The sequence below is a fragment of the Aeromonas sp. 5HA1 genome (assembly GCF_029237245.1).
Classification (GTDB): Bacteria; Pseudomonadota; Gammaproteobacteria; order Enterobacterales; family Aeromonadaceae; genus Aeromonas; species Aeromonas salmonicida.
In genome coordinates this window covers 1-115,343 of the sequence record NZ_JAACFW010000016.1, presented here as the reverse complement: position 1 = coordinate 115,343, position 115,343 = coordinate 1, and the positions used below count along the sequence as shown (strand labels likewise).

At 58.1% G+C, this 115,343-nt stretch carries 99 protein-coding genes, 3 tRNA genes and 2 pseudogenes (1 of these 104 running past the window's edge); 67 read left to right on the top strand and 37 right to left on the bottom strand.

Translation table 11 applies throughout. The annotated features are described in order from the left end of the window. The 25 genes from GWQ27_RS15235 to GWQ27_RS15115 form a co-directional block, all read left to right on the top strand. A protein-coding gene (locus tag GWQ27_RS15235) for a DUF4123 domain-containing protein (protein ID WP_275907696.1) crosses the window boundary here: on the top strand, positions 1-385 show its final stretch. It extends 407 nt beyond the left edge of the window; the window shows 385 of its 792 coding nt (coding positions 408-792); its start codon lies off the left edge, out of view; it ends in the stop codon at positions 383-385. Then, the gene (locus GWQ27_RS15230) at positions 385-2,319 is read left to right on the top strand and encodes a DUF2235 domain-containing protein (RefSeq protein ID WP_275907695.1); all 1,935 of its coding nucleotides are present in this window, start codon (positions 385-387) and stop codon (positions 2,317-2,319) included. The genes GWQ27_RS15235 and GWQ27_RS15230 overlap by 1 nt, the downstream gene beginning before the upstream one ends. Continuing rightward, the gene (locus GWQ27_RS15225) at positions 2,319-3,029 is read left to right on the top strand and encodes a DUF2931 family protein (protein ID WP_275907694.1); all 711 of its coding nucleotides are present in this window, start codon (positions 2,319-2,321) and stop codon (positions 3,027-3,029) included. Before GWQ27_RS15230 ends, GWQ27_RS15225 begins: the two co-directional genes overlap by 1 nt. A gap of 258 nt (positions 3,030-3,287) precedes the next feature. Further along, positions 3,288-4,658, top strand: coding sequence for a tetratricopeptide repeat protein (locus tag GWQ27_RS15220; protein WP_275907693.1), 1,371 nt, complete (start codon positions 3,288-3,290; stop codon positions 4,656-4,658). A 110-nt stretch (positions 4,659-4,768) separates the two neighbouring features. Continuing rightward, a complete protein-coding gene (locus GWQ27_RS15215; protein ID WP_275907692.1) occupies positions 4,769-6,037 on the top strand; it encodes an IS4 family transposase in 1,269 nt (422 codons plus the stop codon). 703 nt (positions 6,038-6,740) lie between these two features. Continuing rightward, a complete protein-coding gene (gene tssB, locus GWQ27_RS15210; protein ID WP_005310687.1) occupies positions 6,741-7,244 on the top strand; it encodes a type VI secretion system contractile sheath small subunit in 504 nt (167 codons plus the stop codon). 37 nt (positions 7,245-7,281) lie between these two features. Beyond that, positions 7,282-8,760, top strand: coding sequence for a type VI secretion system contractile sheath large subunit (gene tssC / locus GWQ27_RS15205; protein ID WP_059112433.1), 1,479 nt, complete (start codon positions 7,282-7,284; stop codon positions 8,758-8,760). A 6-nt stretch (positions 8,761-8,766) separates the two neighbouring features. Next, complete coding sequence (tssE, locus tag GWQ27_RS15200) at positions 8,767-9,198, top strand: type VI secretion system baseplate subunit TssE (RefSeq protein ID WP_275907691.1); 432 nt, start codon at positions 8,767-8,769, stop codon at positions 9,196-9,198. A 3-nt stretch (positions 9,199-9,201) separates the two neighbouring features. Then, positions 9,202-10,968: a type VI secretion system baseplate subunit TssF gene (tssF, locus tag GWQ27_RS15195; protein WP_005310691.1), complete on the top strand. Its 1,767-nt coding sequence runs from the start codon at positions 9,202-9,204 to the stop codon at positions 10,966-10,968. Further along, on the top strand, positions 10,932-11,930 hold the full coding sequence (tssG, locus tag GWQ27_RS15190; RefSeq protein ID WP_275907690.1) for a type VI secretion system baseplate subunit TssG: 999 nt from the start codon (positions 10,932-10,934) through the stop codon (positions 11,928-11,930). Before tssF ends, tssG begins: the two co-directional genes overlap by 37 nt. Positions 11,931-11,970: 40 nt before the next feature. After that, positions 11,971-13,206 carry a type VI secretion system-associated FHA domain protein TagH gene (tagH, locus tag GWQ27_RS15185; protein WP_275907689.1) on the top strand — a complete coding sequence of 412 codons (1,236 nt, stop codon included), beginning with the start codon at positions 11,971-11,973 and terminating at the stop codon, positions 13,204-13,206. After that, complete coding sequence (gene tssJ, locus GWQ27_RS15180) at positions 13,206-13,721, top strand: type VI secretion system lipoprotein TssJ (protein ID WP_005310697.1); 516 nt, start codon at positions 13,206-13,208, stop codon at positions 13,719-13,721. The genes tagH and tssJ overlap by 1 nt, the downstream gene beginning before the upstream one ends. A gap of 2 nt (positions 13,722-13,723) precedes the next feature. Beyond that, entirely contained in the window at positions 13,724-15,058 is a 1,335-nt protein-coding gene (gene tssK / locus GWQ27_RS15175; RefSeq protein ID WP_275907688.1) for a type VI secretion system baseplate subunit TssK, read from the top strand. 23 nt (positions 15,059-15,081) lie between these two features. Continuing rightward, positions 15,082-15,861, top strand: a complete 780-nt coding sequence (gene icmH / locus GWQ27_RS15170) for a type IVB secretion system protein IcmH/DotU (RefSeq protein WP_181455262.1) — start codon at positions 15,082-15,084, stop codon at positions 15,859-15,861. Between the two features lie 21 nt (positions 15,862-15,882). Then, positions 15,883-18,525, top strand: coding sequence for a type VI secretion system ATPase TssH (gene tssH / locus GWQ27_RS15165; RefSeq protein WP_275907687.1), 2,643 nt, complete (start codon positions 15,883-15,885; stop codon positions 18,523-18,525). Positions 18,526-18,527: 2 nt separating this feature from the next. Beyond that, positions 18,528-20,066 (top strand): sigma-54 dependent transcriptional regulator, encoded by a 1,539-nt coding sequence (locus tag GWQ27_RS15160; protein WP_275907686.1) that lies wholly within the window; start codon positions 18,528-18,530, stop codon positions 20,064-20,066. Continuing rightward, entirely contained in the window at positions 20,066-20,671 is a 606-nt protein-coding gene (gene vasI / locus GWQ27_RS15155) for a type VI secretion system-associated protein VasI (RefSeq protein WP_159166145.1), read from the top strand. Before GWQ27_RS15160 ends, vasI begins: the two co-directional genes overlap by 1 nt. 8 nt (positions 20,672-20,679) lie before the next feature. Then, positions 20,680-22,125, top strand: coding sequence for a type VI secretion system protein TssA (gene tssA / locus GWQ27_RS15150; protein ID WP_275907685.1), 1,446 nt, complete (start codon positions 20,680-20,682; stop codon positions 22,123-22,125). 42 nt (positions 22,126-22,167) lie between these two features. Continuing rightward, positions 22,168-25,665, top strand: a complete 3,498-nt coding sequence (tssM, locus tag GWQ27_RS15145) for a type VI secretion system membrane subunit TssM (protein WP_275907684.1) — start codon at positions 22,168-22,170, stop codon at positions 25,663-25,665. 45 nt (positions 25,666-25,710) lie between these two features. Further along, positions 25,711-27,147: a VasL domain-containing protein gene (locus GWQ27_RS15140; RefSeq protein WP_275907683.1), complete on the top strand. Its 1,437-nt coding sequence runs from the start codon at positions 25,711-25,713 to the stop codon at positions 27,145-27,147. A 291-nt stretch (positions 27,148-27,438) separates the two neighbouring features. Beyond that, on the top strand, positions 27,439-27,726 hold the full coding sequence (locus GWQ27_RS15135; protein ID WP_111588344.1) for a type VI secretion system PAAR protein: 288 nt from the start codon (positions 27,439-27,441) through the stop codon (positions 27,724-27,726). An 11-nt stretch (positions 27,727-27,737) separates the two neighbouring features. Next, positions 27,738-29,783: a type VI secretion system tip protein TssI/VgrG gene (gene tssI / locus GWQ27_RS15130; protein WP_275907682.1), complete on the top strand. Its 2,046-nt coding sequence runs from the start codon at positions 27,738-27,740 to the stop codon at positions 29,781-29,783. A gap of 9 nt (positions 29,784-29,792) precedes the next feature. Next, the gene (locus GWQ27_RS15125) at positions 29,793-30,830 is read left to right on the top strand and encodes a hypothetical protein (protein ID WP_275907681.1); all 1,038 of its coding nucleotides are present in this window, start codon (positions 29,793-29,795) and stop codon (positions 30,828-30,830) included. Positions 30,831-30,837: 7 nt separating this feature from the next. Next, positions 30,838-32,283, top strand: a complete 1,446-nt coding sequence (locus GWQ27_RS15120) for an N-acetylmuramidase family protein (RefSeq protein WP_275907680.1) — start codon at positions 30,838-30,840, stop codon at positions 32,281-32,283. Then, on the top strand, positions 32,273-32,722 hold the full coding sequence (locus GWQ27_RS15115) for a hypothetical protein (RefSeq protein ID WP_275907679.1): 450 nt from the start codon (positions 32,273-32,275) through the stop codon (positions 32,720-32,722). The genes GWQ27_RS15120 and GWQ27_RS15115 overlap by 11 nt, the downstream gene beginning before the upstream one ends. Positions 32,723-32,775: 53 nt before the next feature. Here GWQ27_RS15115 and GWQ27_RS15110 read toward each other — a convergent pair. The 4 genes and pseudogenes from GWQ27_RS15110 to GWQ27_RS15095 all read right to left on the bottom strand — a co-directional run. Next, positions 32,776-33,432: pseudogene (locus GWQ27_RS15110) on the bottom strand (IS481 family transposase); the annotation flags it as partial. A gap of 53 nt (positions 33,433-33,485) precedes the next feature. Further along, positions 33,486-33,561, bottom strand: a tRNA-His gene (locus GWQ27_RS15105). 52 nt (positions 33,562-33,613) lie between these two features. Beyond that, positions 33,614-33,690: transfer RNA gene (locus GWQ27_RS15100), tRNA-Arg, on the bottom strand. Positions 33,691-33,727: 37 nt separating this feature from the next. Next, a tRNA-Pro gene (locus tag GWQ27_RS15095) sits at positions 33,728-33,804 on the bottom strand. 202 nt (positions 33,805-34,006) lie between these two features. Here GWQ27_RS15095 and folD point away from each other — a divergent pair. Continuing rightward, a complete protein-coding gene (gene folD, locus GWQ27_RS15090; protein ID WP_275907678.1) occupies positions 34,007-34,870 on the top strand; it encodes a bifunctional methylenetetrahydrofolate dehydrogenase/methenyltetrahydrofolate cyclohydrolase FolD in 864 nt (287 codons plus the stop codon). A gap of 110 nt (positions 34,871-34,980) precedes the next feature. On the opposite strand, the gene cspD is transcribed toward folD, so the two are convergent. Then, a complete protein-coding gene (gene cspD, locus GWQ27_RS15085) occupies positions 34,981-35,199 on the bottom strand; it encodes a cold shock-like protein CspD (protein WP_005300025.1) in 219 nt (72 codons plus the stop codon). 229 nt (positions 35,200-35,428) lie between these two features. On the opposite strand from cspD, the gene clpS reads away from it, so the two are divergent. Both clpS and clpA read left to right on the top strand, forming a co-directional pair. Further along, positions 35,429-35,746: an ATP-dependent Clp protease adapter ClpS gene (gene clpS / locus GWQ27_RS15080; protein ID WP_005310725.1), complete on the top strand. Its 318-nt coding sequence runs from the start codon at positions 35,429-35,431 to the stop codon at positions 35,744-35,746. A gap of 59 nt (positions 35,747-35,805) precedes the next feature. Further along, positions 35,806-38,058, top strand: a complete 2,253-nt coding sequence (gene clpA, locus GWQ27_RS15075) for an ATP-dependent Clp protease ATP-binding subunit ClpA (RefSeq protein ID WP_005310727.1) — start codon at positions 35,806-35,808, stop codon at positions 38,056-38,058. Between the two features lie 68 nt (positions 38,059-38,126). Here the strand turns inward: clpA and infA are convergent, their stop codons facing one another. From infA to aat, 3 genes are all read right to left on the bottom strand, one after another. Next, positions 38,127-38,345: a translation initiation factor IF-1 gene (gene infA / locus GWQ27_RS15070; protein WP_005300033.1), complete on the bottom strand. Its 219-nt coding sequence runs from the start codon at positions 38,343-38,345 to the stop codon at positions 38,127-38,129. Between the two features lie 68 nt (positions 38,346-38,413). Then, positions 38,414-39,130: an arginyltransferase gene (locus GWQ27_RS15065; RefSeq protein ID WP_087755867.1), complete on the bottom strand. Its 717-nt coding sequence runs from the start codon at positions 39,128-39,130 to the stop codon at positions 38,414-38,416. Beyond that, positions 39,127-39,834, bottom strand: coding sequence for a leucyl/phenylalanyl-tRNA--protein transferase (aat, locus tag GWQ27_RS15060; protein ID WP_059169069.1), 708 nt, complete (start codon positions 39,832-39,834; stop codon positions 39,127-39,129). The genes GWQ27_RS15065 and aat overlap by 4 nt, the downstream gene beginning before the upstream one ends. Positions 39,835-39,853: 19 nt before the next feature. On the opposite strand from aat, the gene GWQ27_RS15055 reads away from it, so the two are divergent. Continuing rightward, positions 39,854-40,324: a glycine zipper 2TM domain-containing protein gene (locus GWQ27_RS15055; RefSeq protein WP_275907677.1), complete on the top strand. Its 471-nt coding sequence runs from the start codon at positions 39,854-39,856 to the stop codon at positions 40,322-40,324. A 102-nt stretch (positions 40,325-40,426) separates the two neighbouring features. Here GWQ27_RS15055 and GWQ27_RS15050 read toward each other — a convergent pair whose 3' ends face one another. The 3 genes and pseudogenes from GWQ27_RS15050 to GWQ27_RS15040 form a co-directional block, all read right to left on the bottom strand. Further along, positions 40,427-41,674: a response regulator gene (locus tag GWQ27_RS15050; protein ID WP_275907676.1), complete on the bottom strand. Its 1,248-nt coding sequence runs from the start codon at positions 41,672-41,674 to the stop codon at positions 40,427-40,429. 57 nt (positions 41,675-41,731) lie between these two features. After that, entirely contained in the window at positions 41,732-42,682 is a 951-nt protein-coding gene (trxB, locus tag GWQ27_RS15045; RefSeq protein ID WP_275907675.1) for a thioredoxin-disulfide reductase, read from the bottom strand. Between the two features lie 720 nt (positions 42,683-43,402). Next, positions 43,403-43,603 (bottom strand): annotated as a pseudogene (locus GWQ27_RS15040) (alanine dehydrogenase); the annotation flags it as partial. Between the two features lie 150 nt (positions 43,604-43,753). On the opposite strand from GWQ27_RS15040, the gene lrp reads away from it, so the two are divergent. The 8 genes from lrp (at position 43,754) to miaE (ending at position 53,972) form a co-directional block, all read left to right on the top strand. Further along, positions 43,754-44,245 carry a leucine-responsive transcriptional regulator Lrp gene (gene lrp, locus GWQ27_RS15035; protein WP_005300047.1) on the top strand — a complete coding sequence of 164 codons (492 nt, stop codon included), beginning with the start codon at positions 43,754-43,756 and terminating at the stop codon, positions 44,243-44,245. A gap of 202 nt (positions 44,246-44,447) precedes the next feature. Further along, complete coding sequence (locus GWQ27_RS15030; RefSeq protein ID WP_234579789.1) at positions 44,448-46,973, top strand: DNA translocase FtsK 4TM domain-containing protein; 2,526 nt, start codon at positions 44,448-44,450, stop codon at positions 46,971-46,973. Positions 46,974-47,050: 77 nt separating this feature from the next. Beyond that, positions 47,051-47,659 (top strand): outer membrane lipoprotein chaperone LolA, encoded by a 609-nt coding sequence (gene lolA, locus GWQ27_RS15025; RefSeq protein WP_005310741.1) that lies wholly within the window; start codon positions 47,051-47,053, stop codon positions 47,657-47,659. Between the two features lie 118 nt (positions 47,660-47,777). Beyond that, the gene (locus tag GWQ27_RS15020) at positions 47,778-49,121 is read left to right on the top strand and encodes a replication-associated recombination protein A (protein ID WP_275907674.1); all 1,344 of its coding nucleotides are present in this window, start codon (positions 47,778-47,780) and stop codon (positions 49,119-49,121) included. 355 nt (positions 49,122-49,476) lie between these two features. After that, the gene (gene serS, locus GWQ27_RS15015) at positions 49,477-50,772 is read left to right on the top strand and encodes a serine--tRNA ligase (RefSeq protein WP_275907673.1); all 1,296 of its coding nucleotides are present in this window, start codon (positions 49,477-49,479) and stop codon (positions 50,770-50,772) included. 187 nt (positions 50,773-50,959) lie between these two features. Continuing rightward, positions 50,960-51,448, top strand: coding sequence for a CvpA family protein (locus GWQ27_RS15010; RefSeq protein ID WP_005310746.1), 489 nt, complete (start codon positions 50,960-50,962; stop codon positions 51,446-51,448). A 21-nt stretch (positions 51,449-51,469) separates the two neighbouring features. Further along, positions 51,470-52,990, top strand: a complete 1,521-nt coding sequence (gene purF / locus GWQ27_RS15005; protein ID WP_005310748.1) for an amidophosphoribosyltransferase — start codon at positions 51,470-51,472, stop codon at positions 52,988-52,990. A 223-nt stretch (positions 52,991-53,213) separates the two neighbouring features. Beyond that, positions 53,214-53,972: a tRNA isopentenyl-2-thiomethyl-A-37 hydroxylase MiaE gene (gene miaE / locus GWQ27_RS15000; protein WP_256688196.1), complete on the top strand. Its 759-nt coding sequence runs from the start codon at positions 53,214-53,216 to the stop codon at positions 53,970-53,972. A gap of 156 nt (positions 53,973-54,128) precedes the next feature. On the opposite strand, the gene GWQ27_RS14995 is transcribed toward miaE, so the two are convergent. From GWQ27_RS14995 to pspF, 6 genes are all read right to left on the bottom strand, one after another. Continuing rightward, positions 54,129-54,914 carry an ABC transporter ATP-binding protein gene (locus GWQ27_RS14995; protein ID WP_005310752.1) on the bottom strand — a complete coding sequence of 262 codons (786 nt, stop codon included), beginning with the start codon at positions 54,912-54,914 and terminating at the stop codon, positions 54,129-54,131. Positions 54,915-54,948: 34 nt separating this feature from the next. Next, on the bottom strand, positions 54,949-55,947 hold the full coding sequence (locus tag GWQ27_RS14990) for an oligopeptide/dipeptide ABC transporter ATP-binding protein (protein WP_017411679.1): 999 nt from the start codon (positions 55,945-55,947) through the stop codon (positions 54,949-54,951). Further along, positions 55,947-56,840: an ABC transporter permease subunit gene (locus GWQ27_RS14985; RefSeq protein WP_099993628.1), complete on the bottom strand. Its 894-nt coding sequence runs from the start codon at positions 56,838-56,840 to the stop codon at positions 55,947-55,949. The genes GWQ27_RS14990 and GWQ27_RS14985 overlap by 1 nt, the downstream gene beginning before the upstream one ends. A gap of 35 nt (positions 56,841-56,875) precedes the next feature. Beyond that, the gene (locus GWQ27_RS14980) at positions 56,876-57,835 is read right to left on the bottom strand and encodes an ABC transporter permease subunit (protein ID WP_219597412.1); all 960 of its coding nucleotides are present in this window, start codon (positions 57,833-57,835) and stop codon (positions 56,876-56,878) included. A gap of 2 nt (positions 57,836-57,837) precedes the next feature. Then, positions 57,838-59,433 (bottom strand): ABC transporter substrate-binding protein SapA, encoded by a 1,596-nt coding sequence (gene sapA, locus GWQ27_RS14975; RefSeq protein ID WP_219599080.1) that lies wholly within the window; start codon positions 59,431-59,433, stop codon positions 57,838-57,840. Between the two features lie 182 nt (positions 59,434-59,615). Beyond that, positions 59,616-60,650, bottom strand: a complete 1,035-nt coding sequence (gene pspF / locus GWQ27_RS14970; protein ID WP_275907672.1) for a phage shock protein operon transcriptional activator — start codon at positions 60,648-60,650, stop codon at positions 59,616-59,618. Between the two features lie 195 nt (positions 60,651-60,845). Here pspF and pspA point away from each other — a divergent pair, with 195 nt between their 5' ends. From pspA to GWQ27_RS14900, 14 genes are all read left to right on the top strand, one after another. Further along, on the top strand, positions 60,846-61,526 hold the full coding sequence (gene pspA, locus GWQ27_RS14965; protein ID WP_021139602.1) for a phage shock protein PspA: 681 nt from the start codon (positions 60,846-60,848) through the stop codon (positions 61,524-61,526). 3 nt (positions 61,527-61,529) lie between these two features. Beyond that, a complete protein-coding gene (gene pspB, locus GWQ27_RS14960) occupies positions 61,530-61,766 on the top strand; it encodes an envelope stress response membrane protein PspB (RefSeq protein WP_005310764.1) in 237 nt (78 codons plus the stop codon). After that, positions 61,763-62,167 carry an envelope stress response membrane protein PspC gene (gene pspC, locus GWQ27_RS14955; protein ID WP_005310766.1) on the top strand — a complete coding sequence of 135 codons (405 nt, stop codon included), beginning with the start codon at positions 61,763-61,765 and terminating at the stop codon, positions 62,165-62,167. Before pspB ends, pspC begins: the two co-directional genes overlap by 4 nt. Before the next feature lie 131 nt (positions 62,168-62,298). After that, positions 62,299-63,705 (top strand): YcjX family protein, encoded by a 1,407-nt coding sequence (locus tag GWQ27_RS14950; protein WP_219597410.1) that lies wholly within the window; start codon positions 62,299-62,301, stop codon positions 63,703-63,705. Positions 63,706-63,774: 69 nt separating this feature from the next. After that, positions 63,775-64,818, top strand: a complete 1,044-nt coding sequence (locus tag GWQ27_RS14945; protein WP_219597409.1) for a TIGR01620 family protein — start codon at positions 63,775-63,777, stop codon at positions 64,816-64,818. Positions 64,819-64,987: 169 nt separating this feature from the next. Further along, a complete protein-coding gene (gene phhA, locus GWQ27_RS14940; RefSeq protein ID WP_219597408.1) occupies positions 64,988-65,782 on the top strand; it encodes a phenylalanine 4-monooxygenase in 795 nt (264 codons plus the stop codon). Between the two features lie 53 nt (positions 65,783-65,835). Next, complete coding sequence (locus GWQ27_RS14935) at positions 65,836-66,189, top strand: 4a-hydroxytetrahydrobiopterin dehydratase (protein ID WP_005310774.1); 354 nt, start codon at positions 65,836-65,838, stop codon at positions 66,187-66,189. 134 nt (positions 66,190-66,323) lie between these two features. Continuing rightward, positions 66,324-67,871 (top strand): transcriptional regulator TyrR, encoded by a 1,548-nt coding sequence (gene tyrR / locus GWQ27_RS14930; RefSeq protein WP_021139596.1) that lies wholly within the window; start codon positions 66,324-66,326, stop codon positions 67,869-67,871. Positions 67,872-68,067: 196 nt separating this feature from the next. Next, positions 68,068-68,619 carry a YfiR family protein gene (locus GWQ27_RS14925; RefSeq protein ID WP_099993616.1) on the top strand — a complete coding sequence of 184 codons (552 nt, stop codon included), beginning with the start codon at positions 68,068-68,070 and terminating at the stop codon, positions 68,617-68,619. Next, positions 68,616-69,884, top strand: coding sequence for a diguanylate cyclase (locus GWQ27_RS14920; RefSeq protein ID WP_099993614.1), 1,269 nt, complete (start codon positions 68,616-68,618; stop codon positions 69,882-69,884). Before GWQ27_RS14925 ends, GWQ27_RS14920 begins: the two co-directional genes overlap by 4 nt. Before the next feature lie 2 nt (positions 69,885-69,886). Next, positions 69,887-70,375, top strand: coding sequence for an OmpA family protein (locus tag GWQ27_RS14915; protein WP_021139593.1), 489 nt, complete (start codon positions 69,887-69,889; stop codon positions 70,373-70,375). 195 nt (positions 70,376-70,570) lie between these two features. Next, positions 70,571-71,686 (top strand): ATP-NAD kinase family protein, encoded by a 1,116-nt coding sequence (locus tag GWQ27_RS14910; RefSeq protein WP_275907671.1) that lies wholly within the window; start codon positions 70,571-70,573, stop codon positions 71,684-71,686. Positions 71,687-71,810: 124 nt separating this feature from the next. After that, entirely contained in the window at positions 71,811-72,089 is a 279-nt protein-coding gene (locus GWQ27_RS14905; protein ID WP_034523848.1) for a YfcL family protein, read from the top strand. Positions 72,090-72,186: 97 nt separating this feature from the next. Then, on the top strand, positions 72,187-73,851 hold the full coding sequence (locus GWQ27_RS14900) for an AMP-binding protein (RefSeq protein WP_219597405.1): 1,665 nt from the start codon (positions 72,187-72,189) through the stop codon (positions 73,849-73,851). 78 nt (positions 73,852-73,929) lie between these two features. On the opposite strand, the gene cdd is transcribed toward GWQ27_RS14900, so the two are convergent. The 4 genes from cdd to GWQ27_RS14880 all read right to left on the bottom strand — a co-directional run bounded on the left by cdd (position 73,930) and on the right by GWQ27_RS14880 (position 76,241). Further along, on the bottom strand, positions 73,930-74,811 hold the full coding sequence (cdd, locus tag GWQ27_RS14895; RefSeq protein WP_275907670.1) for a cytidine deaminase: 882 nt from the start codon (positions 74,809-74,811) through the stop codon (positions 73,930-73,932). A 188-nt stretch (positions 74,812-74,999) separates the two neighbouring features. Next, positions 75,000-75,686, bottom strand: a complete 687-nt coding sequence (locus GWQ27_RS14890) for an LrgB family protein (protein WP_059112396.1) — start codon at positions 75,684-75,686, stop codon at positions 75,000-75,002. Further along, positions 75,683-76,039, bottom strand: coding sequence for a CidA/LrgA family protein (locus GWQ27_RS14885; protein WP_005310798.1), 357 nt, complete (start codon positions 76,037-76,039; stop codon positions 75,683-75,685). The genes GWQ27_RS14890 and GWQ27_RS14885 overlap by 4 nt, the downstream gene beginning before the upstream one ends. Before the next feature lie 7 nt (positions 76,040-76,046). Next, positions 76,047-76,241 carry a hypothetical protein gene (locus GWQ27_RS14880; protein WP_275907669.1) on the bottom strand — a complete coding sequence of 65 codons (195 nt, stop codon included), beginning with the start codon at positions 76,239-76,241 and terminating at the stop codon, positions 76,047-76,049. Here GWQ27_RS14880 and GWQ27_RS14875 point away from each other — a divergent pair. Further along, the gene (locus GWQ27_RS14875) at positions 76,240-77,949 is read left to right on the top strand and encodes a glycoside hydrolase family 36 protein (RefSeq protein ID WP_275907668.1); all 1,710 of its coding nucleotides are present in this window, start codon (positions 76,240-76,242) and stop codon (positions 77,947-77,949) included. The two genes, GWQ27_RS14880 and GWQ27_RS14875, sit on opposite strands and share 2 nt — an antisense overlap. Positions 77,950-78,031: 82 nt before the next feature. On the opposite strand, the gene GWQ27_RS14870 is transcribed toward GWQ27_RS14875, so the two are convergent. From GWQ27_RS14870 to GWQ27_RS14845, 6 genes are all read right to left on the bottom strand, one after another. Continuing rightward, on the bottom strand, positions 78,032-78,538 hold the full coding sequence (locus GWQ27_RS14870; protein WP_265434013.1) for a hypothetical protein: 507 nt from the start codon (positions 78,536-78,538) through the stop codon (positions 78,032-78,034). Between the two features lie 152 nt (positions 78,539-78,690). Further along, positions 78,691-80,118, bottom strand: a complete 1,428-nt coding sequence (sbcB, locus tag GWQ27_RS14865) for an exodeoxyribonuclease I (protein ID WP_058394643.1) — start codon at positions 80,116-80,118, stop codon at positions 78,691-78,693. Positions 80,119-80,261: 143 nt separating this feature from the next. Next, the gene (locus GWQ27_RS14860; RefSeq protein ID WP_275907667.1) at positions 80,262-81,047 is read right to left on the bottom strand and encodes a metallophosphoesterase; all 786 of its coding nucleotides are present in this window, start codon (positions 81,045-81,047) and stop codon (positions 80,262-80,264) included. A gap of 265 nt (positions 81,048-81,312) precedes the next feature. Then, positions 81,313-82,083, bottom strand: a complete 771-nt coding sequence (locus tag GWQ27_RS14855; protein WP_275907666.1) for a transporter substrate-binding domain-containing protein — start codon at positions 82,081-82,083, stop codon at positions 81,313-81,315. Positions 82,084-82,136: 53 nt separating this feature from the next. After that, positions 82,137-82,952 carry a carbon-nitrogen hydrolase family protein gene (locus GWQ27_RS14850; RefSeq protein ID WP_275907665.1) on the bottom strand — a complete coding sequence of 272 codons (816 nt, stop codon included), beginning with the start codon at positions 82,950-82,952 and terminating at the stop codon, positions 82,137-82,139. 8 nt (positions 82,953-82,960) lie between these two features. Continuing rightward, positions 82,961-84,112: a methionine aminotransferase gene (locus tag GWQ27_RS14845; protein ID WP_275907664.1), complete on the bottom strand. Its 1,152-nt coding sequence runs from the start codon at positions 84,110-84,112 to the stop codon at positions 82,961-82,963. A gap of 113 nt (positions 84,113-84,225) precedes the next feature. On the opposite strand from GWQ27_RS14845, the gene GWQ27_RS14840 reads away from it, so the two are divergent. After that, entirely contained in the window at positions 84,226-85,116 is an 891-nt protein-coding gene (locus GWQ27_RS14840) for a LysR family transcriptional regulator (RefSeq protein ID WP_275907663.1), read from the top strand. Positions 85,117-85,227: 111 nt separating this feature from the next. On the opposite strand, the gene araA is transcribed toward GWQ27_RS14840, so the two are convergent. From araA to GWQ27_RS14825, 3 genes are read right to left on the bottom strand one after another with little or no spacing between them, the layout of a single operon-like run. Then, positions 85,228-86,727 carry an L-arabinose isomerase gene (araA, locus tag GWQ27_RS14835; protein WP_275907662.1) on the bottom strand — a complete coding sequence of 500 codons (1,500 nt, stop codon included), beginning with the start codon at positions 86,725-86,727 and terminating at the stop codon, positions 85,228-85,230. 20 nt (positions 86,728-86,747) lie between these two features. Continuing rightward, positions 86,748-87,446: an L-ribulose-5-phosphate 4-epimerase gene (locus GWQ27_RS14830; protein WP_275907661.1), complete on the bottom strand. Its 699-nt coding sequence runs from the start codon at positions 87,444-87,446 to the stop codon at positions 86,748-86,750. Further along, entirely contained in the window at positions 87,443-89,134 is a 1,692-nt protein-coding gene (locus GWQ27_RS14825; protein WP_275907660.1) for a ribulokinase, read from the bottom strand. The genes GWQ27_RS14830 and GWQ27_RS14825 overlap by 4 nt, the downstream gene beginning before the upstream one ends. Positions 89,135-89,495: 361 nt before the next feature. Between GWQ27_RS14825 and GWQ27_RS14820 the strand changes: the two genes are divergently transcribed. The 4 genes from GWQ27_RS14820 to araC all read left to right on the top strand — a co-directional run bounded on the left by GWQ27_RS14820 (position 89,496) and on the right by araC (position 94,170). Further along, positions 89,496-90,479 carry an arabinose ABC transporter substrate-binding protein gene (locus GWQ27_RS14820; RefSeq protein ID WP_275907659.1) on the top strand — a complete coding sequence of 328 codons (984 nt, stop codon included), beginning with the start codon at positions 89,496-89,498 and terminating at the stop codon, positions 90,477-90,479. Positions 90,480-90,554: 75 nt separating this feature from the next. Beyond that, positions 90,555-92,054 carry an L-arabinose ABC transporter ATP-binding protein AraG gene (araG, locus tag GWQ27_RS14815; RefSeq protein WP_275907658.1) on the top strand — a complete coding sequence of 500 codons (1,500 nt, stop codon included), beginning with the start codon at positions 90,555-90,557 and terminating at the stop codon, positions 92,052-92,054. 50 nt (positions 92,055-92,104) lie between these two features. Beyond that, positions 92,105-93,106 (top strand): L-arabinose ABC transporter permease AraH, encoded by a 1,002-nt coding sequence (gene araH, locus GWQ27_RS14810; RefSeq protein ID WP_017412388.1) that lies wholly within the window; start codon positions 92,105-92,107, stop codon positions 93,104-93,106. A 152-nt stretch (positions 93,107-93,258) separates the two neighbouring features. Beyond that, the gene (araC, locus tag GWQ27_RS14805; RefSeq protein WP_005310828.1) at positions 93,259-94,170 is read left to right on the top strand and encodes an arabinose operon transcriptional regulator AraC; all 912 of its coding nucleotides are present in this window, start codon (positions 93,259-93,261) and stop codon (positions 94,168-94,170) included. A 277-nt stretch (positions 94,171-94,447) separates the two neighbouring features. Here the strand turns inward: araC and galK are convergent, their stop codons facing one another. From galK to galE, 3 genes are read right to left on the bottom strand one after another with little or no spacing between them, the layout of a single operon-like run. After that, complete coding sequence (gene galK, locus GWQ27_RS14800) at positions 94,448-95,605, bottom strand: galactokinase (protein ID WP_275907657.1); 1,158 nt, start codon at positions 95,603-95,605, stop codon at positions 94,448-94,450. A gap of 9 nt (positions 95,606-95,614) precedes the next feature. Continuing rightward, complete coding sequence (gene galT, locus GWQ27_RS14795) at positions 95,615-96,655, bottom strand: galactose-1-phosphate uridylyltransferase (protein ID WP_059112384.1); 1,041 nt, start codon at positions 96,653-96,655, stop codon at positions 95,615-95,617. Positions 96,656-96,681: 26 nt separating this feature from the next. Then, positions 96,682-97,701 (bottom strand): UDP-glucose 4-epimerase GalE, encoded by a 1,020-nt coding sequence (galE, locus tag GWQ27_RS14790; RefSeq protein ID WP_162626345.1) that lies wholly within the window; start codon positions 97,699-97,701, stop codon positions 96,682-96,684. A gap of 312 nt (positions 97,702-98,013) precedes the next feature. Between galE and galR the strand changes: the two genes are divergently transcribed. From galR to GWQ27_RS14775, 3 genes are all read left to right on the top strand, one after another. Further along, positions 98,014-99,015, top strand: a complete 1,002-nt coding sequence (galR, locus tag GWQ27_RS14785; protein WP_005310836.1) for an HTH-type transcriptional regulator GalR — start codon at positions 98,014-98,016, stop codon at positions 99,013-99,015. 487 nt (positions 99,016-99,502) lie between these two features. Further along, positions 99,503-100,789, top strand: a complete 1,287-nt coding sequence (locus GWQ27_RS14780; RefSeq protein WP_096118574.1) for a maltoporin — start codon at positions 99,503-99,505, stop codon at positions 100,787-100,789. A 67-nt stretch (positions 100,790-100,856) separates the two neighbouring features. After that, on the top strand, positions 100,857-102,002 hold the full coding sequence (locus GWQ27_RS14775; protein WP_275907656.1) for an arabinogalactan endo-1,4-beta-galactosidase: 1,146 nt from the start codon (positions 100,857-100,859) through the stop codon (positions 102,000-102,002). 62 nt (positions 102,003-102,064) lie between these two features. Here the strand turns inward: GWQ27_RS14775 and GWQ27_RS14770 are convergent, their stop codons facing one another. The 4 genes from GWQ27_RS14770 to ugpC all read right to left on the bottom strand — a co-directional run bounded on the left by GWQ27_RS14770 (position 102,065) and on the right by ugpC (position 107,222). Continuing rightward, positions 102,065-103,069 (bottom strand): glycosyl hydrolase 53 family protein, encoded by a 1,005-nt coding sequence (locus GWQ27_RS14770; RefSeq protein WP_059112381.1) that lies wholly within the window; start codon positions 103,067-103,069, stop codon positions 102,065-102,067. A 160-nt stretch (positions 103,070-103,229) separates the two neighbouring features. Then, a complete protein-coding gene (locus tag GWQ27_RS14765) occupies positions 103,230-103,652 on the bottom strand; it encodes a hypothetical protein (protein ID WP_219590105.1) in 423 nt (140 codons plus the stop codon). A 56-nt stretch (positions 103,653-103,708) separates the two neighbouring features. Next, positions 103,709-105,742: a methyl-accepting chemotaxis protein gene (locus GWQ27_RS14760; protein ID WP_275907655.1), complete on the bottom strand. Its 2,034-nt coding sequence runs from the start codon at positions 105,740-105,742 to the stop codon at positions 103,709-103,711. Between the two features lie 397 nt (positions 105,743-106,139). Next, entirely contained in the window at positions 106,140-107,222 is a 1,083-nt protein-coding gene (gene ugpC, locus GWQ27_RS14755) for a sn-glycerol-3-phosphate ABC transporter ATP-binding protein UgpC (protein ID WP_275907654.1), read from the bottom strand. A 570-nt stretch (positions 107,223-107,792) separates the two neighbouring features. On the opposite strand from ugpC, the gene GWQ27_RS14750 reads away from it, so the two are divergent. The 7 genes from GWQ27_RS14750 to GWQ27_RS14720 form a co-directional block, all read left to right on the top strand. Beyond that, on the top strand, positions 107,793-109,028 hold the full coding sequence (locus GWQ27_RS14750; RefSeq protein WP_017412379.1) for an extracellular solute-binding protein: 1,236 nt from the start codon (positions 107,793-107,795) through the stop codon (positions 109,026-109,028). Positions 109,029-109,115: 87 nt separating this feature from the next. Then, positions 109,116-110,420, top strand: a complete 1,305-nt coding sequence (locus GWQ27_RS14745; RefSeq protein WP_275907653.1) for a sugar ABC transporter permease — start codon at positions 109,116-109,118, stop codon at positions 110,418-110,420. A gap of 13 nt (positions 110,421-110,433) precedes the next feature. Next, positions 110,434-111,285 carry a sugar ABC transporter permease gene (locus GWQ27_RS14740; protein WP_059112374.1) on the top strand — a complete coding sequence of 284 codons (852 nt, stop codon included), beginning with the start codon at positions 110,434-110,436 and terminating at the stop codon, positions 111,283-111,285. Positions 111,286-111,303: 18 nt separating this feature from the next. Next, entirely contained in the window at positions 111,304-112,503 is a 1,200-nt protein-coding gene (locus GWQ27_RS14735; protein WP_059112373.1) for an arabinogalactan endo-beta-1,4-galactanase, read from the top strand. A 63-nt stretch (positions 112,504-112,566) separates the two neighbouring features. Continuing rightward, entirely contained in the window at positions 112,567-114,627 is a 2,061-nt protein-coding gene (locus GWQ27_RS14730; RefSeq protein WP_275907652.1) for a beta-galactosidase, read from the top strand. A gap of 78 nt (positions 114,628-114,705) precedes the next feature. Next, positions 114,706-115,035, top strand: a complete 330-nt coding sequence (locus tag GWQ27_RS14725) for a glucose PTS transporter subunit EIIB (protein WP_059112371.1) — start codon at positions 114,706-114,708, stop codon at positions 115,033-115,035. Positions 115,036-115,216: 181 nt separating this feature from the next. Then, on the top strand, positions 115,217-115,343 hold a 127-nt coding region (locus GWQ27_RS14720), incomplete at its 3' end, for a pyruvate kinase (protein ID WP_265177126.1).

The following is a 115,343-nucleotide window of genomic DNA, read 5'->3' as shown; positions in this document are numbered from 1 at the left end:
AGGGCAGTGTGTCACGCAAAGCCAAGATTTCATCTGGGTACCAGCGAGTGAAATACCGTGGTTCCATATCCGGGAGCACCAGCTGGCCGGCCTGTATGACGAGTCCCGTCATGCCGACATACTGCGCCGCCATTTCTGGCAACGAATAGAGAAGGTGATGAGAGCCCACCCCAATCCTAAACCGGTGATCCTGTACACGTTGCAGCAAGCGAATCGAGATGGGTTGGTTGAGGATGTGCGCGAGGGTGTCATCGCTGGAGCCCTGGCGCTGCAAGCCGATTTTACGCTGGGCAGCATACGTGATCCCTTGATGCTCACCGACGATGAATTCATGCAAGTCGCCCATTGGCTCGGCAAACACACCGATTTGATAGGAACTCACTGATGTCTGTAAGTGCACATTGTTTACTCTGCGAGAAGTATGAACGGTGGATTGAGATTGATGTTCGTGATGAACAGAACCAATCGTTCAAGGGCCTCAAGGCCACGCTGAAAGATGAAACCGGCCAAGTGAAAACCGTCACCCTCAAGGATGGCCCCACCTTGGTGCAAGGCTTTGCCGTTGGTGAGGTTACCCTGACCATTGAGAACCAGCCTTGGCTTAAAGCGGCACAGAGCCGGGAAAAGCTAAAGGAGGGAGAAGCAAGCAAGGTTCCAACCTACACCGATAAATTTATTGGCCATAAGGATGTGAAACGTAAACACGTCAAGCTGACTACTGGGGATCTGTGCCAAACCGATCCAGAGCAGCCGTTGCCGGAAGGTCACAAGCGTGGCCAGGCGCAGCCAGCTCGTCTGCTCACTGACGAGTCCTACGTGATCGAGGTGAAAGGTTATCAGCTCAATATCTTGCGGATTGGCGTCTTCTTCGATGGTACCTCGAACAACACCTTTAACCATTTGATTGGCAAGGATGGAATAGAGACATTTTTGGAACAATGCGCTGCTCCTGAAGAACGAGAAGCACTGCGCAAACAGTGCGAGGCGGGGGATGTCCCTCTAAAGGTTGCAAGCCAAGCAAATGATGTTACCAATATTGGTAAGGCCCATGATTTATACATTCGCCGCAATAAAGGTGCTCTTAGTGTTGCGGTTTATATTGATGGCATCGGCACTGAGGATGGGGATGGTGACACCGGAGCTGGACAGGGTGCCGATACTGGGAGCACCTCAAGTCTGGCCAAAGTTGAGAAGGCCTGTAAAACCAAGATTGTCGAGGAACTCAAACTACAATTAGGCCCAACGCTCAATACCCTCGACTGTATTCACAAGATCAACTTTGATGTATTTGGTTTTAGCCGAGGTGCCTCGGCTGCTCGGCAATTTGTCAACATGCTCGATCAACAAGCAAACCATCTCTTGGCTGACGCTATCGGAAATGAGAGTACCATCAAGCTAAAAGCAGGCTTTGACTGGGCTAATCGTGAGGATTGCCGTATTAAATTTGTCGGCTTGTTCGATACCGTTTGTACTGCAATGTTCAATAAGCGAAACGTAACGTTAGCCCCCGACTGTGCCGAACGGGTAGTCCATCTCATTGCAGCCGATGAGTGGCGCTATTTCTTTGCCTTGACCCGGATCACTGATGATGTTGCTGGTAACCAGATTGCACCCAATTTTACTGAGGTGCTCATTCCAGGATCTCACTCTGATGTGGGTGGTGGTTACTACAGCCGATGGAGTTTGAGCAATCCCAATAGCGATCCCGCGATTACAGAGCAAGTCTCCATCAAGGTTTGTAGAAGTGAAGCATCTGCTATGACATATGACCCTAAAGATAGCAGCGCCTATCGACGAGCTAGGCAGTATGCCGAAGAGCAGGTGGTAAAGGGGTGGGGTAACGAGGTTGTTGACTTACCTAATGTGACGAGTGCTCCGGTGAGGAATAAGGTCAGCTTGCGAGTGAGGAGCAGCCGACATCCCAAGACAGATAAAATGAGTGTCGAGGTTGAAGTGCTGCTCAATCGCGTAGTCGAAGGTGAATACTCGCGCATTCCACTTCACATGATGGTCACAGCAGCTCAGGATGTTGGAGTGCCATTTATCACATGGAAACCAGATGAACGGGCGCTCATGTTGGAAAGTGGTGCACCTAAACTCCCTCGTACCGATCTGGCCAAACTTGATATGCTCTGGGTCAATGCCGCCAAAGAGCGGGGGGTGTCCAAGGATTTAACTAAGCAACTCGATGCAGAGGCCTACCGCCAACTGCGTTTTGAATATCTTCATCACAGCGCTGATACAGGATTGGTGAATAGGCCACATCACCACCGAGGCAAAGAAGCGCGTCATATTTACACTAACCAGGAGGGGGGATAATGAAATTCCGTTGGATCGGCTTGTCACTACTGGTTATGGCTCTACTTGGGTGCAGCAGCAAAGGTATAGCCAATAGCCAAAACACTATGGACTGGCGTTATATGGTGGGTACCAATGCGGATGAAATTTGGAGCAGCAAAGCCAATTTTTATCGAGATGGAAAACCTATTCATGGCTCATCAAATGGGGCGGTATCATCGGTTAGCAAGGAGTCATTGAGGGACAAAGACTACAGTTGGACCATCGGCAAGGGAAGGAGTGCTGAAAATCAACCGATACCCAATGAAGTACAAATAGAGTGGGTCTCGTACCATGATAAAAAGCGCTATGGTATTACCCTGAAACTACCTGTAGACATTGGCACTCAGATGGCCCAGCGTTACTTCATCTCAAATGGCAAAAAACGCGAAGAAACGCAGCGTAATGTCATTGCCGTAGGGATGGCTCCGGGCGGTTATGTCGAGGTGTTCCTTACACAATACAACGTCAAACCAGACATTCTGCTTGTTAGGGGTTTAGCCCATGAAGTAACCGATGATTATTATGACAAGCGAGTTCCCTTGAGCAAGCAATACGGGTTTGACGAGTTTTATCAAAAATATGGTGCAGCCTACCAACAGTACCCAATTCCAATGGGCATGGACTGGGTCCCTATCATGGACGCTTACCGCGCAGCACAGCCTAAGACGGATACCAACCCGGTCGATTAATTTGGATAGTGGTTTAAGAGGTATCAATGAAGCAGTACCAACACTGGTTGGCCCAGTATCTGACCTGCCATCGTGATAACGGCCATGTCATGGCTGCAGAATTGGCAGAGAGTATCGGTGCCTTCTGATAGGCAAGGCTAATAGTCAGGGACGGTGCGGCATCAGCTTTATGCCTATCAGGTGGTCACGTAGCATAACGGAGCTGCCAGTAATATGGCATCTACTCATCTTCAACTTCTATCAGCGTAGATTTTTCTCATGACATACCGTGCTTTATGGCTTGCACTGGCGAGCAGCTGGTTAACCGCTTGTACCACAACTACATCACTCACTGAGTCAGAGCTATCTCAAACAGCCCAGCAGGGCAATGGCAAAGCCCAGTATGAACTGGCCAAGCGTTTGGTGGCCAAGCCTGATTATCCCGAGGCGATGCGCTGGATGAAGCAGGCGGCTCAGCAATCGGGCCCCTTGGCGGCGGATAGCGATATTCGTGGTGAAGCGGCGTTGCAGGTGGGTCGCTGGTATCAGTCCGGCCTGGGTGAGCCGAAGAGCCCAACGTTGGCCAATGACTGGTGGCAACGTGCGGCCAAACTGGGTAATCGTGAGGCCAGTTATCAGCTGGGGATGGATTGCCAGCTCCACCATAAAGGCAAATTGGTCAGCGAGTGTCTCGACTGGTTCCAACAGGCGGCCAAACAGGATCATGCTCAAGCGCAACTGATCCTGGGGCAGTGGTATGCCAAGCAGTCCGGTGCCGATACAGAGGCCATCAAATGGCTGGAAAAAGCGGCCGAGCAGGGCAATCGTGACGCTCAGTACCAACTCGGGCTGCGTTACGAGCAGGGAAAGGGGGTAAACAAGCGCTCCGATATTGCCCAGCGCTGGTTTGAGAAGGCTGCCGCCCAGCAGCAACCGGACGCCTTGCTGGTGCTTGCTCGCCAGGCAAGTTCGGCAGAGGCATTTACTGCCTATCAGCGTGCTGCTAACGCGGGTTCTGCGCCTGCCCAGTTGTGGTTGGGATTGGCCTATCAGGCCGGCGATCGAGTAGCGCAGGATCTTGCGCTGGGCCGATATTGGCTGGAGCTGGCGGCTGGTCGTGGTTCCCATGAGGCTGAATATCAGTTGAGCTTGCTGCAGACCGATGTTGTTTCACGTGAGCATTGGTTGACGCTGGCGGCCCAGGGAGGGTTCAGTCAGGCACAAGTTGCATTGGCTGAGCTGCAACAAGAACGGGGGGAGTTGACCTCAGCCCGTCAGAGTTTTGCGCAGGCAGCCCAACAAGGCAATGTCGATGCCCGGTACGCTTATGCCGAGATGCTACGACTGGGGTTGGGCGGCAAGGAGGATTACAGTCAGGCACTGCAGCAGTATCGACTGGCAGCCAATGCCAATCACAGAAACGCGCAATATCGTATGGGGATAATGCGTGAGCAAGGGTGGGGAGCACCACGCAATAGATTGCATGCTTATGCGTGGTACTTGCTTGCTGCAACGGATGGTAATAGTGATGCAACCAAGGCTCGCGATGAGCTGGAAAAGGGGATGACAGAAAAAGAGAAGAGTACCGGTCAGAAACTGGCGCAGCACTGGTTTGTAACGCTTGCTCAAGTGAATAGGTTGGAGAGTTAGTTAACAATCATGTACAGGATCTTTAGCGGCAACCAATTGAAATAGATATAAAAAAGGCTTCGTTTGTGATCTGATTTTATCGCCAAACAAAATCAACACGCGCGAAGCCTATGACCATTATCAATGCTAATTACTATCTGGAGCAACTCCTGGCTCCCGCCGCACTCGAGCGCATTGCTCGGCTCTGCAAATTTTGTCTGCGTCAGCGCGCCATTACCCCTGCCATGCTCGTCCCTACACTGCTGCGGGCCATGGGAGGCGACCAGGTCAATGACATTACCGGTTTACACCGCCATTTCAATGCCTTGCAACTGGTGAACACCCATCAGGTTTCCTACAAACCATTTCACAATCAGCTGCGCAAAGAGAGCTTTGCCCTATTTATGAAAGCCCTGGTCGAAAGGGCCATCGCCTTGCGTATCGACCATCAACTCAAAGCGGCTTCCCTCGGCGCGTTCAAGCAGGTGTTACTGCACGATGGCACCTCCTTTGCGGTGCACCGGTGTCTGGCGGCTGACTTTCCTGGCCGGTTCAAGACCATCAGTCCGGCGGCTATCGAGTGCCATATGACCATGTCTTTGTCGGAGCAGAGCCCGCTGTGCATGAGTGTGTCTGCCGATACCGCAGGGGAGCGGCAATTTCTACCTGAAGCCCACAAGCTGGCCAACTGCCTGCTGCTGGCTGATGCAGGTTACATTGACAGGGCTTGGTTTGAACAAGTGAACGACGCTGGCGGATTTTATCTGGTGAGAGGAACGCAAAGCCTGAACCCCAAGATAATCCAAGCCTGGCGCGGTGATGGACGGGAAGTGCCCAAACTGGCGGGGCTGTCACTGAAAGAGGCCGGGCGGCGACGCTGTCGGGCCGAGGTACTGGATATGGTGGTGAAGTCCGGCCAGGTCGAGTACCGGTTGATCCGGCGCTGGTTTGCCGAGGAAAAGCGGTTCTGCTTGTGGATGACCAACCTGCCGCGAGCGGCATGGTCAGCAGAGCAGGTGATGAGCCTGTATCGCTGCCGTTGGCAGGTGGAGTTGTTATTTAAAGAGTGGAAATCGCACAACCGACTCAAGGGGTTTGTGACGGGGGAGAAAGCAATAGCCGAGGGATTGGTATGGACGAGCCTGCTGTCGCTGGTGATGAAAAGATGGGTCGCGCAGAGTGTGATGACAGGGAAGCTATCGATGCTGAAAGCGTCGAAGAACAGTGCGACGTGGTGGCTGCCGCTATTGGAAGCAGTGGCCCATAGGGCACTGACAGAAATAAGGGAAAGACTGGAATGGACTGCCGATTATTTGGCCAAGAACGCTTGCAGAACCAAGCAGAGAAAATCGATACAGAACAGGACCTTGGAAGGCGTTTTAAATGGACTCGCCGCTTAAGGTCCTGTACATGAGTTAACAATAAAAATAGATTTCTCATGATTTTATAATACATTTCTGCATAAACAAACAACGTATTCGGCATGGTTTAGGCCAACATTGTTTTCAACAAGTCAATGCTCATTAACCTCTATACTTTTCAATATGATGAAGTTTTTTGTTCGAAAAATAATCTCTTGTTACACAATTCCTGATTTTTGTGCGTCTGATTCTGTCGTCGATGTGCTAACTATACAGGGGTGGGATAATAAAATGGTTCTTTCGGCAAGTAGTAGAGGGTGTCTTGATTTACTTTTAAGCCTACTTAATAAAACAACTATCGATGTGAGTGGTTGAAAGTTTGAGTCTCTATGTAACCCATTGTTTTTTGGTTGTTATTCTATTATTTAAAATGTCTTTAATAAAGAGTTGATTGACTTTCTGTAATGCTCGCATATACCATGCGGCGAAAATGGCTCTTAAGCTAATATGACCTCTAACAAAGAGTAGAGGCATGATCGGGTTGTATAGATAACAAGATGCATACTGCGTTTTTGATTATTATAGCTTCGGCTTGACATGTATCAAAAGTGCATCGTCGGCTGACGAACCCTCCATCAGGTCTACCGATGGTACTGTCAACTGTCATTTCTTACAGTTGCTGGTAAGGGCGTTGGCTATAAGCTTTAGGGTCTTTGTTGACCCTTAACTTGGTATTTAGAGCATGGGAAAAGGAATTGATGGCGCCACTGTTGCGCCCAAAGAACGTATCAATATCAAATATGTACCGGCAACCGGTGGTCAGCAGGCGGAAATAGAGCTTCCGTTGACCATGATGGTCGTCGGCAATATGAAGGGACGTACTGAAGAAACGCCTATCGAGGAACGTCAAACCGTCTCCATCGACAAGAATAATTTCTCTTCTGTCATGAAAGAATCCGCACTGGAACTGAAGTTTTCCGTTCCCAATCGCCTGGAGGAGAACAGCCAGGACGAGATGCCGGTTTCGATCAAGATCCAGTCTCTGGAAGACTTCACACCTGACAGCGTGGCCCAGCAGGTACCCGAGCTGCGCAAGCTGCTGGAACTGCGTGAGGCCCTGGTTGCGCTGAAGGGACCGCTGGGAAATATTCCCTCCTTCCGCAATCGTTTGCAGGATCTGCTGTCCAGTGATGAGGCTCGTGAGCAACTGCTCAAGGAGCTGGATTTGATTAAGCCTGCCGAGTGATCGGTTGGTTGGATTGATTGACGAGAAAGGAAAAAACATGTCTTTGGTCGAAGAACAGGTTCAAGCGGGGGCGAGTGTAGCCTCCTCGTCCTTGCTGGACGAAATCATGGCACAGGCACGTATCAGCCCGGTCGATGAGGGTTACAGTGTTGCCAAACAAGGCGTCGCCGCCCTGATTGCCAACATTTTGGACAACGGAACCAGCGCGGAGCCGGTCAACAAGGCGCTGGTAGACAGCATGATTGTCGAACTCGACAAGAAGCTGAGCAAACAGATGGACGTCATCCTGCACGCCAAAGAATTGCAGGAGATGGAATCTTCCTGGCGTTCACTCAAGTTGCTGGTGGATCGCACCGATTTTCGTGAAAACATCAAGATCCAGGTGCTGCATGCGACCAAGGAAGAGTTGCTGGAAGATTTCGAATTCTCCCCCGAGATCACCCAGTCCGGCCTCTACAAGCACGTATATTCCACTGGTTATGGCCAGTTCGGTGGCCAGCCCGTCGGTGCCGTGATCGGTGACTATGCCTTTACCCACAGCTCACCCGACATCAAGTTGATGCAGTATGTCAGTGCAGTGGGGGCCATGGCCCACGCTCCTTTTATCTCCTCTGTCGCACCGGCCTTCTTTGGGGTCGACAGCTTTACCGACCTGCCGTCCATCAAGGATCTCAAGTCGGTGTTCGAAGGGCCGTCGTACACCAAGTGGCGTTCGCTGCGTGAATCGGAAGATGCCCGCTATCTGGGGCTGACCGCACCGCGTTTCCTGGCCCGTCTGCCCTATGATCCGACCGAGAATCCCATCAAGGGCTTCAACTATCAGGAAGACATCAGTTCGGATCACGACCACTACCTGTGGGGCAATACGGCGTATCTGATGGGTACCTCCCTGACCGACAGCTTTGCCAAGTATCGTTGGTGCCCGAATATTATCGGTCCGCAGAGCGGTGGTGCTATCCACGATCTGCCGGTACATGTCTACGAGGCCATGGGGCAGCTGCAGGCCAAGATACCGACCGAGGTACTGATCACCGACCGTCGCGAATATGAGCTGTCAGAAGAGGGCTTTATCACCCTGACCATGCGTAAAGACAGCGACAATGCAGCCTTCTTCTCCGCCAACTCGGTGCAAAAACCCAAGGTGTTCCCCAATACCAAGGAAGGGAAAGAGGCTGAGACCAACTACAAGCTGGGTACCCAGCTGCCCTACATGTTCATCATCAACCGCCTGGCGCACTACATCAAAGTGCTGCAACGCGAGCAGATCGGCTCCTGGAAGGAGCGTCAGGATCTGGAGCGTGAACTGAACGGCTGGATCAAGCAGTACGTCGCCGATCAGGAGAATCCGCCGGCAGACGTTCGGAGCCGTCGCCCATTGCGTGCCGCCCAGATCAAGGTGCTGGACGTGGAAGGGGAGCCGGGTTGGTACCAGGTTGCCATGGCTGTGCGTCCGCACTTCAAGTACATGGGAGCCAGCTTCGAGTTGTCTCTGGTAGGTCGACTGGACAAGGAATAATGCCCGATGCCGTATCTCTCTTCCTGGGATAGAGGAAATGCGGCCAGTCTGTTTGATCGTATCCGGGGGGAGGGGCTGAGCTCTTCCCCCCGCACGGAGTCTGAGGAACTGATCGCATCTGTCAAACGGCAGCTTGACCAGATCCTCAATACCCGTCCCGGAAATTGCCGCAGCGCGCCCGATCTGGGTGTCATTGATCTAAATGACGCCACTCAGGGCAGTGCGGATATAAAGGGGCGGATCCGTGAGGCGATCCGGCAGTGCATCCGTCGTTATGAACCTCGGATCATTCATGTGGATGTACGGTCACCCGACTATCAGGCGAGTCCGCTTGAGATGTCGTTTCAGGTGACGGCCCACGTGAGGCTGGAGCATATCGAGCAGGTCACCTCGTTCAACGTCCATATGGACAGTCACCGTCACTACCGCATGGTCTGATCAATGTCGCTGGAACATTACTTCAGGGATGAATTGGCTTTTTTGCGCCTGCAAGGGCGTGAATTTGCCGATACCTATCCCGAGCTCACCCGTTTCCTGTCGGAGCAAAATACCGATCCGGATGTGGAGCGCCTGCTGGAAGGCTTCGCGTTTCTCACCGGCAATCTGCGCGCCAAGATCGAGGATGAGTTTCCCGAGCTGACCCATGGTCTGCTCAATATGCTCTGGCCCAACTATCTGCGCCCCGTACCCAGCATGACCATAATGCAGTTTTCGGTTATTCCGGGGGCCATCGCTCAACCGGCGCTGGTCAAGCAGGGGTGTCAGCTCGACAGCCTGCCCATCGACGAGGTGACCTGTCACTTTCAGACCTGTCACGATGCCTGGGTTTATCCGGCAGATATCCGCCATATCTCGGCGCAAAGTGGTAACGATCTCTCCACCATCTCGCTGGATATTGCCCTGCATGCTCCCTTGCCGCTCTGCGAGTTGCAGCTGGACAAGCTGCGTTTCTTCCTCGGTGGCGACAGCTATACCGCCTATGAGCTCTACTTCTGGCTCGCCAACCAGCTCTCCCATATCGAGCTGGAGATCGATGGCAAGCGCTTTCGCCAGGAAGCCAAGGCCCTGAAATCGGTCGGTTTCGAGCGCGACGACGCGCTCCTGCCTTATCCGAACAATGTCTATTCCGGCTACCGGATCTTGCAGGAGTATTTCTGCTTCCCGGAAAGCTTCCTCTTCTTTGAACTCAGCGGCGGCGACTGGCCGAAACAACCCTTGCCGGTGAGCGAATTCAAGCTCCATTTCTGTTTCGACAGGCCCTTGCCTGCGGAGCTCAAGATCCGGCCCGACTCCTTCATGCTCAACTGTGTGCCGGCCATCAACCTGTTCCAGCACGACAGTGAGCCGGTCAACCTCAATGGCCGTCAGGCTGAATATCCTCTCAAGGCGAGTTATCGCCATGCGGACAGTTTCGAAATCTTCTCGGTGGATCAGGTCGAGGGCTGGGTGGAAGGCAACCTGGGTCGCTCCCGCGGTACGCCGCGTATCTACCAGCCGTTTGAAAGTTTTCAGCACCAGATCGAACGGGCCAAGCACAGGTTGGCACTCTATTACCGGGTGCGGGTCAAAGAGTCGGTCAGTGGCGATGGCTTCGAGCACAACCTCTCGTTTGTACGCGGGGATGAGACCACCACGGTCGAGCTGGACGAATCCATTTCGGTCACGCTGACGTGCACCAACCGCTCTCGAGCTGCCCGTCTCAAGGCTGGCAGTATTTGTGTGCCCACCGGCAGCTCGCCTTCCTTTGCCACCTTTCGCAACCTGATCCGGCCGACCCGGCCGCTGCGTCCGGCGCTGGATGGCAGTCTGCACTGGACCCTCATCTCCAATCTGTCGCTCAACTATGTCTCTCTGCTGCGTCGGGATGCCCTGGTACAAGTGCTGCGCACCTATGACTTCCCCGCACTCCATGACAAGCAGGCTGAACAGGCATCGCGCAAGCGACTGGCGGGGATCGAGGAGATCGAGACCAAACCGGTGGACAGGCTGGTGCGCGGCATGCCGGTGCGGGGGCTCAAGTCGGTACTCTCCATTCGCCAGTCCGCCTTTGGCAGCGAAGGGGAGCTCTATCTCTTCAGTACCGTGCTGGCTCACTTTTTCTCCCTGTATGCCAGCGTCAATGCCTTCCACCTGCTGGAGGTGGTCAATCTCGACAACAAGGAGCGCTATCAATGGCCAGTCCAGATCGGTCAGCACTCCCTGATGTGACCGCCACCAGGGACGCGCCCCGTTTCAATTTCTTCCAGCTGGTTGAACTGCTCAACCGGCTGGACGGTGCCGATCAGGAGCGCGGCCTCGACCATTTGCCGAGTGCCGAAAATATCCGCTTCAAGGCGACCGCGTCTCTGGGTTTTCCCACCAGCGATGTATTGCAGGTGGGTCGCGATGGCAAGGGGCGCCATGAGCTTGAGGTGGCGTTTCTCGGCTTGCACGGCAGCCAGTCACCCATGCCAGGTTATTACTTGGATTCGTTGGCGTGGGAGTACGCGCAAGGGGAGCAGAAGCTCGGGTTGTTTCTGGACTTCTTTCACCACCGCCTGCTGACGCTGCTGCACAGGATCTGGCGCAAGTATCGCTATCACGTGCGCTTTCAGGACAACGGCGAGGATGGTTTCTCCCGCCTGATGTTTGCCCTGGTGGGGCTGGGCAATGAGGCCGTCTGCCAGAGCCTGCCGGTCAATCGCGCCAAGATGCTCTCTTATGCAGGCATGTTGGCCAGCCCCAGCCGCTCGCCCGAGGTGGTGGCCGGTCTGGTGGCGCACTGTTTCGATCTGGCGGATGTGGAAGTGAGTGCCTGGCAATGGCGCAAGGTGCCCATCCATCAGGATCAGCAAAACCGGCTGGGCGGTGCTTGCGCCACTTTGGGCGGCGACTTCGTCATCGGTGACAAGGTGAACGATTGTGCGGGCAAGTTTTTATTGAAGATCAACAACCTGAGTTTTGGCCAGTTTCTCGGTTTTCTCCCGAACGGGGAACACTTCCATGCGCTGGTGACCTTTGTCTCCTTCATCCTGCGCGACCAATTGGCCTGGGATCTGCGACTCGGCTTTGGCCAGGAGCAGGCCAGGGGGTTGCGATTGGGGGAAGAGCAGAGCGCGCGCCTGGGGTGGAGTACCTTTCTCGGCCAACCGCCGAGCGACCCGTTTGTGACTATCTGTGTACAGGAATAAACGCAGAAAATTCGGTGTAGGAATCAGTGCAGGAGTGAATGTGGACGATTTTAATCAGCAACTTTCCCTGGTGGTGCTCAACAGCGAACAGCTCGATGGCAGCCAGCAGGTGCAGTACCGCTTCGACGAGATGGGGGGCACTCTGGGTGCCTCAGAGCAGGATGATTGGCAACTGCGTGACAGGTTGGGCTCGGTCATGCCAGCCCACGCCCGGATCGAGTTGAACGATGGCCGTTTCTGCCTGTGCGATCTGAGCGGTCAGACCTACATCAATGGCGCGACCTCGCCCATAGGGCGGGCCCGCAAGGTACACCTTGAGCAGGGTGACGAACTGATCGTCGGTCCGTTCCGGATGCGCGCCTATCTGGGGGCCATCTCCCCCGAGCAGAGCCTGCACCAGGTGCTGGGCAACCGGCCCTCTGAGCAGCTCGATGAGTGGCTTGCCGGGGAGGAGACCGGTCAAGCCATGGAGGATCCACGCGCCCTCGCTGTCGACCCCTTGCTGGCACTGCAACATGAACGCTCGGTGCTGACCCCGCTGGTGGATCCCCGCCAGCCGTCACCACTGCGTTCACAACCGGATATGGATGCCGTATCCCTCGCCCCTTTTTCTGCTGTCGAGAACACCATGAACCAAGAATTTCTGGATATGCCCACCATAGAGAATCACCCCGATTACCACCCTCCGCTGGAGGGGGTGGACCACGTGGCGCTGACCCCCTTGATGCGCGGCCTGGGTCAGTCCCTGCAGTTGCAGGATACCCAGCAGGCTCACGACATGCTCGAAGAGATGGGCAAAACGGTGCGCGCCATGGTGGAAGGACTGCTGCAGTTGCAAACCGATCAGGCGGCGCTGGCAGACAAGCACCTGCGTCCCATCGAAGACAACCCGCTGCGCCTTGGCCTCGACTATGACGAGACCCTGGCGGTGATGTTTGCCGAGCAGAAGAGTCCGGTGCACCTGACGGCGCCTGCGGCCGTGGCCGAGAGCCTGCGTAATGTGCGCATTCATCATGTGGCGAACCAGCAGGCCATTGGCGCGGCGCTGGACAGCATATTGCAAGCCTTTTCGCCAGAGGCACTGATTGGCCGTTTCGAGCACTACCGCCGTACCGGCGCCCCCGGTGTGGCCGACGAAGGCTGGGCCTGGAACATGTACCAGCACTACTACCGCGAGCTCACTTCTGCCCGTCAGCAGGGGTTCGACAAGCTGTTCCATCAGGTCTATGCCCAGGCATACGACCAGGCCGTGCGTCAGCAACAGGGACTGATTTGATGATACGTGCGCTGATGCTGGGGGCCTGTCTGCTGGCCCTGGCAGGCTGTACCACCATGGGCAAGATGGCCGATGTGGCCATGGACCCGGATATCCAGGTGGGCAGCAATGATGAACAAGCCACCACCCTGGGGCTGAGCCTGCTGGCCGAGCGGGATGTCAATCCCAACGAGAGCGGGGAGGCGGCACCCATCGAGTTCCAGGTGGTGTTGCTGGCCGAAGACTCCAAGCTGCTTGCCACTGATTACGACCAGGTGACCGAGGATGTGGAGAAGGCCCTTGGCAAGAACTACCTGGATCATCAGGACTACACACTGCTGCCGGGCCAGTTCAAGTATCTGCCGCCCATCAAGCTCGATGAGAAGACCCGCTACATCGGCGTGATTGCCCGTTATGCCGATCCTGACAGCGCCGAGTGGCGCAAGGTCATCAAGGTGAAGAGCATGGGGCGAGCCTATCAAATCCTGGTTCATCTGCGTCTGGATGAAGTAGAACTGCAAAAAGAAGAAGAATAACCATGTCGAGTCGAAATCGGGTTATCTGGCGTGAGGGGCTCTTCATCAAGCCCCAGCACTTCCAGCAACAACAAAGACATTCAGAGTATGCGCTGCACGCTCGCCTGAGCGCGCTCTCCGACTATTTCTATGGCTTGCAGTCGCTGGCCATCAACGAGGACTACCTGGGGTTTGGCCGTATCGCCCTGGTAGGTGCCACCGGCATACTGCCCGATGGCACCGTCTTCAATATTCCCAATGACGATGTGCTGCCGGCGCCCCTGGAAATTACCGACGCCTCGGTCGCCAACCAGAAGGTTTACCTGGCATTGCCGCTCTCGGTGAACGGGGTCAACGAAGTCAATCAGGGCGGTCAGGTCGCGACCCGCTTGCAGGCCCATCGCCACGATGTGCGCGATCTGCACAGCGAAGGGGGAGATGTTGTCTCCCTGGAAGTGGGGCGAGTCAGCCTGCGGCTGATGCTGGAGCGCGAAGATCGCAGCGCCTACGCCTCGCTCGCCATCGCTCGCATTCTGGACAAGCGTCCGGACGGTGGTCTGGTGCTGGATCCCAACTTCATGCCCTGCAGCATCAGCGTCTCTGCCATCCCGACCCTCAAGCGCTTCCTCGGCGAGTCGGCTGGTCTCGTGGCCGAGCGGGCTCGCAGCCTCTCCCAGCGTATCGCCGCGCCGGGTCAGCAGGGGGTCGCCGATGTGGCCGAGTTCATGATGTTGCAACTGCTCAACCGCGCTCAGCCCCAGCTTTCCCATCTGGCGTGTCTTGGCACCCTGCATCCGGAACGGTTGCACGAGGCCCTGGTGCAGATCTGTGGCGAGCTGATGACCTTCACCGATGAGTCCCGTCTGCCGCCCGAGTTTCCTGCCTATCGTCACGACGATCAGCAGGTGAGTTTCGAGCCTGTGATGCTGGCCCTGCGTCAGGCGCTCAGTACAGTGCTGTCGCCGCGGGCTGTCTCCATCCAGCTGCGCAAGCACCAGTACGGCGTCATGGTGGCCATGGTCAACGAGAGCGAGCTGATGCAAAGCGCCGACTTCGTGCTGGCGGTGCGTGCCCGCATGCCCCAGGAGCAGCTGCGCAAGCAACTGCTGCAGCAGACCAAGGTTGCCTCCAGCGACAAGATCCGCGAGCTCATCAGCCTGCAGCTGCCCGGCATTCCGTTGTTGCCGCTGCCGGTAGCGCCGCGCCAGCTGCCCTATCACGCCGGTTACAGCTACTTCCAGCTCGATCGGCAAAGCCCGGCCTGGCAGATGCTGGCGGTCAGCAACACGCTCGCCTTCCACATTGCCGGTGATTTCCCCGAGCTCGACATGCAGCTCTGGGCCATTCGCAGCCAGTGATCGCATCAAGGAAACAAGCAGAGATGACCACGGACATTATCAAGAACGAGCAACTCAGCGATCTGCTGTTCGATCATGCCGAGCAGCTGGACATGGACTCGGACTACTGGTTCCGCCTGCGCGGCCAGAGCATCAACCCCATGATAGATGCGGTAACCCCCTTGCTGGGGCTGGTGCAGCGGGTGCGCCTGCTGTCGCGCTACGACCGGGTGCCGGAGCTCTATCAGCGGGTGGTGACCGAGATCCAGGCCATAGAGCAGGAGCTGATGGCCCAGGGCTACGAGAACGGTGTGGTGTTGTCGTTTCGCTACATCCTCTGCACCTTCATCGACGAGGCCGTAATGGGTCGCGACTGGGGTAGCCAGAGCGAATGGTCGGAACACTCCTTGCTGACGCGCTTTCACAACGAGACCTGGGGCGGGGAGAAGGTATTCGTGCTGCTCGCCCGTCTGCAGGAAGATCCGGTGCGTTATCGCGATATCCTGGAGTTCATCTATCTGTGCCTGTGTCTCGGTTTCGAGGGGCGCTACAAGGTGATGAGCAAGGGGCGGGACGAGTTCGAGCGCATCGTCAAACAGTTGCATAAGCAGCTGGCCCCCGAGACAAGCGGTGAAGCCCCCAGCGTCTTTCACCTCGACCTCGGTCGTCAGGCTTCCCGTTACAGACTGCGCAAGCAGATTTCCCTGCGCAGCCTGTTCATGGGGGGCGCGCTGATCCTGGCCATTATCTTTGGCCTCTATCATCACCAACTCAATAACCAGACCCAGGACGTACTGCGTCAACTGGGCGAATTATTAAAATAATTATTCTGAGGAGAGCACGCCTTGATTCGTATAGAGCTACCCGTACTGGTGGAAAGACTCAACCCCATCTGTCGTCACATGTTGGAGGAGGCTGCGGCCCTCTGCGTCAACCATCAGGGGGCGGAGATCCGCATCGAGCACCTGCTGCTCAAGATGCTGGATACCCCCTTGTCTGATGTACGCCAGATCCTCAAGCGGGCCGATGTCGGGGTCGACGAGCTCAAAACCCTGCTCCAGCCTGCCGGTGCAGACAGTGGTTATGCCCAGGGTTACCCCTCCTTCTCGCCGCTCCTGGTGGAGTGGCTGCAAGACAGCTGGCTGCTCGCCTCTGCCGAGTTGCAACATGGCCAACTGCGCAGCGGCGTCATGCTGTTGGTGCTGCTGATGACACCCCAGCGTTACCTGCCAGGGTCGGTGACACGTTTGCTTGCCAACATCAATCGCGAGTTGCTGCGCCAGCAGTTCGACGAGTGGGTGAAAGAGTCTGCCGAGACACAAGTGACCGTCTCTGCCAGTGGCCACCCAGCCCAGGCTGCCCTGCCAGCTGATGCCAGCCTGCTGGCCCGCTTTACCATCAACGTGACCGAGCAGGCACGCCAGGGCAGCCTGGATCCCGTGCTTTGCCGGGATCACGAGATCGATCTGATGATCGACATCCTGTCGCGGCGTCGCAAGAACAACCCCATAGTCGTGGGGGAGGCCGGGGTGGGCAAGAGCGCCCTGATCGAGGGTCTGGCCCTGCGCATCGTGGCGGATCAGGTGCCTGAAAAATTGCGTGAAGTAGAGTTGATGACGCTCGACCTTGGTGCCATGCAGGCCGGTGCGTCGGTCAAGGGAGAGTTCGAGAAGCGCTTCAAGGGGGTAATGCAGGAGGTCAAGGAGGCGGTGCGTCCTGTCATCCTCTTTATCGATGAGGCCCACACCCTGATCGGTGCCGGCAATCAGGCCGGTGGGCTGGATGTCTCCAACCTGATCAAGCCGGCGCTGGCCCGGGGCGAGCTGCGCACCATAGCCGCCACCACCTGGGGCGAGTACAAGAAATACGTGGAAAAAGACGCAGCCCTCTCGCGCCGCTTCCAGCTGGTGAAGGTGGGCGAGCCCAATGCCGATGAGGCTACCGTGATCCTGCGCGGCCTGCGCACCATCTACGAAAAGGCCCATGGTGTGCTGATCGACGAAGAAGCGCTGCAAGCCGCCGCCCAGCTCTCTGCCCGTTACATCTCCGGTCGTCAGTTGCCGGACAAGGCGATCGACGTGCTCGACACCGCCTGTGCCCGGGTGGCCATCAACTTGACAACGCCGCCGCGCGCAGTCAGTCATTTGCAAAACGCGTTACGCCAGCGTGAGCTGGAGATCCGCCAGCTGGAGCGCCAGAGCCTGATCGGGCTGGGTGACAACACAGAGCGACTGGCCGAGTTGCAGTCTGCCCAGCAGACCAGCCGTGATGCCCTGCGCGAGCAGGAAGCCAAGTGGCAACAACAACAAGGGCTGGTACATCAGATCGTTGAACTGCGCGCCGCCCTGCTCGCCGATCAGCAGGATGAGATGCTGACCAGAGAGGCGCTGGATCTCGCTGATGCGCCTCTCGATCCGCAAGCGGCCGCTGAGCAGCTTGCCGGGCTTGAGCTCGAGCTGGCCGAGCTGCAACAGGGTGAGGTGCTGGTCTCCGCCCATGTCGACAAGACTCAGGTCGCCGCGGTGATCGCCGAGTGGACCGGAGTGCCCCTCAATCGCATCTCGCAAGGGGAACTGGACGTGGTGACCCGGCTGCCGGAGTACTTGGGCGAGCTTATCAAGGGGCAGGATGTGGCGGTAGCCCATCTGCACAAACACCTGCTCACGGCCCGCGCCGACTTGCGCCGCCCGGGCCGTCCGCTGGGTGCCTTCCTGCTGGTGGGACCGAGCGGGGTCGGCAAGACCGAAACCGTGCTGCAGATTGCCGAGCTGATGTTTGGCGGTCGCCAGTATCTGACCACCATCAACATGTCCGAGTACCAGGAAAAACACACAGTATCCCGCCTCATTGGTTCGCCCCCCGGCTATGTCGGCTTTGGCGAAGGGGGCGTGCTGACCGAAGCCATTCGTCAGAAGCCCTATTCGGTGGTGCTGCTGGACGAGGTGGAGAAGGCCCATCCTGACGTGCTCAACCTCTTCTATCAGGCGTTCGACAAGGGCGAGCTGGCCGACGGGGAAGGGCGCATCATCGACTGCAAGAACGTGGTCTTCTTCCTCACCTCCAACCTCGGCTTCCAGACCATAGTCGATTACGCCGAGCAGCCCGACGAGCTGCTCAATGCGCTGTATCCGGAGCTCGCCGCCTTCTTCAAGCCGGCCTTGCTGGCGCGGATGGAGGTGATCCCCTACCTGCCGCTGGGTCACGACACCCTGGTGCAGATCGTGGGCGGCAAACTCAACCGACTGGTCAAGCTGCTCAAGGAGCGTTTCGGTGCCGAGGTGGTGCTGGAGGACGAGGTGGCTGAGGAGATATTGCGCCGCGCCAATCGCAGCGAGAACGGGGCCCGCATGCTGGAATCCGTCATCGACGGTGCCCTGCTGCCGCCAGTCTCCCTGCAACTGCTGCAGCGTCTCTCGGCCGGTGAGCCCATCAAGCGGGTGCGTTTCTCTGTGAGCGAGCGCCAGTTCGTGGCCGAGGTGGAGGGCTGAACATGGAACAAGCCCTCGCATTTGCCCTCGCCTTGACGCAGCAGCGTGATGAGCAGCACCTGTGTCACTGGTGGACCTCGACCCTCAATGCCAGCTTTCAGCCCAAGGGGATACTGCTGGGCATGCTGGATGTGAGCGGGCGCCAGCTCGAATGCAGCGGCTGGGTCAAGGGGCAGGCGGTGTCGCTGGCGCTGGCGGTGGATGATTTTTCCCATCCGCTCGCCTATGTGCTGCACAAGGCCCAGTCCCGCACCTGGGACTCCCTGCACGGCGGCGCCCGCATCGAGCATGCAGCGTTTCGTACCTTGCTTGCCAATCTGGGCCAGCAGTGCGGCCTGCATGCCTTTCCCCTCAATGATGGCAACGGCAAGCCGTTCGCCGTGCTGGCCATGATGGACAGCGGTGAGGTGCTGCAAGAGTGGGCGGCCCGCCCTGAGCTTGCCCAGTTGTCACAGGTGTTCTGCAACCAGCTCACCCTTATCCGTGATCTGGGGCTTAGCCGCCGGGATCAGAGCGTGCTGCGCGACTCCTTGCGCCAGATGAAGGGGGAGGGAGAGCGCCAGCGCCAGTATGAGAAGCTGCTGGGCGATCAATTGATCGGCCAGTCGGCGGTGATCCGCGGGCTGCGCGAGCAGATAAGCCTGGCGGGCCGGCACAAGCTGACCGTGCTCATTCAGGGGGAGACAGGCAGCGGCAAGGAGGTGGTCGCCCGGCTGGTGCACCAGTGCTCGGATCGCGCCGCCAAGCCGTTCGTGGCCATCAACTGCGCCGCCATTCCGGAGAACCTCATCGAGAGCGAGCTGTTCGGTTACCAGAAGGGGGCCTTCTCCGGCGCGCTGTCCAACAAGACAGGGCTGGTGGCCCAGGCCAACGGCGGCACCCTGTTTCTGGATGAAGTCGGCGACATGCCCGCCGCCATGCAGGCCAAGCTGCTGCGGGTGCTTGAGACTCGCAGCTATCGGCCGCTCGGGGCAGAGCAGGAGTGCCACTCCGATTTTCGCCTCATCGCCGCAACCCATCAGCCGCTCACCCGGCATGTGGAGGAGGGGCAGTTCCGGGCCGATCTCTATCACCGCCTCTGCCAGTGTCTGCTGCTCATCGCCCCCCTGCGGGAGCACATGGATGACATCCCCCTGCTGTGCCAGCACTTCATGGCCCAGTTTGCCGCCCAGGATGGCAAGACCCTGGCGGGGCTGCAGCGCAAGTTCTTGAAGCAGCTGCAAAGTTATGACTTTCCCGGCAACGTGCGCGAGCTGCGCAATCTGCTGGAGGTCGCCTGCGCCCACACCCGTCACGGGGAAGAGGTGGTACTGGAGGCGCTGCCCCCCGAGCTGCGCGAGCGAGTCTGCGTCGAGTTGCCCGGGTCGCTGGATGATTACAACCACATCCGGGATCTGCGCCGGGCCATGCAGCAGTACGAGGCTTCCGTCATCGAGGCGCGTCTGCGTTACTTCCAGGGCAATCGCATGCTGGTGGCCGAGAGTTTGAATATTCCCAAGCGCACCCTGGATCACAAGTGCCAGAAACTGGAGGTGAACTGATGAGCGCCCTTGGCCTTTTGCCCCTGTTGCTGGCGACCGGCAGCGCATTACCCCCACAAGACATGGCCAGTTTCCAGGCGTGTCGCCGCGAGCCATCGCCGCTGATCCGGCTGGCCTGCTATGACGCCATCGGCAATGGCCTCACCCAGACGAGCGAGGGCGGAGCCTCCAAGTCTGCCGCCTGGCAGGCCATCTGGACACAAGAGCAGGCCCGCACGCCAGAGAGTGCTCCCTTCCTGCTGCAAAGCGATGCGGGGCGTGGTAGCGAAACCCTCACTCGCCCAGCCTTGCGGGGGGCGACCCTGGCCATAGGCTGTGTCGACAGCATTACCCATATCCGGTTAAGGCTCGATGCCCCCTGGGTTGGTGAGCGGGTACAGATTGAACTGGATGGCCAGCCCAGCCGCAACGCCCAGAGCTGGTTTATCCGGGATCAGGGCCTGCTGCTGGAATATGGCCGTGGCTTGCCTGCCATCGAGGAGCTCAAGCGCTGGATAGGTCATCGCGAGCTGCAGGTGAAGGCCGACAACGGTGCCTTGCTCCGGGTCGATCTCAGCGGCCTGAAAGAGGCGCTGCAGCCCCTGCGCCAACAGTGTCGTTGGTAGGGGGCGCCATGAGCTATCAACACCCTTGGTGTGCCCGCTTGCTCACCAGTTTGCCGGAAGAGCAGATAAAAGGTGCCGTGCTGGCCGACGAGCCGCGCTGGGATTACGTGGAGACTGAGCTGGTCAAGCTGGGCTCTCTGGCCCACAGCCAGGTGGATCTCAATGCGGTGGCCGAAGCCTGCCTTGGCTTGCTGGAGAGTCGTACCAAGGACATGCGGGTGCTGGCCCAGCTGCTGCGCTGCCTGCAACATCCGGCCAAAGCGACCCCTCTGGGGGCTGCGCTCAGTTTGCTGGAGTCCTGGATCCGGGCCTACTGGCTGCAAGCCTGGCCCGGTAATACCAGCCAGAAACAGCGGCTGATGGTACAGATCGTCAAACGCTTTGAAGGGGCCTTGCCGCGAGTGAGCGAGAGCGCCTCGCCGGCTGAACTGGCCCAGCTGCTGGCCCAGGCCGAGCAGCTGGAGGCTTGCTGGCTGGCCCAGTGCCCGGACAAGGGCGAGCTGCTCGATCCCTTGTTGATGGGGCTGAAACGGGCCCAGCGCCAGCAGGTTGCACAGGCCCAGGCAGATGCAGGTGGCCAACCTTCAAGCAGCACTGTTGCTGCCACCGCCAGCGCGAGCGGCATGTCGGGAACCATGGTGCTCAGTGGCAGCAGCAAGGGCTCCGGAGTCGAGATTGACAGCTCCAACGATCGTGCCTGGCGCCAGACCCAGCTCAAGGTGGCCGAGTTGCTTATCGAGCGCCAGCCGGAAGCGGCGGTGGGCTATCGTCTGCGTCGCCACGCCATCTGGGCCGGGATCACCACGCCACCCATGACGGCTCAGGGCAATAAAACCCAGCTGGCCCCCATGTCGGTGGACATGGTGGATGAGTACCGCGCCGCTCTGGCCACACTGGAGCGGTCCGCGCCGGATCTGGCGCTCTGGCAGCGGATCGAACAGAGCCTGACCCTGGCGCCCTACTGGTTCGAGGGGCATCGGCTCTCGGCCGAAGTGGCCCATAAGCTGGGGTTTGGCACCGTTGCCCAGGCCATCATGCAGGAGCTGGATGGTTTCTTGCAGCGTCTGCCGGCGCTGCGGGATCTCACCTTCAGCGATGGCAGTCCCTTCCTGTCACCCGAGTGCAGCCGCTGGTTGCAGCCCGCCAAGGTGGGTGGTGCAGGTGGGGACGGGGAGTCCAGTCTGGCCGAAGAGGTTGCCCTGCGTCATGGGGAGCTGGGGGTGGCTGCGGCCCTCACCCTGCTCGATGAAAGGATGGCGCAGTTGAAAGAGCCAAGAGCCCGCTTCCATGCCCAGTTGGTGCAGGCGGAGCTGTTGGCGCAGGAAGGCATGAGTTCGCTGGCTAGCCAGCACTATCAACACTTGTGGCAAGAGGCAAGTCGCCTGGGATTGGCGCAATGGGAGCCTGGGCTGGTCAGTCGCCTGGAAAGCCATGCGGCCCCGTTGTCGAAATAAGTGCCGAAATGAGTCATTGAGTCGGAGTTGGATCACAATCTTATGTTCAAGACCATCTTAACTTTTCTGCGGCAACAGCTGCCGAAATTGAAACCCTCCTGGCCCCTGCTCGGCGTGGTGCTCTGGGGACTTGCCCTCATTCTGGTGTGGTGGCTGGGTCCTCGCCTCGAGATCCGCGGCGCCAAACCGTTCGAGCCGCTGTGGGGGCGGGTGGTATTCACCCTGCTCTGGCTCTGGCTGATGCTGGGGATCCTCTCCTGGCGAGTGTGGCGCAAGATGCAGCAACTCAAGGCCGAGCGTCAGCATGAAACCGTGCTGGTGCAGGATCCGGTGAAAGGGCTCATCGACAAGCAGGCGTTGTTTCTCAATCGCTGGTTGCAGGCCCTTGGCGAACACCTGGGCAAGGGCGCGCTCTACGCCATGCCCTGGTATCTGGTGCTGGGTCTGCCCGGCAGCGGCAAGAGCAGCCTGATCCACAGAGCCAATCCGGCCAACAAGCTCAACCCCAGACTCGATACCGAGCTCAGGGACGTGGCGCAGGATCAGCTGATCGATTGCTGGCTGGGGGAGCAGGCGGTGATGCTGGATCCCGCCGGTGAGCTCTTGTCTCAATCCGAGCCGGAACTCGATCCGCTGGCGCGCAAGCATGAGCGGCTCTGGCTGCACCTGTTGAACTGGCTTTCCGAACACCGCCGCCGCCAGCCCCTCAACGGTCTGGTGCTGACCGTGGATCTGGCCTGGCTCTCCGGCGCCAGCGTGGCCGAACGCAAGGCTTATGCCCAGCTGATGCGTTCTCGCCTGCAAGAGGTGTCGGCCACCATGAATACCCGGTTGCCGCTCTATGTCACTTTTACCAAACTCGATCTGCTGCGCGGTTTCGATGTGGTGTATGAGCAGCTCGACAAGGAGGCCCGCGAGGCCGTGTTGGGGGTGACCTTCAACCCGGCCGACAGCCGTGGAAAATCCTGGCAGCAGGATCTGACCCTGTTCTGGGATCAGTGGGTGGACAACCTCAACCAGAATCTGCCCGAACTGATGCTGGCACGACTCGATGCCACCCAGCGCAACGCGCTTTTCTCGTTCGTGCGTCAGCTGGCGGGGCTGAAGGATTATGTGACTGCGCTGCTCGATGAGACGCTGCAAATTGAGGAGAGCAAGCCACTGCTGGTGCGCGGCGTCTATATCAGCTCCGTCTATCAGCAAGGGGTGCCGTTCGATGCGTTTGCCCAGGCGGCCTCCCGCCGCTACAACCTGCCAGAGCCCATTCACTCGGCCCTGCGCGGGGAGTCCAATACCTATTTCGTGCGCAGGTTGTTCTCCTCCATCATCTTCCCCGAGGCCCACCTGGCCGGGGAGAACCGGCTGCATACCCTCTATCGTCGCCGTCGGATGGCTATCGGCCTCAGCTGTCTGTCACTCTTTTCGGTGGCGCTGATCGGCGGTTGGCACTACTTCTATCGGGTCAACGAAGAGGCCGGTCGCAACGTGTTGACCAAGGCGCAAGCCTTCATGGAGACCAACGAGGTTGTCGATGAGCATGCCTTCGGTGTGAGTCAGCTGCCCCGCCTCAACCTCATTCGCGAGGCGACCCTCGCCTTTGGCAACTACCGCGAACGCACGCCGCTGGTGGCGGATCTGGGTCTCTATCAGGGGGACGAAATCGGTCCTCATGTGGAAGGCTCCTATCTACAACTGCTGGGTCAGCGCTTTTTGCCAGCCCAGATGCAGGGGCTGCTGGAGGATCTCAATCAGGCTCCTGCCGGCAGTGAGGAGAAGCTCTCCATACTGCGGGTGATGCGGATGCTGGATGATGCCTCCGGTCGCAACAAGGACCTGGTGGAGCAGTACATGGCAAGCCGCTGGCAGCGCGCCTTCCCGGGGCAGGGCGCTGTGCAGGAGCAGCTGATGGGGCACCTGGATTACGCCCTCGACCATACCGACTGGCATGGTGCCAGGGCTGAACGTGATCAGGCCGCCATCATCGCCTTCGCGCCGTTCAAGGAGCCTGTCTACGGCGCCCAGCGCGAGCTTGGCAAGTTGCCCATGTATCAGCGGGTCTATCAGAACCTGGTGGTGAAGGCGAATGACGTATTGCCGCCGGATCTCAACGTACGTGACGAAGTGGGGCCAACCTTTGACACCGTCTTTGCCCTGCGCAGTGACAATGCAGGGCAAGTGCCACGCCTGTTGACCTGGCCCGGTTTCAACGACTTCTTCCTCAAGCAGGACAAGGCGTTGATTGATCTCACAGCCATGGATGCCTGGGTGCTGGGTCAGCGCAGGCTGAGTCAATTGAGCGAAGCCGATCGCAAGGAGATTGGTCGTCAGGTCAACGACCGTTATGTCACCGATTACGTCAACCAGTGGCAAAAACTGCTGACCAATCTGGACGTGCAGACCCTTGAAAGTCCGGAGCAGGCACTGGACGTGCTCTCTGCCATTACCGGCAACGATCAGCCTTTCCAGCGGGTACTGGCTTCGTTGGATGACAACACCCGGATCCGCAAGATATCGGATGTGGAAGGGGATCCTGCGCAGGCCATCACGGCCCGCATCGGCCGTCCCTTCATGGCGACCAATGCCGCCCTTGGCGGTCGTGGCGAGCAGGGGCCGCTTATCCAGGAGGTCAATCAGAAGCTGGTGGAGCTGCAGCACTATCTGGAACTCATCGTCAACGCCACCGAGCCGGGCCAGTCCGCCCTCAAGGCGGTGCAGCTGCGTCTGACCAACAAGTACGCCGATCCCGTGTTCGCCCTGCAGCAATATGCACGCAGTCTGCCTGCCCCGCTGGATCGCTGGGTGGGGCAGCTCTCCGAGCAGAGCTCTCGTCTGGTGATCGACTTGGCCATGTCGTCCCTTAATCGAGAGTGGCAGGACAAGGTACTGGCACCGTTCAACAGTCAGCTGGCCGGTCGTTATCCGTTTGATCCGGGCTCAACCAAGGATGTGCCGCTGTCCGAGATGGAGCGTTTCTTCGCGCCGGGCGGCACCCTGGACAGCTTCTATCAGGTCAACCTCAAGCCCATGGTGGAGAGTGGCCTGATGGAGGGTGAGTTCAGCTCGCCTATCCAGACCGAGCTGGTGAAGCAGCTGGACAGAGCCGCTCGTATCCGCCAGATCTTCTTCACCCAGCAGGGCAACCTGGAGGTGCAGTTCGCCCTCGAGCCCATAGAGCTCACCGCCAACAAGCGGCGCAGCGTGCTGAACCTGGACGGTCAGTTGCTGGAGTATGCCCATGGCCGTCGTACCAAGGTGCCGTTGGTGTGGCCAAACACCATGCGTGACGGTGCCGAGAGCAAGATCACCCTGGTGCCGGCAGCCAGGGAACGTTCACCGCGCAGTGAAGGCTTCGTTGGCCCCTGGGCCATGTTCCGACTGATGGACAAGGGGGAGCTGACCCAGGTCAATGAAGCCACCTTCGATGTGCGCTTCCCGGTGGATCAGGGTTCCATGACCTATCGCGTCTACACCGACAGCGCGCAAAACCCCTTCACCGGCGGCCTGTTCAGTCAGTTCAGATTGCCTGAATCTCTCTATTGATAAAGTGGGGGGCACTGTGTGCCCCCTCAAGCTTTGGAAGCCGATATGTCACAGAATCAACAAGGTCAGCAGGCGCTGAAAGTGGGGCGCGATCCCCGCATGCTGCCGGAGTACGAGGCGCTGCGCAGCGAGATCAACAAACTCAGCCACGCCTCCCGCCCCGAGGTGGACTGGCTCAAGATCCATCGGCTCGCCAGCCTTATCTTTGAAAAGCACGGGGTGGACCTGCAAACCGCCATCTACTTCACCCTGGCGCGGTCGCGCCTGCAAGGGCTGAACGGCTTTACCGAAGGGTGCGAGTTTCTGGCCAACCTGATAGTGACCCAGTGGGAGAGCTTCTGGCCACCTGTGCATCAGGAGCGAGCCCGTATCGAAATGCTGGACTGGTTCATTGCCCGCATCAGCGATGTGATCCGCCAGTACCAGATCAGCCACGAAGACAAGCGCCTCGTCTATCGCTGCGAGCGGGCGTTGCAGCTTATCAGCGAGAAGCTGCACAACGTGGGCTTGAGCCGCATTCCCCGGGTCGAAAATCTGGTGCACTTCATCGAGGGGTATACCCATCTGTTCGATGAGACCGAGATCGTCATCGTCTCCGATGAGCCCGGTCTTAAGGAGGAGCTGCAGATCCCGCCCATGGTGTTCTTCAAGTCCGACATGGAGCACGACAGCCCTTCTTCTTCAGCGTCCTCTTCCAGCACGCCACACCTGCCCCAGGGCAGCATACTGATTGGTCGCGAGAAGGGGCAGGTCAAACCCACAGTGCTCAAGATTGAACCTCACCGCAAGCAGCGCCCTGCCTGGTTCTGGTTTGGCTGCGGTTTGCTCAGCTGCGCCCTGCCGGTGATGAGCTGGCTGGGTTGGCAGCATCTGCAGCAGGAGAAAGCCGTGGCTGCCCAGCGCTTGCAGCAACCGGCCGCCGAGTTGCCACGGGCCCTCAGTTATGACGATATCCGCCAGGCACGCATCGTACTGGGCGAACAGACCCTGCAAGGCATGGAAAGCGAGCTGGTGGCCCGTTATCAAGCCCAGCTGGGACGGCTTGAGCAGACCTCGCCGCTCTACTGGTATCGCTATGGGGAAGGGCTGCGCAACTCGCTGCAGATGCTCTATCCCGACTCGCTGGCAGTCAAGGCGCTGGACAAGCAGTGGCAGACGGCGTTGGCAGGTCAGCAGGGGGATGTGATCAGCGTACCTACCTATCTGGATGCTCGCGCCGGTGTAGACGCCTTGCTCGATCAGCTGCTGGAGCTGGAGCGTCAGCGCAAGACGGTGACCATCTCCTATCTCAAGTCCCAGCTCTATGAGGTGCAGAAAAACCTGATGCAGGATATCCCGTTCAGTCTGCGCCTGAGCGAACTGGAGGCGAGAAAGGCATCCCAGGAGCCCGTCACGGCAGCCGAGCTGAAAGGTCTGGAGAACGACCTGAAAGCACTCAATATCCGGCTCTACCAGTTGCAGCAGAGCAGAGCAGGCAGTTGATCATGCTGCACTGAGCAACACGTTGCGTACATTATGGTGTGTTCGACTGTCAACGCAATATCTGGCCTGGCGATCACACTGTCTTGCGCAAACTATTGCAGTCGCCCCTGCCAGCCTTGAGGTCCATGAACCTAATGGACTGATTTAAAACAGTATTATCGGCGTCTTTGTCATGGCACAAAGGCTGCTGGGTAGCCACCCCAAGTGTATCTGAGCCCATGATCACGACGGTGAGCACGAGGCATGGCGGGAGCCCCTCGGGTGGCTCCCTTGCCCACACGGAGAGTTCATATGTGTCCCTCTATTGCATTGCTCGGTGACATAGGCACCGACCACGATGGTTTTCACCCATCCCCAGTGATTGCCGCGAGCCCGGACGTCTTTCTCGACGGCAAACCGGTGGCCCGGCAGGGCGATCCGCTGGCGCCCCATGACAAGCCCAACAATCCCCCCCATCCGCGCAGCATCTCGGGTGGCGTGGGCACAGTTCTGGTCAACGGCAAGCCCATCGCCGTGACCGGTACCGCCATCGGTTGCGGTGGGGTTGTGATTGGCTCGGGCAGCGGACAGGCAGGATAAGGAACAGCGTTATGGCAGACAGCACAGGATTACAATTCACCGTCAAGGTAGGGGCGCTGCCCGAGAGCACTTTCGTGGTGGCCGAGTTTGCGCTGGAAGAGGCGCTGAACAGCCCGTTCCAGTTGCGATTGGAATTGGCCAGCCCCCAGCCGGATGTCGACTTTGCCGATGTGCTGGACCAGCCGTGCGAGCTGATGGTGTGGTACAACGGCGAGTTGCAGCGGCGGGTGTGCGGGGTAGTGAGTGATTTTGCGCAAGGGGACAGCGGTTTTCGCCGTACCCGCTATCAGCTCATGGTGCAGCCGGCGTTGTGGCGGCTTTCGCTTCGTCACAATTCCCGCATCTTCCAGGCGCAAAAGCCTGATGAAATCCTCTCCATCCTGCTGCAAGAGCACGGCATTACCGATTACGCCTTTGCGCTCAAGAATGAGCACGCCCAGCGGGAATACTGCGTGCAGTACCGCGAAACCGACCTTGCGTTCGTCAACCGGCTTGCAGCTGAAGAGGGGCTCTTCTATTTCCATGAATTCGACGCGGGCAAACACCGCATCGTGTTTGCTGACGATGCGGCTGCGCTGACAGCCGGCCCCGAGCTCTTTTTCAATCTCGGCAACCGCTCGCTGGAGCAGGGCCCCTATGTGCGCCAGTTCCATTACCGCGAGGCGGTGCGCCCCTCGGATGTAGAGCTCAAGGACTACAGCTTCAAGACCCCGGCCTACGGTCTCTCCCACAAAAAGCAGGGCAGCGAGCTGGAGCATCAGCGCGATACCTACCAGCACTTTGACTTTCCGGGTCGCTACAAGCAGGACCCGAGCGGCAAAGCGTTTGCCCAGCACAGGCTCGATGCGCTTCGCAATGATGCCGTGGCGGGCAGCGGCAAATCCAACAGTGCAGCCCTGCTGCCAGGCCAGTTTTTTTCGCTGACCGAGCATCCGAACGGCAATCTGAATACCGACTGGCAAATCGTGCGTATCAGCCACACCGGCTTGCAGCCCCAGGCGCTGGAAGAGGAGGGGGGCAGCGGCCCGACCGTCTACCACAACGAATTTGGGGTGGTCAAAGCCAGCACCAGCTGGCGTGCCCGCATTGGCAGCCCACAAGCGCCCCACAAGCCCATGGTGGACGGCCCGCAGATTGCCATCGTGGTGGGGCCGGAGGGGGAGGAGATTTACTGCGACGAACATGGCCGGGTGAAGCTGCAGTTCCCGTGGGACAGATATGGCAGCTCCAACGACCAGAGCTCCTGCTGGGTGCGGGTGAGTCAGGGATGGGCGGGTGGCCAATACGGCATGATGGCGATTCCGCGCATCGGCCACGAAGTTATCGTTTCATTTTTGGAAGGGGACCCGGACCAGCCTATTGTCACTGGCCGCACCTTCCACGCCACCAACCGGCCGCCCTACGACTTGCCTGCCAACAAGACCCGTACCGTGCTGCGCACCGAAACCCACCAGGGCGAAGGCTTTAACGAACTGCGTTTTGAAGACCAGGCGGGGCAGGAAGAGATTTATATCCACGGCCAGAAAGACCTGAACGTGCTCATCGAAAATGATGCGGCCTGGCACATCAAGCATGACCTGCACACAGATATCGACAACGAGCGGGTGACCCGCATCAAGGCCAACGACCACCTGACGGTGGAGGGGGAGAAGCGGGACCATATCAAGGGTGACCTGTCACTGACCGTCGATGCCTCCATGCATCAGAAACTGGGTCAGTCCCTGCTGGTGGAAGCTGGCCAGGAGGTGCATATCAAGGTGGGCGACAAGCTGGTACTGGAGGCGGGCTCCGAGATCACCCTCAAGGGGGGCGGCAGCTTTGTGAAAGTTGACCCGAGCGGCATCAAGCTGGTCGGCCCCGCCATCAAGCTCAACGCCGGCGGCAGCGCAGGTTCAGGCTCCGGCTGGGGTGGCAAGGCTCCCGTAGTGCCCAAGGGGGTAGAAGTGGTCAAGGCTCCCGAGCTGGTTGAGCTGGTCAAAGCGATCGCCACCGAGAAGGCGATGGAGGCACTCTTGAAAGAAGAGAAGCCTGGCGCGTTCTACCTCTTTTCTGAATAAGGAAACAGCATGAAGTTTGCATTTCCCATCCTCACCGCCAAAGGGGAAGAGTTCAAGGACGTCAAGGTGCTAACGGAGCTGATAAATGGCGAGCAATCGGGTCACTATCTACTTGGCAACCACAACAAGTGGCATGGCGGCGTTCATATCAGCGACAAGAGTGCCCCTTGGTGCAAGGATAAGTACCCCGTCAGAGCCATTGTCGATGGCAAGGTGGTGGCATTCCGGATGATGAAGGATTACCTGACTTCTGAATTTCAGGGTGAGTCCCTACGCTATTCCAACTGCTTCTGCTTGGTACAGCACGAATATTGTGAAATAAATGCAGAAACTAAAGCGAAAAACGAGTTCACCTTCTATTCGCTCTATATGCATCTGCTGCCTTGGGATAAGTACCAAAGTGCCGAAAAGCTGGTGCTGAAAAAGGGTTGGAATGCGCGCAATTCCGTTCCCCATGCCAATCCCGATGCCGAGCAGCAGCGTGTTGATGCCGCTTTGCCCCGTTTCACGTTGCCCAAAGATACCGAACTGGAGATGGACAGCAGTGCGCCATCCCAGAAGGGGAATGTCGGGGGCAAGGAGTATGATTTCATCAAGGTGATTATCAAGAGCAAGCTGTCCAATACCCAGATAAAAGAGGCCGAGAAGGCGGGCGTATTGGTCAGTGAAGGGAGTTCTGTCTGGATCGCGAATAGCCCGGATGCTGTCGAGGTGATCAAGCCCAATGTGCCGACCTGGCTATTCGATCAGATAGAGGCTGAATTATCGAAGAATATGGCCGGACGTGCAGATCCTGTCTCGGATGATAAAAGCGGTCGCTTGATGGCAGGCAGTGGCAGCGTCTCACTGCCAGTCGGCACCAAGTTGCAGTATGATGCCCACCAACTTGAATTCCATTGGATTGGTGACAAGGCACGCAAGATGGCCAGATGCAAATATGTGATGCCGAGTGGGGATGGTGTCCAGGGTAGTTGCGGTATCGCCTGGGTGTGCGTCGAAGATGAATTTATCAAGGCAAAAACGCTCCCCCCCCTCACATCTTGGTGAGCTATATGTGTTGCCATCCCCCGTGGCTATCGCGGCGGGTGAGGCCATAGGTTACCTCGGTCTGGTGGAAACGCCGGGCTCCCTGATAGGGGGCAAGAAGAGCAAGCATCAGGTGCATCTCGAGGTGTTCACTCAGGATCCCAGACTGGACGATGTTTTGGCCAACAAGGCGGGAACAAAAGGCGGCGCTACCTATGCCAAGGTGCCAGCGGAACTCGTCTTGCACGAAAAGAAAAAGCAGGACGGTAAAGATCTCTGGGTGGCGACCGGTGACAAAAGCCTAGAGGCGCTGGTTGAATCGCCAAAGCTTGAGAAAGATGCCGCAAAACAGGAGTGGGTCTGTGTCTCGTCAGGAAAGTATGTCAAGAAAGAGCAAGTCGAATTGTTGAGCCAACATGACTGGCTGAAGATCGGTTTTAAAAAGGTCGATGGTTCAGGCTCCGACGGCTATCTGGATCCCGATGCCCCCCCAGCCTTTTTCACCGATCTGGTCAAGAGCTTTGATTCCGATGGCAATGGTGAACTTAGCAGCGAAGAGATACAGGCGGCCCTGCAAAACAGCAGCAATGCAGACCAACTTCACAAGCTTATCGTCAAGCACCCCAGCGAATGGTATGAAAAATCGTCAGCCAGCAGTTATCTATGGTTGAACAAGCTGATGGCCAAGCTTGGCTTGCCTGATTTTGATCTGTTAGTTGATCATGAGAAGCAGCGAATTGATAAGCTGGAGTGGATGCAGAGTGCAACTAAGTTAACACTTGAGAAAGATAGCTGGCACTTTTCGCCTGTCGGAATTATGGCGTTAGCAATAAAGGCCCAAAATGGGCACCCTAAAACGTATATAGGTGACACTTTAAACGAAATTGAATTTTTGTCTTTCTATAATGGTGAAGTAGTTGAAGAGTCAGATTATGTCAATGCTGCTTCTGAGCTTGGTTGTGAGGTTAATGCTATAAAAGCAATAGCATTAACTGAAACCGGTAGTACAGGCAGTTATTATAAGTTCTCAGATCAGGATGATGCAGTGCTTTCTATTTTGTTTGAAAGGCATAAATTTAGTAATATGACGAATGGGAAATATGATAAGTCTCACCCTGAAATATCTAACCCTGTGGGGGGCGGATATGGGAAATATAAAGTTCAGTATAAGAAACTTATGCTGGCCTACTCATTGGATAAGAATGCTGCACTAAAAGCAGCATCTTGGGGGAAGTTCCAGATATTAGGTTCCAACCACTTGAGTGCTGGATATAAAGATGTAAATGAATTCGTTAGTTCGCTCAGTGGTTCAGAAAAAAACCATCTTAAAGCTTTTGTTAATTTTATAAAAGCTGATAATAGATTGCTCAAAGCCATTCGAGCAAAGGATTGGTTAGCATTTGCACTAGTGTACAATGGTCCTAGGCAGAAAGGATATGATAAAAGAATGAAGGGTAATTACAATGCACTCTAATATTTATATTTTCATGTTGCTTTATTTAATTTCAGCTTCTTCGTATAGCAGCGAAAACGTGTATTTTTCTTGTGAGACTGATAAAGGTGACGTTAAATTATTCGTTGATGAAAATATATTGAATTATGAATTCTCGAAAGGTGATAAGACTGAGCTTTCTTATCACTCATTGGGAGATGGTTTTAGTGGATTCAGTCATAATTATTACTATAGATACCAGACTGAATATGGAAAGGTTTCTTTCAGTAAAGGGAAATACAAGTATTCGATTTTTAGTCACTACGAAGGAAATGAAGAAATGTCAGGTGTAATAGTAACTATATCCGAAAAAGAATATAACATCCCTTGCAGAAAAAAAATTATAAATAAACTTGTGGATCTTATCCCTTTACTACAATGTGATAAAGAAGATGCATTGGGATGCTATCCTGAAAGATAATATCTGTACAGATCTAGTTATCACCTAACACCGGCCTCAAACCGGTGTCTTGTTTACGCTACTTTAGTGCGCACTTCCTTCGGTATCAATTTCAGACCCTTCTTGAACATGCTGTAGGGGTCTGTCCCTTCATCATTAGATCGCTGGTTGTTGTAGTGTTCATCCAGCTGGGTATTGTGCAGTCGTTTGATAAAGCGTAGCTCTGTGGCCTATGTATCTTTGTGATTTGGTGCTCAATCCCTTCAGTTATAGGAATAGCTCTCAAGCCGCCAGTAGAGCTCACGCCCGGAGGGTATAAACCTGTGCCTGATGAGCTTCGAAGAACAGCAGTGTCGTTTCATTGAGATTGAGCACATGGACCGAGGAAACTTGTTGCTTGTTGGGGTAGATCCGTCCCCAGGCGTGGCGGCTGTAGTAGCCCAGCAGGCTTTACAGATATGTCTTGCCAAACCCTTGGAGCGTGCTGATGAAGGTGGTGTCGGCCCTCACCAGTTCCTCGGTGTAGTGGATTTCTAGCTGGCGTTCTCGAAACTACGGACCGGAGTGTTTGAACAGGTGAATTTGCTCATCGTTAAGCCCAATCGTCTATTCCCGATGGTCCATGCGAAGTGTAACAAGCGGTTGAGTTTAGAGAGCAAATGCATGCCACAGACACGGCCAGCACCGGTGCTAATGCCTTTTAGGGTGAGCACCAGTGAGACCCGTTACGGACATTTTTACGGGCAATCAATGGATAGGATTGGGTGTTTTTGAAAGGAGTAAATGGGGTGGCTGATGGGGCTCGAACCCACGACAACCGGAATCACAATCCGGGACTCTACCAACTGAGCTACAGCCACCACTGAAAATTTCCATTAATACCATCCATCCCGTGGAGGGAGGATTTATTAATGGTGCGCCCTGCAGGATTCGAACCTGCGACCCACGGCTTAGAAGGCCGTTGCTCTATCCGACTGAGCTAAGGGCGCTCTGTATCGATCAGCCAAGGTGGCTCATCAATGAACTTGGTCGGTGATAAAGGATTCGAACCTTTGACCCTCTGGTCCCAAACCAGATGCGCTACCGGGCTGCGCTAATCACCGAAATTTCTTGTCCAGCATACCGATAGCGGCGGTACTGGGCAACGGGCGGGCATCATACCCAAGCGGGAAAGGCAGCGTCAACGTATTTTTCCGCTAGTAAATTCAAGTGCCTACTTATTGCCCGCCCAGCGAGCGCTGCTAACACCCGCGCCAAAAAAATGCGACAATGCGCGGCAGTTGAACACATGGTGAGTGAAGAACGATGTCTGCCAAAATCATTGATGGAAAACAGGTTGCGCAAACGATTCGCAATCAGGTCGCAGCGCAAGTCCAACAGCGGTTGGCACAAGGGAAACGGGCGCCAGGTCTGGCGGTGATCCTGGTCGGGGTGGATCCGGCGTCTCAGGTCTATGTCGGCAGCAAGCGCCGCGCCTGTGAAGAGGTTGGATTTATCTCCCGCTCTTACGATTTGAGCGCAACGGCGAGCCAGGAAGAGCTGCTGGCCCTGATCGATCGGCTCAATGATGATGCGAATGTAGACGGCATTCTGGTGCAACTGCCGCTGCCGGCCCATTGTGATACGACTCAGGTGCTGGAGCGTATTCGTCCCGACAAGGACGTGGATGGCTTCCACCCGTACAACGTGGGCCGTCTGGCGCAACGCATTCCGGCACTGCGCCCCTGCACGCCCAAGGGCATCATGACCCTGATAGAGACCACTGGCGTCAAGACTCATGGTCTGCATGCTGTGGTGGTCGGTGCATCCAACATAGTGGGGCGCCCGATGACGCTGGAGCTGCTGCTGGCTGGTTGCACCACGACTACCTGCCACCGCTTTACTCAGGATCTGGAACAACAGGTGCGTCGTGCCGACTTGCTGGTCGTGGCCGTGGGCAAGCCGAACTTCATTCCGGGAGAGTGGGTCAAGCCGGGTGCCCTGGTGATCGACGTGGGTATCAATCGTCTGGCTGACGGCTCTCTGGTGGGGGATGTGGAGTTCGAGACGGCGCGTAATCATGCCTCTTTCATCACACCGGTTCCGGGTGGTGTTGGCCCCATGACGGTAGCGAGCCTGATGGAAAACACCCTGAGTGCCTGTCAGGACTATCACGACCAGGCACTGTGATGATGGGTGAAGTCTGCATCTGATTGGCTTCACGCTCACACTCAAAGCTCAAAATAAAAAACCCGGCAACCTTGCGGTTCGCCGGGTTTTTTATTTATCCAGTTTGACTCTTACATGTTCTGTGCTTCGTTTGGCACGATGACAGAGGCGTGATTTCCTTTCGGCCCCTGCTGCAGTTCGAAGTTGACTGCCTGACCTGCTTTCAAGGTCTTGTAACCTTCCATTTGTATCGTGGAGTAGTGGGCGAAGATATCTTCACCACCCCCTTCCGGACAGATAAACCCAAATCCTTTTGCGTTGTTAAACCACTTGACTGTTCCGGTTGCCATACATCTACATCCTTTTATTGATTACCCTGAAGTCGTTGAGTAACCTGCGCCAGCCCTTTATAACTAGTAGCATACGTCTATAGCAGACGGGCGCCGATTAGCAAGTAACCAATCTAGTCTAACTTTTGAGCGAGTCAAGGAGTTGTTAACAACTGATGTGATCTGGTTAACAAGTCTATTGACAATCTTGTGTTAGACGGTAGTAATCTAGAGGTACCGAAGCGCGACTATGAGCAAGCAGAAAGAACTCTTTGCTAATGAAGAGATTGCACAAGCAGAGAAAACGAAGCTGCAACCGCCACCCATGTACAAGGTCGTCCTGAACAACGACGACTACACACCGATGGAGTTTGTGGTGGAGGTGCTGCAAAAGTTCTTTGGTATGGATTTGGACAAGGCTACCCAAGTGATGCTGAGTGTGCATTATAGTGGTAAGGGAGTCTGTGGTACGTTTACCGCCGAGATTGCCGAAACCAAAGTGGTCCAGGTCAACACCTATTCACGTAACAACGAACATCCACTGCTATGTACCATGGAAAAGGCTTGAATCTGATGACTTGATGGCGAGAACGACACCACATTGTTGCTGTACTAGGGGAGGTGCCTATGTTGAATAAAGATCTAGAAAAGACGCTGAACGAGGCTTTCAAACTGGCCCGTGACGAGCGCCACGAATTCATGACTGTCGAGCACCTGTTGTTAGCCCTGCTGGATAACAGCTCAGCCCATGAGGCGTTGAGTTCGTGTGGTGCTGATGTGGAACTGATGCGCAAAGAGATCAGCGCATTCATCGGTCAAACAACCCCGCTTATTCCCCGCGATGATGAAGACAGAGAAACCCAGCCCACGCTTGGCTTCCAGCGAGTGCTGCAGCGTGCTGTCTTCCATGTGCAATCCTCTGGCAATACTGAGGTCAGCGGCGCCAATGTGTTGGTGGCCATCTTCAGTGAGCAGGAATCTCAGGCGGCCTATTTTCTGAAAAAGGCCGAGATAAGCCGGCTGGATGTGGTCAATTTCCTCTCCCACGGAGTGCGAAAAGATAGCAAGCCGGACAACAGCAGTAACAATGCCGAGTCTGACGATGATGTCTCTGCTGCCCAGATAGAAAGCTTTGCCACCAACCTGAATCAGCTGGTGCTGGAAGGGCGTATCGACCCGCTCATCGGCCGCGATCAGGAACTGAGCCGCACCATCCAGGTATTGTGCCGTCGCCGCAAGAACAATCCGCTGCTGGTGGGTGAAGCCGGTGTCGGCAAGACAGCCATCGCCGAAGGCCTGGCCTATCGCATCGTCAAGGGGGATGTGCCCGAGGTGATTGCCGGTAGCACCATCTATTCACTCGATATGGGATCCTTGCTGGCGGGCACCAAGTATCGTGGTGATTTCGAAAAACGCCTCAAAGTGTTGCTCAAGCAGATTGAGCGTCAGGAAGGGGCCATCCTCTTCATCGACGAGATCCACACCATCATAGGGGCCGGTGCGGCTTCGGGTGGCCAGCTTGACGCAGCCAACCTCATCAAGCCGTTGCTCTCCAATGGTTTGCTGCGCTGTGTCGGGTCTACAACCTACCAGGAATACTCCCAGATCTTCGAGAAAGACCGTGCCTTGGCCCGTCGCTTCCAGAAGATCGATATTGTCGAGCCGAGTGTGGATGACACCACTCGCATCCTGATGGGGCTCAAGAGCCGTTACGAATCGCACCACGGTGTGCGTTATACCGTCAAGGCGATCCGTGCTGCGGTCGAACTCTCGGCCAAGTACATCAACGACCGCCATCTGCCTGACAAGGCCATCGACGTGATCGACGAGGCCGGGGCAGGGCAGCGGCTGCTGCCGGTGAGCAAGCGCAAGAAAGTGATCAATGTGCCGGAAATCGAAGCCATCGTTGCCAAGATTGCCCGTATCCCGGAGAAATCAGTCTCTTCTTCCGACAAGGAGGTGCTGAAGAACCTGGAGCGCAATCTCAAGATGGTGGTGTTTGGCCAGGACAAGGCCATAGAGGTGTTGACCGATGCCATCCGGCTGTCACGCTCAGGTCTTGGCAATGAACGCCGCCCGGTGGGTTGCTTCCTGTTTGCCGGCCCGACCGGGGTGGGCAAGACGGAGGTCACCCAGCAGCTTGGCAAGGCGCTCGGAGTGGAAATGCTGCGTTTTGATATGTCCGAGTACATGGAGCGCCATACCGTCTCACGTTTGATTGGTGCCCCTCCCGGTTATGTCGGTTTTGAACAGGGCGGCTTGCTGACCGACTCAGTGCTCAAGCATCCCCACTCGGTGGTGTTGCTGGACGAGATTGAGAAGGCGCACCCGGATGTGTTTAACCTGCTGTTGCAGGTAATGGACAACGGGACCCTGACGGACAACAACGGGCGCAAGGCCGATTTCCGTAACGTGATCCTGGTGATGACCACCAACGCCGGTGTGCAGGAGACCCAGCGCAAGTCCATTGGCTTCCAGCAACAAGATATGAGCCACGATGCCATGGCGGTGATAAACAAGACGTTCAGTCCAGAGTTCCGCAACCGGCTGGATCACACCATCTGGTTCAACCATCTGGATATGCAGGTGATCCACCAAGTGGTCGACAAGTTCATTGTCGAGTTGCAGGTACAGCTGGATGCCAAGGGCGTGTCTCTTGAAGTGTCCGAGGGTGTCCGCCACTGGTTGGCCGAGAAGGGATATGACAGGGCCATGGGAGCCAGACCCATGGGACGGGTCATCCAGGAACACCTCAAGAAACCATTGGCCAATGAAATCCTGTTTGGATCACTGGTTGATGGAGGGGTAGTGAAGGTTGAGTTGGTAAATGACAGCCTCAGCTTTGACTTTCAGGTCAATATTGAAGCTGTCTCCCACTAAGCACTGATAGTTAGAAAGCGACAAAAAACCCCAGCCGAGAGGTTGGGGTTTTTTGCTGAATTCCTGGCTTAGCGAGAGCGGAAAACAATACGTCCCTTGGAGAGATCGTACGGAGTCAGAGCTACCGTTACTTTGTCCCCAGTCAGGATACGGATGTAGTTTTTGCGCATCTTGCCGGAAATATGAGCGATAACCACGTGACCATTTTCCAGTTCCACACGGAACATGGTATTGGGCAGGGTTTCGAGAATGGTGCCCTGCATCTCAATACTGTCTTCTTTAGCCATTGAATCCTCTTGATAAGCCACAACAAAAATCCGCTGGATCATGCCGGATTTAAGGCTATGTGTAAAGTTTACTCGGGCTTGGTGTCGATATTTTTCCATTCCCCTTGTATCAGCCGCTCGTGAGGCAGGTATTGGCGCTTGTAATTCATCTTGCGGCACGCCTCCACCAGATAGCCAAGATACAACCAGGTGCGACCTGTGCGCTTGGCCAGTTCCAACTGACTCAGAATGGCGAAGGTACCGAGGGAGCGATCGGCGTGAGCCGGATCGAAAAAGGTATACATGGCGCTCAAGGAGTGGGGGAGCAGATCCGTGGTAGCGACCCCGATCAGCCGGTTGTCCTTGCGCATTTCGAGGTAAAGTGGCGGCATCCAGTCGCAATGCAAAAAGCCCTTGTATTGGGTTCGGCTGGGGGGATACATGCTGCCGTCATGGTGACGCTCGCGAATGTAGCGCTCGTAGAGCTGGTAATACTCGGGCTTGTCGTCATAGCTGAGCACCAGTTCAAGGTCCTGATTCAACTGCCGGATCCGCTTCTGGCTGCGGCTCGGCACGAAGCGTTCGCTGTGAATGCGCAACGACTGGCAGGCACTGCAGGCCGGGCAGTGGGGCCGATAGATGTCATTTCCGCTGCGCCGAAATCCCGCCGTCAGCAATCGCTCATACCCGCTGGCATTGAGCAGGTTGTGGTCCATCAATACCAGCAGTTGCTCCTGTTCATGGCCCAGATAGCTGCATTGATGCTTGGGGGTCAGACCTACTTTTAGGATCACTTCTTCTGTCATAGGCTGATGCTCCCCGCTTGCCAGCAGTTATCTGCCAACGGCTGCCGGCTCAGTTTGGTCAGCGCCGTCAAAAACGTCTCTCTTGGCCACTCCTGGATCCCCATGGTGGCCAGAAAATCATTCTGCATCTGGCAATCGATCAGTGCGCCACCGTGGCGGGCGAAGTGGTGACAGAGCGCCACCATGGCCAGCTTGGCGCCGTTGTCGATGCGGCTGAACATGGACTCACCGCAGAAGAGGCGGCCGAGGGAGAGGCCATAGAGGCCAGCTTGCAACTGGCCATGCTGCCAGATCTCGACGGAGTGGGCATGACCAAGGCGATGAAGTTGTCGATAGGCGTCGATCATGGGCGTGCTTATCCAGGTTCCACTGGCGCTGCGACGGGGGGCGGCGCAGGCCGCTATTACCTCATTAAAGGCGCGATTGATGGAAATATCGAATGAGGTGCGGCGGATAAATTTGCGCAGGCTGCGACCTATGTGCAGCTGTTCGGGGATGATGACCCCTCTGGGATCCGGCGACCACCACAGCAACGGCTGGTGGGGCTCATTCCACGGGAAGATCCCCTTGTGGTAAGCTGCCAGCAATCGTTCAGGGGAGAGATCCCCGCCGATCGCCAGCAGGCCGTTGGGTTCATCCAGTGCGTGCTCGGGGTCGGGAAACCAGCACAGCGCATCATCCAATTGGGTAAGATAGCGAGACATAAGGCGAAGAGGTTCACAGATGAAGGCCATTATCCTGATAGTATCCAGCTTGCTCTGCTTTGTCACTGCGCCCGCCGAGGCCCAGGTTTACGAGCGCAACACGGCGCGGCCCGTCAATCAGGTGGTGTTTGGCCAGGTGGAGACGGTGCGCAACATCACCCAGCGCCAGATCCTGGAGTCTGAACATTCCGGCTGGAAAACCCTGGGCGGTGCTGTTTTGGGCGGCCTGCTTGGCAACCAGTTTGGCGGCGGCCACGGCCGTGAAATTGCCACCGCCGTCGGGGCGCTGGCCGGCGCGGCTGCGGCGCAGCAGTATCAGTCTGGCGGTACTGTGGTGGAGAACAAGCTGGTGGAGCTGCTCATTCGCAACGAGCAGAACGGCTTGGTCAACGTTATCCAGGATTACGATCCGGCCATGGTATTCATGAACGGCGACAAGGTGCGCATCCTCTATTTCGACGATGGGGTACGAGTCGACAAGACCTACTGAGACAGGGCGCATCGAGCGAAGCAGGGAAGAGGGAAGGGGAGCAACCCGACGGTCTCCATTGACAGGAGCCAGTCGGGCGGTACTACACGGAACTCATCTAGCTCAGGTAGATGGGCCCTGAGACACTATCTTGTCGCGACCTGTGTTCTTTGCCTGATAGAGCAGGCGATCCGCTTCACTCAGTGCCTCGTCCATGGAGACTCGCCCGACATTGATCACCCCGAAACTGGCGCGAACGAACAGCGGCGTCTCCCGTGACAGGGGTTGCTGACGCAGTTGTTGGCGCAGTCCCTCCAGCCGTTTGAGCAGCACTGGCACTGTGCAATGGGGCACCATAAGGGCAAACTCCTCCCCCCCAAAGCGGGCAATCATGGCATCGGGGAAGAACTGGGTCAGCAACCGGGTTAGGTGGCAGAGCAGTTGATCGCCGATGGCATGACCCCAGTGATCGTTGACCTGCTTGAAGTGATCCACATCGAGGACACACAGCGCGAGCGGCGTCTGCTGGCGCTGATGCTCCTCAAACCACTTTTGCCCCTCGTTGAACCAGTAGCGCCGGTTATAAAGCCCGGTCAGGTAGTCGCGGTTGGCGGATTCCTGAATGCTGTTGAACTGCTCAAGCGCCTCCAGGTTATGGCTGACCCGACACTGCAACTCTTCCGGCTCGAACGGCTGGTTGAGAAAGTCGTTGGCCCCTTGCTTGAGGTAGCGGGCAGACAAGCCCCGTTTGTCCGACACCGAGATCCCTATGATGGCGAGCTGCTGCTTGCTGTAGCGCTCTCGCAGCATCCGCACCAGGCTGATGCCGTCAATTTCCGGCATATAGTAGTCGACCAGTACCAGCCGGATGGCCGGATTCTGCTCAAGGATGGTCAGGGCTTCGCGGGCATGGCTCGCCTCGTGGACCAGCAACAACTGCTTGCGTAGCTGTGCCATGGTGCGGTGGCGGGAGGTGCGTGAATCATCGACGACCAGCACTTCAATCTGCTGATTGAGATAGAGGCGATGCACCAGACCGACCGCGTATTGCAGGGAGTGACGTGAATCTTTCATTACATAATCCAGCACCCCTGCTTCCAGCCAGGCCTCCCGCTTGTCTTCGCTGATGTCGGCGGTGAGGATCACCACTGGCAAGCCTCGCTCCAGCAGCACCTTGACGGCTTCCCCGCTGGGAGCATCAGGCAGGGTAAGATCCACCAGTGCGACCACGTATTCGTCTCCCTGGCAGTGACGTGCCCCCTCCAGGGTATCGAAGGCATCAATCTCCAGGCCAGTTTGCTGCGCGATGGCCTGGATCAACATGCGACGGATCGTCATGCTATCTTCGACAATCAATATTTTCTGTTTCATCCGGCTCCTTAACGTAAAAAGGCATGCCTCACGGCATGCCTTTTATATCCCTTGCGCTTATTGCGCGTCCAGATATCGCTCGGCATCAAGGGCGGCCATGCAGCCGGTGCCGGCAGACGTAATGGCCTGACGGTAGTTGTGATCGGCCACGTCACCGGCGGCAAATACCCCTTCAATGCTGGTCTGGGTGGCAAAGCCGTCCAGTCCGCCACGCACCTTCAGGTAGCCGTTTTGCATCGTCAGCTGGCCCTCGAAGATCTGGGTATTCGGCTGGTGACCGATAGCGATGAATACGCCCATCAGTGGCAGATCCGTGGTGGTGTCATCCTGCGTGCTGCGCAGGCGCACACCGGTCACGCCCATCTGATCCCCCAGTACTTCGTCGAGGGTCTGGTGGGTGTGCAGCACTATGTTGCCGCTCTCTACCTTGTCGTGCAGACGCTTGATCAGGATCTTCTCGGCGCGAAACTCATCGCGGCGGTGAATGAGGTGCACCTTCTTGGCGATGTTGGCCAGATAGAGTGCCTCTTCCACTGCGGTATTGCCGCCGCCGATCACAGCCACTTCCTGGTTGCGATAGAAGAAGCCGTCACAGGTAGCGCAGGCGGAGACGCCGCGTCCCTTGAAGGCCTCTTCGGAAGGCAGTCCCAAATATTTGGCGGAGGCGCCGGTGGCGATGATCAGCGCATCGCAGGTGTATTCGGCGCTGTCGCCCTTGAGGCGAAACGGACGCTGGGTCAGCTCCACTTCATTGATGTGATCAAACAGGATGCGGGTATCGAACTTCTCCGCATGGGCCTTCATGCGCTCCATCAGGGCTGGACCGGTCAGACCTTCGGGATCACCGGGCCAGTTTTCCACCTCTGTGGTGGTGGTCAGCTGACCACCTTGCTGCATGCCTGTGATGAGCAGAGGATTCAGGTTGGCGCGGGCTGCGTAGACGGCGGCAGTGTAACCGGCCGGGCCTGACCCCAGGATCAGCAGTTTGCTGTGAGTGACTTGGCTCATGATGTGATTTCCGAGACGTGATGAGTTTGCGCGATTGTAGGTAATTCGTGATATGGGGTCAAAGGTCAGTGAGTCGATTGTGCCAATCGATGATAGGTGCAGGCTGATGCTCATTTTGAGGTGAAAAGGATCCATTCTGGACGGATCCTGACTCAGAGAAGTGCATTTGCTGGCGCCAGTTTGGGCGTGGCTTGCGAGTTCGCTGGGGTGGCCTTGGTCCCCCTGGTATTTCGGCTGCGTTGCCGGGTCTTGCCTCGTTGACGAAGCCGTCAACCGGATGTGTACGGGTGAGGGGGCTTCTTGTTTTGCCCGTATCTGTGTCATGCCGACGATGGCCGAACCCGGCTTCATGCGGACAATATGGTCATGGTTGACAACTCTTGGCGCAGTGGCGCCCGGAGCCATCATTGCGCAGCTGATCCCTGTCTTGACCACTTCAACAGCGAGATGACGGTCAGCAGCGCGCCAAGACAGCCAGGCAGAAGAGGAGCATGCGGGCTATTCGAATGAATAGAGATGCGTTCAGCCACTTTCTTCGCCATGGGCGGCAGCGTCAGGTCATTTCGGGCGGATGGTTTAGAGGAGGCCGCGATTGACTGACAGGGCCAGTGCCCGGGACCCAATGCAAACAGGTGACACAACGGGATTAAAGAGGGGATGTTCCCCGCGGGTCAGGCATGTTTGATGTGCGGAGTTATCTGGTCTGGATGATCATCCGGTCTTGGCGAAAACGGCTGCTGCAGAGACCAAAATATCGGCACCGACAGCGCGATAATCTGCTTCATCCAAGCCAATGCCGCTTCCTGCGCCGCTTTGGACGAAAACAGTATGGTTTCGTGCTGTCAGTTCACGTACACTGGCCGGAACCATGTCTAGGCGATATTCATGGTTTTTTATTTCTTTAGGTACACCGATAATCATGCTATCCCTCGTCTATCGACCGGTGTTTTATGTTGCTTCAAGGTTACGTAACATTTGCGCCTAGCATATTCAGGTATTGACAGGATTTGTGACCATAATTATAAAATGACTGGTGATTCTTACCAAAAAATAGCCAAAGGATGGAATAAAATGATGGAAGCTAAGAGTCGGCTAAAGGATTTGGACAGGATTGACCGCAACATTCTGAATGAACTGCAAAAGGATGGCAGGATTTCGAACGTTGAGTTGTCCAAGCGAGTTGGCCTGAGTCCTACACCGTGTCTGGAACGGGTTCGTCGCCTCGAGCGACAAGGTTATATCGAAGGATATGCCGCTATTCTGAACCCTCATTATCTGGATGCGTCTCTGCTGGTGTTCGTGGAAATTACCCTCAATCGCGGTGCGCCGGATGTGTTTGAACAGTTCAACAAGGCTGTTCAGGTGCTTGAAGAGATCCAGGAGTGCCATCTGGTCTCCGGCGATTTCGACTATCTGCTCAAGACCCGCGTCAGCGACATGTCGGCCTACCGCCGCCTGCTGGGGGAAACCCTGCTGCGACTGCCCGGCGTCAATGACACCCGCACCTATGTGGTGATGGAAGAGGTCAAGCAGAGCAGTCGTCTGGTGATCAGCACCCGTTGAGTTGGGTTATGCTGTGGCTTGCCAGGCTAATGACAAGTCACGACAGTCAGAAACGAGCGGCCGGTCCGCTCGTTTCTTCTTATCGAGTTGGTTGTGAATATGGCCCAGCCCATCAGGCACTGGCTGACAATCGGTGGGCTTTTCAGGGATACTAGGCCCCCTTATCCCCCCGCATTATATGTTTTCAGAAAGGAGCCGGAGTTTGGCCGATAAAAAGCTGTTTACTCCTTTATCAGGTACACAACGGATCTTCGAAGCCGTCTTGATCGCCATCACTCTGATGGCTGCCTATCTCTTGCTTGCCCTGTTGTCCTATCATCCTGCCGATCCCGGTTGGTCGCAGACCTCCTGGCAAGGGGAGGTGAAGAACCTCGCCGGCAGCGCGGGGGCCTGGCTCGCCGATATCACCATGTTTACCTTTGGGGCTTTCTCCTATCTGGTTCCCCCCCTGGTGGTTTTACTCGGCTGGAGCCTGTTCTGGCGTCCGAGCCGGCTGCTGGATGTGGACTATCTTACCCTGTCGGTGCGCATCGTCGGCTTCGTGCTGACAGTGCTCGGCATGTCCGCCATTGCCAGCATGAACTTCAATGACATGCAGAATTTTTCCGCCGGTGGCCTGGTGGGGGACGTGATCGCCTCCGCCGTGGTGCCGCTGTTTGGCGGCGTCGGGGCCAATCTGATGCTGCTCTGCTTCGTGGCAACCGGCATCACACTGTTTACCGGCTGGTCCTGGCTCACCATAGTTGAGCGGATTGGCGCCACCTGTACCGGTTCGGTCAGCGCCATCTACCACTTCCCCACCACACTGGGTCGCTGGTTGACCGGTGGCTGGCGTCAGCCCCGTTACGAGGGAGCCGATCCCTTGCTGGAAGGGGGCGTCGGTGCCCTCGAGCTCGATGATGAAGACGAGGATGAGCCGCACTCCAGCTGGACCCGTCGTCCCAAGGGTAACGGTACCGCCAAGGGCCAGAAGGCAACCTCCGATGAGTGGCTGCCGGAGCTCGATGACGATACCTTCCAGTTCGACCCGCAGTTTGATGATGAAGATGACGAGCCGGCACCCGTGGCCAAACCCAAGCGCGCTGCCGCTGCCAATGCCCGTCGCCAGCCGGCCCTGACCACGGCCGATGACGAGGATGACGAATTCGATCTGCCCTGGGCCGAGGGTGAGGGTGAGCCGGTCGCACCGGTTGCCGCCGCGCCGGGCAAGCCCAAACGCCGTGTGCAACTGAGCATGCCCCCTTTGCCGAGCATCGAGCTGCTGGACAGACCGCCCGCCAAGACCCAGATGATGAGCAAAGACGAGCTGGACCGTATGGGCCGTTTGGTGGAAGCCAAGCTGGCCGACTACAACGTGCAGGCCAAGGTGGTCGGTGTCTATCCGGGCCCTGTCATCACCCGTTTCGAGCTGGATCTGGCCCCTGGCATGAAGGCGAGCAAGATCACCAACCTGTCGCGGGACTTGGCCCGCTCTCTCTCCGCCAGCAGTGTGCGGGTGGTGGAAGTGATCCCGGGCAAGACTTTCGTCGGTATCGAGTTGCCCAACCGGGTGCGCCAGACCGTTTACCTGCGCGAGACTCTCGATTGCGATGCTTTCCGCGATAGCCGCAACCCCCTTACCATGGGGCTCGGTCAGGACATTGCAGGGGAGCCGGTGGTGGTGAATCTGGCCAAGATGCCGCACTTGCTGGTGGCCGGTACGACCGGTTCGGGCAAGTCGGTGGGGGTCAACACCATGATCATTTCCATGCTCTACAAGTCGTCCCCGGACGATCTGCGTTTCATCATGATCGATCCCAAGATGCTGGAGCTTTCTGTCTACGAAGGGATCCCCCATCTGCTGACCGAAGTGGTCACCGACATGAAGGATGCTGCCAACGCCCTGCGCTGGTGTGTGGGCGAGATGGAGCGTCGTTACAAGCTGATGTCGGCGGTCGGGGTGCGTAACCTCAAGGGCTACAACGACAAGGTATTGGCCGCGGCGGCTGAGGGAGAACCGATGCGGGATCCCTTGTGGCGCCCGGGTGACTCCATGGATCAGATGCCGCCGGAGCTGGAAAAACTGCCCCACATAGTAGTGGTGGTGGACGAATTTGCCGACATGATGATGATTGTCGGCAAGAAGGTTGAAGAGCTCATCGCTCGTATTGCCCAGAAAGCGCGGGCCGCCGGTATTCACCTCATACTGGCGACCCAGCGTCCCTCTGTGGATGTGATCACCGGTCTTATCAAGGCCAACATACCGACCCGCATCTCGTTCCAAGTGTCGAGCAAGATAGACTCGCGTACCATTCTGGATCAGGGCGGTGCCGAATCCCTGCTTGGCATGGGCGACATGCTCTACATGCCGGCCGGTACCTCCAACCCCACCCGTGTCCACGGCGCCTTCGTCGATGATCACGAGGTACACAAGGTGGTGGCGGACTGGAAACTGCGCGGCGAGCCCAACTACATCGAAGAGATCCTCTCCGGTGAGTCGGGCGGCGAGGGCGGCAGCAGCGAATATGGCGGTGGTGGCGACGAAGAGCTCGACCCCCTGTTTGACGAGGCTGTGGCCTTTGTGGTGGAGTCGCGCCGTGGCTCGACGTCCAGCGTGCAGCGCAAGTTCAAGATTGGTTACAACCGTGCGGCTCGTCTCATCGAGCAGATGGAAAATCAGGGTATCGTCAGCTCGCCGGGCGGCAATGGTCAGCGCGATGTGCTGGCACCGCCGCCGGTACGGGACTAAGGCTCACCCTTCCTCTACCCTGGCCATGCCCTCACCGGGTGTGGCCTTTTATCGAGAGCGTCTTCATGAAAAGCGTGATGAAAAAACAACTGTTGATAGGGTCTGTATTGCTGGTTGCCAGCAGTCAGGTGTGGGCGGATGCGGCCAGCAGCCTCAAGCAGAAACTGGCCGATGTGAGCCTCTTCTCCGCCAAGTTTGCCCAGACCGTCTACGACAGCAAGGGCAAGGAGCTGCAAAAGGCCGGTGGCGATCTGCTGGTGCAGCGCCCGAATCGTTTCAACTGGCACACTACCTCGCCGGACGAGAGCCTGATAGTAGCGGATGGCAAGGACGTCTGGGTCTATGACCCCTTCGTCGAGCAGGTAACCGCCCTCAAACTCAAGGATGCGGTGCTCAATACCCCCTTCATCCTGATCGCCGGCAACGACGACAAATTCTGGAAGCACTATGACGTGACCCAGGAAGGGAATGTCTACACCGTTACCAGCCGCAACAAGGATGAGCTGATCGCCTCCTTTCGCGTCACGTTCGACAGGCAGAACAACATCAGTCGTTTCGATGTGAAAGAGGCACAGGGGCAGTGGAGCGAATTCACCCTGAGCAGTTTCAACCGCAAGCCGGTGCTCAAGGGCAACGAATTTGTTTTCAAGATCCCGAAGGGGGTCGAGCTGGACGACCAGCGCTGATGAGCAATTTCTCTTTGGATGTCTCGCCGGGCCATCACCTGCTGGCGGCCCGCATGATGTCTTTGGATCTATCGTCGTACTGTCTGCCACTGGCGGTCGGCATGACGCTGGATGGTCAATGCAGATGAGCAATTTATCGCTGGATTTTTCGTCGGACTTTCGTCCGCTGGCGGCCCGGATGCGGCCGCAAAACCTCGACCAGTACATAGGTCAGCAGCATATCCTGGGGCCTGACAAGCCCCTGCGCAAAGCGATCCTGGCCGGTCACTGCCACTCCATGATTTTGTGGGGGCCGCCCGGTACCGGCAAGACCACCCTGGCGGAACTGATGGCGCACTATTGTCAGGCGGAGGTGGAGCGACTCTCTGCGGTGACCTCCGGCATCAAGGAGATCCGCGCCGCCATCGACAAGGCGAAGGAGAACAGCTGGCGCGGGGTGCGCACCATCCTTTTCGTCGATGAGGTGCACCGCTTCAACAAGAGCCAGCAGGATGTGTTTCTGCCCCACATCGAAGACGGCACCATCACCTTTATCGGTGCCACCACCGAAAACCCCTCGTTCGAACTCAACAACGCACTGCTCTCCCGGGCCCGGGTCTATCTGCTCAAGCGACTGGAAGAGGACGACATCCTCGCCATGATCGATCAGGCAATGACAGACTCCCGCGGTCTCAATGATCCGGCACTCACCTTTGCCCCCGGAGTGAAGGAGGCGCTGGCCAAAGCCGTGGATGGTGACGGGCGCAAATCCCTCAACTACCTGGAGCTGCTGGCCGACATGGCCGAGCAAGATAGCAGCGGTCACAAGCAAATTGACAGTGCCCTGCTCGCCGCCGTGGTGGGTGAGCATGTGGCGCGCTTTGACAAGGGGGGCGATCACTTCTACGACCTCATCTCGGCGGTGCACAAGTCCATTCGCGGCTCGGCCCCCGATGCGGCGCTCTACTGGTATGCCCGCATGGTGAGCGCAGGTTGCGATCCTCTTTACATCGCCCGCCGCTTGCTGGCGATTGCCTCGGAAGATGTGGGCAATGCCGATCCGCGTGCCATGCAGGTGGCGCTGTCGGCCTGGGATTGTTTCCACCGCATCGGTCCGGCCGAAGGGGAGCGAGCCATCGCCCAGGCCATCGTCTACCTCGCCTGCGCTCCCAAGAGCAATGCGGTCTACACCGCCTGGAAGGCAGCGCTCAACGACGCCAAAAACCTGCCCGATTTCGAGGTGCCGCCGCACCTGCGCAACGCGCCCACCAAGCTGATGAGCGATCTGGGCTATGGCGCCGAGTATCGCTATGCCCACGACGAGCCGGGTGCTTATGCCGCCGGGGAGAGCTATTTCCCGCCGGAATTGGCTGGCAAGCAGTACTACCAGCCCACGGATCGCGGTCTCGAGAAGCAGATCGCCCAGAAGCTCGATTATCTCCACGAGCTGGATAAACAGAGCCCACGCAAGCGGGACACCTGACAGTGCGAGCCAGCCGATGTGCATTCGCCCAAGTGTGCAGTGTGGTCCTCGGTGCTATATGAGCCTTGCATCGTCAAGGGGCCAGCAGGGGGCGTATTTGCCCTCACATGGCAGGTAACGTCAGTAAAAACGACATAAATAGTCCCTGTTCGCGCGGGGGGGCGGTCTGATACACTGCCCCTCTGACCCCGCTTGTCTTGGCCTGATGCCATCTTCTTGATTTCGAAGGCCTGATTTTGAAGGCCCGAAGCTGAAGACGATAGGGGTGCGCCAACCGATGTTAACTTCCGGATCTGTTTTCTCGCCCGGTCTGATGACCCAGGCCCAGATCCCATTTTAAAAAAGTAGGTAAACCATGCTGGATCCCAAATATCTGCGTAGCGAGATTGACGAAGCTGCTGCTCGTCTGGTGACACGTGGCTACGTTCTGGACGTAGCGGCTGTCAATGCTCTGGAAGAGAAACGCAAGGATCTGCAGTCCCGTACCCAGGAGCTGCAGGCCGAGCGCAACGCCCGCTCCAAGTCCATCGGTGAGGCTGCCCGTCGTGGTGAAGATGTGGCTCCGCTCAAGGCCGAGGTGACCAAGATCAACGACGCGCTGGAGACCAGCAAGGTCGAGCTGGATGCCCTGCTGGCCCAGCTGAAAGCCATATCCGACGCCATCCCCAACCTGCCGAGTGAGACCACGCCGGTGGGGCGCGACGAGAACGACAACGTGGAAGTGCGCCGTTGGGGTACCCCACGTCAGTTCACTTTCCCGGTTCGCGATCACATCGATCTGGGTGAAGCGGCCAAGGGCGTTGACTTCAAGAACGGCGTCAAGCTGTCCGGTGCCCGCTTCGTGGTGATGAAGGGCCAGATTGCCCGCCTGCACCGCGCCCTGGCGCAGTTCATGCTGGACTTGCACACCCTGCAGCACGGTTACACCGAGTGCTACGTGCCTTATCTGGTGAACCCGGACAGCCTGTACGGTACCGGCCAGCTGCCCAAGTTCTCCCAGGACCTGTTCAATACCGGGATTGAGGGCGAAGGGGAAGACGAGGGCAAGATGCGCAAGTTCTCCCTGATCCCGACCTCCGAAGTGCCGCTCACCAACATGGCCCGTGACGAGATCTTCGATGAGCAGGAGCTGCCCATCAAGATGACGGCCCACAGCCCCTGCTTCCGTTCCGAAGCCGGTTCTTATGGCCGTGACACCCGGGGCCTCATCCGCATGCACCAGTTCGACAAGGTCGAGATGGTGCAGCTGGTTCACCCGGAAAAATCCTGGGAAGCGCTGGAAGAGATGGCCGGTCACGCCGAGAAAGTGCTGCAACTGCTGGAGCTGCCGTATCGCGTGATGGCGCTGGCCACCGGTGACATGGGCTTCTGCGCCGCCAAGACCTACGATCTGGAAGTGTGGCTGCCGGCTCAGAACACCTATCGCGAGATTTCCTCCGTCTCCAACTGCACCGATTTCCAGGCGCGCCGGATGCAGGCTCGCGTGCGTATCGATGGTAAGCCACAGCTGCTGCACACCCTGAATGGCTCCGGTCTGGCAGTGGGTCGCACCCTGGTGGCCGTGATGGAGAACTACCAGCAGGAAGATGGCCGCATCGCCATTCCGGCGGCGCTGCAATCCTACATGGGCGGTCTGACCCACATAGGCTAAGCGCACTCGCGTAAATACAACGCCATGGCCATGCCATGGCGTTGTGCGTTTGGGCGCCAAATCTTCGCGTTGGCGCCGAAAAAAGTGCTTCATCCGGCCCCCGGTCGAACATTTAACACATTTTTATCAAGCATTGCGCAATCGTTTTTGTTAGACTGCGCCGCAATTTCGCAGGACACTTTTTCCTATGGTCTGGATTGATTACGCCATCATCGGCATCGTCGGTTTCTCCGCCCTCATCAGCCTGGTGCGCGGCTTCGTCAAGGAAGCCATGTCGCTCGTCACCTGGTTTATCGCCTTCTTTATCGCCAGCCATTTCTATCCCGATCTCGCCGTCTATTTCACCTCGTTCTCCGATCCCCTGGTACGCAACGGCCTGGCCATTGCAGCCCTGTTCGTGGCGACCCTGATCCTGGGCGGGGTAGTGAACTATGTGGTGGGGCTGCTGGTGGAAAAGACCGGCCTCTCAGGAACGGATCGGGTGCTTGGCATCTGTTTTGGCGCCATTCGCGGAGTGCTGATCGTCAGTGCCCTGCTGTTTTTTATGGATACCTTCACCAGTCTCTCCCAGAGCGACTGGTGGGTGGCATCCAAGCTGGTACCCGAGTTCAAACCGGTTATCCAGTGGTTTTTCGGGTTCATGTTGAACTCATCCAGTTTTCTTAAACAGGTATAGTGACTTCGAGGTAGCAAAGACATGTGTGGTATTGTCGGTATAGTTGGCACCACCCCCGTCAATCAGGCCCTCTACGACGCCTTGACGGTGTTGCAGCACAGGGGACAGGATGCCGCCGGGATCGTGACCATAGACAGTGGAAACTTCCGGCAACGCAAGGCCAACGGCCTGGTGAAGGACGTGTTTGAAGTGCGTCACATGCAGCGACTGAAGGGGCATATCGGCATAGGTCATGTCAGATATCCCACCGCAGGCAGCTCAAGTGCCGCTGAAGCCCAACCTTTTTACGTGAACTCTCCCTACGGCATGGTGCTGGCCCACAACGGCAACCTCACCAACGCCAAGGATCTCAAGGAGCAGCAGTTCAAGGTGGCCCGTCGTCACATCAACACCACCTCCGATTCGGAAGTGCTGCTGAACGTGCTGGCCCACGAGCTGGATCTCTGCGACAAGATGGCGCTGCGTCCGGAGGATATCTTCTCTGCGGTGCGCAAGACCCATCAGCAGATCCGTGGCGCCTATGCCGTCGTCTCCCTGGTGATCGGTCACGGCCTCATCGGATTTCGTGATCCCAACGGCATTCGTCCGCTGATCCTGGGTCGTCGGGCAGACGAGCAGGGCCAGGTGGAGTACATGCTCGCCTCCGAGAGCGTGGCGCTTGACGCCATCGGTTTCGAGACGGTGCGCGATGTTGCACCGGGTGAAGCCATCTACATTACCGAGCAGGGCCAGCTCTTCTCCGAGCAGTGTGCGGAAAACCCGCAGATGAGCTCCTGCATCTTCGAATATGTCTACTTCGCCCGTCCTGACTCCTGCATCGACAAGGTCTCCGTCTATGCCGCCCGCCTCAACATGGGTCGCAAGCTGGGCCAGAAGATTGCGCGCGAGTGGGAAGATCTCGATGTGGATGTGGTCATCCCCATCCCGGAGACCTCCTGTGACGTGGCGCTGGAGATAGCCCATACCCTGAACCTGCCGTACCGTCAGGGCTTCGTGAAGAACCGCTACATAGGCCGTACCTTCATCATGCCGGGCCAGACCCAGCGCAAGAAGTCGGTACGCCGCAAGCTCAACGCCATCAGCTCCGAATTCAAGGGCAAGAAGGTGTTGCTGGTGGATGACAGCATAGTGCGCGGTACTACCTCTGAGCAGATCATCCAGATGGCTCGAGAAGCGGGCGCGGCCAAGGTCTACTTCGCCTCGGCGGCACCGGAAATCCGTTTCCCCAACGTCTATGGCATCGATATGCCGACCGCCAACGAGCTGATCGCCCACGGCCGGGAAGTGGAAGAGGTGTGTGCACTGATTGGTGCCGATGGCCTGATTTTCCAGGATCTGGAAGATCTGGAAGAAGCGGTGCGGGAGATCAACCCTGAGCTGCGCCACTTCGAGACCTCGGTGTTCAACGGTCACTATGTCACCTCCGACGTGGATCAGTCCTATCTGGATCACTTGAACGCCATGCGCAGCGATGACAACAAGGCGGTGCGTGAGTGGCAGGAAGGCACCAGCAATCTGGAAATTTTCAACGAAGGCAGTTAAACGTTTTCGTTGTCAATGAAAGAGATGAGATGGGGGCTGCGGCCCCCATTGTCGTGTCTGGGTAATGAGGTCGGGATGTTATCTGCTTGAAAAAAAAGCACTTATGCAGCCGGGTGTGGGCAGTGGCGGCGGGATCCGCTAGCATAGTCACCCTGTCGCGCCCTTCGCGCAGTCGTATCCACTCGACTAAATGCCGTATCAACCAGAACAGACGAGAATTCAGATGGATGACTTGTTAGCCCCCGTGCGCCAGTTTTTGCAGTGCGAGACCCCGGACGAGTGGGTGGCAATGGCGCGCGACCCCGCCCATCTGCCCACCCTGCTCATCGATCACGCCAACTGCGAGAACAAGGCTGCGCTCACTGCCCACAGCCTGGTGCGTCGCTACTGCTTGCCCAAGGGAAAACGTCATCTGCTGCCCAAGCTGGAATTCTATCGGGAGCTGGATGCCATCCCGGAGAAGGCCGAGATCCTGGGCAAGCGCAGCATGGGGGAGTCCGATCGCACCGTGTTTGAGGAGCTGGCCCGCAACCCGCTGCTGTTTCCCATGGTGCGGCTCATTCAGGAGGAGCTGCACCACTTCGAGCAGGTACTGGCGCTGATGGCCGCGCGCAACATCCCCTATGGCCCCGTGACCGCCTCCCGCTACGCCCGCAACCTGATGCAGCATGTACGCACCCACGAGCCTGCCACCCTGGTCGACAAGCTGATCATCGGTGCCTACATAGAGGCGCGCTCCTGCGAGCGCTTTGCCAAGCTGGCGCCCCATCTGGACGAGGAGCTGGGTCGTTTCTATGTCTCCCTGCTGCGCTCCGAGGCGCGCCATTATCAGGACTATCTGGCCCTGGCCGAGCAATATGCGGGTGAGGATATCAGCGAGCGGGTGGCTTATTTTGGCAAACTCGAAGCCGAGCTTGTCTGCTCGCCGGATCCGCAATTCAGGTTCCATAGCGGGCTGCCTGTCAGATCTGACAGTTGTTGATGTCAAGGGGGCTGCCTACCATGGCCATGTTCCTACTACGAGCGACGCATCATTTTTGAGCGCAATTCCCGGCCCCTGAGCCGGGATTTTTTTGCGCGTTTTCAAGCAGGTGAGCAGGGGAGAGTGCCGGTGCCAGGGCTGGCACCGGCCACGGGATCAGCGGCGGTATTCGTTGTTGTAGTTCTGGATCAGGCGGCGGGTCACCTCATGCTGGGGATCGGCGAACACCTTGAGGGTTTTGCCACGCTCCACCACTCGTCCGTCGTGCATCACCAGCACCTCGTCACTGATGTGACTGACCACCCCCAGATCGTTGGCTACCAGCACATAGCTCAGTCCCATGGTCTCCTGCATCTCCAGCAGCAGGTTGATGATCTGGGAGCGTACCGAGATATCCAGGGTGGAGAGCGCTTCATCGGCTACCACTATCTTGGGATTGAGGATCAGCGCCCGTGCCAGCGCCACCCGCTGCTGCTGACCGGCGGAGAGCATCTGGGGATAGAAGAGAGCGTGATCCGGCAGCATGCCCACCATGCGCAGGGTCTGCACTACCTTGTCGTGGCGCTCCTCGTCACTCATTTCGGTGTTGAGCCGCAGCGGTGTCTCCAGGATCTGGCCGACCCGGATCTTGCGGTTGAGGGAGGAGTTGGGGTCCTGGAAGATCATGCGCAGCAGCTTGCAGCGGGTCTGATAGTCGCCATGCACCAGGGTCTGACCCTCGATGGCGATGTCGCCGCTGGTGGGCTCTATCATGCCGGCCAGGATCCGTGCCAGGGTACTCTTGCCGGAGCCGGCTTCACCGACGATGGCCAGCGTCTGGCCCACGTCCAGATCAAACGAGAGCGGCTTGATGGCTTCCACCGCCCGGCGGCGAAACAGGCCGGTGCGGTTTTGATAGGTCTTGCTAAGGCCTCTGACCTGCAACAGGGAGGGTTCAATCACAAGCTGTGCTCCTTGACGGGGGCGTTAACGAACATCATTTTTTCGGCTCCTCCATGTTCAGCGGGAAGTGGCAACTGAACTGGTGGCCCTTGATCTTGCTCATCAGCGGCGTCTGTACGCACTGCTTCTGGGCATAGGGGCAACGGGGACCGAGTCGGCAACCTATGGGCAGATGCTGCAGCGGTGGAATGACACCGGGCAGGGTTTCGAGTCGCGACTTGTGGCGCACCAGCTTGTCAAAGTCGGGAATGGACTTGAGCAAGGCATCGGTATAGGGGTGGTGCGGGGTATCCAGGATCTGATCCCGGGTACCGACCTCCACCATCTGGCCGCAGTACATCACGTTGATGGTGTCGGTCAGGTTGGCGATGGCGGCAATGTCGTTGCTGATGATGAGAATGGTGGTGTTGCCCAGCTTGTTCATCTTGTCCAGCAGCCGCAGGATCTGGGAGTGGGTGGTGGACTCCATGGCGCTGGTGGGCTCATCGGCTACCAGCAGGCGTGGCTTGTTGGCAATGGCCATGGCGATCATCACCTTCTGACACATACCGTCAGAGAGCTCGTGGGGATAGGCGCGCATTACCTTGCGGTGATCCTTGACGCCGACCCTGTGCAGCAGCGCGATGGCTTTTTTCTTGCGCCACTGGAAGCGTTGCCAGAATTTCCCTTCAAACGAATCGGTCGGGATCGCCTCTTCCAGCTGGGCGCCAATCTCCCCGGACGGATCCAGGCAGCTGATGGGGTCCTGAAAAATCATGGCTATCTCGCGGCCCATGATCCGGCGCCGCTCCTTGGGTGCCATGGTCAGCAGATCCATGTCGTTGAAGCGCATCCGGTCGGCACGTACCGTCCAGTTGTCTTTCTGGATGCCGACGATCACTTTGGCAATCAGGCTCTTGCCGGAGCCGGATTCCCCCACCAGGCCGCGGATCTCCCCCTCGGTCAGGGTCAGGCTCACCTTGTCCACCGCCTTGACCTTGCCCTGTGGCGTGTCAATTTCGATGGTGAGGTTGCGTATGTCGAGCAAGGGCATTAATCATTCCCCTCTTTGAGTGCTTCACGGATGCCTTCACCCACTAAATTGGTTACCAGCACGCTGAACAGTATGGCCATGCCCGGCAGGGTCACGGTCCAGGGGGCGAGATAGATGAGATCGCTCGAGTCGGCCAGCATGGCCCCCCACTCAGGCTGGGGAGACTGGGCACCGAGGCCGAGAAAACCCACCGCTGAGATATCGAGGATGGCGGCAGAGAGGGTGCGAGTGGTCTGGGCGACCAGGGTCTCCACTATGTTCGGCAGTACGGCCAGACGCATGATCCGAAACGGGGGCGAGCCGTCGAGGCGACTGGCGATGATGTACTCCTTTTGCATCTCGGTGTGAACGGCGTTGTAGGTCGCCCGGATAAAGGGGGGGATCAGCGCCAGCGTGATGGCAATCAGGGTGTTGAACAGGCCGGGCCCCAGGATGGCGACCATGATGATGGCCAGCAGCAGAGAGGGGATGGAGAGCAGGGTGTCGAGCAAGTGGTGCAGCACGCTCGATTTGAGCCCCTTGCTCATGCCGCCCAGGATGCCGATGGCCGTGCCGACCACCATGGCGATCAGCACTACCAGCAAGGCATTGCCGAAGGTGAAGCGCGCGCCCACCACCAGCCGGGAGAGGATGTCACGGCCCAGATCGTCTGTGCCAAGGAAGTAGTCTATGTTGCCGCTGTTGGCCCAGGAGGGTGCCAGCAGCAGGTGGGTACTGTGCTGCTCATCGATGCCATAGGGCACCAGGAAGGGGCCAATCAAGGTGATGAGCAGCAGGATCACGAAGCACCAGAGTGCTCCCATGGCCAGCGGATTGCGGCGATAGGAGGCCCAGGTCTGCTCCAGCGGGGAGAGGATCTTGAGCTCGGGGTAGAGGCTAGTCTTGTCTTGCATAGGATTCCTGGCTCCGGGTCATGCCGTGAGCACCTTCAGTCTTGTTTTGCATAGAGTTCTTTACGTCGTGCCGGATAGATGATGGTGGTGAGCAGCTCTGTGCTGACGCTGGTAAAGATAACGAAGCCAGCTACCACCAGGGTGGCGCCACGGATGGCGGCATAGTCCTGCAGGGCTATGCTGCTGATGAGCCAGCGACCTATCCCGTGCCACTCGAACACCACCTCAGTGATCATGGCGGAGGTAAGCACGCTGCCCAGCTGCAGACCCAGCAGCGGCAACACGGGGGGCAGGGCATTCTTGAGGCCATGGCGCCAGACAATCTGCCGGCGGGAGAGACCACGGCTCGCCGCTGCCTTGATGTAGTTCTGCTTCATCACGTCGATAAGGGAGCTGCGTACGTGGCGGATCACCTCTGTGGTGGGGACCACAGCCAGCACCAGCGAGGGCAGGATCAAGTGGCGCAGGGCGTCGTGCAGCGCCGCTTGGCGCCAGGGTTCATGGCTCATCAGTACGTCGATCAGTGCTATGCCGGTGATGGAGGGCACGTCATAAAGCAGACTGATCTGGCCGGAGGCGGGCAACCAGCCGAGATCCAGCGAGAAGAACATCACCACCAGCAGCGCCAGCCAGAATACCGGCACCGCATAACCGATGAGACTGGCGGTCATGATGGAGAGATCCAGCGGCTTGCCTTGTGAGAGCGCCGCCAGGGTGCCCAGCGGAATACCCACCAGCAGCGAGATGGCAAACGCCGTTGCACAGAGGATCAGGGTGGCCGGGAAGTAGTGGCCGATCTCGTCCAGCACAGACAACCCGGAGACACTGGAAAGCCCCAGATCCCCGTCCAATATGTTGCTTAGAAAGTCAGGATAGCCGCTCCAGAAGCTGGCTTGCAGGCCGATGAGCCGATAATCCAGCAGATAGGCGACAAAGGTCAGGGCCAGCAGAGTAATGAGCAGCAGACTGATGCGGCGCAAAATATAGAGAAACATGCTTACTCCCTGTGGGCTTGGTAGAAGACGGTGCCGCCAAAAGGCATCAGGGAGAGCCCCTCAATGTCGCTGCGACTGACCTGGGTGCGCAGGGCATGGGCCAGCGGGATGAGCGGCAACTGCTCGTTGAGCAGGGTCTGGGCGTAATAGTAGTTGCGCAACCGGAACGCCAGCTGGGGTGTGGTCACAGCGTCATCCAGCAGTTGATCGAAGGCCGGACTGCACCAGCGGCTGTAGTTGTTGCCACGCTCGACGGCGGTGCAGCTCAGCAACTGGCGAAAGAAGTTGTCGGGGTCGGCGTTGTCGGCAATCCAGCCCGACAGCAGGCTGTCGTATTGGCCGTGGGCGAGGCGCGTCTCGATGACAGGCCACTCCTGCTGCACGATTTTCAGCTTGATGCCGACTTTGGCCAGATCGCTGCGCATCAGCTGGGCTGTCTTGAGGGCATCCGGGTTGTAGGGGCGCGAGCCCGGCTGCACCAGCACCTGCATCTCGAATCCGTGCTCAAGCCCGGCCTCCTTGAGCAGCTGACGTGATCGCTTCAAGTCTTGCTGACGCATCGGCAAAGAAGGATTGTAGCCCCAGGAGAGGGGAGGGAGCAGGCTGTTGGCCGGTTGTCCTGTCTCGAAGTAGACCGCTTGCAACAGGTTGTCGATATTGATGGCACTGGCGATGGCCTGACGTACCTGTACCTTGTTGAAGGGTGCCTTGCGGGTGTTGAGGGCAAGGAAGGCCACGTTCATGCCCGACTGTATGGACAGGCTCAGCTTCGGGTTCTGCTTGATCACCGACAACTGGCTGGCAACGGGAGTGCTCATCACATCGCACTCGCCCGTCAGCAGCTTGGCCAGTCGCTTGGCGGATTTTGGCGTGATGTCATAGACCAGTTGTTCAATCTTGGCTTCGCCGCCCCAGTAACCCGGGTGGCGCAGGTAACGCACATATTCGTTGTGGCGATACTCCTTGAAGCTGAACGGACCTGTACCGACCGGTTGGGTGTCCAGCAGTGCCGGTGTGCCGGCGCTGCGCATCTGGTCGGCATATTCGGCGGAGAGCACTATGGCGTAGTCGCTGGCCAGCGTTGCGAGGAAGGAGGCATCCGGCCGATTCAGTTCAAACACCACCTGCAGCTGTCCCTTCTTGTAGACCCGCTTGATCAGTTGATCCAGCCCCAGGCTGTAGAAGTAGGGATACTCGCCCCCCGAAATGGCGTGATAGGGGTGCTGCTTGTCCAGCAGCCGCTGCCAGGTGAACAGCACATCGTCGGCATTCAGGTTGCGTGAGGGATTGAACCAGGGGGTGTGGTGAAAGGTGACGCCCTTGCGCAGAGTCAGTGTGTAAGAGAGACCATCGTCACTTACGCTCCAGCGGGTGGCGAGCCCCCCTTCCAGCGCCAGCGTGTTGGGGTTCACCTCCAGCAGGCGATCGTAGAGCGGGCGGGAGCTGGCATCCAGGGTCACCCCGGAGTTGGAGACCTGGGGATTGAAGGTCTGGGGCGAGCCTTCCGCACAGTAGATGAGTCCCGTCCTGGACGCGTCGTCTTGTTTCTGACAACCGGTAACCAGCACCAGCAATCCAAGCAGCAAGGGTTTGAGCATTCTCATTGTAGAACCATGTTTTTATACAAATGTGCCGGCATCGGGGCTGGCGAGTTGCAGGAGTCGGCCTGAACCGGGCTCCCTGTGGTTTCAATCCGCATCGTTATCACTGTCCAGCAACTGGTATTTGCGCAGCATGCCACGGCACTGGTGATAGCGCAGGGCCAGCATTTCCTGTGGCGTCAATCCGCATCGTTATCACTGTCCAGCAGCTGGTATTTGCGCAGCATGCCACGGAACTGGTGATAACTCAGGGCCAGCAACTGGGCGGCTTTGCGCTGATTATACTGGGATTGCTGCATGGCTTGCTTGAGTAAATCAATTTCATACTCAGCCACCGCGTTTTTGAGATCCAGCGGCAGGTTCTGGGTGGCCGGGTTAGTCTGTGGCAGGCTCTCACTGGCGATGTGCGTGGCAGGGGCACCTTGCGCACGGGGCCGCCAGGGGGAATCGAACGGGTTGAGCACCAGATCCGAGAGCGGCAACTGGGGATTGCCCTGACGATAGATGCTGCGCTCCACCACGTTCTTGAGCTCCCGCACGTTGCCGGGCCAGGGGTAATCCAGCAGCAGCTGGGTCGCCTTGCGCGAAAATCCGGCAAACAGGGGATAACCCAGCTCCCGGGTCATGCCGTGGGCGAAGTGCTCCGCCAGCATCAGTATGTCCTCGCGCCGCTCCCGCAAGGGGGGCAGGGTGATGACATCAAAGGCAAGCCTGTCCAGCAAGTCGTGACGAAAGTGCCCCTTGTCGGCCAACGCCGGCAGGTCCTCGTTGGTGGCACACACCAGCCGTACATCCACCTTGAGGGCCTTGGCCCCACCCACTCGCTCGAATTCACCGTATTCGATGACCCGCAGCAGTTTTTCCTGTACCCGGGCGCTGGTGGTGGCCAGCTCGTCGAGGAACAGAGTGCCGCCATCGGCGCGCTCGAACCGGCCCTGATGGCGCTTGGCTGCGCCGGTGAAGGATCCTGCCTCGTGGCCGAACAGCTCGGTTTCCAGCAGGCTCTCGCTCAAGGTGGCGCAGTTGATGGTGACAAAGCTTTGATCCCAACGCCCCGAGAGATAATGTAGGCGGTGGGCGATGAGCTCCTTGCCCGTTCCCCGTTCGCCGATGATCAGCACGGGTTTGCGCAGCGGTGCGAGGCGGGAGGCCTGCTCAATGATCTCGAGGAATGCGTTGGATTCCCCCAACAGGCTTTCCGTGGCCGTGCTCATAGTGATCCCTGTCAGTTGTAAAAGCTGGTCAATCTTACCAAAAGTTGGTGATTTTAATCATCACTTGCATGGGGTATCTTGAAACTCGACCCATAGGCCCCATATAAATCAACAAGTTAAATTCTGTTCCAGATTGGCACACAAGTTGCCATTGTCAATGGAGAAACAACGTATGCCAACCACAGGAGTTCTATCATGAGTATTTTTTCCCGTCTGGCCGACATCATCAATTCGAACCTGACGTCCCTGCTCGACAAGGCAGAAGATCCCCAGAAGATGGTGCGCCTGATCATCCAGGAAATGGAAGATGAACTGGTGAAGGAGCGCTCCAATCTGGCTCGCTTCCTCGCCAGCCAGAAAGAGATAGGCCGCCAGGTCAGTCGCCATCAGGAGCGAGTGAACGAGTGGCAGGGCAAGGCCGAGCTGGCGCTGGCCAAGGGGCGCGAAGATCTGGCGCGTGCCGCCCTCATCGAGAAGAAGAAGCAGAGCGAGCTGGCCGAGACCCTCTATCGCGAGCAGCAGGCAGTGGACAGTGGCATCGAGAAACTGGGTGACGAAATACGTCAGCTGGAAGCCAAGCTGGAAGATGCCCGCAGCCGTCAAAAAGCGATGGCGATCCGCACCGAAGCTGCCAGCAGTCGCCTCAATGTGCAGAGCCAGGTTACCCGTGGCGACAGTCAGGCCGTGGTCAGCAAGTTCGAGCGCATGGAGCGTCGCATCGACGAGATGGAAGCCCGTGCCGATCTGGGACAATCGGACAAGGCCCTGGCCCAGCAGTTTGCCGAGCTGGAAGCCGACGATCAGATAAGCAAGGAGCTCGAGGCCATGCGTCAGAAGCTGGGCCAGGGCGACACCACACCAAAACAGGGAGAGTAACGGATGGAAGATCTGCTGGGCGTATTGATGGTTCCCATGGTGGTCTTCATGGTGGTGGTGGCCCCTATCTGGCTGGTGCTGCACTACAGAGCCAAGGGGCGGATCGGTACCGGTCTCGCCGATAGCGAACGGGAGCAACTGCAAGGCTTGCTGGCCCGCGCCGAGAAGATGCAGGAGCGGGTCGGCGCGCTGGAGTCCATTCTGGATGCGGAAGTCCCGGGCTGGAGGAACAAGGTATGAGTCCATCGAATCGGGAGGGGCGCAATCTCTATCGCGACCCCCAACAGGGCAAGATAGCCGGTGTGTGTGCCGGCCTTGCCGACTACTTCGGCGTGGAGACCTGGATCGTGCGGCTGCTGGCCATCAGCGGTCTCATCTTTGCAGGTTTCATCACCTTCACCGCCTACATAGCAGCCTGGTTTCTGCTCGATAAAAAGCCGGTCACCCTCTATCAAAACGAGGAGGGAGATTTTGCCGAGGTGCGCATGAAGGCGCGCAGCTGGCAGGCGGGGATCACGCCCCATCAGGCACTGGGCCGTATCGCGCAGGAGCTCGATACTCTGGAGCCCAGGCTGCAGCGCATCGAGAAGCTGGTGACCTCCAAGGAGTTCACCCTGCAACGGGAATTCAGCAAGCTGTGAATCCGTGACGGTTCGATGACGCCTGCCGGACTCATCGAACCTGCATGACCAATCTGGTTGGCAGGTTCGGTGAGTGCAACCGGGCCGTACGATCGAGAATAAATGGGACAAACGGGAGAACGGGATCCGCTTTGATACGCAACAAACTCGAACAAAAATGGTCGCTCTTGCAGCACAAGGCCACCGACGTGGTGAACCGGGTACGGGATCGCCACATACGACTGGCAGTGACGGGTCTTTCCCGCAGCGGCAAGACCGCCTTCATCACGGCGCTGGTCAACCAGCTTGAACATGCGGCCATTGATGGCCGCTTGCCGTTGTGGGATGCCCAGCGGCAGGGGCGGATCCTGGGCGCCCGTCGGGTGCCCCAGAAAAATGCCCACATTCCCACCTTTGCCTATGAGCGCGGGCTCGATGCCCTGTTCGGCGATCCCCCTGCCTGGCCCGAGCCTACCCGCGGGGTGGCCGAGGTGCGCCTCGAGATCCGCTATCGCACCCGCCATCCCTTGCGCAAGCACCTGGGAGACATGTCCACCCTCTATGTGGATCTGGTGGACTATCCGGGGGAGTGGCTGCTCGACTTGCCGCTGCTTGAACTGAGTTATGAGCAGTGGAGCGAGCAGGTGCGTGATCAGCTGCGTCGCCCCGAGTTGCAGGCGCTGGCGACCGCGTGGCTGGCGACCGCTTGGCAGGCCAGGCAGGCCTTCGAAGAGCGGCCTGTGGCGGAGCTTGCCGAGCGTTATACCGATTACCTCCATGCCTGCAAGCGCGAGCTTGGGCTGCACCTCATCCAACCCGGTCGCTTTGTGCTGCCGGGGGAGTATGCCGGTGCCCCCATGCTGCAGTTTGTGCCCTGGATGTGGGACAAACCTGCTGGCGAGCCCGCCGATGGCACCCTCTATGCCACCCTCAAGCAGCGTTTCGAGCAGTACAAGCAGCATCTGGTGCAGGGCTTTTATGAGCAGCACTTTGCCGGTTTCGATCGTCAGATAGTGCTGGTGGACTGCCTGCAACCCCTCAATGCCGGCGCCGCCAGCTTTGGTGACATGCAGCAGGCCATCGCCCGCATCATGGAGAGCTTTGCCTACGGCAAGAGCAACTGGTGGCGACGGCTCTTCTCGCCGCGTATCGACAAACTGCTGTTTGTGGCGAGCAAGGCCGATCACGTGACCCCCGAGCAGCACGGCCCTCTGGTCTCTTTGCTCCAGCACCTGGTGCGCAGCGGCCGGGGTCAGGCACGCTTTGAGGGGATCACCACAGAGTGTCTGGCGCTGGCCGCCATCAAGGCGACCGAGGTGGGCAAGGGGGTGGCCAATGGCCGCGAGTTCCCCGCCATCCGCGGTACCAGCCTCTCTGGAGAGCCGTTATTGCTCTTCCCGGGGGAGGTGCCTGCCCATATCCCGCCAGCCCAGTGGTGGAACAATCAGGGCTTTGATTTTCAGGCATTTCGTCCCTTGGCGATGAGTCCCCATCAGGCGTTGCCCCATATCCGGCTCGATGCGGCGCTGGAGTTTCTGCTCGGGGATCACCTCGAATAACCCAGGCTCTGTGGCAATGGATACAGATCAGGCATGGCTGCACAGCCGCGTGGAGGAACAAGCAAAAAGATGAACGTTCAGACAAAACACAGGGCCGATGAGACTGCGCCATTGCAGGGCAAGGTGGTCCTCGAGCCCAGCTTGTCGGTGGCGAGCGAAGAGCGCCCGCCGGCTCCGGCCCAGCTTCTGGAAGAGGCGAGCTTCGAGCGCCTCGACGAGCTCGATGATCTCACCGACGTGGAGCCCGCCCTCACCATCAAGCCTCGTCGTCGCCATCGGCTGCTCGCCTGGGGGCTGGGAGCGGTTGGCCTGCTCTCTTTGGGGCAATATGGCGTCTTTCTCTATGACCAGTTGCTCACCACCCCGCTCTGGGGCAGCGCCTGGTTGCTGGCCTCCGGTCTGGTGGCCGTGGGTACGGCCGGCGTAGTTGGGCGCGAGTGGTTGCGGCTCCGTACCCTCAAGCGGCGGCAGGATGTGCGCTCGCGCGCCGACGATCTGCTGGCCCGTCAGGGCGTCGGGCAGGGGCAGGCTTTTTGCGAGGCGCTCGCCGAGAAGAGTGGCGACAAGGGGCGCGAGGGGTACCAAAGCTGGCTGAGCCAGCTTGACGAGAGCCACAGCGATCGGGAAGTGCTGACCCTCTACAGCCAATTGGTGCTCACCGAGCGTGACAAGCTGGCCCAGGCCCGGGTGGCCAAATGGTCGGGGGAGGCCGCCGTGCTGGTGGCCCTGAGCCCCCTTGCCACCGTCGACATGATGCTGATGCTGTGGCGCAACCTGCGGATGATCGAGGACATCGCCGACGTCTATGCCATCGAGCTCGGTTACTGGAGTCGCATCCGCCTCATTCGTCAGGTGTTTCGCAACATGCTCTATGCCGGTGCCACCGAGTTGGTGACCGAGGTGGGGATGGACTTGCTGGGAGCCGAGCTGGCCGCCAAGCTCTCCGCCCGCGCCGCGCAAGGGGTGGGCGCGGGTCTGCTCACTGCCCGCCTTGGCCTGCGTACCATAGAGGCGTGCCGCCCATTGCCCTGGTGTGGTGACGAGAAGCCCAAGCTCGGTGAGCTGCGCAAGCGGCTCATCAGTCAGCTGGCGGGGTATCTCAACAGGGGGTGACGGCCCGGGCCTCGATTGTGGTTGTCACAAATTGTTTACAAATTACGTCAACAGCCGACCCTGGGGTCGGCTGCTTTTTTGAGGGGCAAACCGTTACAGTGATCCTGTCAGTCAACGATGAGTCGCCGATGCTTGGATGTCCGGGCGTGCGCACAGGATGGAACCGCTCATGGCAAGTCTCTACACAGCACACCAGCCAGATCCCCTGGGTCTTGTCCATTACTCGAATGAGGAGCATGGCACCTGGCAGATCCTGATCGAGCGCCAGCTCGCAGCCCTTGCCGGCAAGGCCTGCGACGACTATCTGGCGGGGCTGGAATGCCTGAAGTTACCCCGTGATCGCATCCCCCAGCTGATGGATATCAATGCGGTGCTGCAACCCGCCACCGGCTGGTCGGTGGCTGCCGTGCCCGCGCTTATCTCGTTCGACCGTTTCTTTGCCCTGTTGGCCAATCGCCAGTTTCCGGTGGCTACCTTTATCCGGTGCCGGGACGAACTCGACTATTTGCAAGAGCCCGACATCTTCCACGAGATCTTCGGCCACTGCGCCATGCTGACCAATCCCGCCTTCGCCCACTTCACCCATGTCTATGGCCAGCTTGGCCTGCAGGCGAGCAAGGAGGATCGGGTCTTTCTGGCCCGGCTCTACTGGTTCACGGTGGAGTTCGGTCTGCTCAATACCCCTGCCGGGCTGAGAATTTACGGCGGCGGCATTCTCTCCTCCATCGGCGAGACCGCCTATGCCCTCGGTGGCCAGCCTGTGCTGCAACCCTTCGACCCCATAGAAGTGCTGCGCACCCCATACCGTATCGACATCATGCAGCCCACCTATTTTGTGCTGCCTGAGCTGGCGGCGCTCTACCGTTTGGCGGAGCAGGACATCATGGCCATGGTGGGGGAGGCGAGGCGCCTCGGCCTGCGCCTGCCACGCTTTGAGCCGGCGGCCGGCAAGCAGGCGAGCTGAACTCACCACGATTTTTCGTTATCTCATTCCCATTGATGAACAAGGAGAGACCCATGTCCGAACTGGCCAGCCAGCAGTGTGAAGCGTGCCGCGCCGATGCCCCCAAGGTGAGCGAGCAGGAGCTGAGCGAACTGATGCACCTCATTCCCGACTGGCAGCCGCTGGTGGTGAAAGGAGAGCTGCAACTGAGGCGGGAATTTACTTTTCGCAACTTCAAGGAGGCGCTGGCGTTTACCAACCGTCTGGGTGAACTGGCGGAGGCCGAGTTTCATCACCCTGCGATCCTGACCGAATGGGGCAAGGTGACCGTCAGCTGGTGGACCCACAAGATAGGCGGATTACACCGCAACGACTTTATCATGGCGGCGCGTACCGACCAGTTGCTCAGCGATCCGCTGCACAAATAAGCCTCCTCCAGTGACTCGGGCCTGCCCGGCGAAAGCGGGGCGGGCCCGCATTTTTATGGGCCAGCGCTCGCACTGGCGGGATCGAGTCTGTATTATCCGGTCATTCATAGAGTTAGCTAGGAAGTGTGTCCCGAATGCGTCTTGAAGTCAGCTGTGAAGACCGCCTGGGCCTGACCCGGGAACTGCTCGACCGTCTGGTGGAGCACAACATCGATCTGCGCGGCATCGAAATCGATACCTCAGGCATCATCTATCTCAACTTTCCCGAGCTGGAGTTTCGCGATTTTCAGCACCTGATGCCGGAGATCCGCCGCATTCCCGGCGTCTATGACGTCAAGACCATCCCCTACATGCCCTCCGAGCGTGAACACCACGAGATTGAGGCCCTGCTCAAGGCGCTGCCGGATCTGGTGTTCTCTCTCGACGCCAAGGGCAAGGTGACTCAGGCCAACCAGTCGGCTCTGACGACCCTGGCCCTGCCGGTGGAAGAGATACGTGGCATGGCCCTTGGTTCTCTGGTCAAGGGGTTCTCCTTCAGCCGCTGGCTGGAGGCGAGTGAAATCAAGCCGCAGACCTGCAAGCTCAGCTTCAACGGCGAAGAGTATCTGGCGGATCTGATGCCGCTGTTCGTGGCCGAAGAGAAGGGCCGCCAGGCCCTGGCCGGCGCCGTCGTGGTGCTCAAATCCGCCCGCCGGGTCGGCATGCACTTCAGTGCCTTGCACGCGGTGGAAGTGGGGGGCTTCGAGCACCTGCAGGCCGAGAGCCAGAAAATGAAGCAGGTACTGGTAGAGGCGAGCAAGCTGGCGATGCAGGATGCCCCTCTGCTCATCGTCGGCGAGACTGGCACCGGCAAGGAGCTGCTGGCCCGCGCCTGCCACGGTGCCAGCCTGCGCTCCAGCCACCCCTTCATGGCCCTCAACTGCGCCGCCATGCCGGACAACGTGGCCGAGAGCGAACTGTTTGGTTACGCCCCCGGTGCGTTTGGCAACAACACCGAAGGCAAGCGCGGCGTGCTGGAGCTGGCCAGCGGCGGTACCCTGATGCTGGACGAGATCGGCGACATGTCTGCCCATCTGCAGACCAAGTTCCTGCGGGTGCTGCAGGACGGGGTGTTTCGCCGGGTCGGTGACGAGCAGGAGGTGAAGGTCAATGTGCGCTTCATCTGTACCACCCAGAAGCAGTTGCTGGATCTGGTGCACGACGGCAAGTTCCGGGAAGATCTCTACTATCGCCTCAACGTGTTGAGTCTGGCGCTGCCCCCTCTGCGCGAGCGCAAGGCGGACATAATGGCGCTGGCCCAGCAGTTTGTTTCCCGCTTCGCCAGCGAGTTGCAACGGCCAAGACCGCGCTTTACCCGCAACATGGCCGAGTACCTGACGGCCTACCGCTGGCCCGGCAACGTGCGCCAGCTGCGCAACTGCCTCTACCGCGCCATGACCTTGCTGGAAGGGGACGAAATCGGTCCGGAGCACGTGGATCTGCCGGTGGCCGCCGATGCCATGCCGCTCATCGACGAGTGGTTCGAAGGGGGCCTGGACGAGGCAGTGAAACGCTTCGAGAGCCGGCTGCTTGAACGGCTCTATCCAGCGTTTCCTTCCACTCGTCAGCTGGCCAAGCGCCTTGGCGTGTCGCACACCGCCATCGCCAACAAATTGCGTGAATACGGGATCAGCAAGAAGTAAGCGAATGAATTCAAGTGATATATCGGGGCTCACGCCAGCGTGGGCCCTCTTCTTATAGCGACAATTGCTGGCGCACCCCCTTGCTCTGTCGATGTTGCCTTGTCATGCTGCTGACAAGTTCAATACTACATTCATCCGGATCTCCCTGAACGGGCATCAGCCCTTCATCTAGACCGCATGTTCAATAAGCGCAGGCATGATGCACTTTTTTTCTCTGACCCGGTCCCTGGCGTGGTTGACGCTCCTGTTCTGCTCGTTGGCGCTGGCCCGCGAGCACCTTCCTTTGACCTCTGCCGAGCAGCGCTCAGAGCAGGTGCGCCAGACAGTGCTCGACATACTCAGCTACACTCGCTGGCCCACCGAGCCAGAGGCGTTGCGCTTATGCATCGCCGCGCCGACGGAATATGCCACAGCGCTGTTTGCCATCAAGCAGCAGGCCAATGGCCGGCCGGTCAGTGTGCGCCGTTATGATGTCGAGGATGAGATGCTGGGGCGGCAGTGCGATGTGCTCTATCTGGGAGTACTGGCGCCAGAGCGGCGCCTGCCACTGTTCCAGCGGCTGCGCGGCCATGCGATTCTCAGTATCAGCGAGCAGAGCGCCGAGTGTACCGCCGACGCCGTATTCTGCTTGCAGATAGGGTCGGAGCGCATTCGCTTTCGGGTCAATCTGGATGCCCTCGCCATGAGTGGAGTGCGGGTCCATCCTGCCGTTCTGAAGCTGGCCAGAGCGGATGAGGAGACACCATGAAGGCGTTTTTTCGCTCACAGGCGCAGCGGCTCACTTTGCGACAGAGCTTGGGACGCACCCACATGGTGACGTCCCTGACCGCTGTTTGTATGGCCGGTGTGCTGTTGACCGGTATCGCTTTGCTGGCCCTGCGTATCTATGCGGACCACAACCTGGAGCTGGTGGCGCGTGCCATCAGTTATACCAGTGAAGCGGCCGTGGTATTCCATGACGAAGAGGTCGCCAAAGAGGCGCTGCAGGCCATTGTCACCCATGAGGATGTAGCACTGGCCAGCATCCTGTTGCCCAATGGCAGACCGCTGGCAAGTTGGAGCCGGGCCATGACCACCCCCTGGTCTGGCCTTGAGCAGTATCTTGCACAGATCATCCTGCCCGGTCCCATCGAGCAGCCCATGATGCGGGGCGGCGTCGAGATAGCCCGCGTCCATCTGGTCGGCCACGGTCAGTACCTGCTGCTGTTTCTGCTGCAAACCCTGATGGCCATGCTGGTCTGCCTCATCCTCAGTGCAGTGGGGTCTATCTATGTGGCGCGCTGGATGCAAAACTCCATCACTGTGCCGCTCAAGAAGCTGGCTCAGGTGGCCCACAGCGTCAGTCGTCAACGTACCCTTGCCATGCGGGTTCCCGAGGCCGACATCGCCGAGTTGCACGAACTCGGCCAGGATTTCAACTCCCTGCTCGATGAACTGGAGGCCTGGCAGGCCCACCAACGGCGGGAGAACGCCAGCCTGCTGCATCAGGCCACTCATGATGCCTTGACCGGTCTGCCCAATCGTGCTCTTTTTGAGGCTCGTCTGGATCAAGCCGTGACCACGGGCCGTTTGCAAGAGGAGCGGTTTGCGCTGCTCTACCTCGACTGTGATCGCTTCAAACAGATCAACGACACCCTGGGCCATGCCGCCGGTGATGACGTGCTGATCGCCTTGGCCAGACGGGTACAACATCAGCTTCGGCCGATGGATCTGGTATGTCGGCTGGGCGGCGACGAATTCGCCATCTTGCTGACGCCTCTGTTGCAAGAGAGCGAAGCGCAGGATGTGGTGTCCCGCATCCAGCTGGCGATGGCCGACCCCGTGGTACTGGGGGATGGTCGTCAGCTGGTGGCTGCCATCAGCATAGGCCTCGCCGTGTATCCGGATGAGGGACTCACTGCCGGTGAACTGTTGCAGCAGGCTGACAATGCCATGTACCAATCCAAACGGCTGCGTCGGGAGCTTGCACTTCATGACCAGCTGGAATTTGATGTTTCTGCTGAGGAAAAATAACAATGAAGATCACTGTCCTGATGAAAACCGGCCTGATCGGCCTGCTGTTGAGCGTGTTGGCGGGCTGTCAAAGTGCCCCTCGCGGTCTGACGGCGGAGCAGATCGGCGTACTCAAGGAGCAGGGCTTTCGCCTGACCGACGAGGGTTGGACTCTGGACTTCTCCAACCGTGTGCTGTTTGCCAACGATTCGGAAACCCTCAACCCTGACACCCGTGTCCTGGTGGAAAAGCTGGGCATGACCTTGCTGGGGGTTGGCCTGAACAAGGCGCGGATCGATGGTCACACCGATTCCAACGGACCTGAGGCTTATAACGATCAGCTCTCTTTGAAACGGGCGAAATCGGTGGCCGATGTGCTGGTGTCGGTCGGCATGCAGCCGGCCAACCTGGACATCCGTGGCCGCGGTGAACGGGATCCGGTGGCAGACAACAAGACGGCTGCCGGTCGGGCAGAGAACCGCCGCGTTGGCATCATCATCAGCAACGAATAAGCCGGTTGTGTGGATAAAAAAAGAGCGCCTGATGGCGCTCTTTTTTGTGGCTGACCCGCTTGCTGCTCGAGTTGTTCGCAGCCGTGGTGACCGCTCTTGGCAAAATGATGGAAAAGGAGGATGAGTGCTGGCCCGACATGGCTTGTCCCAGCGCCTTGAAAAGATAGAATGGCGACCGATCAGAGGGAGAAATCTATGTTTCGTTTAGGGCTCATCATTAACCCGGTTGCCGGCATTGGTGGCGCGGTTGGTCTCAAGGGCAGTGACGGCGTGGTGGCTGAAGCGCTGGCTCGGGGGGCCGTGCCCAAGGCGCAGGAGCGGGCACGACAAGCCTTGTTGCCCCTGTGCGACCTTGCTACCCCATTTGAGCTGTTGACGGTCGAGGGCGAGATGGGGGCCGATCTCGCGGCGTCTCTTCAGTTGCCTTGTCGCATCGTCTATCAGCCCGTCTCTGGTGCTACCACGGCAGCCGACACTCGCGCCGCCGCCGACTTGATGCGTGCGGCCGGCGTCGATCTCTTGCTGTTTGCCGGCGGCGATGGTACGGCGCGGGACATTTGCGCCGCTGTCGGGGAATCCTGTCATGTGCTCGGTATTCCGGCGGGCTGCAAGATCCACTCCGGTGTGTACGGCGTGACCCCCGCCGCCAGTGGTCGCGTGGCAGCCCGCATGATCGCCGGCGAATTGCTGAGTCTGGTGGATGCCGATGTGATGGACATCGACGAGGAGGCATTTCGCTTGGGCAAGGTGCGAGCCCGCCACTATGGCCAGCTGCTGGTACCGGGGGATCTGCGCTACGTGCAGGCGGTCAAGCAGGGGGGGCGGGAGTCCGAAGAGCTGGTACTGGCAGATCTCGCCGCGGGTGTGGTGGAGCAGATGGAGCCAGATACCCTCTACCTGATGGGGTCGGGCAGCACGGTCGCTGCCTGCATGGCGGCGCTGGGGCTGGAAAATACCTTGCTTGGCGTGGATCTGGTGGAAAATGGCCAGCTTATCGGGCAGGATCTGTCCGCCGCCGAGATCCTGACCCGGATCCGCGGTCGTCACTGTCGCCTAATCATTACCCTGATCGGCGGTCAGGGACATCTGTTCGGGCGCGGAAATCAGCAACTGAGTCCAGAGGTGATCCGGGCTGTCGGGCGGGACCAGATCCAGGTCCTGGCCACCAAAGCCAAGCTGGCTGCCCTCGCGGGCAGGCCGCTGCTGGTGGATACCGATGATCCGGCACTGAACCGGTCGTTAAGTGGTTATCTGCGCATAACCACGGGATACAAGGATCAGGTCATCTACCCGGTGGCCAACCCGGAATAGGACATCAAGGATGCGGCTGGCCCTTGCGCCAGAGAGCCGCGATCAACCGGATCGCGGTTCCACTCCCCCGAATTATTTTGCCGGCAATTTTTTGCCAGCCACTCTGAAAATGAGGCTGCGTTACATGACGATTCATGAATTTGAGCACAAGTTGTTGGGACTGATAGACGCCATGGTGGCCACGGCGACTGAAGATGAGCTGTTTGCGGGGGGCTATCTGCGCGGTCACATTTCGCTGGCGGTGGCGCGTGCCGAGCTGGAAGGCAAGACACTGGTGCGGGATGTAAAGAGTTATGTACTGCGTAGCCTGAACGAGGCCATCCTGGAGGGGGAGCTCTCCGAACAGGATGAAGAGCTGGTACAAGCCATGTGGCAACGTCTGCAACAACAAGCAGAAGCTTGATCGAATACACATTTCAAACAGAAGTTTGAGTTGACGCTTCCCTGAAGTTAGTGAAAGGTTAATAATAAGTTTCGCCTTTTGTTTCAGGGATTAAACTATGGCTTCCTCTTCACGTATTGCCAATAAACTGCCGCTCGAGATGCTCTACCATTGGGAGCGGCAGTGTCCTGACCGAGTCTATCTTCGTCAAACCATCAACCGCGAATACGTCGACTTTACCTGGGGTGAAGTGGCTGACGAAGCGAGGCGCATGGTGACGGCGCTGCGCCATCTGGGGCTGGAGCCCGGTGACAAGGTGGCCCTGCTCTCCAAGAACTGCGCCCAGTGGTTTATCGCCGATCTGGCCATGCAGATGGGGCAGTACGTGAGCGTGCCCATCTATCCGACCGCCAACGTCGATACCATCGAATATGTGCTGCGTCACAGCGAAGCCAAGGCGATCTTCGTCGGCAAGCTGGACGACTGGAAGAGCCAGGAGGCGGGGGTGCCAGCCTCCCTGCTGCGCATCGCAATGCCCTATGAGACCATGCCCGCCAGCCATCAGTGGGACGATCTGCTGGAGGCACACGAACCTATCCCCGACAGCCCGGTGCAGGTGCCGGATGCGCTGCTGAGCCTGGTCTACACCTCAGGCAGTACTGGCAAGCCCAAGGGTGCCATGTTGAGCGTCGAGCGTTATGCCTGGTCCTGTGAAAAGCTGGTTGAAGCGGTGGAGCTGACCGCCATCGATCGCGGCTTCTCCTATCTGCCGCTCGCCCATATCACAGAGCGGGTTTACATCTATGGCGGCAGCCTGTTCAGCGGCGCCACCATCGCTTTCCCCGAGTCGCTCGACACCTTCATTGATGACGTCAAGCGTTGCCGTCCCACCGTCTTTATCTCTGTGCCCCGGCTGTGGGCCATGTTCCGCATCAAGATCCACGAAAAGCTGCCCCAGAAGAAGCTGGAACTGCTGCTCAAGATCCCGTTTGTCTCGGGGCTTATCAAGGGCAAGTTGCAAAAAGGGCTGGGGCTGGATCAGGCGCGGGTGCTGGGTTGCGGCTCGGCGCCAGTGTCACCGGCCCTGCTGCAGTGGTACAACAGCATCGGCATCAAGATAACCGAAGCCTGGGGCATGACGGAGAACCACGCTTTTTCCACCCTCAACTACCCCTTCCGCGCCGACAAGATAGGCACGGTCGGCAAGGCGGGGCCAGGGGTGACCATCAAGATTTCCGATGAGGGGGAGATCCTCTGTCGCTGTGACGGCATGATGCTGGGGTACTACAAGGATCCCGAGCACAGCAGCGAAGCCATCGACGCCGACGGCTGGCTCCACACTGGCGACATGGGCAAGCTGGACAGAGAGGGCTATCTCACCATCACAGGTCGCATGAAGGATGTGTTCAAAACCGCCAAGGGCAAGTATGTGGCACCTGTGCCCATTGAAGGCTTGCTGGGACAGGAGCCCATCATAGAGCAGCTGTGCGTGATTGGTTACGGCATGCCCCAGCCCATTGCGCTGGTGCAGCTGGCCGAGAGCGCCATGAAGGGTAACCGGGAAACCATCAATGCCCAGCTGGAGGCGGCGCGCAACCGGGTCAATGATCAACTGGAATCTCACGCCAGAATTCGCGGCATCCTGGTGGTGAAGACGCCCTGGAACATTGAAAACGGTGTACTCACCCCCACCATGAAGATCAAACGCCACCTGCTGGAGCAAAAATACGCAAACATCGGCGAGCAGTGGTCCTCCTCCCAGAGCATCATCTGGGAATCCTGACAGATTGACGTGACTCAGCGATCAACAGCAATAACAAGGGGAGCCAATGGCTCCCCTTGTTGTTGGGCGCGATTTACCTTAGACGGCCTGGTATTCCAGCTCGACCGAGCCCAGCGCCTTGAGGGTGGACTGGGCAGAATCCCGCTGGCTGATCTGGCCGTTTTTGCTCTCCAGCAGCACGGCGCGACGGATGCTGGCGAGATCTTCGCCGCACAGCACAGCGTGGGCGCAGGCCATCTGCATCGGCGGCAGGCTGGGATTGAACGCCGCGTTTTCAGCGTAGCGACCACAGAAGAGGCGGCCATCGGAAAACAGCAGCGCCACGGCGGCATAGCCCTGACTGTAGGGAGCGTAGCTTTGACGGGCAGCGGCCAGCGCTGCTCGCCAGATCGGATCCTCGCTCTCGAGCACCAGCTCGTCATGGGCTTGCGGGCTCATCAGGGCATCGGTGATGTCGAGATCGGCCGGGCCAAATGAGTGGGGCAGGAAGGATTGCAGCGCGCTCAAGTCGTCAGGCAGGGAGACTTGCAGCGTCTTGGCTGTGCTCAGCTCGTTCATGAACTGGCGGCAATGGCCACAGGGGGTGTAGTTGACCGTGATCTCGCTGATCCCTGTCTCATCGCCCAACCAGGCGTTGGAGATGGCGGATTGTTCCGCATGGACCGAGTGGAACAACCCTTGTCCGGCAAATTCCATGTTGGCGCCGAAATACCAGGTTCCGCTCAGGCCGCAGGCGATGGCGCCGACAAAAAATTTGGAGATGGGCGCCACCGAGCAGGCGGCGGCCAGTGGCAGCAGCGCCAGACGCAGGGCGCGATCTTCCAGCCCTGTGGCGGCTTTCAGGGTCGCCACCTGCTGTGGCGTGAAACGGGCCTGGAAATCGTTGTCCAGCATGGGCAGCAGCGCCGCTTTGAGCGGGGCGGACAGGGTATCGAGTGGCTTGGCAAAACGGGGATGCATAGTGTGTCCTCAAAGGCCAATTGGGGGGCCATTGTAGGGAGCAAACTCGGCAAAATGTGTGAGCGCGCTCACGCCCTGACGGGCAAAAGGAGGAGGAGGATAAAGGAAACGTTTGTCTTGCGCAAATTGTGCGTCAGCTCGCACAGTGGCGGGCCAACAGGCCCGCAGCGCCAGTAAATGGGTGACCCTCAGGTCAACCAGTGATAAAGAGCAAACAGCAGGGGGGCGACGGCGGCGGTGAGGATGCCGCACACCACCATGGCCAGTGACGAGAAGGCGCCCTGGGTAATGCCCTTCTCGGCGGAGGTGGCGGTACCGATGGCGTGGGCACAGGCCCCCATGGCGAGTCCCTGGGCTTCTGGATCTGTGACCCGCATCAGCGTGAGCAGCGGGTACCCTATCAGAGCGCCGACGATCCCGACCACCACCACCACGGCCGCCGCTATGGCGGGTATACCGCCGATGGACTGGCTGACGCTCATGGCAAGCGGGGTTGTGATGGACTTGGTGGCGAGCGATGCCAGCAACGTCGGGTCGGCGCCCATAAAATGACCGACAACCAGAGTAGTGCAGACCGAGATCAAGACGGAGGCCAGAGTACAGACCAGGATGGGCTTGAGCCTGGCCTGGATCTGGCGGGCCTGCTGATACAGCGGCAGCGCCAGTGCCACCACGGCGGGTTCCAGCAGGGCCGTGATGGGGAGGGTGCCACTCTCGTACTGCTCAAGGGGTAGATCCAGCCAGAGCAGCAGGCCTATGATGACGGCGGTGGGCACCAGCACGGGATTGATGATGGGCCAGGGCAGACGGCGATAGAGGGCCCGGGTGGCAAAATAGAGTGCCAGGGTCAGGGGAATGGCAAGCCAGAAGATCATTTGTTCATCCTCTGGTACAGGCGCCCGACAGTGCCCAGGATCAAGACTATCCCGAGCACTATGCAGAGCATGATGAGACCGAAGGACTGGCGCAGGGGCTCAAGCCAGGCGACCAGGCCAACGGCTACCGGCACGAACAGGACGCCCATATGCCGCAGCAGCAGGCCAGCACCGAGCTCGACCCAGTGCAGCTTCACCAGCTGCAAGGAGAGCAGCACGAACAGCAGCAGCATGCCGATGATGCTGCCGGGGAAGGCAAAAGGCAGTATGGCGGCCAGGGTTTTACCCACCAGCAGGCAGGCGACTATGACCATGAAGTCGCGAAGGTAGAGCAAGGCACGTTGCGCAATCACCTGAGCCTCAACTTGGAAACTGTGAATGAATGGGCAGTTTACCAGAGAGGCAGGGGCGCGGCATTAAAACAATAACAGCTGAAATTAGTTCGATGATGGCTGATTTCATTAAAGATTCTTTGATAGCAGATCTTTCTGAACCATGGGTTTTCAAGACCATGGTGTGCTGAACACATATTTCCCAATTACAAGGAGTAGCCATGACATCCCTCTTGTCCCGCGTGCGTCAACTGGCGGCCGATAGTGATCTGTCCCCTCAGTTGTTGCAGACCCGTCAGTGGGACGGGTCCTTGTGCCGGGTCCGGCTCGACAACACGGGCAGTGACGATGCCCGGGTCGCTCGCTGGGTACTGTTTGATGGCAAGCTCGGCCTCCCGCTCGACACCCCCCTCTATGGTGAAGGGTTCCAGATGCTGGCCCAGACCATGGGCAGCTGGCAATCCCCGCAACCGGTTGGCCGTTGCCCCGATTCAAGCGTCTATCGCATCACGGACGATGATGGCTATCACACAGTTCATAACCTGTTGCTGGTGGAGCATGACAAGGGTTGGCTGCTGCTCGCCTTTGCCAGTTGCCACCGTTTTGGCGGCGAGTTTCGCCTCTACCCGGATGGCCGCTTGCAGATCCTGATTAACTGCGAAGAGCGCCTGTTGTCTGCCGGCCAGCACTGGCAAAGCGAGGCGCTGCTCTGCCTGGAAGGGGCTGACAGGGAGGCGCTGTTGGCCGAACTGGCGGAGCGGATCGCCGCCGAATACGGCTCGCTGATCGGTCAGGTGGGCGAGCGCCCCAATGGCTGGTGCTCCTGGTATCACTATTATGCGGACGTCAGTGCCGATGACATTCGCGAGAATCTGGCGGTGCGTGCCGAGCGTTTCCCGGCCCTGCGCTATGTGCAGATCGATGATGGCTATCAGGCCAAAATGGGGGACTGGCTTACTCCTTCGCCCAAGTTCGAGCAAGGGGTGGCTGCGCTGGCGGCCGAGATCCACGCCGCCGGATGCGAGCCCGCACTCTGGGTTGCCCCCTTTATTGCCGAGCCAGGTTCACGGGTGTTTCAGGATCATCCCGACTGGTTCGTGAAGGGGGAAGATGGCCTGCCGTTGCCCTCCGAGCGAGTCACCTATGGCGGCTGGCGCTGCACCCCCTGGTACGTACTCGATGGCACCCATCCCGAGGTGCAGGCTCACCTCGAGGGCGTGTTCCGCACCCTGCGCGAGCTGTGGGGCATTCACTACTTCAAGCTGGATGCCAACTTCTGGGGCGCCATCCATGGCGGCCGCTTCCACGACACCTCCGCCACCCGGGTGGAAGCCTATCGTCGTGGCATGGCGGCTATCTTGCGCGGGGCGGGTGAGGGGGCTTTCCTGCTTGGCTGCAACGCGCCCATCTGGCCGAGCCTGGGACTGGTACACGGCATGCGGGTGAGCGACGACGTGGAGCGCAATGGCCACCGTTTTCGCCAGATCGCCCGCGAGGTCTTCTGCCGTGCCTGGCAGAACGACAGACTATGGGCGCTCGATCCTGACTGCATCTGCCTGCGGGATCTGCCGAGTCAGCAGGCCAGCCCTGTGGATTACAGCTTCCATCTGGCGGCGCTGGTGGCAAGCGGCGGCATGATGCTGGCAGGAGACAGACTGCAAGCGCTTGATGGTGAGCAAGGGGGGCAACTGCAAAAGCTGCTGGCCTTGTGTGCAGTCAGAGCCCCGTCTGCCCGTTTCGAGTCGATGGAGTTTGTCTGCGGCGAAGTGGTGTTGCCTGAAGGGGGCAGCCTGCTTTGCCTGTTCAACTGGGAAGCGCAACCCCAGGAGTGCCTGTTGCCGGAAGGTGGGCAGGATTTCTGGGACGAGGGCGCCATCGGTACCTCGCTTACTCTGCAAGGGGGCGAGGGGCGGGTGATCCGCTACCTCTGATCCTTTTCTGCCATAAACCTTCAGGCTCCCATCGGGAGCCTGAATGGTTGGTAAATCCTGTCAATATGCTGACCGCGTGAGGTCAGTAACGCCACTCGAAGCCGGTGGCGTAGTTGGCGGCGCCATAGCCGGGGATCTCGTTGCTGGAGAGCAGCGCCTTGAAAGTGAGCCGGGCGCTGAGCGGGATACCGAGCCCCAGGCCGATGGCAACCTCATCATTGGGGTTGCCAATCACGTCGGCCCGGATCATGCGATAGAGCGACAGATCCTTGCTCATGTGCACATAGCTTTGTGAACTTTGGTTATAGAGCTGACCAAAAACCTCCAGCTGGAAACCGGCCTGGGGGGTAATGGCCAGCGGCACCCCCACAAAGTTGTAGAGATCGGAGCGGTTGAAATAGCTGTTGGTGATCTGGGGGGTGAAGTCGGTCTGCTGGTAGAGGTGGTTGAAGTTGCTTTCGATCAGTTGATAGGTTTGCTGCGGCAACCGCAACAGGTAGTCGGGGACATCAAAACGTACTGCCGCCATGCTGACCGATGGCAGCAGGGAGCAGACGAACAAACCGAAACCGGGCAATCCTGAGCGCATCAGATGAAGCATCTCCAAGGGTCGATAGCCAAACACAGTCAATGCAATGTTAGTGCACAAATAGTTGAAATTTCGGGAGTCTTTACTCCCCTGCCCATTATGAATGGGGTGAGGGGAGCATACAGTCATTTAACTGTGAAACCGATCACATCTCATAGATCTTCGAGGTAGCGATAGAGACTCTTGAGAATCGCAAAGTTCCGTTCGTTCCCCTGATTCTGTTCTGCCAGTGCCTCGAGACGAGGGGCATAGTCCGGCAGGCGGCGGCTGAAATAGTCGCTGCAGTGCAGACGCCAGCGTTTTTGCTCCGCCTCGCTCAGGGTGTGGGGCCAGTTGCGAGCGCGGTAGCGAAACAGCATCTCTGGCAGCCGCGCATCTGTGAAGGCAAACTCACGCTCACCCAGCAGGTCGGCCGGGGTAGCGCGCACCAGATCCATGGTGGACTTGTCGCCGTGGCCGAAGAAACCGGCGTAGAGCTGGGTATCGGGGTCCGGGTCATTGCTGCCCGCGAACTCCTGATTGAACACCTCCACCAGTTTTTCACGCACCTCGGGGTGAGCGCGCAGCAGGTTCAGGCTCTTGCGGCACTGCTCCCGGTCGATGGTGAGCTCATCGGCACGTTCCGGTGTCAGGGTGGCGGCTGGCGCCAGCACAGGGCACTTGTTGATGTGCACCAGTTTCACCGGAATGGCGGCCAGATCCCCCAGCTCGTCCTTGCGGGTATAGAGCCGCTCGCGGATCTCCTCGCTGGAAAGCTCGATGAGCGGGGTCGGGTCGCGGGTCAAATCCACCATGATCACCGCATTCTGGTTGGTGGGGTGCCAGGCGAGTGGCGATACCCAGCTCACGCACCCCTGCCAGGGGGAGAACATGCCGGAGACGTGGACCAGCGGCTTCATGGTCACCACGTCGATGAGCGCCTTGACCTTGTTCTTGTTGCGCAGGGCAAACAGGTACTCAAACAGTTTGGGCTGGGCCTTTTTCACCAGCTTGGTCATCTCTATGGTGGCCAGCACGTCCGAGAGCGCATCGTGGGCATTGGCGTGGGACACACCGTTGGCGACGGTCAGCTTCTCCAGCCTGAAACTCGGCTTGCCCTCCTCATCAAAGGCCCATTCGATCCCCTCCGGGCGCAGGGCATAGCAGGCCCGCAGCATGTCGAGGATATCCCAGCGGGAGTTGCCGTTTTGCCAGGCGTAGGCGTAAGGGTCATAGAAGTTGCGATAGAGGGTGTAACGGGTCACCTCATCATCGAAACGGATGCTGTTGTAGCCCAGCACGCAGGTATTCGGTGTAGCGAACTGCTCGTGGATCTGGCGGATGAAATCCGCCTCGCACAGTCCGTCTTTCATCGCCTTTTGCGGCGTGATGCCAGTGATGAGGCACGCCTCCGGATCTGGCAGATAATCCGCCGGCGGCTTGCAATAGATGACCAGTGGCTCGCCGATGATGTTGAAATCCGCATCGGTACGAATACCGGCAAACTGCGACGGCCTGTCCTTCGCCGGACTGATCCCGAAGGTCTCGTAATCGTGGAAGTAGAAGGTGGGCTCAATGCCGGATTGTGCTGTTTTGCTCATAAGTTCCGAGATAGGGTGTCCGGGATGGCGACGACGCCAAAGTACCTGGGTGAGCGGTGCCCTGCACCACAATTGCCTGCATGGTAAACCATAGCGCAGGCAGAACGAAGGGCAGCTCGTCTGGCTGCTGGTTTAATGAACGCTCAAGGGCGTTGGATCAAGGGGCCGGCATGATCGCGGATTGCATGGTGAAACATCGCACGTTCAGGCGGCTCATCGGGATGCCCCAGAGCGACCGGCATCAGGGTATGCAGATCCAGCAGGGTGAAGTAACCGCCTTCATCGGGATACCAGCCGCCGGTGTCTATGTAGTACACATTGCCAAGGCTGAGCGGGATGCTCACCGGGGTGTGGCCCACCACCAGGGCAACGAGATCCTCGACCCCGCTCTCGTCCAGCCGCTCGATGCGGCGTCGTGACCAGAGGCAGACATTCTTGATGGCCCTAAGCCTCCCGCCGCTCACCCCCGCATCCAGTTTGTCCAGCAGCTCCTGCCAGGAGGAGAAGGGGCAATCGGCGTGGAGCAGCCCGACCGGGCCGGCCGGAGTGGCCACTTCGATGGCGATGGGCAGGGTGCGGTAGTGGGCGGCGAACGCCGCCTGCTCGCCCGGGGTCAGCTGCTGAAACCAGCCGCCGCCGTTCTGGATCCAGTTCTCCCGATAGCAGCTCTCGTAACGGCAGACGTAGTCGTCGTGATTGCCACAGACAGGGTGAAACCAGGGCCTGGCCAGCCACTCGAGCACTTCGGTGCAGTCGGGTCCGCGATCCGTCAGATCCCCCACGGAGAAGAGGCGATCCCGAGCGGGGTCGAATCCCGCCTGGTCCAGCGCCCCTTGCAGCCGCGAAAAGTAGCCATGGATATCGCCGACGGCGAGATCCCGCCCCAGAGGATTGCGGGAGAAGCGTCTGATCAGCGGGGATGGGTTCATGGCTTGCCTCCTTGTCTGGTGTGACCGGCTCGCGGCGCCACCAGATGGCCGATGGGGGATCCGGGGCTCGTGGATAAGTGCAGCATGGCATGCTCTGTCTCGTCATAGTAGAGGCCGGTGGGGGAGGCTCTCCCGCGTCGAGGTGACAGGCGGCCCGCATAAAGGAAGGCGACTTGCCGCCTTGCCGGCAGATCCCGGGTAAAAAGATGCCAGTCGGAGCTGACTGGCATGCAAGGTATGGCCTGACGGATGCCCGGCGTCGGGATCAGAGCAGATCGTCGAGCTGGTACTTCTTGAGCAGCTGATCGAAGGTGCCATCGGCCTTGACGCTGTCGATGGCGGCATCGAACCGGCTCTTGAGCTTGTCATCATTCTTGCGCAGGGCGACCGCCACCCCTTCCCCGAGGATCTTGTCCTGGGTGCCGTTGAACTGGGGACCGACGAAGGCGAACTGCTTGCCCATCTCCTTGTCGAGGAAGCCCACCTTCAACTGCACCATGTTGCCGAAGGTGTAGTCGGCGCGGCTGGACTGCAGATCCAGCATGGGGGACTGGGCGTTGACGTAGCGCTTGATCTTGGCCACGTCACCGTAGCGGGCCGTGATGAAGTTGTCCTGGGGCGTGCCCTCCTGCACAGCTATCACCTTGTCCTTGAAGTGCTCAGGGGTGTCGGCAAAGTCGGCCGCCTTGTCGCTGCGTCCCACGAAGCGGTTCTGCATCATGTAGTAGACCTGGCTGAAGGCGACCTTCTGACGCCGCTCGTCTGTGATGTTCATGGAGGACATGATGGCGTCGTACTTGCGCACCTGCAGGCCGGGGAGCAGGGCATCCCAGGGCTGGTTGATCACCTCGCACTCCGTCTTCATGGCCTTGCACAGGGCATAGGCCAGATCCACTTCGAAGCCGCCGAGCTTGCCGCTGCTATCTACCATCTCGAAAGGGGGATAGGTGGCATCGGTGGCGATCACCAGGGGTTTGGCGGTAGCCAGGCCGGCGGTGGCCAGGGCCACCAGCATCATCAGTGTGTTGAGTTTCATGGTCAGTCCTTTGAAGTGTGGTGTCATTCCTAGAGTTCTAAATAGTGCCGGCCTCAAGGGCCGACGGCTATCTTGCGATGGGTGAGGGCCGGCAGCTGGCTGCGCACCCTGCGCTGGGCCGCCAGATCCAGGGTGGCGATGGCCAGTCCCTGACCCTCCTCTACCTGGGCCAGCACCCGGCCCCAGGGATCGATGATCATGCTGTGGCCGAAGGTGCGGCGCCCGCCGGGGTGCTCTCCCCCCTGGGCCGAGGCCAGCACGAAGGCGAGATTCTCCACCGCCCTGGCCCGCAGCAATAGCTCCCAGTGCGCCAGTCCGGTGGTGTGGGTGAAGGCCGCGGGCAGGGCGATGAAGTCGGGGGCGGGCCCCAGGCGAAACAGCTCCGGGAAGCGCAGGTCGTAGCAGATGCCGAAGCGCAGCACGCCCCAGGGCAGGGGATGGCTCACCACCTCCCGGCCCGGGCTCATGGTCGCGGCCTCGTCATACTGCTCCTGCCCGGAGCAAAAGCCAAACAGGTGCAGCTTGTCATAGCGGCTGGCCAACTGCCCTCGCGGGTCGATCAGCAGGCTGCTATTGTGCATCTTGCCGGGCTCATCGCTTTCAAGGGGCAGGGTGCCTGCCAGCAGCCAGATCCCGAGCTCCCGGGCCAGCCCCTGGGCCCAGGCCAGCAGAGGGTGATCGCTCACGGGGGCGGCCAGGGCCACCCGTGCCCGCTCATCGGCGGGCATCAGGTAGAAATATTCCGGCAGCAGGGCCAGCTCGGCCCCCTCGGCCGCGGCCTGATGCAGCAGCGCCTCGGCCTGGGTCAGGTTGTGGTCCAGATCATCCCCGGACACCATCTGCAGGACGGCAACGCGCACTGAATCCATGGTGCCTCCTAGACGCCGCACAGGCGCTCGGCGCCCGCCAGCAGGGTGTCCTCATCCTTGGAGAAGGAAAGGCGGATGACCCGCTGATCCGTGCCGTCGTGATAGAAGGCGGAGACCGGAATGGTGGCGACGCCGTGGTCACGAATGAGCCGCTGCACGAAGAGGCTGTCCGGCTCGTCGCTGATCCGCTCGTAGCTCGCCAGCATAAAGAAGCTGCCCGCCGAGGGGAGCAGGGTAAAGCGCGAATCCCCTAGGGCCGAGCTCAGCAGGTCCCGCTTGTGCTGGTAGAAGGCTACCAATCCCTGGTAGTGGGCCGGTTGCTGCAACAGGTGGGCGAAGCCGTACTGCATGGGGGTGTCGGCGGCGAACATGGCGAACTGGTGCACCTTGCGGATCTCCTCCATCAGGGGGCGGGGAGCCACGCAGTAGCCCACCCGCCAGCCGGTGACGTGGAAGGTCTTGCCGAAGGAGAAGACGGCGACTGAGCGTTCTACCAGCTCCGGATAGCGGATCACGCTCTGGTGCAGGGCGCCGTCGAACACCACGTGCTCGTACACCTCGTCCGAGAGGATCAGGATGTCGGTGCCGCGCACCAGGCGGGCGAGGTGCTCCTGATCCCCCGCCTGCCAGACGGTGCCGGTCGGATTGTGGGGGGTGTTGAGCACTATCATGCGGGTGCGGGGCGTGATGCGGGCCGCGACCTCGTCCCAGGGGATGGCAAAGCTCGGCGCCTTGAGGGCGATCACCACGGGGGTAGCGCCCTGCAGCTGGATCATGGGGCGGTAGCTGTCAAACGCCGGCTCGAACATGATCACCTCGTCCCCCGGGTGCACCAGGGCGGTGATGGCGCAGAACAGGGCCTCGCTGGCGCTGGCGGTGATGGTGACTTCCTCGCCGGCGTCATAGTGGTGGCCATAGCTGGTCGCTATCTTGGCCGCCAGTTGCTCGCGCAGGGTGGGCAGCCCCGTCATGGGGGCATACTGGTTCTCCCCGGCCAGCATGGCCTCGTGAGTCACCCGGATGAGCTCGGGATCGCAGGGGAAGCTCGGCGCCCCCTGGGAGAGGTTGATGCTGGGATGGCGGGCGGCCAGATCCCCGATCACGCTGAAGATGGTGGTGCCCACCTGGGGCAGTTTGCTGACAATGCGGGGGGAAGACATGACGTCGTCACCTGAGTGTTTGAAAGATGTCCCTTTTTAGTCCTCACTCTCTTGCCGGACAACGGATTATTCGGCATGTTATGCATGAGTTTTTCTCAAGCATGGAGGCTTGTATGTTGTCCACCCAACCCCGCAGCCAATTGCCCCTGTATGGCTTGCAGGTTTTCGAGTGTTCTGCCCGCCATCTGAGTTTCACTCTGGCCGCTGACGAGCTGTGCGTGAGTCAGGGGGCGGTGAGCAAGCAGATTGCCCAGCTGGAGGCCCGCCTCGGCCACCTGCTCTTCGTGCGCGGCACCCGCTGCCTGGCCCTGACCCCGGCCGCCGAGCGGCTGCTGCCCTTCGTCCGTGAGGGGTTGGCCCGCATAGGGGAGGGGCTCTGCGCCCTGCAAACCCTGCCCCACGAGCAGGCCATCAGCATCAAGGTCCCTTCCTGTGCCAGCCGCTGGTTGCTGCGACGGTTGCAGGACTTAGAGGGGGAGGCAGTCGAAGTGCGTGGCAGCCACAGCCACGGCATCGATTTTTCCCGCGAGCCCTTCGATCTCGCCATCGTCTATCAATCCTGTCAGGCCAGATACCCCCACAGCCAGCCGCTGTTTCAAGAGCAGCTGACCCCCGTCTGTGCCCCCGCCTTTGCCGCCAAGCACCGTTTGTTCGAGCGCACTATCGAGGAGCTGCCCCAACTGCCCCTGCTCCATGCCAGCGCGGATCGGCGGGATTGGCGCAACTGGTTTGCCGCCTTCATCGCCACCCCCTGGCAGCCCCAGGGAGGCCAGCTGTTCGATACCCTGGACTTGGCGATGAATGCCGCTTTGCAGGGATTCGGCCTCTCCCTCGGGGATCCCACCATAGTGGCCGAGGAGCTGGAGAGCGGCGTGCTGGTAGCCCCCTTTGCCCCCGTGCTCAGCACGGATCACGAGTATGCCTTGGTTGCCCGTCCCAACAGCCAGCGCCAGGGGGTGGCCCGTACCTGTGACTGGTTGCTGGAGAGCCGTGACCATCCCTGATCGCCGTCAGTTCCTTCCCTGACAGGGTGACATCTGTCTGCCCCATCAAAAAAGCAACAGCCCCGCTGGCGGGGCTGTTGTCATGCTGGTGGCCGCTGGCCGATTAAGGGATCAGTGGCAGATCTTGTAGTAGACCTCGTTCCAGCGCAGGGTCTCCTTGAGCGCGGGGATGCGGGTGTGCTCGTCAATCACCACGAACTCTATGCCCATGATGTCGGCGAAGGTGCGCAGCTGCTCTATGTCTACCGACTGGGTGAACACCGAGTGGTGGGCGGCACCCGCCAGGATCCAGGCCTCGGCGCTGGTCTGAAGGCTCGGCAGGGGCTTCCACAGGGCGCTCGCCACCGGCAATTTCGGCATGGCCTCTGGCAAGTCCACCACCTCCAGCTGATTGACCACCAGCCGGAAGCGATTGCCCATGTCGATGAGGCTGGCGTTGACCGCCTTGCCGGCTGGTGCAGCGAACAGCAGACGGGCAGGGTCGGCCTTCTTGCCGATCCCCAGATGCTGGGCATCCAGAACGGGTTTGTCGGCGGCGATGGAGGGGCAGACCTCCAGCATGTGGGATCCCAGTACCAGGTTGTTGCCCGCCTCCAGGTGGTAGGTGTAGTCCTCCATGAAGGAGGTGCCGCCAGCAAGGCCTGCCCCCATCACCTTGATGGTGCGCAGCAGAGCCGCCGTCTTCCAGTCCCCTTCGGCCCCGAAGCCGAAGCCTTGTTGCATCAGGCGCTGGCAGGCCAGCCCCGGCAACTGGTGCAGGCCGTAGAGATCCTCGAAGGTGGTGGTGAAGGCGCCAAAACCGCCCTCGGTGAGGAATTTCTTCATCCCCAGCTCCTGGCGCGCCGCCTCGTAGAGGGACGCGCGCAGTGGCCCACCTGCTTGCACCGCCTCGGTCAGGATATAGCTCTGTTCGTACTCGGCCAGCAGCGCCTCGATATCGGCGGCGGGCACGGCATCGATGATCTTCACCAGATCGCCGACCGGGTGATAGTTCACCTGATAGCCGAACTGGATCTGGGCTTCAATCTTGTCGCCTTCGGTGACGGCCACGTTACGCATGTTGTCGCCAAAGCGGGCGATTTTCATGTGGCGGCTGTCGTGAATGGCGGCGGCGATGCGCATCCAGTTGCCGATCTTGCTCCTAGCTTCCTCATCCTGCCAGTGACCGACCACCACTGTGCGTGGCAGTCGCAGGCGGGCCCCCATGAAACCGAACTCGCGCCCGCCGTGGGCGGTCTGGTTCAGGTTCATGAAGTCCATGTCGATCTCGCTCCAGGGCAGATCCCGGTTGAACTGGGTGTGAAATTGCAGCAGAGGCTTTTGCAGCTGACTCAGGGCCGGGATCCACATCTTGGCGGGGGAGAAGGTGTGCATCCACACCATGAGCCCAACGCACTGCTCGCTGTGGTTGGCATCGCGAGCGACGCTGCTTATTTCATCGAGGGTGGTGCCGGTGGGCTTGAGCACTATCTTGATGGGCAGCCCGGCCCCCTTGTTGAGTTGGCTGGTCATGGTATGGGCATGATCGGCGACCTGCTTCAATGTGGTCGCGCCATACAGGTGCTGGCTGCCGACCAGAAACCACACTTCCAGCTGTTTCATAAACTCCATGATCTTGTCCTCTTGATTGATTAAGTCTCGGTCTGGCCGTAATAGGCGTGCTTGCCATGTTTGCGCTGGTAGTGTTTCTCCAGCAGGTAGTCTGGCAGGGTGTGCGCCTGCGGGTTTATCTGGCCGGTGAGCCACGCCATGCGCGCCACCTCTTCCAGCACAACGGCGTTGTGCACCGCATCATCCGCATCCTTGCCCCAGCTGAAGGGGCCGTGGTTGGCCACCAGCACCCCCGGCATGGTGAGAATGGGGGTCTGTTTGAGGGTCTCGACGATGAGATGACCGGTCAGCCCCTCGTAATCCTCTTCGACCTCCCTTGGGGTGAGCAGACGGGAGCAGGGGATCTCGCCGTTGAAATAGTCGGCCTGGGTGGTGCCAAAAATCGGGATGGCGCGGCACGCCTGGGCCCAGGCGGTGGCGTGGGTGGAGTGGGTGTGCACCACGCCGCCGAGTTCAGGGTATGTGCGATAGAGCACCAGATGGGTGGCGGTATCGGAGGAGGGGCGCAGGGCCCCCTCCACCTGTCTGCCGGTGAGATCCAGCACCACCAGGTCCTCAAGCTGCATCTTGTCGTAACTGACGCCGCTCGGTTTGATGACCACCAGACCCCGCTCCCTGTCGATGCCGCTCACGTTGCCCCAGGTGAAGGTCACCAGATGATGGCGCGGCAGATCCAGGTTGGCGGTCAGCACCTGCTCTTTGAGCGCTTTGAGGTTCATGCCAGTGCTCCCTGGTTGTAGAGGGGCTCGGCGGCATGGCTCCATTGAAGGTAACGCTGATAGAGCCGCTCATATTCGGCGACCCGCTCAGGGTGTGGCTGGTGGGTGCGCTCCACGGCGCTCGCCATGTCCCGCTGGGCATCAGCCACATCGACGTAGATACCGGCCGCCACGGCGGCAAAGATGGCCGCCCCCAGGGCGCAGCACTGATCCGATGCCACCACCTGGATGGGGCGATTCATCACGTCGGCGCAGGTCTGCATCACAGTGGTCGACTTGCGGGCTATGCCGCCGAGCGCGATCACCTGGTCCACCGGCACCTGTTGGCTAGTCATGCACTCCATGATGCTGCGGGCACCGAAGGCGGTGGAGGCAACCAGGGCGCCGAACAAGTCGGGCGCATCCGTGCCGAGGTTGAGGCCGGTGACAGTGCCCTGCAGGCGCTGGTTGGCGTAAGGGGTGCGGCGTCCGTTGAACCAGTCGAGCACCACCGGCAGGTGGGCCAGATCGCGTTGCTGATCCCAGGCGGCGGCCATGCTTGGCAACAGCTGCTGCTTGTGGGCCTCGATGGCGGTATAGAGCTCCGGATACTGAGCGGCGAACCGGTCCAGCGGCCAGCTCAACTGGCGCTGATACCAGGCGTAGATGTCGCCGAACGCCGATTGTCCCGCCTCCAGCCCCACCATCCCCGGTACCACGCTGCCGTCCACCTGGCCGCAGATCCCGGCGATGGCACGCCCGCCAATGGTGGCTTCGTCCGCGATCAGGATGTCGCAGGTGGAGGTGCCTATCACCTTGACCAGCGCATTGTTGCCGGCCCCGGCCCCGACCGCGCCCATGTGGCAATCAAAGGCGCCGCCCGCTATCACCACCTCGCAGGAGAGGTGCAGCCGCTCCGCCCATTCGGGCGTCAGGGTACCGACCGGCAGATCGGCGGTCCAGCTGTCGGTAAAGAGCGGGAAGTCGAGATCCTGGGTCAGCAGCGGATCCAGCGCATTGAGAAAGTCAGCGGCTGGCAGGCCGCCCCAGCTCTGGTGCCAGAGGGACTTGTGGCCGGCGGAGCAGCGCCCGCGTTTGATATTGGCAGGGGCCTGGGTGCCGCTCAGGATGGCGGGTACCCAGTCGCACAGCTCGACCCAGTTGCAGGCGGCGGCGCGCACCGCAGCATCGCTGCGGGAGACGTGCAGTATCTTGGCCCAGAACCACTCGGAGGAGTAGATGCCGCCGATGTAGCGGCTGTAGTCGGGGAACTGGCCGCCGTGGCAGAGCGCCGTGATGGCTTCTGCTTCCTCGATGGCGGTGTGATCTTTCCACAGCACGAACATGGCGTTCGGGTTGTCGGCAAATTCCGGGCGCAGGGCCAGCACCCGGCCCTCTTCATCGATGGGGGCGGGCGTCGAGCCCGTACTGTCTACCCCTATGCCGCGCACGGCGGCGCGCTGGGCGGGAGAGAGTTGGCTCACCACCTGCACCACCGCCTGTTCCATGGACTCCAGATAGTCGAGGGGGTGGTGGCGGAACTGGTTGGTGACTGGCTGGCAGTAGTGGCCGGCCTGCCAGCGCGGGTAGTAGACGACATGGGTCGCGAGTTCAGCGCCGTCGTGGCAACGCACGGCAAGTGCCCTGACCGAATCGCTGCCGAAGTCGAGTCCGATGACGATGTGCTCGGACCTGGGGTGCTCAGACATATGTGCTCCTGACCATCAATGAAGGGGTAACAGGGAGGAACCATAGGAGATGCACAGAGCGGACGGTTAGCCATTGGCTGCTGGAAATATGGATTTAAACGCTGTCAGTGCAAGAGGGTGACGACCCTCCTGAATTTGATATGTGACTATTTTGCTAAATATATAGACAAAATGGCTGCAATTTCATGGCGTGATCCTTCTCTCCATTTTTTCATGTGAAAACGATTACAACTTGGTTCGCTCATCTAGCGACAACAATAACATCATGTTTGAACGTGCTTTTATGCGGCTACGGAGTGAATCAACTGAACAGCCGCACTTCGTTGATACATGGATTGATAGAACAGTTGGAGACACTCGCATGAACAAAATAGTTAAAAGCATGATTGCAGTAGGGTTTGCCCTCGGTATAGCAAATACTGCTTTCTCTGCTGAGGCATTGAAGCTGGGCTACCTGGTCAAGCAGCCGGAGGAACCCTGGTTCCAGACCGAATGGACTTTTGCCGACAAGGCCGGCAAGGATCTCGGTTTTGATGTCATCAAGATTGCCGTGCCCGATGGCGAGAAGACCCTCAATGCCATCGACAGCCTGGCGGCCAACGGCGCCAAGGGCTTTGTCATCTGCACCCCTGATCCCAAGCTGGGCTCGGCCATCATGGCCAAGGCCAACAGCATGGGGCTGAAAGTCATCACGGTGGATGATCAGTTCGTCAACGCCAAGGGCAAGCCCATGGAAAATGTGCCGCTGGTGATGATGGCCGCCACCAAGATAGGGGAACGCCAGGGGCAGGAGCTCTACAAAGAGATGCAAAAACGCCAGTGGGACGTGAAGGCGACAGGGGTGCTTGCCATCACGGCCGATGAGCTGGATACCGCCCGTCGCCGGGTTGAGGGTTCTCTGAGCGCGCTCAAGGCCGCCGGTTTCCCCGATGCCCAGATCTATCGTGCGCCGACCAAGGCCAATGACATTCCGGGGGCACTGGACGCCGCCAACTCCATGCTGGTGCAGCATCCCGAGGTGAAGAACTGGCTCATCGTCGGCATGAATGACAACACTGTGCTCGGCGGCGTGCGCGCCACCGAAGGGCAGGGCTTCAAGGCCGGGAACGTCATCGGTATCGGCATCAATGGGGTGGACGCGGTGAACGAGCTCTCCAAGTCCAGCGCCACCGGTTTCCTCGGCTCTCTGCTGCCAAGCCCGGATGTGCACGGCTACAAGAGCATCCAGATGCTCCATGACTGGGTGGTCAATGGCGCAGAGCCGGCCAAGTTCACCGAAGTGACCGACGTTGTGCTCATTACCCGCGACAACTTCAAGGTCGAGCTGCAGAAAAAAGGTCTGTGACAGGCGCGGTTTAACCCCTGACATCTCTACAGGCATGGCGCAAAACCGCCCATGCCTGTTACCTGGAGTAAACACATGGATCAGTCAGTTCCTTATCTGGAGTTTTGCGGCATCAGCAAGGAGTTTCCTGGCGTCAAGGCGCTGCAAAACGTCTCCTTTTCCTGTCACCGGGGCACAGTGCATGCGCTGATGGGCGAAAACGGCGCAGGCAAATCCACCCTGCTCAAGATACTGAGCGGCTTTCAGGCTCCCACTACAGGGGTGGTGAAGCTGGATGGCCAGGAGAGGGTGTTTCAAAACACGGTCGATGCGCTGGAGAGCGGGATCGCCATCATTTACCAAGAGTTGCATCTGGTCCCCGAGATGACCATCGCCGAGAACATCTATCTGGGCCAGCTGCCCACTCGGCACGGTGTCATCGATCGGGAAAAACTGTACCAGGATGCGACCAGACAGCTGGCGCGCCTCGGCATGGATGTGTCGCCCGAGACGCCGCTGAAGTACCTGTCGCTGGGCCAGTGGCAGATGGTGGAGATCGCCAAGGCCCTGACCCGGGATGCGCATATCATCGCCTTTGACGAGCCGACCAGCAGCTTGTCGTCCCGCGAGATAGAGCAGCTGTTTCGGGTCATTCGCCAGCTGCGCGATGAGGGCAAGGTCATCTTGTATGTCTCCCATCGCATGGACGAGATCTTCGAGTTGTGTGATGCCATCACCGTCTTCAAGGATGGCCAGTTCGTGCGCACCTTTGATGCTATGGCAGAGGTCAGTCGGGATCTGCTGGTCAAGACCATGGTGGGACGCGAGCTGACGGATATCTATGGCTACAGCCCTCGTCCATTGGGGGAGCTTGGCTTGCAGGTCAGCAACCTGATGGGACCCGGCCTGAAGGCACCCATTTCGTTTGAAGTGAAACGCGGCGAGATCCTCGGCATTTTCGGTCTGGTGGGCGCCGGTCGCAGCGAGCTGATGAAGCTGATTTTTGGTGCCGACAAGATGGTGTCCGGCGAGATTTCGGTGTTCGGCAAGCCGGTACCCATCCGCAATCCCATCGATGCCATTCACAGCGGCATCATGCTCTGTACCGAGGACAGAAAGGCCCTTGGCATCATCCCAATCCACTCGGTGCAGGAAAACATCAATATCAGCGCCCGGCGCCACAAGGCGTGGGGAGGCTTCTGGATCAACCAGAAATGGGAAGACGAGAACGCACGGCTGCGGATCCGCGACATGCGGGTCAAGACCCCGTCTCCTCATCAAGCCATCATGAACCTCTCCGGCGGCAACCAGCAGAAGGCCATTCTGGGCCGCTGGCTCTCCGAAGACATGAAGGTGATCTTGCTCGACGAGCCGACCCGCGGCATCGACGTCGGGGCAAAAAATGAAATCTACAACGTGATTTACGATCTGGCCAAGGTAGGTATTGCCGTCGTGGTGGTCTCGAGTGAGCTGCCGGAGGTACTGGGCATTGCGGATCGGATCATGGTCATGCGGGAAGGGGTGATCGCAGGGGAGCTTTCCCACCATGACGCCAATGAAGTCAAGGCGCTGAACCTGGCCATGCCGGCCCGTTGACAACCCATGACAGCGATGTAACAGCATCCGGAATAATCAGGAGAAATACCATGACAACAACGACTTCTGTCGGTCAGGCCGCGACTGTCTCGGCGGCCACCGGCACCAGAGTGCAACTGGCTCGAGTGTGGGATCAATACGGGATGCTGGTGATCTTCGCCATCCTGTTCCTGCTGGCCTGCGTGCTGATCCCCAACTTTGCCAGCCTGATCAACATGCGTGGCTTGGGCCTTGCGGTCTCCATGTCCGGCATGGTGGCCTGCGGCATGCTGTTCTGCCTCGCCTCCGGTGAATTCGACATGTCGGTCGGCTCGGTCGTCGCCTGTTCCGGCGTGGCCTGCGCCGTGGGGATCAACGCCACCGAGAGCATCACGGTCGGCATCCTGGCCGGCATGTCGGTCGGCGTCCTGTTTGGCCTCATCAACGGCATAGTGGTGGCCAAGTTCAAGATCAATGCCCTGATCACCACGCTGGCAACCATGCAGATGGCGCGCGGGGTGGGCTACATCATCTCGGACGGCAAGGCGGTCGGTATAGTGGAGGAGGGCTTCTTCGAACTTGGCAGCTCAGCCCTGCTGGGGATCCCGACGCCTATCTGGCTGACGGCGCTGTGCTTCGTGTTGTTTGGCCTGTTGCTCAACAAGACCACCTTTGGCCGCAATACCCTGGCGATGGGGGGCAATGAAGAGGCCGCCCGGCTGGCGGGGGTCAACGTGGTGCGCACCAAGATCATCATCTTCACCATGACGGGGCTGATCGCCTCGATTGCAGGGATCATTCTCGCCTCCCGCATGACCTCCGGGCAGCCCATGACCTCCATCGGCTTCGAGTTGGTGGTCATCTCGGCCTGCGTGCTGGGAGGGGTCTCCATGAAGGGGGGCATTGGCAAGATCTCCTACATCATCGCCGGTGTGTTGATCCTGGGTTTGATGGAAAATGCGATGAATTTGCTCAACATATCCCCGTTCGCCCAGTACGTGGTGCGTGGCTTGATCCTGCTCGCCGCCGTCCTGTTCGACCGCTACAAGCAGGTGCGCAAGGCACGAGTCTGACCCTGGTTTTCTCACGCCATCTCAGGCCAGCATCTCGCTGGCCTTGTTGTCTGGACCTCCCCCGGCGCGCAGCAGACCCGACTGTGAGCCAGTTCAATAAATTCACACTGCGCTGGCCGTCAGATAGCGTGTTCCCAAAGCGAGTCTCTACAATGGCCCATGCCGATTTTTTTACCCAAGCGCTTTTTTGTGCCATGTCATCAATGCAAAAAGAGAAGCCAAAACAACTCAATCCCCTGTTGCCCGGATATGCCTTCGATGTCTTCCTCGTCTCTGGCATGACACCTATCGAGCAACACAGCCCACTCGACTTCATCATCGACCGACCTGGTGGCATGAAGGGGTTCATCGTCAACTTGACCATCAAGGGCAAGGGGCAGATCTTTCAGGGTGATCAGGCGTTCACGGTGGAGCCAGGCGACTTGCTGCTCTTCCCGCCCGCGGCCGTGCACCATTACGGCCGGGCACCGGATGCCCGGGAGTGGTATCACCGCTGGGTCTATTTCCGGCCAAGAGCCTATTGGGCCGACTGGCTCAAGTGGCCGCGGGCGGTTGCCAATGTGGGGCGTCTGAATCTGGCAGACGGTCAATTGCTCGATGAGTTTGATGCGCTGTTTCTCGATATCGAAGAGACCCACAAGCAGCTGAGGCCCATGTCGGAGCAACTGGCAATGAACCTGTTGGAGCGGCTGCTCATCCGTTGTTACGAGGCGTCCTCCCTGACGGAATATCCCGCCATTGATCACAGGGTTCACGAAGCGTGCCAGATCCTGAGCGACTCGCTTTCGGCTGAGATATCGGTCGAGGCGCTGGCCGAGCAGGTGTTTTTGTCTCCTTCGCGGCTGGCCCACCTGTTTCGCGAGCAAGTGGGGGTGAGCATAGTGCGTTGGCGCGAAGATCAGCGGATCATGCGGGCCAAGCTCCTGTTGCAGACCACGCCCATGTCGGTCGCCGCCATTGGTCAGCAGGTGGGGTATGACGATCAGCTCTACTTCTCACGGGTGTTCAAGAAACGGGTCGGTGTCAGCCCGACCGAATATCGCAAATGCGCCACCCCGCTCTGACAGGGGGATTGCAGACAGGTGAAGCAAAGCACGGGCGAATTGCATCAAAACACCAGGTATTGGCCGCAAACAGGGACGTCACTGACGTCCCTGTTTGCCGATTGACTTGCTGGTGTCGAAGAGGATGGGAGAGATGACGGTGCCATGTTTGCCCACGTTTTTGCTGCCAGAGCCTGGCTAGGGTGCAAGGCGTTCAAACCGGCGTCAGTTCTCTCCCGACGATGTCACTATTCGTGATGGCTACGAAGAGTGCCCGATAGCGACATCGTCAGGGACATCAGAGGATACCGGCGCCTGCCGAGGGTTTACTGATATAGATGCTGGGTTGCAACCCGCTGACCTGGGGATAGCGGGCATTGACCTGTTTACAGACTATCGAGGTCAGTGAATGTGGCACCAGCGCCACAACGCAGCCACCGAAGCCGCCACCCGTCATTCTCACACCGCCGCGACTGCCGATGATCTCCTTGATGATGTCGACCAGGGCATCAATGGCGGGCACGGTAATGGCAAAATCATCCCGCATCGAGGCATGGGAGAGCGCCATCAGCTCCGCCATCATGATCATGTCTTCATTGGCCAGGGCATCGGCTGCGGCCAGGGTCCGTTCATTCTCGGAGATGACATGCCGTGCGCGGCGAGCGACGACGGGATCCAGCTCATCGGCTCGGGAGACAAACTGCGTCATGGTCAGATCGCGCAGCGCCTTGACGCCAAAATGGCGGGCCGCCTCTTCACATTGTGCCCGGCGGGCATTGTATTCACTGTCGACCAGTCCGCGGCGAACATTGGAGTTGATGATGACAACATCGATGCCAGCCGGAATACGGACGGGGCGAGTCCTCAGGCTGCGGCAGTCTATCAGCAGGGCGTGATCCTGCTGACCCAGAGCCGAGATGAACTGATCCATGATGCCGCAGTTGCAGCCGACGAACATGTTCTCTGCCAGTTGCCCATTGAGGGCGATATCGGCCTGACTGATGTCGAGGTGATTCATCTCCTTAAATATCTGCCCCACGGCCACTTCCAGAGAGGCGGAGGAACTCAGGCCAGCGCCCTGCGGGACATTGCCACTGAGCACCAGATCGGCACCGGTCAGTTCGCAGCCCCGCAGCAGCAGATACTTGATGACTCCCCGTACATAGTTGGCCCACAAGTATTCAGGGCGTGACGCTATGGGACGGCTCAAATCAAACTCATCCTGCTGATTGTTGTAGTCAGCGGCGATGACTCGCACCAGGCTGTCCTGGCGAGGAGCCGCACTGATCACTGTCTGATAGTCAATGGCACAGGGGAGTACAAAACCGTCGTTGTAATCCGTGTGTTCACCGATCAGATTGACGCGACCTGGCGCCTGGATGGCGAGGGTCGGATGGTAACCGTATTGGGTGTAAAACGTGGTATCAGTCACGCTGCGTGGTGATTCAATACTCATAACTCAACCTCAAACCTGTTCGCGAAAATGGACATCACTGACAGCACGCAGTCGTTCGGCCGCCTGCTCTGCCGTCAGATCACGCTGTGTTTCTGCCAGCATTTCATAGCCGACCATAAACTTGCGCACGCTCGCAGAGCGCAGCAGGGGCGGGTAGAAGTGGGCGTGCAACTGCCAGTGGTCGTTCTCTGCGCCATTGAAGGGGGCGCCATGCCAACCCATGGAATAGGGGAAAGAGCACTGGAACAAGTTGTCATAACGGCTGGTCAGTTTCTTGATCGCGAGCGCCAGGTCTGCCCGCTGTTGCGGGTTCAATGCGGGCAGGTGCGCCACCGAAAACTTGGGCAGCAGCAAGGTCTCGAACGGCCAGGCGGCCCAATAGGGCACGACCGCCAACCAGTGCTCCGTTTCAACCACGGTGCGACGGCCATCGGCTCGCTCGCGCTCGACATAATCGAGCAACATGGCGCGGCCATGTTTGGCAAGGTATTCCCGCTGGGCGTTGTCTTCTTTCACTGCTTCGTTGGGCAAGAAGCCGTTGGCCCAGATCTGTCCGTGGGGATGTGGATTGGAGCAACCCATCATGCTGCCCTTGTTTTCGAATACCTGGATCCAGGGATAATCATGTCCCAGCTCTGCGGTCTGCTCGCACCAGGTATTGACCACGGCGGTGAGTGCCGGGAGCGGCAGCTCGGGCAGTGTCTTGCTGTGATCCGGTGAGAAGCAGATCACCCGGCTGGTACCACGGGCACTCTCCAGCTGGAACAGGGGATCGTCACTGGCCGGTGCTGCCGGTGTGTCTGTCATCAGGGCGGCAAAGTCGTTGGTAAAGACGAAGGTCTCCTGATAATCCGGATTCTTGTCACCGGTGACGCGGGTATTGCCTGCGCAGAGGAAACAGTCAGGGTCGTGGGGGGCTCGCAGGGTACGATCCGGCTCATCCTGCTGACCCTGCCAGGGGCGTTTCGCCCTGTGGGGCGAGACGAGTACCCACTGCTGGATCAGCGGGTTATAACGACGATGCGGGTGATCGGTTGGTTCAAATTGCATGGATAAATGCTCCTCGTGCTGGCCACTCATAGGGTCGGATAGCCGTTCGGATTTTGTGATTGCCAGCGCCAGGTATCGGCGGTCATGTCATCAAGGGTGCGATGAGCTTGCCAGCCCAGTTCGGTGAGGGCCCGGCTGGGATCTGCCCAGCATTGGGCGATATCCCCCGCGCGCCGTGGCACTATTTCATAAGGCAGGTCACGGCCACAGGCCCGGGAGAAGGCGGCATGTATGTCGAGAACGCTGTAGCCATGTCCTGTTCCCAGGTTGTAGACATGAACGCCCGACTGCCCGAGCTTGGTCTGCAAGGCCGCCACATGCCCGTCGGCCAGATCCATCACATGAATGTAATCGCGCACGCCAGTGCCATCCGGGGTGGGATAGTCACCCCCAAAAATGGCGAGTTTGTCACGGCGTCCTACTGCCACCTGGGCAATATAGGGCATCAGATTGTTGGGGATCCCCTGTGGGTCCTCACCCATCAAGCCACTGGGATGAGCGCCCACTGGATTGAAATAACGCAGCAGGGTCAATGACCAATCGGGCGCCGCATTGGCAAAGTCCTTGATGAGGCGCTCAACCATCAGCTTGCTCTGGCCATAAGGATTGGTGGCTTGCAGGGTTGGGCTCTCCTCTCGGACAGGCATGGTGTCCGGCTCACCGTAGACGGTGGCCGATGAGCTGAACAACAACGTCTTGACCCCGGCACGCTGCATCGCCTGCAACAAAACCAGAGTGCCGCTGACATTATTGTCATAGTATTCAAGGGGTTTTTGCACTGATTCCCCGACGGCCTTGAGTCCGGCGAAATGGATCACGGCATCAATCTGCTGTTCCGCGAACACCCGATCCAGCAAGCTGGCGTCACGCACATCCCCCCGATAGAGCACTGGGCGCTGCCCACTGAGAGTTTGGATACGTTCGAGAACACTTTCTTTGCTGTTGGCGAGGTTATCTAACAGTATGGGGGTCATACCGGCAGCGATAAGCTGCAGACAGGTATGACTTCCTATGTAACCAGTTCCACCGGTGACAAGGATTTTCAACATGTGGCGCTCCTTGGTGCTCATTCCTGTTGGTGTTTTTATTGTGTAACCGCTTTCCCTTATTGTGCTCTTGCCGGGAAGGGGAGGGAAGATGGCTGTGCATTTAATGTGATTTTTGTCACAAATGGTCTTTGGAAAGCTGGCTTGTCGGGATTTTGTGTATGTAAGCGAGTTACACTGCCGCCGACATGTATTGATAGGATGCTCCCGCTTTTTAGATGAAAGCCGTGTCAGGCATGGGAAATGCCGGTAGTATCTTGAACCCATGAAATAATGGTTTTTATTTGTACCGTTCACCGGAAAAGCTAATCCATGGCAACAATCAAAGATGTAGCACTCCTGTCTGGCGTATCTGTCGCCACAGTCTCACGTGTCATCAATAATTCTCCCAAGGCGAGTCAGGCATCCCGTGATGCTGTCTTCAAGGCGATGAATGAACTCAACTACCATCCCAACGCCAATGCGCGGGCCTTAGCCCATCAAAGCAACGAGACACTGGGGCTGGTTGTTGCAGATGTGTCCGACCCCTTCTTCGGCACCATGGTGAAAGCCGTAGAACAAGTGGCACAGTCGACGGGCAACTTCCTGCTCATCGGGAATGGCTATCACGATGCCGTCAAAGAAAAGCATGTGATAGAGCAATTAATTGGCCATCGCTGTTCGGGGCTGGTTGTGCACGCCAAAATGCTGCCGGATGAAGAGTTGATCCAGATGATGAGTTATGTCCCTGGCATGGTGCTGATCAATCGCATCGTCCCCGGGTACGAGTCCCGCTGTGTGGCGCTGGACGATCGTTATGGCTCCTGGTTGGCAACTCGTCATCTGATCCAGGAAGGGCACAAGAAGATAGGGTTTCTCTGCTCCAATCATCAGATCTCTGACTCACAAGATCGCTTGCAGGGTTACCTTGATGCGTTGCAAGAGCACGAGATAGCCGTCGATGAGCGCCTGATCTCCCGTGGCAGTCCGGATGAACTGGGCGGTGAGGCGGCGATGACTGAACTGCTGAGCCGAGGCCAGCATATGACGGCAGTGGTCTGCTATAACGACTCAATGGCAGCAGGGGCATTGTCCGTGCTGAGCGACAATGGTATCGAGGTACCGCAGGAGCTATCACTGGTCGGATTTGATGATGTCCTGATTTCTCGTTATTTGCGCCCTCGCTTGACGACGGTGCGTTATCCCATCATCGCCATGGCCACCCAGGCTGCCGAGCTGGCGATCGCCTTGTCAAAAGGGGGACCCCTGCCCCAGACGACCCATATGTTCAGCCCTACTCTGGTTCGCCGTCATTCGGTCCGGAGTATTGACTGACATTCCCCTGATCCCCCGCTGTCGATAAGTCATCAGGCAAGGCCGTCAAGGCGCCTTGCTTTTTTGTCTCTTCCTTGTCTGTGTACTCTTCCTCTTGTTGCTGCGTATGGCTGTCCAGATGCAACAGCGCCATCATCCATCCATCCATCCATGTCTTGCACCAGGTGATGCTGCTCACATTTTTGATGGACCCGCTGCAATTTCCGTATGTCGTCATCGCCGTTGATTTTCTGAATGCATAAGCTGTGTAATCGATAACACCCTCGCTTGTATTTTTTATTGCTTAGTAATCATAAACTTAAGGGTTGTTCATTATTGTTTGTTTAGTAATTAAATGCTTCAGCGATGTAATAATTACAATTATGTGAGTTGTATCATGTCAGTGGTGGCTTGAATCTTTCTATAATCCACTCCGGCTAGTGAAAGCGCTTTCCCTCTGGATTGGTGAGCGTTCATCAAGATAACAATGCAACAGTGGAATAAAGGAATGACTATGAAAGTGAAGCTACTGACTACATCCGTTGCCCTGGCACTGTCAATGACAGCATTTAGTTCTAATGCTGTTGATTTTTCTGGTTATTTTCGATCCGGCGTAGGTGTATCCCAAGATGGGGATATGCAAACCGGCAATCAGAGCCTTGTCGGACGCCTGGGTAACGAAAGTGATACCTATACCGAAATTGGTATTGGTCAGGAGGTTTACAACAAGGACGGCAAGGTTTTCTACGTTGACAGCATGTTCAGCATGCAGAGCAATGGTTCCAATGATTATGAAAGCACGGCAACTGTCTGTGACTTTGATAAAAAGCAGTGCAGTGAAGATGCGACATTTGCCCTGCGTCAATTCAATGTGAAAGCCAAGGGGCTGATCTCTGCTGCCCCCGATGCTGTGGTCTGGGCGGGCAAGCGCTTCTATCAGCGCCACGATCTTCACATCATCGATACCAAATACTGGAATATCTCGGGTGCCGGTGCCGGTATTGAAAACCTCAAGGCGGGTCCGGGTGCATTCTCGCTGGCGTGGATCCGCTCTGATGGCAACGATATCGATAACTCGATTGTCGACAATGATCTGAACGTCAACTTCCTGGATCTGCGGTATGCCGGCTGGGCACCCTGGGAAGGGGCCTGGACTGAGGCGGGCGTCAGCTATGCCATGCCCAATCCGACCGATGAGCAGAAAGCCACAGGTGGCAAGTACGATCCCGAGAACGGTGTCATGTTGACGGCAGAAATGAGTCAGTATTTTGCTGGCAGCGGCATCAACGAGAAGCTGGTGCTGCAGTATGCGAACAAGGGGCTTGCCCAGAACATGATCTCCCAAGGGGGCGGCTGGTATGACGTTTGGCAACTCACTGATGACGCCAAGGGTTACCGGGTGATCCTGACCGGTGATATTCCCCTGGGTGACAAGTTCTCCGTCAACCATGTCTTTACCTATGGTAAGGGTGAAAAACTGCAGGAATGGCACGACAACACTGAGTTGTTCAGTGCAGTGGCTCGTGGCGGTTATGCCTGGACCGATATCATGAAGACGCTGGTTGAAGCCGGTACATATGAAAGCACCAAGACCTGGACCAGTGGTTCTGAAGACAAGTCCAGTGGTCAAAAATACACCCTGGCGCAGGCCTGGTCTGCCGGCCCCAGCATGTTTGCCCGCCCAGAGATCCGTGTGTTTGCCAGCTACCTGAAAGATGGTGAAGGCGAGTCATTCAATGGGGGGGAAGATGACAGCACCTGGAACTTCGGGGTACAGGCCGAAGCCTGGTGGTAAGCACCACACAGATTGAACAATCAGGGAGCCATTGGCTCCCTTTTTGTCCCGGACAAGGAGATCGCCGATGGGTTGGAAGGGGGGGCTACCGTTGTTGGGAGCCATGTTGCTGATGAGTGCATCGTCCATGAGCAAGGAGGGGGAGCCCATGATTATCGGGGCGGATGTCTCCCATTTACCGCAGCTGGAAGCGGCCGGTGCCCGTTTTTATGATGGTGCGCGGCCAGAAGACTTGCTGGTTATCCTCAAGCGTCATGGGATAAATGCCATTCGTATCAAGGTCTGGAATGAGCCCGGCGAGCATTATCGCTTCCCGGCGGATCAGAGCGGGGTTGAGGGGTATAACAACCCGGATCATGTGATTGCTCTGGCCAGGCGGGCCCATCGGATGGGATTCAGGATCATGCTGGACTTCCACTACAGCGACTGGTGGGCCGATCCAGGCAAGCAGAATATGCCGGTTGCCTGGCGTGACAAGTCCGTGGCTGTGGTCAGCGAGCGGCTCTATCAATTTACTCACCAGCTGATGAGCCGTTTGCAAAGGGAGGGGATCACCCCGGCCTGGGTTCAGGTGGGCAATGAGATCTCCAATGGCATGATGTGGCCGCTGGGGCGTTTGCCTCACTGGGATAATCTGGCCCTGTTTCTTACCGCAGGCGCTCGCGCCGTCAAGGCAGTGTCACCCTCGAGCCAAGTCATACTGCATCTGGATGCGGGTGGCGATAACGCGCGTTGTCGTCACTGGTTCGAAGAGATCCTCGCCCGCAAGGTTCCCTTCGATGTGATGGGACTCTCTTATTACCCGGTGTGGCATGGCGCCATGAGGGATTTGGCTCGCAACATGGTTGACCTTAGCAGCCGTTTTTCCCGTCCTGTCATCGTGGTTGAAACGGCTTACCCCTGGACACAGGGCAATGGGGATCAGCAGCAAAACATCTACACCCATACCGGGCCAGAGACCTATCCGATGACCCCGGTGGGGCAGCGCGACTTCCTGTGGCAGTTGCTGCGCGAGATCCATGGTGTACCGCAGGGGCGAGGGTTGGGTTTCTTCTACTGGGAGCCCGAGTTCATTGCGGTAGCGGGGGCTGGTTGGAAGCGGGGGGCGGGGAATGAGTGGGATAATGTGACCCTGTTTGATGCCGATGGCCGAGCTTTGCCGGCGCTCAGATCCTTGGCTCTGGCGGTGAGATCGGTGACGAAAAAAGAGTAAGGCTTGTTTGAAGCGCAGGGGGATGCCAAGAGCTCCCCCTGCTATCAGTGGTGATGTTGCGATCAGTTTTGCAGGAATGCATCCATGGCATAGGTGGGTTTGCCACCTTGATCCATCAGGCCGAGCGAGTAATTCTGCCAGCCGTTATGGCTCTGGGGTTCCCAGTAGAAGACGCCCAATCCCTTGTTGTCCGGGATCCATTTCATCTTGTTGAGCAGGTCGACCAGGGTGTCGTAGCTGTTTTTCGGATCATCCCAGGGCATGCCCACCTCCACTATCATTACCTCCTTGCCATGGCGGCTGACCATATCGGCAAGGTTGTCATAGCAACGGTTGTTCATGGAGAACCAGTCGCCATTGCCGGTCTGGGTGGGGTAGATGGATGCGCCGATCACATCCCACTTGGCGCCATTGGCCTTGAGGCCGTCAAACATCCAGCGGTAAAGGGCATTGTTCTCGCAGTTGGCGAGATGGACTATCACCTTGGTCGACTTGTTGACGGCCTTGACGGCGTCATAACCACTGTTGATCAGCCAGGCAAAATTGCGCATGTTGGCCGATGCCTTGCCGTCATCCCACAGCATGCCATTGTTGGTCTCGTTGCCAACTTGTACCCATTTTGGCGTGATGCCGGCCTGCTTCAGGGCGACGAGCGAGTTGTAGGTATGCCAGTAGACGTTGGACATCAACTGCTCGAAGGTATAGCCCTGCCAGGCGGCCGGTTTGGTCTGTTTACCCGGGTCGGCCCAGCTGTCGCTGTAGTGAAAGTCGATCATGATATCGAGGCCCGCCGCCTTGGCCCGTTTGGCTTTGGCGATGACATCGTTGAGGCTATTCCAGCCTCCGGCCGGATTGACCCAGACCCGCAGCCGGATGGCGTTGATGCCGTGCTGCTTCAGGGTGAGCAACAAATCTTGCTGCTTGCCACTGTCGTTGTAAAACCTGTAGCCGGACTGCTCCATCTGGGTTAGCCAGCTGACGTCGGCTCCCTTGACCATGGCAGTACTTTCTGACGGGTAGAGCATGCTGGCGCCAAGCACCAGAGCACTGATCAAGCTCAGTTTCATCCTTGTTTCTCCGTAATTGAAAAGGGGTCGGGCTCATGGCTGAACCCGGGGCAGGGGGAAGGTTGTAGGGCAATCGCCTGCCTGGATGCGCCATGGCCATGGCACATCCAGTCAGGTGCTGGGCAAACGTAATATGGGCCGGAGACGGCCCATGGGAGCGTTACTGCGCCTTGCTCACCGTCAGCTGGATGCTGGCGGGATCGCGGCGATCCAGGGTAAAGAGGTAGGCCCCATCCTCGAGGGGGGTGAACTTCATGTCGCTCCACTGGTAACCGGCCTTGACGATGACTGGCTTGCCGGCTTCCACCTTGCTGGCGGGGTCGAACTGGCCGTAGGTGGTATCACTCTTCCACTTCTCATCGGCAATCTTGAATTTGTAGGCGCCGTGGCCGGCTTGCAGGCTGGTGGTGACGGTGAGCAGATCAGGTTGACTCTGGACCAGTTGCTGGGCGGCCGGGGCCTCCCAGTTGTTCATCTCCCCGCGCAGGAAGAGAGGACGAGTCTGCGCCGTATCGGCCTCGGCGGCCCAGACTGGATGAAGGCAACCAAGCAGGGTAGCGGCTAGGAGCGTGTGTTTGAGCATTGTCGTTTCCTTGTGTTGTGTCTCAGTGGCGCCGGCCGGTGTCGACCGGCAATCGGTTACAGGCTGAATCGTTGTACCAGCGTGAGCTGCTGTTGTGAGAGCTGTTGCAACTGACTGCTGGTGTGGGCAACGCGGGTCAGCATCTCCTGGTTATCGTCGGAGATGCTGTTGATATTGTTCATGTTGCTGGCAATTTCTTGACTGGTGTTCTGCTGTTGCTGGGCAGCAATGGCGATCTGGATGCTGAGATCCGCCACCTGTTGCAGCGAGCTGGCGAGGTGGATGAGGGTGTGACGGGATTGCTCGCTGTCATCGGCGCAAAGTGCCATCACATCGGTGCAGCCACTTATGGTGGTGACGGCCCTGTGCACGCTCTGCTGTAGCGCCGTGATCATCGCCTGAATGGTGGTGGTGGATTCTGTGGTGTGCTTGGCCAGCTGGCGTACCTCGTCTGCCACCACGGCAAAGCCTCTGCCCTGTTCTCCGGCTCTTGCTGCCTCAATGGCGGCGTTGAGTGCCAGCAGGTTGGTCTGTTCCGCAATCCGGCTGATGAATTCCAGAATGCTGCCTATGTTGTTGCCCAGCCCGTGAACCTCCTCGACGATGCGGCGCGAATCCGCCAGACGATGGGAGAGCTGGGTCATGCGCGTCAGGGTGTTTTCACTCATGGTGCTGGCGGAACGGGCTTGCGTCGACACCTCCTTGATCGTTTGCTGGGCATGTCCGGCGCTCTCTGCCACATCGCGTACCGTGTGCTCCATCTCGAGCATGGCGCTGGCAACACTGGCCGTTTCACTGCGCTGCTGCTCCAGTTGTCGCTGCGCATTGAGCTGGGCACACTGGTTCTGGTTGGCCATCTCCCCCAGCGAGCTGGCGGCCATCACAATTTGCCCCAGCATGTTGCTCATCTCCTGGGCGAGGGCATTGATCCCCTTGGCCAGTTGGCCGAATTCATCCTGCTGCCGATGGTTGATGCGCCTTGTCATGTCACCCCGACTCAGGGCCTCGAGCACCGTCAGGGTCTGCTTGATGGGGGTTCGGATGGAGTGAATGATGCGCCAGAGCACCAGTGCGCTGACGGCCAGTGACAGCAGCAGACCGACAAACAGCAGGGATTGCAGCTGGCTCAGGATCTGTTTGCTGCTCTGCACCCGCAGGGCAAGCTGGGTATCGATACTGTTGTCGATCTCCGCCAGCTCACCCAGCACCGAGTCGATGATACGGGTGGCCTGAGTGCTCTGGTTGCGCAGTTGATCGCTCTCTTGTGCCAGGCGAAGGTGGGTTGCCAGCAAACCTGCGTTGCCTGCGCTCTGTTGTACAACCCGGTCAAACAGGGTGCCCACCGACTGCTCCAGATCGATCTTGCCGCCAAAGGCGCTCTCCTGCTTGAGCAGTTCTGCCGCCAGTGTCTGGCGTTGGCGCTGGATAGCCTTGCTGAGTGTCTGGTTGCTGGCCAGTTGCCCCGCAATACGGGCCGCATCCTGCAGCTTCATCGCCGCCTGTGTATTGGTGAATAACAGCTCCAGCTGGTTGGCCAGCGCATTCTTGAGTCCGGCTGTGTAGTGGGCGCCCAGTGTTTCAACCAGCATGGCGAGATCTCCCTGCAGGCGCTTGTTGTCACGGGTCAGGGAGGTGTCTTCTGTCAGGATCTGCTGGCTCTTCAGGTTGGCGGCATAGCTCTCAACAATCTGGGTTGCAAGCTGCCAATAGGTCGTCTGCTGCTCGGTGAGGGCATGGATGCGGCTGATCATGGCCGGGTGGTGCGAGGCCTTGTTGCCAAGCAGTGCCAAGTCCTGTTCAAACGCCTGCTGCCAGCGCGCAAGCTCGGCTCGTCCCTTGCTGACGTCATCGCTCGTCTGCAGGGTGAGCAGGCCACGCAGAACCTTGTCCTGCATAAACAAGTCTTTGGTCACCGAGCGACTCTGAACCAGAGTGGGTGCCACCTCGCCCGTCAGGATGTCGACCTGCATGGCCAGCTGGTTGCCTGCTCGTAACGAGACCATCACGGCGAGAACCAGCAGAGTGATGATCAGACCAAAACCAAGTATCAGGCGCTGGATGATGGATATCTGTGGTATGGGTATTTTCATTGGTATCGCTTACATATTGAGAGTGACATGGCTGACCGTCGATGAGGATCACCAATATGGTATTTTTAGCCAGCTTTATCAGGAGGTTGGTGAGTGTTAGTCATACTTCACGACGCTTTATAGAGGCGTGTCTTTGTACTCAAATTCACTGATTTTGTGTAACGTTTCACTTTTTGTGGTTATTGTTACACCGCCATGGTGCTCAACCAAACAGGATTTAAACAGGGTTGAGAGCCGGCTCTCATTTTGCTGGTATTTTGTGCTGCAGGAAGGGAGTGCTTTGGGTCTGAGGTGAAGGGTGAGCGGCAGGGCATGGGATCAGGGAAGAAAAAAGCCCCCGGTATTGGCGGGGGCAAATCTGGCATTGATAAAAGCGGGTGTAGAGAAGACAGAGGGGTTAGCGGCTGATCCGGGTGCCATCGGCGGCAAAGACAAGGCAGTGCTCAGGTGAGAAGAAAACATCGAGCTGCTGGTACGGCTTGAAGGCATTGTCACCGGGCAGCAGCAGCTTGAAGCCGTCGATGCCACAGCATTGGCCGAACAGATAAGTGCTGTTGCCAAGGCGCTCAACCACTTCACAGGTAAAGGATAGATGGATGCCATCACCGCCAGGAACCAGGTGCTCTGGCCTCAGGCCCAATGTGATAGTACTGCCAGCTGCCAGCTCGCTGGTGATGATGGGCAGGGTGATGGTTCTTTGCTCTGACAGTGCGAGCTCCAACTGGCTGGGAGACCAGCTAATGACCTGAGCTGGCAGGAAATTCATCTTGGGTGAACCGATAAAACCGGCCACAAACTGATTGACTGGTTTGTAATAGAGATCCATGGGTGAGCCGACTTGCTCCACCTTGCCGTAGTTCATCACGACTATCTTGTCTGCCAGTGTCATGGCCTCGATCTGGTCATGAGTGACATAAATCATGGTGGTTTTCAGCTCCTGGTGCAGCTTGGCGATATGCAGGCGCATCTCGACCCTCAGTTCGGCATCCAGGTTGGAGAGGGGCTCATCAAACAGGAACACCTTGGGGTTGCGCACTATGGCACGACCAATGGCAACCCGCTGCCGTTGTCCCCCCGAGAGCTGTTTTGGTTTGCGGTCAAGAAGATGGGAGAGTTGCAGCGTCTTGGCAACCATGCCGACCTGATGCTGGATCTGCTCCTTGGGCACTCCGTTCACTTTCAATCCATAACCCATGTTTTCAGCCACAGTCATGTGGGGATAGAGGGCATAGGACTGGAATACCATGGCAACGCCACGGTGGGCAGGGGCAACATCGTTGACCACAGTGCCCCCGATTGCGATATGGCCGTCGGAGATCTCTTCCAGACCGGCGATCATTCTCAGCAAGGTTGATTTGCCACAACCTGAGGGGCCGACAAAAACGGTGAATTCACCATCTTCCACCTCCAGATCCACATTGTGCAGTGTCACGTTGGTGCCGAAACGCTTGACAACACTGTTCAGACTGATACTCGCCATACTGCTAACTCCTTGATTATAAATCCAATCTGTCATGATGCTCGATGTCGTTTGTGACACGGGGAACACATCAGGAACCAGACATAAACAGCCGGAAACCCGCTTCGCGACGACTGCATGCATCACTTGTGACGGGAATATAACAGTGGAGTGTAACCGCTTGCACAAAATGCTGTTTCTTTTGTGTATGAGATCACAACCTTTGCATATGCTGCTGGCAGATATGACGTGCTCCGCTTACCGTAATCACATTCGGTGTAACCGTTACCCTTGTGGCAGCCCTCTCGGGTGAGTTCATGGAGGCGTGGCCTGGTGAGGTGTACCGGGAAAGCATACCGGATCTCATGGTACAGAACTGAAAGTTGATTATTAATCAATTAGTTATGTAATTTGTCGCGTTTTTTGGCAACGCAGCCTGCAACCCTTGCTGAGATTGTGTAGTGGCTTGGTAGACAGAGAGTCATACCCGTGTGATTGGAAAGAGTGAAATTATTACACACATTGGTTTGATGCACGGCAAAAAACACGATGGAACAATCATTTTCGCTTGAACAGGGACAAGGATAAAAGATGAAAATCAATAAGTTAACAGCAGTGATTATGTTGTCATTGGGGGCGGGCAGCCTGTTGAGCCATGGGGTGATGGCGGCAGAGGGTGAGCTGCTGGTGTGGGAAGACATCAAGAAGTCCAATGGCATTGAAGATGCGATCAAGGCATTCGAAGCCCAGTACAAGGTGAAAGTGAAGATCCAGGAGATGCCATATGCGCAGCAAATCGAGAAGCTGCGGCTGGATGGCCCGGCAGGCATAGGTCCCGATGTACTGGTCATTCCCCATGATCAGGTCGGTGGTGCCGTGGTGCAGGGGCTGCTGTCCGAACTCAAGGTGGATGCCAAGTACATGGACAGCTTTACCAAGCCCGCCGTGGATGCGCAGACCTATGAAGGCAAGTTGTACGGTATTCCTAAAGCGGTCGAGACCATAGTGCTGGTGTATAACAAGGACATACTGCCAAAAGCACCGGAAACCTTCGATGACTTGATCAAAGTTTCCAAAGAGCAGCGCGCCGCCAATAAATATGGTCTGCTAGCCAAATTTGACGAGATTTATTACTCATATGGCGTCGTTGCCGGTATGGGGGGATATATTTTCGGCCAGAATGCCAATGGTTCCCTGAATGTGAACGATATCGGGCTGGCCAATCAGGGGACGATTGATGCGGTCACCTTCCTCAAATCGTTCTACGCGGATGGCTTGTTCCCGGCAGGGATCGTCGGTGAGACAGGTGCCAATGCCATCGACTCGCTGTTTACCGAGAAAAAAGCTGCTGCCGTTATTACGGGCCCCTGGGCATTCAAACCTTACCAGGACGCCGGCGTGAATTATGGGGTGGCACCACTGCCCACTCTGCCAAATGGCGAGCACATGCGATCTTTCCTTGGGGTAAAGGGATACAGCGTCTCTACTTATTCCACTCAGAAGGAGTTGGCTCAACAATTCATCGAATTTATCAACCAGCCTGAATACGCCAAAATTCGTTTTGAGAAGACAGGTGAGATTCCACCCGTCAAGTCACTGATTGATGATCCGGTTATCAAGGGGGATGAGAAAGCAAGGGCCGTTGCCATCCAGGCCGGTTATGCCGTTCCCATGCCAAGTGTACCGGAAATGCAAGAAGTATGGACGCCCTCCAATAGCGCTCTGCAATTGAGCGTGACCGGCAAGCAAGATGTCAAGGCTGCCCTGAATGGTGCCGTTAAAACCATCAATATGCAGATTGAGGCAAACCACGCAAACCGGGATTAACGATACGCAGGCGTTACGCCTTGCCTGCATGGGTAGTATTAAGCTGCTTGATGCTACCCATGTTTCTTTAAGGATAGGAGGTATATTGTGGTTGTCGATTCCAGCGAAATCGCACAGGTTGGTTTAAAAACCCAGCACGCCAAGATTGCTGCATTATTATCGCTGATCCCGGGCTTTGGTCAGTTTTATAACAAGCAGTTTATCAAAGGTGCGCTGTTTTTTATCGTCATGTCTTGTTTCCTTAGCGTATTCAATGACTTTTTACAACAAGGATTTTGGGGGCTATTTACGCTGGGGACCGAGTTGCCTAGAGATAACTCGTTGTTTCTGCTGGCTAAAGGGGTGATCAGTGTCTTGATCGCGACGTTTGGTGTCGGTATCTATTACTGGGGGCTCCGCGATGCTTATCTCTGTGGTGAAAAGCGGGATCAGGGCTATGCATTATCTGGTATCAGAAAACAATATCAGCTTTTGTTGAGTGAAGGTTTCCCTTATCTGATGATCACCCCGGGTTTTATTCTGCTGGTGTTCGTGGTGGTCTTTCCTATTATTTTTGGTTTTTCTATTGCCTTTACCAACTACGATTTGTATCACACGCCACCGGCCAAGCTGGTTGACTGGGTTGGGCTGAAAAACTTCTTTAATATATTTCGTCTGGATTTGTGGCGTTCCACCTTGCTGGACGTATTGCAGTGGACAGTGATTTGGACCCTGATTGCGACCACATTGCAATGTTCGGTTGGTGTCCTGTTGGCGATCCTGGTCAATCAGAAAGACCTCAGGTTTAAAGCGCTCATTCGCACCATTTTGATATTGCCATGGGCAGTGCCCGGTTTTGTCACCATTCTGGTTTTTGCCGGCATGTTCAATGAAACCTTTGGGGTGATCAATAATGGCATTCTGGCGTCATTAGGTATTGAGCCCAAGCAGTGGATGACGGATCCTTTCTGGACTAAAACGGCATTGATCCTGATGCAAACCTGGTTGGGTTTCCCGTTTGTCTTCGCCATGACCACTGGCGTACTGCAGGCTATTCCTGACGATTTATATGAAGCGGCTACCATAGACGGTGCCAGCACATGGCACAAATTGACCACGATTACCTTGCCGTTGGTACTCTATTCGATTGCGCCGATCCTGATTACCCAATACACCTTCAATTTTAATAACTTCAACATTATTTATCTGTTCAATAACGGTGGTCCGGCTGTAATTGGATCCAATGCGGGTGGTACGGATATTCTGGTCTCCTGGATTTACAAATTGACCATGTCCTCCTCTCAATATTCCATCGCGGCCAGCATTACGATTTTGCTGTCCATCTTCGTAGTTGGTATCGCACTGTGGCAATTCCGCGCAACCAACTCCTTCAAGCAAGATGATATGGCCTAAGGAAAGCTGGAATATGAGCGTCAAACACAGTGTTAAAAAGAGTAACTTTATTCGGCTGGGCATCAGTTATGTGCTGCTGTTGATGGTCGCGGTGATCATCATCTATCCACTTATCTGGACTGTGGGGGCTTCCCTTAATCCGGGTAGCAGCCTGCTCAATACCTCGATCATGCCTGACAATCTGTCGTTCCTGCATTACCAGGAGCTGTTTGATGGCCGGATTGATTATGCCGCCTGGTATTGGAACTCCATGAAGATCAGCTTCCTGACCATGGTGCTCACCTTGATCAGCGTCAGCTTTACCGCCTATGCATTCTCCCGCTTCCGCTTTCGCGGTCGCCAGAATGGACTGATGCTGTTTCTGTTGCTGCAGATGGTGCCCCAGTTCTCGGCCCTGATCGCCATCTTCGTGCTGGCGCAGATGCTGGGTCTGATCAACAGCCATCTGGCGCTGGTGCTGGTTTATGTGGGGGGCATGATTCCCATGAACACCTATCTGATGAAAGGCTATCTGGATGCCATCCCAAAAGATCTGGATGAATCTGCACGGATGGATGGTGCGGGCAACTTCCGGATCTTCATCGAGATCATCATGCCCCTTTCCAAACCCATCATAGCGGTGGTGGCCCTCTTCTCCTTTACCGGCCCGCTCGGTGATTTCATCCTGGCCAGTACCATCTTGCGTACCCCGGATCAATTCACCCTGCCCATCGGGCTCTATAACCTGGTCGCCCAGAAGATGGGGGCCAGTTACACCACCTATGCAGCCGGTGCCGTGCTCATCGCCGTGCCCGTCGCCATCCTTTATCTCTCACTGCAGAAGTACTTTGTTTCCGGCCTGACCGCAGGCGGAACCAAGGGCTAATCACACAGGACCTCAACGATGAAATTAAAAAACAGTTTGTTGGTGGCGGCCATGCTGGCCACTGGATTGACCATGATGGCCCCCTCGGTTCTGGCGGCTGAAACGGTGCAGATCCAGCCGGTCAAGGTGGCGGCTGACTTTATCAAGGGGGCCGATGTTTCCATGCTGGCCGAGGTAGAGAAGCACGGCGGCAAGTTCTTTGATGAGCATGGCAACCCGCAGGATGCCATGGCCATTTTGAAGGAAAATGGCTTCAACTATATCCGCCTGCGATTATGGGTCGACCCCAAGGATGCTGATGGCAAGCCTTATGGTGGCGGCAACAATGATCTGGCGACCACCATAGCGCTTGCCAAGCGGGCCAAGGCCAATGGCATGAAGTTCCTGCTGGATTATCACTACAGCGATTTCTGGACGGACCCAGCCCGGCAGAACAAGCCCAAGGCATGGGCCAACATGAATATCGACCAGCTGACCGAGGCTGTCTATCAACACACCAAAACCACTATGGATGCCTTTGCCAAAGCCGGTGTGTTGCCGGACATGGTGCAGGTGGGCAACGAGATTAACGGTGGCATGCTGTGGCCGGAAGGCAAGAGCTGGGGCCAGAACGGGGGGGAATTCGACCGTCTGGCGGGGCTGCTGAATGCGGGGATCAAGGCGGTCAAAGAGCATGGGGATCAGATAAAAATCATGCTTCACCTGGCGGAGGGGACCAAGAATGACACCTTCATCTGGTGGTTTGACGAGATAACCAAGCGCAAGGTGCCGTTCGATATCATAGGTCTCTCTTACTACATCTACTGGAACGGCCCCATGAATGCCCTCCAGTACAACATGGATGACATCAGCAAGCGCTATGACAAGGATCTGATCGTGGTCGAGGCGGCTTACGGCTATACCACAGCCAACTGCGATAACGCCGAAAACAACTTCACCTCGAAAGAGGCGGATGACGCCGGGTATCCCGCCACTGTGCAGGGGCAGGCCAATTATCTCCATGATCTGTTGCAGGTAGTCACCAAGGTGCCGGAAGGGCGCGGCAAGGGGGTCTTCTACTGGGAGCCGGCCTGGTTGCCGACACCGGGCGCCACCTGGGCCACCAAGGCCGGCATGAAATACAACAGTGATGACTGGAAAGAGGGCAATGCCCGCGAGAATCAGTCGCTGTTCGATTGCCAGGGCAAGGTGTTGCCTTCCATCAAGGCGTTCAACTAGTCACCCATGATCGGCGGGCCTGTGTGCCCGTCGGCGATGATGTCCATTATATGGAGATAGTGCATGTTCAAGTTTCCCCCCCTGAGCAGCAAGGTGCCTGTCCTGTTGCACGGTGCCGATTACAACCCTGATCAATGGCTCGATGATCCTGCCGTGCTGGCCAAAGACATAGAGATGATGAAGCAGACCAACAGCAACGTGATGTCGGTCGGCATCTTCAGCTGGTCGGGTCTGGAGCCCGAAGAGGGGCGTTATGAATTTGGATGGCTGGATCGAGTGCTCGATACGCTCTACGCCAACGGCATCTATACCTTCCTGGCCACCCCGAGCGGGGCACGTCCCGCCTGGTTGTCAAAGGCCTATCCCGAGGTGCTGCGCACCGACAAAAACCGGGTCAAGGCATTGCACGGTGGTCGCCATAATCACTGCATGAGCTCACCCGTTTATCGTGACAAGGTGCGCCAGATCAACGGTGCCCTGGCCAAACGCTACGCCAACCATCCCGGTGTCATCGCCTGGCACATCTCCAACGAATACGGTGGCGAGTGTCATTGCGAGTTGTGCCAGCATCAGTTCCGCGATTGGCTCAAAGCCCGTTACGGTACTCTGGATGCCCTGAACAAGGCGTGGTGGAGTACCTTCTGGAGCCACACCTTCACCGATTGGCAGCAGATAGAGTCCCCATCGCCCATTGGCGAAAGCACCATCCATGGTCTGAATCTGGACTGGAAGCGCTTTAACACGGCCCAGGTCAGTGACTTCTGCGCCGCCGAAATAGCCCCCCTGAAGGCGGAAAACCCGGCACTGCCCGCGACGACCAACTTCATGGAGTACTTCTACGACTATGACTACTGGCAGCTGGCCAAGGTGATCGACTTCATCTCCTGGGACAGTTACCCCCTTTGGCACAATGCCGAGGATGATTGCACCCTGGCGGCCTATACCGCCATGTACCACGACCTCATGCGCACCCTAAAAGGGGGGAAACCTTTCTATCTGATGGAGTCTACCCCCAGCCTGACCAACTGGCAGCCCATCAGCAAACTGAAAAAGCCGGGCATGCATATCCTCTCTTCCCTGCAGGCGGTGGCTCATGGCTCCGATTCGGTGCAGTACTTCCAGTGGCGCAAGAGCTGTGGCTCGGTGGAAAAATTCCATGGCGCCGTGGTCGATCATGTCGGCCATATCGATACCCGTGTTGGCCGCGAAGTGCAGGCGCTGGGAGAAACTCTGAGCAAGATCTCTGCCGTGGCCGGCAGCAAGGTGGAAGCCAGAGTCGCCATTATTTTTGACTGGGAGAGCCGCTGGGCCATGGACAACGCCCAGGGTCCCCGTAATGCCGGTCTCTTCTATGAGAAGACGGTGGCCGAGCACTATCGTGCCTTCTGGGAGCAGGGTGTCGCGGTGGATGTGATCAATGCAGATTGCGATCTGAGCCCTTATTCGCTGGTCATTGCCCCCATGCTCTATATGGTTCGCGACGGCTTTGCCGAGCGGGTCGACGGTTTTGTCCAGGCGGGGGGGCGCTTCGTGACCACCTACTGGTCCGGCATCGTCAACGAGACGGATCTCTGTCATCTCGGCGGTTTCCCGGGGCCATTGCGGCCAGTGCTCGGGATATGGGCAGAAGAGATCGATAGTCTCTATGACCATGAGCGCAACGCTATCAGTGGCCTGCCGGACAATGAGCTGGGGCTGAAGGGACCCTATGAGGTGACTCAATTGTGCGACCTGATCCAGTTGGAAGGGGCGCGTGCTCTCGCCAGCTACGATAGCGACTTCTATGCCGGCCGCCCGGCGGTGACGGTCAACGACCATGGCAAAGGACAAGCCTATTACATCGCCTCGCGCAACGATCTGGCGTTCCAGCGTGACTTCTTCGGCAAGCTGATAGAAGAGCTGGGCTTGCCATGGGCCCTGGCCACCGAACTGCCGTTGGGGGTCACAGCACAGCGCCGCACCGATGGTGAGCAGGAGTTTATCTTCCTGCAGAACTACACCTGTGAGGCAAGAGCGGTGTTGCTGCCATCTGCTTACACGGAGATGTGTACCGGTCAGCCTCTGACAGGGAAACTGGCCCTGGAGGCTTATGGCTGCCGTGTCTTGAGCCGTCCGGTTCAGTAAACCCCGAGCCCGTCTTGTAGACGGGTTCTTTTGATTATTTCCCGATGCGTGAGCTGCGGGTAAAAAAGGGAGAGAAGCATGGTATCCATGCACGATTTCAAGCGTCTGTTTGGTCTGGCACTGGGCCACAAATCGCAAAAAGGGCAGGAACCAGAGGCTGTGTCCGGGCTGGATGAAGAGGGGATCCTGGAACTGGTGGCGGCATTTGGTGGAAAAGAGAACATCGAGTCGTTTGATGCCTGTCTGACCCGGCTCAGGGTCAAGGTCAAGGCGCTCTCGCCGGTGAACAGCGAAGCGTTGCAGCAGTTGGGCGCCATCGGCGTCATCATCATAGGGCAGGAGGTGCAGGCCATCTTCGGCAAGCGCTCTGACAACCTGCGCCGGGATCTCGCAACCTGGTTTGAATAATGTGATCCGGCGCGATAGTGCTGGTCAGCGAGTCTGGCTACGCCTGATTGACTCGCCTGTTCTGCCGTATCTGGTCACTCGCCCATGACGAATTGATCTGTTATGGCTTGTCCTGGGCGCATAAACCACAACGCATTGCCAATTTCTCATCTCAATCATTGGACTGTACATGTCAGTAAATATGAAAAAGACCAAAATCGTCTGCACCATAGGTCCCAAGACCGAATCCAAAGAAATGCTGGCTAAAATGCTGGATGCCGGCATGAACGTCATGCGCCTGAACTTCTCCCACGGCGATTACGCCGAGC

What these genes read in the sequence shown, in the direction of transcription:
- GWQ27_RS15160 (WP_275907686.1), top strand. Translation starts at nt 18,528, where the DNA reads ATGGAACAAGCCCTCGCATTTGCCCTCGCCTTGACGCAGCAGCGTGAT.
- clpA (WP_005310727.1), top strand. Translation starts at nt 35,806, where the DNA reads ATGTTGAATAAAGATCTAGAAAAGACGCTGAACGAGGCTTTCAAACTG.
- phhA (WP_219597408.1), top strand. Translation starts at nt 64,988, where the DNA reads ATGGCAAGTCTCTACACAGCACACCAGCCAGATCCCCTGGGTCTTGTC.
- infA (WP_005300033.1), bottom strand. Translation starts at nt 38,345, where the DNA reads ATGGCTAAAGAAGACAGTATTGAGATGCAGGGCACCATTCTCGAAACC.
- cspD (WP_005300025.1), bottom strand. Translation starts at nt 35,199, where the DNA reads ATGGCAACCGGAACAGTCAAGTGGTTTAACAACGCAAAAGGATTTGGG.
- GWQ27_RS14910 (WP_275907671.1), top strand. Translation starts at nt 70,571, where the DNA reads ATGTTTCGTTTAGGGCTCATCATTAACCCGGTTGCCGGCATTGGTGGC.
- tyrR (WP_021139596.1), top strand. Translation starts at nt 66,324, where the DNA reads ATGCGTCTTGAAGTCAGCTGTGAAGACCGCCTGGGCCTGACCCGGGAA.
- GWQ27_RS15020 (WP_275907674.1), top strand. Translation starts at nt 47,778, where the DNA reads ATGCAGATGAGCAATTTATCGCTGGATTTTTCGTCGGACTTTCGTCCG.
- trxB (WP_275907675.1), bottom strand. Translation starts at nt 42,682, where the DNA reads ATGAGCCAAGTCACTCACAGCAAACTGCTGATCCTGGGGTCAGGCCCG.
- GWQ27_RS14915 (WP_021139593.1), top strand. Translation starts at nt 69,887, where the DNA reads ATGAAGATCACTGTCCTGATGAAAACCGGCCTGATCGGCCTGCTGTTG.
- icmH (WP_181455262.1), top strand. Translation starts at nt 15,082, where the DNA reads ATGACCACGGACATTATCAAGAACGAGCAACTCAGCGATCTGCTGTTC.
- galT (WP_059112384.1), bottom strand. Translation starts at nt 96,655, where the DNA reads ATGCAATTTGAACCAACCGATCACCCGCATCGTCGTTATAACCCGCTG.
- GWQ27_RS14765 (WP_219590105.1), bottom strand. Translation starts at nt 103,652, where the DNA reads ATGCTCAAACACACGCTCCTAGCCGCTACCCTGCTTGGTTGCCTTCAT.
- aat (WP_059169069.1), bottom strand. Translation starts at nt 39,834, where the DNA reads ATGTCTCGCTATCTTACCCAATTGGATGATGCGCTGTGCTGGTTTCCC.
- tssI (WP_275907682.1), top strand. Translation starts at nt 27,738, where the DNA reads ATGGCAGACAGCACAGGATTACAATTCACCGTCAAGGTAGGGGCGCTG.
- GWQ27_RS15125 (WP_275907681.1), top strand. Translation starts at nt 29,793, where the DNA reads ATGAAGTTTGCATTTCCCATCCTCACCGCCAAAGGGGAAGAGTTCAAG.
- GWQ27_RS14920 (WP_099993614.1), top strand. Translation starts at nt 68,616, where the DNA reads ATGAAGGCGTTTTTTCGCTCACAGGCGCAGCGGCTCACTTTGCGACAG.
- pspF (WP_275907672.1), bottom strand. Translation starts at nt 60,650, where the DNA reads ATGAGCACGGCCACGGAAAGCCTGTTGGGGGAATCCAACGCATTCCTC.
- GWQ27_RS14825 (WP_275907660.1), bottom strand. Translation starts at nt 89,134, where the DNA reads ATGTCTGAGCACCCCAGGTCCGAGCACATCGTCATCGGACTCGACTTC.
- miaE (WP_256688196.1), top strand. Translation starts at nt 53,214, where the DNA reads ATGGATGACTTGTTAGCCCCCGTGCGCCAGTTTTTGCAGTGCGAGACC.
- GWQ27_RS14750 (WP_017412379.1), top strand. Translation starts at nt 107,793, where the DNA reads ATGAAAATCAATAAGTTAACAGCAGTGATTATGTTGTCATTGGGGGCG.
- tssE (WP_275907691.1), top strand. Translation starts at nt 8,767, where the DNA reads ATGCCGTATCTCTCTTCCTGGGATAGAGGAAATGCGGCCAGTCTGTTT.
- GWQ27_RS15055 (WP_275907677.1), top strand. Translation starts at nt 39,854, where the DNA reads ATGAAGGCCATTATCCTGATAGTATCCAGCTTGCTCTGCTTTGTCACT.
- GWQ27_RS14780 (WP_096118574.1), top strand. Translation starts at nt 99,503, where the DNA reads ATGACTATGAAAGTGAAGCTACTGACTACATCCGTTGCCCTGGCACTG.
- sbcB (WP_058394643.1), bottom strand. Translation starts at nt 80,118, where the DNA reads ATGAGCAAAACAGCACAATCCGGCATTGAGCCCACCTTCTACTTCCAC.
- GWQ27_RS15115 (WP_275907679.1), top strand. Translation starts at nt 32,273, where the DNA reads ATGCACTCTAATATTTATATTTTCATGTTGCTTTATTTAATTTCAGCT.
- GWQ27_RS15225 (WP_275907694.1), top strand. Translation starts at nt 2,319, where the DNA reads ATGAAATTCCGTTGGATCGGCTTGTCACTACTGGTTATGGCTCTACTT.
- tssB (WP_005310687.1), top strand. Translation starts at nt 6,741, where the DNA reads ATGGGAAAAGGAATTGATGGCGCCACTGTTGCGCCCAAAGAACGTATC.
- GWQ27_RS14870 (WP_265434013.1), bottom strand. Translation starts at nt 78,538, where the DNA reads ATGCGCTCAGGATTGCCCGGTTTCGGTTTGTTCGTCTGCTCCCTGCTG.
- lolA (WP_005310741.1), top strand. Translation starts at nt 47,051, where the DNA reads ATGAAAAAACAACTGTTGATAGGGTCTGTATTGCTGGTTGCCAGCAGT.
- GWQ27_RS14845 (WP_275907664.1), bottom strand. Translation starts at nt 84,112, where the DNA reads ATGTCTTCCCCCCGCATTGTCAGCAAACTGCCCCAGGTGGGCACCACC.
- GWQ27_RS14860 (WP_275907667.1), bottom strand. Translation starts at nt 81,047, where the DNA reads ATGAACCCATCCCCGCTGATCAGACGCTTCTCCCGCAATCCTCTGGGG.
- clpS (WP_005310725.1), top strand. Translation starts at nt 35,429, where the DNA reads ATGAGCAAGCAGAAAGAACTCTTTGCTAATGAAGAGATTGCACAAGCA.
- pspB (WP_005310764.1), top strand. Translation starts at nt 61,530, where the DNA reads ATGGAAGATCTGCTGGGCGTATTGATGGTTCCCATGGTGGTCTTCATG.
- GWQ27_RS14820 (WP_275907659.1), top strand. Translation starts at nt 89,496, where the DNA reads ATGAACAAAATAGTTAAAAGCATGATTGCAGTAGGGTTTGCCCTCGGT.
- GWQ27_RS14890 (WP_059112396.1), bottom strand. Translation starts at nt 75,686, where the DNA reads ATGATCTTCTGGCTTGCCATTCCCCTGACCCTGGCACTCTATTTTGCC.
- GWQ27_RS15010 (WP_005310746.1), top strand. Translation starts at nt 50,960, where the DNA reads ATGGTCTGGATTGATTACGCCATCATCGGCATCGTCGGTTTCTCCGCC.
- tssA (WP_275907685.1), top strand. Translation starts at nt 20,680, where the DNA reads ATGAGCTATCAACACCCTTGGTGTGCCCGCTTGCTCACCAGTTTGCCG.
- tssM (WP_275907684.1), top strand. Translation starts at nt 22,168, where the DNA reads ATGTTCAAGACCATCTTAACTTTTCTGCGGCAACAGCTGCCGAAATTG.
- GWQ27_RS14980 (WP_219597412.1), bottom strand. Translation starts at nt 57,835, where the DNA reads ATGTTTCTCTATATTTTGCGCCGCATCAGTCTGCTGCTCATTACTCTG.
- galR (WP_005310836.1), top strand. Translation starts at nt 98,014, where the DNA reads ATGGCAACAATCAAAGATGTAGCACTCCTGTCTGGCGTATCTGTCGCC.
- GWQ27_RS14935 (WP_005310774.1), top strand. Translation starts at nt 65,836, where the DNA reads ATGTCCGAACTGGCCAGCCAGCAGTGTGAAGCGTGCCGCGCCGATGCC.
- GWQ27_RS14760 (WP_275907655.1), bottom strand. Translation starts at nt 105,742, where the DNA reads ATGAAAATACCCATACCACAGATATCCATCATCCAGCGCCTGATACTT.
- GWQ27_RS14840 (WP_275907663.1), top strand. Translation starts at nt 84,226, where the DNA reads ATGTTGTCCACCCAACCCCGCAGCCAATTGCCCCTGTATGGCTTGCAG.
- GWQ27_RS14770 (WP_059112381.1), bottom strand. Translation starts at nt 103,069, where the DNA reads ATGAAACTGAGCTTGATCAGTGCTCTGGTGCTTGGCGCCAGCATGCTC.
- araA (WP_275907662.1), bottom strand. Translation starts at nt 86,727, where the DNA reads ATGGAGTTTATGAAACAGCTGGAAGTGTGGTTTCTGGTCGGCAGCCAG.
- serS (WP_275907673.1), top strand. Translation starts at nt 49,477, where the DNA reads ATGCTGGATCCCAAATATCTGCGTAGCGAGATTGACGAAGCTGCTGCT.
- GWQ27_RS15050 (WP_275907676.1), bottom strand. Translation starts at nt 41,674, where the DNA reads ATGAAACAGAAAATATTGATTGTCGAAGATAGCATGACGATCCGTCGC.
- GWQ27_RS14735 (WP_059112373.1), top strand. Translation starts at nt 111,304, where the DNA reads ATGAAATTAAAAAACAGTTTGTTGGTGGCGGCCATGCTGGCCACTGGA.
- lrp (WP_005300047.1), top strand. Translation starts at nt 43,754, where the DNA reads ATGATGGAAGCTAAGAGTCGGCTAAAGGATTTGGACAGGATTGACCGC.
- GWQ27_RS14990 (WP_017411679.1), bottom strand. Translation starts at nt 55,947, where the DNA reads ATGCCCTTGCTCGACATACGCAACCTCACCATCGAAATTGACACGCCA.
- araC (WP_005310828.1), top strand. Translation starts at nt 93,259, where the DNA reads ATGGCCCATGCCGATTTTTTTACCCAAGCGCTTTTTTGTGCCATGTCA.
- tssJ (WP_005310697.1), top strand. Translation starts at nt 13,206, where the DNA reads ATGATACGTGCGCTGATGCTGGGGGCCTGTCTGCTGGCCCTGGCAGGC.
- GWQ27_RS14880 (WP_275907669.1), bottom strand. Translation starts at nt 76,241, where the DNA reads ATGGCTACTCCTTGTAATTGGGAAATATGTGTTCAGCACACCATGGTC.
- GWQ27_RS15220 (WP_275907693.1), top strand. Translation starts at nt 3,288, where the DNA reads ATGACATACCGTGCTTTATGGCTTGCACTGGCGAGCAGCTGGTTAACC.
- purF (WP_005310748.1), top strand. Translation starts at nt 51,470, where the DNA reads ATGTGTGGTATTGTCGGTATAGTTGGCACCACCCCCGTCAATCAGGCC.
- cdd (WP_275907670.1), bottom strand. Translation starts at nt 74,811, where the DNA reads ATGCATCCCCGTTTTGCCAAGCCACTCGATACCCTGTCCGCCCCGCTC.
- GWQ27_RS14905 (WP_034523848.1), top strand. Translation starts at nt 71,811, where the DNA reads ATGACGATTCATGAATTTGAGCACAAGTTGTTGGGACTGATAGACGCC.
- pspC (WP_005310766.1), top strand. Translation starts at nt 61,763, where the DNA reads ATGAGTCCATCGAATCGGGAGGGGCGCAATCTCTATCGCGACCCCCAA.
- araH (WP_017412388.1), top strand. Translation starts at nt 92,105, where the DNA reads ATGACAACAACGACTTCTGTCGGTCAGGCCGCGACTGTCTCGGCGGCC.
- tssF (WP_005310691.1), top strand. Translation starts at nt 9,202, where the DNA reads ATGTCGCTGGAACATTACTTCAGGGATGAATTGGCTTTTTTGCGCCTG.
- GWQ27_RS14855 (WP_275907666.1), bottom strand. Translation starts at nt 82,083, where the DNA reads ATGAAACTCAACACACTGATGATGCTGGTGGCCCTGGCCACCGCCGGC.
- GWQ27_RS14850 (WP_275907665.1), bottom strand. Translation starts at nt 82,952, where the DNA reads ATGGATTCAGTGCGCGTTGCCGTCCTGCAGATGGTGTCCGGGGATGAT.
- GWQ27_RS14875 (WP_275907668.1), top strand. Translation starts at nt 76,240, where the DNA reads ATGACATCCCTCTTGTCCCGCGTGCGTCAACTGGCGGCCGATAGTGAT.
- GWQ27_RS14775 (WP_275907656.1), top strand. Translation starts at nt 100,857, where the DNA reads ATGGGTTGGAAGGGGGGGCTACCGTTGTTGGGAGCCATGTTGCTGATG.
- araG (WP_275907658.1), top strand. Translation starts at nt 90,555, where the DNA reads ATGGATCAGTCAGTTCCTTATCTGGAGTTTTGCGGCATCAGCAAGGAG.
- folD (WP_275907678.1), top strand. Translation starts at nt 34,007, where the DNA reads ATGTCTGCCAAAATCATTGATGGAAAACAGGTTGCGCAAACGATTCGC.
- GWQ27_RS14740 (WP_059112374.1), top strand. Translation starts at nt 110,434, where the DNA reads ATGAGCGTCAAACACAGTGTTAAAAAGAGTAACTTTATTCGGCTGGGC.
- tssK (WP_275907688.1), top strand. Translation starts at nt 13,724, where the DNA reads ATGTCGAGTCGAAATCGGGTTATCTGGCGTGAGGGGCTCTTCATCAAG.
- GWQ27_RS14945 (WP_219597409.1), top strand. Translation starts at nt 63,775, where the DNA reads ATGAACGTTCAGACAAAACACAGGGCCGATGAGACTGCGCCATTGCAG.
- GWQ27_RS14900 (WP_219597405.1), top strand. Translation starts at nt 72,187, where the DNA reads ATGGCTTCCTCTTCACGTATTGCCAATAAACTGCCGCTCGAGATGCTC.
- galK (WP_275907657.1), bottom strand. Translation starts at nt 95,605, where the DNA reads ATGAGTATTGAATCACCACGCAGCGTGACTGATACCACGTTTTACACC.
- ugpC (WP_275907654.1), bottom strand. Translation starts at nt 107,222, where the DNA reads ATGGCGAGTATCAGTCTGAACAGTGTTGTCAAGCGTTTCGGCACCAAC.
- GWQ27_RS15065 (WP_087755867.1), bottom strand. Translation starts at nt 39,130, where the DNA reads ATGACAGAAGAAGTGATCCTAAAAGTAGGTCTGACCCCCAAGCATCAA.
- sapA (WP_219599080.1), bottom strand. Translation starts at nt 59,433, where the DNA reads ATGCTCAAACCCTTGCTGCTTGGATTGCTGGTGCTGGTTACCGGTTGT.
- GWQ27_RS14830 (WP_275907661.1), bottom strand. Translation starts at nt 87,446, where the DNA reads ATGAACCTCAAAGCGCTCAAAGAGCAGGTGCTGACCGCCAACCTGGAT.
- pspA (WP_021139602.1), top strand. Translation starts at nt 60,846, where the DNA reads ATGAGTATTTTTTCCCGTCTGGCCGACATCATCAATTCGAACCTGACG.
- GWQ27_RS15135 (WP_111588344.1), top strand. Translation starts at nt 27,439, where the DNA reads ATGTGTCCCTCTATTGCATTGCTCGGTGACATAGGCACCGACCACGAT.
- tssC (WP_059112433.1), top strand. Translation starts at nt 7,282, where the DNA reads ATGTCTTTGGTCGAAGAACAGGTTCAAGCGGGGGCGAGTGTAGCCTCC.
- GWQ27_RS15215 (WP_275907692.1), top strand. Translation starts at nt 4,769, where the DNA reads ATGACCATTATCAATGCTAATTACTATCTGGAGCAACTCCTGGCTCCC.
- vasI (WP_159166145.1), top strand. Translation starts at nt 20,066, where the DNA reads ATGAGCGCCCTTGGCCTTTTGCCCCTGTTGCTGGCGACCGGCAGCGCA.
- GWQ27_RS15140 (WP_275907683.1), top strand. Translation starts at nt 25,711, where the DNA reads ATGTCACAGAATCAACAAGGTCAGCAGGCGCTGAAAGTGGGGCGCGAT.
- GWQ27_RS14925 (WP_099993616.1), top strand. Translation starts at nt 68,068, where the DNA reads ATGATGCACTTTTTTTCTCTGACCCGGTCCCTGGCGTGGTTGACGCTC.
- GWQ27_RS14725 (WP_059112371.1), top strand. Translation starts at nt 114,706, where the DNA reads ATGGTATCCATGCACGATTTCAAGCGTCTGTTTGGTCTGGCACTGGGC.
- GWQ27_RS14730 (WP_275907652.1), top strand. Translation starts at nt 112,567, where the DNA reads ATGTTCAAGTTTCCCCCCCTGAGCAGCAAGGTGCCTGTCCTGTTGCAC.
- tssG (WP_275907690.1), top strand. Translation starts at nt 10,932, where the DNA reads ATGGCCAGTCCAGATCGGTCAGCACTCCCTGATGTGACCGCCACCAGG.
- GWQ27_RS15230 (WP_275907695.1), top strand. Translation starts at nt 385, where the DNA reads ATGTCTGTAAGTGCACATTGTTTACTCTGCGAGAAGTATGAACGGTGG.
- GWQ27_RS14985 (WP_099993628.1), bottom strand. Translation starts at nt 56,840, where the DNA reads ATGCAAGACAAGACTAGCCTCTACCCCGAGCTCAAGATCCTCTCCCCG.